Origin of the sequence: Rhizobium leguminosarum (assembly GCF_010668065.1) — a bacterium.
GTDB lineage: Bacteria > Pseudomonadota > Alphaproteobacteria > Rhizobiales > Rhizobiaceae > Rhizobium > Rhizobium leguminosarum_S.
On the sequence record NZ_WUEN01000002.1, the window covers coordinates 283,178 to 398,520 of the forward strand.

Annotated in this window: 108 protein-coding genes and 2 pseudogenes (2 of these 110 running past the window's edge); 57 read left to right on the forward strand and 53 right to left on the reverse strand. The window is 60.9% G+C overall.

The window, feature by feature from the left end:
* The 4 genes from GR198_RS05860 to GR198_RS05875 form a co-directional block, all read left to right on the forward strand.
* A protein-coding gene (locus tag GR198_RS05860) for a DNA cytosine methyltransferase (RefSeq protein ID WP_164067855.1) crosses the window boundary here: on the forward strand, positions 1-323 show its end. The gene continues 1,714 nt to the left of window position 1, outside the view; only the last 323 of its 2,037 coding nucleotides appear in the window; its start codon lies beyond the left edge, outside the window; it ends in the stop codon at positions 321-323.
* Positions 324-776: 453 nt separating this feature from the next.
* Positions 777-1,040, forward strand: a complete 264-nt coding sequence (locus GR198_RS05865) for a hypothetical protein (RefSeq protein WP_164067857.1) — start codon at positions 777-779, stop codon at positions 1,038-1,040.
* Positions 1,041-1,454: 414 nt separating this feature from the next.
* Positions 1,455-1,727 (forward strand): hypothetical protein, encoded by a 273-nt coding sequence (locus GR198_RS05870; protein ID WP_164067859.1) that lies wholly within the window; start codon positions 1,455-1,457, stop codon positions 1,725-1,727.
* Positions 1,728-1,756: 29 nt separating this feature from the next.
* The gene (locus tag GR198_RS05875) at positions 1,757-2,509 is read left to right on the forward strand and encodes a DUF3238 domain-containing protein (RefSeq protein WP_164067861.1); all 753 of its coding nucleotides are present in this window, start codon (positions 1,757-1,759) and stop codon (positions 2,507-2,509) included.
* Between the two features lie 128 nt (positions 2,510-2,637).
* On the opposite strand, the gene GR198_RS05880 is transcribed toward GR198_RS05875, so the two are convergent.
* The 3 genes from GR198_RS05880 to ligD all read right to left on the reverse strand — a co-directional run bounded on the left by GR198_RS05880 (position 2,638) and on the right by ligD (position 8,498).
* Positions 2,638-6,288 carry an SIR2 family protein gene (locus tag GR198_RS05880; RefSeq protein WP_164067863.1) on the reverse strand — a complete coding sequence of 1,217 codons (3,651 nt, stop codon included), beginning with the start codon at positions 6,286-6,288 and terminating at the stop codon, positions 2,638-2,640.
* Positions 6,289-7,074: 786 nt separating this feature from the next.
* Positions 7,075-7,281, reverse strand: coding sequence for a hypothetical protein (locus tag GR198_RS05885; RefSeq protein WP_164067865.1), 207 nt, complete (start codon positions 7,279-7,281; stop codon positions 7,075-7,077).
* Positions 7,282-7,457: 176 nt separating this feature from the next.
* Complete coding sequence (gene ligD, locus GR198_RS05890) at positions 7,458-8,498, reverse strand: non-homologous end-joining DNA ligase (RefSeq protein ID WP_164067867.1); 1,041 nt, start codon at positions 8,496-8,498, stop codon at positions 7,458-7,460.
* Between the two features lie 134 nt (positions 8,499-8,632).
* Here ligD and GR198_RS05895 point away from each other — a divergent pair, with 134 nt between their 5' ends.
* The 3 genes from GR198_RS05895 (at position 8,633) to GR198_RS05905 (ending at position 10,129) form a co-directional block, all read left to right on the forward strand.
* Positions 8,633-8,833 carry a hypothetical protein gene (locus GR198_RS05895; protein ID WP_164067869.1) on the forward strand — a complete coding sequence of 67 codons (201 nt, stop codon included), beginning with the start codon at positions 8,633-8,635 and terminating at the stop codon, positions 8,831-8,833.
* A 53-nt stretch (positions 8,834-8,886) separates the two neighbouring features.
* A complete protein-coding gene (locus tag GR198_RS05900; RefSeq protein ID WP_164067871.1) occupies positions 8,887-9,201 on the forward strand; it encodes a hypothetical protein in 315 nt (104 codons plus the stop codon).
* A gap of 103 nt (positions 9,202-9,304) precedes the next feature.
* Positions 9,305-10,129, forward strand: coding sequence for an AraC family transcriptional regulator (locus GR198_RS05905; protein ID WP_164067873.1), 825 nt, complete (start codon positions 9,305-9,307; stop codon positions 10,127-10,129).
* 81 nt (positions 10,130-10,210) lie between these two features.
* Here the strand turns inward: GR198_RS05905 and GR198_RS05910 are convergent, their stop codons facing one another.
* Positions 10,211-10,780: a hypothetical protein gene (locus GR198_RS05910; RefSeq protein ID WP_164067875.1), complete on the reverse strand. Its 570-nt coding sequence runs from the start codon at positions 10,778-10,780 to the stop codon at positions 10,211-10,213.
* 241 nt (positions 10,781-11,021) lie between these two features.
* Between GR198_RS05910 and GR198_RS05920 the strand changes: the two genes are divergently transcribed.
* Entirely contained in the window at positions 11,022-11,702 is a 681-nt protein-coding gene (locus GR198_RS05920) for a type II toxin-antitoxin system VapC family toxin (RefSeq protein ID WP_164067879.1), read from the forward strand.
* A 370-nt stretch (positions 11,703-12,072) separates the two neighbouring features.
* Here GR198_RS05920 and GR198_RS05925 read toward each other — a convergent pair whose 3' ends face one another.
* Positions 12,073-12,384, reverse strand: coding sequence for a PIN domain-containing protein (locus GR198_RS05925; protein WP_164067881.1), 312 nt, complete (start codon positions 12,382-12,384; stop codon positions 12,073-12,075).
* Positions 12,385-13,207: 823 nt separating this feature from the next.
* Here GR198_RS05925 and GR198_RS05930 point away from each other — a divergent pair.
* From GR198_RS05930 to GR198_RS05970, 9 genes are all read left to right on the forward strand, one after another.
* The gene (locus tag GR198_RS05930; protein WP_164067883.1) at positions 13,208-13,720 is read left to right on the forward strand and encodes a hypothetical protein; all 513 of its coding nucleotides are present in this window, start codon (positions 13,208-13,210) and stop codon (positions 13,718-13,720) included.
* A gap of 41 nt (positions 13,721-13,761) precedes the next feature.
* Positions 13,762-14,118 (forward strand): hypothetical protein, encoded by a 357-nt coding sequence (locus GR198_RS05935; protein ID WP_164067885.1) that lies wholly within the window; start codon positions 13,762-13,764, stop codon positions 14,116-14,118.
* Between the two features lie 42 nt (positions 14,119-14,160).
* A complete protein-coding gene (locus GR198_RS05940; RefSeq protein ID WP_164067887.1) occupies positions 14,161-14,511 on the forward strand; it encodes a hypothetical protein in 351 nt (116 codons plus the stop codon).
* A gap of 26 nt (positions 14,512-14,537) precedes the next feature.
* Entirely contained in the window at positions 14,538-14,732 is a 195-nt protein-coding gene (locus tag GR198_RS05945; protein WP_131608910.1) for a hypothetical protein, read from the forward strand.
* Positions 14,733-14,799: 67 nt separating this feature from the next.
* The gene (locus GR198_RS05950) at positions 14,800-15,396 is read left to right on the forward strand and encodes a hypothetical protein (RefSeq protein WP_164067889.1); all 597 of its coding nucleotides are present in this window, start codon (positions 14,800-14,802) and stop codon (positions 15,394-15,396) included.
* Between the two features lie 11 nt (positions 15,397-15,407).
* Positions 15,408-15,638: a hypothetical protein gene (locus tag GR198_RS05955; protein WP_164067891.1), complete on the forward strand. Its 231-nt coding sequence runs from the start codon at positions 15,408-15,410 to the stop codon at positions 15,636-15,638.
* 156 nt (positions 15,639-15,794) lie between these two features.
* Positions 15,795-18,056, forward strand: coding sequence for a transposase family protein (locus tag GR198_RS05960; protein WP_164067893.1), 2,262 nt, complete (start codon positions 15,795-15,797; stop codon positions 18,054-18,056).
* A gap of 20 nt (positions 18,057-18,076) precedes the next feature.
* Positions 18,077-19,162: an ATP-binding protein gene (locus GR198_RS05965; protein WP_164067895.1), complete on the forward strand. Its 1,086-nt coding sequence runs from the start codon at positions 18,077-18,079 to the stop codon at positions 19,160-19,162.
* A complete protein-coding gene (locus tag GR198_RS05970) occupies positions 19,159-20,997 on the forward strand; it encodes a TniQ family protein (protein WP_164067897.1) in 1,839 nt (612 codons plus the stop codon). The genes GR198_RS05965 and GR198_RS05970 overlap by 4 nt, the downstream gene beginning before the upstream one ends.
* A gap of 208 nt (positions 20,998-21,205) precedes the next feature.
* On the opposite strand, the gene GR198_RS05975 is transcribed toward GR198_RS05970, so the two are convergent.
* Positions 21,206-21,529: a hypothetical protein gene (locus GR198_RS05975; protein ID WP_164067899.1), complete on the reverse strand. Its 324-nt coding sequence runs from the start codon at positions 21,527-21,529 to the stop codon at positions 21,206-21,208.
* Positions 21,522-21,842 carry a hypothetical protein gene (locus GR198_RS05980; RefSeq protein WP_164067901.1) on the reverse strand — a complete coding sequence of 107 codons (321 nt, stop codon included), beginning with the start codon at positions 21,840-21,842 and terminating at the stop codon, positions 21,522-21,524. Before GR198_RS05980 ends, GR198_RS05975 begins: the two co-directional genes overlap by 8 nt.
* 110 nt (positions 21,843-21,952) lie before the next feature.
* Here GR198_RS05980 and GR198_RS05985 point away from each other — a divergent pair, with 110 nt between their 5' ends.
* Positions 21,953-22,192, forward strand: coding sequence for a hypothetical protein (locus tag GR198_RS05985; protein WP_164067903.1), 240 nt, complete (start codon positions 21,953-21,955; stop codon positions 22,190-22,192).
* A 242-nt stretch (positions 22,193-22,434) separates the two neighbouring features.
* Positions 22,435-22,869, forward strand: a pseudogene (locus GR198_RS05990) (helix-turn-helix domain-containing protein); the annotation flags it as partial.
* Between the two features lie 91 nt (positions 22,870-22,960).
* Here GR198_RS05990 and GR198_RS05995 read toward each other — a convergent pair.
* The 3 genes from GR198_RS05995 to GR198_RS06005 form a co-directional block, all read right to left on the reverse strand.
* Positions 22,961-23,986 (reverse strand): ABC transporter permease, encoded by a 1,026-nt coding sequence (locus GR198_RS05995; protein WP_164067905.1) that lies wholly within the window; start codon positions 23,984-23,986, stop codon positions 22,961-22,963.
* A gap of 43 nt (positions 23,987-24,029) precedes the next feature.
* Positions 24,030-25,571, reverse strand: a complete 1,542-nt coding sequence (locus GR198_RS06000) for a sugar ABC transporter ATP-binding protein (RefSeq protein ID WP_164067907.1) — start codon at positions 25,569-25,571, stop codon at positions 24,030-24,032.
* Between the two features lie 79 nt (positions 25,572-25,650).
* Complete coding sequence (locus GR198_RS06005; protein ID WP_018242042.1) at positions 25,651-26,613, reverse strand: sugar-binding protein; 963 nt, start codon at positions 26,611-26,613, stop codon at positions 25,651-25,653.
* A gap of 348 nt (positions 26,614-26,961) precedes the next feature.
* Between GR198_RS06005 and GR198_RS06010 the strand changes: the two genes are divergently transcribed.
* Both GR198_RS06010 and ilvB read left to right on the forward strand, forming a co-directional pair.
* A complete protein-coding gene (locus GR198_RS06010) occupies positions 26,962-28,050 on the forward strand; it encodes a LacI family DNA-binding transcriptional regulator (protein WP_029875144.1) in 1,089 nt (362 codons plus the stop codon).
* A 416-nt stretch (positions 28,051-28,466) separates the two neighbouring features.
* Positions 28,467-30,173, forward strand: coding sequence for a biosynthetic-type acetolactate synthase large subunit (gene ilvB / locus GR198_RS06015; RefSeq protein ID WP_131629907.1), 1,707 nt, complete (start codon positions 28,467-28,469; stop codon positions 30,171-30,173).
* A gap of 124 nt (positions 30,174-30,297) precedes the next feature.
* Here ilvB and GR198_RS06020 read toward each other — a convergent pair whose 3' ends face one another.
* Positions 30,298-30,549, reverse strand: coding sequence for a ribbon-helix-helix domain-containing protein (locus GR198_RS06020; protein WP_164067909.1), 252 nt, complete (start codon positions 30,547-30,549; stop codon positions 30,298-30,300).
* A gap of 268 nt (positions 30,550-30,817) precedes the next feature.
* Between GR198_RS06020 and GR198_RS06025 the strand changes: the two genes are divergently transcribed.
* On the forward strand, positions 30,818-34,060 hold the full coding sequence (locus GR198_RS06025; RefSeq protein ID WP_164067911.1) for an adenylate/guanylate cyclase domain-containing protein: 3,243 nt from the start codon (positions 30,818-30,820) through the stop codon (positions 34,058-34,060).
* Between the two features lie 74 nt (positions 34,061-34,134).
* Positions 34,135-34,815: a peroxiredoxin-like family protein gene (locus GR198_RS06030; RefSeq protein WP_164045727.1), complete on the forward strand. Its 681-nt coding sequence runs from the start codon at positions 34,135-34,137 to the stop codon at positions 34,813-34,815.
* Positions 34,816-34,887: 72 nt separating this feature from the next.
* Here GR198_RS06030 and GR198_RS35690 read toward each other — a convergent pair.
* Positions 34,888-34,971 (reverse strand): annotated as a pseudogene (locus GR198_RS35690) (cytochrome C); the annotation flags it as partial.
* 65 nt (positions 34,972-35,036) lie between these two features.
* A complete protein-coding gene (locus GR198_RS06040) occupies positions 35,037-35,477 on the reverse strand; it encodes a YqaA family protein (RefSeq protein WP_164068255.1) in 441 nt (146 codons plus the stop codon).
* Positions 35,478-35,621: 144 nt separating this feature from the next.
* Between GR198_RS06040 and GR198_RS06045 the strand changes: the two genes are divergently transcribed.
* From GR198_RS06045 to GR198_RS06085, 9 genes are all read left to right on the forward strand, one after another.
* Entirely contained in the window at positions 35,622-36,035 is a 414-nt protein-coding gene (locus tag GR198_RS06045; RefSeq protein WP_196764778.1) for a hypothetical protein, read from the forward strand.
* Positions 36,036-36,128: 93 nt separating this feature from the next.
* Complete coding sequence (locus tag GR198_RS35695) at positions 36,129-36,356, forward strand: hypothetical protein (RefSeq protein WP_164067913.1); 228 nt, start codon at positions 36,129-36,131, stop codon at positions 36,354-36,356.
* Entirely contained in the window at positions 36,353-37,819 is a 1,467-nt protein-coding gene (locus GR198_RS06055) for a TolC family protein (RefSeq protein WP_164067915.1), read from the forward strand. The genes GR198_RS35695 and GR198_RS06055 overlap by 4 nt, the downstream gene beginning before the upstream one ends.
* A gap of 13 nt (positions 37,820-37,832) precedes the next feature.
* Positions 37,833-39,179, forward strand: coding sequence for a multicopper oxidase family protein (locus GR198_RS06060; RefSeq protein ID WP_164067917.1), 1,347 nt, complete (start codon positions 37,833-37,835; stop codon positions 39,177-39,179).
* A 32-nt stretch (positions 39,180-39,211) separates the two neighbouring features.
* Positions 39,212-39,691, forward strand: coding sequence for a cupredoxin domain-containing protein (locus tag GR198_RS06065; RefSeq protein WP_028732233.1), 480 nt, complete (start codon positions 39,212-39,214; stop codon positions 39,689-39,691).
* Positions 39,692-39,713: 22 nt separating this feature from the next.
* Positions 39,714-40,001, forward strand: coding sequence for a copper-binding protein (locus GR198_RS06070; RefSeq protein ID WP_029875154.1), 288 nt, complete (start codon positions 39,714-39,716; stop codon positions 39,999-40,001).
* Positions 40,002-40,057: 56 nt separating this feature from the next.
* Complete coding sequence (locus GR198_RS06075) at positions 40,058-40,519, forward strand: DUF411 domain-containing protein (protein ID WP_164067919.1); 462 nt, start codon at positions 40,058-40,060, stop codon at positions 40,517-40,519.
* Between the two features lie 287 nt (positions 40,520-40,806).
* Positions 40,807-41,148, forward strand: a complete 342-nt coding sequence (locus tag GR198_RS06080) for a hypothetical protein (RefSeq protein WP_164068257.1) — start codon at positions 40,807-40,809, stop codon at positions 41,146-41,148.
* Positions 41,149-41,319: 171 nt separating this feature from the next.
* Positions 41,320-41,853: a YidB family protein gene (locus tag GR198_RS06085; protein ID WP_138329458.1), complete on the forward strand. Its 534-nt coding sequence runs from the start codon at positions 41,320-41,322 to the stop codon at positions 41,851-41,853.
* A gap of 30 nt (positions 41,854-41,883) precedes the next feature.
* On the opposite strand, the gene GR198_RS06090 is transcribed toward GR198_RS06085, so the two are convergent.
* Both GR198_RS06090 and GR198_RS06095 read right to left on the reverse strand, forming a co-directional pair.
* A complete protein-coding gene (locus GR198_RS06090) occupies positions 41,884-43,392 on the reverse strand; it encodes a winged helix-turn-helix domain-containing tetratricopeptide repeat protein (RefSeq protein ID WP_164067921.1) in 1,509 nt (502 codons plus the stop codon).
* 134 nt (positions 43,393-43,526) lie between these two features.
* Positions 43,527-44,438, reverse strand: a complete 912-nt coding sequence (locus GR198_RS06095; protein WP_164067923.1) for an agmatinase — start codon at positions 44,436-44,438, stop codon at positions 43,527-43,529.
* A 186-nt stretch (positions 44,439-44,624) separates the two neighbouring features.
* Between GR198_RS06095 and GR198_RS06100 the strand changes: the two genes are divergently transcribed.
* The 3 genes from GR198_RS06100 (at position 44,625) to GR198_RS06110 (ending at position 47,129) form a co-directional block, all read left to right on the forward strand.
* Positions 44,625-45,845 (forward strand): MFS transporter, encoded by a 1,221-nt coding sequence (locus tag GR198_RS06100; protein ID WP_164067925.1) that lies wholly within the window; start codon positions 44,625-44,627, stop codon positions 45,843-45,845.
* A 115-nt stretch (positions 45,846-45,960) separates the two neighbouring features.
* Positions 45,961-46,452 carry a MarR family winged helix-turn-helix transcriptional regulator gene (locus tag GR198_RS06105; protein ID WP_164067927.1) on the forward strand — a complete coding sequence of 164 codons (492 nt, stop codon included), beginning with the start codon at positions 45,961-45,963 and terminating at the stop codon, positions 46,450-46,452.
* The gene (locus GR198_RS06110; protein WP_164067929.1) at positions 46,449-47,129 is read left to right on the forward strand and encodes a GNAT family N-acetyltransferase; all 681 of its coding nucleotides are present in this window, start codon (positions 46,449-46,451) and stop codon (positions 47,127-47,129) included. Before GR198_RS06105 ends, GR198_RS06110 begins: the two co-directional genes overlap by 4 nt.
* A 14-nt stretch (positions 47,130-47,143) precedes the next feature.
* Here GR198_RS06110 and GR198_RS06115 read toward each other — a convergent pair whose 3' ends face one another.
* On the reverse strand, positions 47,144-50,062 hold the full coding sequence (locus GR198_RS06115; RefSeq protein WP_164068259.1) for a M16 family metallopeptidase: 2,919 nt from the start codon (positions 50,060-50,062) through the stop codon (positions 47,144-47,146).
* A 230-nt stretch (positions 50,063-50,292) separates the two neighbouring features.
* On the opposite strand from GR198_RS06115, the gene GR198_RS06120 reads away from it, so the two are divergent.
* Positions 50,293-51,273 carry a substrate-binding domain-containing protein gene (locus tag GR198_RS06120; RefSeq protein ID WP_130852922.1) on the forward strand — a complete coding sequence of 327 codons (981 nt, stop codon included), beginning with the start codon at positions 50,293-50,295 and terminating at the stop codon, positions 51,271-51,273.
* Between the two features lie 70 nt (positions 51,274-51,343).
* Here the strand turns inward: GR198_RS06120 and GR198_RS06125 are convergent, their stop codons facing one another.
* From GR198_RS06125 to GR198_RS06150, 6 genes are all read right to left on the reverse strand, one after another.
* On the reverse strand, positions 51,344-52,609 hold the full coding sequence (locus tag GR198_RS06125) for an ABC transporter substrate-binding protein (RefSeq protein ID WP_164067931.1): 1,266 nt from the start codon (positions 52,607-52,609) through the stop codon (positions 51,344-51,346).
* Positions 52,610-52,635: 26 nt separating this feature from the next.
* Positions 52,636-53,472, reverse strand: coding sequence for a carbohydrate ABC transporter permease (locus GR198_RS06130; protein ID WP_164045718.1), 837 nt, complete (start codon positions 53,470-53,472; stop codon positions 52,636-52,638).
* Positions 53,469-54,392 carry a carbohydrate ABC transporter permease gene (locus GR198_RS06135; RefSeq protein ID WP_164067933.1) on the reverse strand — a complete coding sequence of 308 codons (924 nt, stop codon included), beginning with the start codon at positions 54,390-54,392 and terminating at the stop codon, positions 53,469-53,471. Before GR198_RS06135 ends, GR198_RS06130 begins: the two co-directional genes overlap by 4 nt.
* The gene (locus GR198_RS06140; protein WP_164067935.1) at positions 54,385-55,632 is read right to left on the reverse strand and encodes an ABC transporter ATP-binding protein; all 1,248 of its coding nucleotides are present in this window, start codon (positions 55,630-55,632) and stop codon (positions 54,385-54,387) included. The genes GR198_RS06135 and GR198_RS06140 overlap by 8 nt, the downstream gene beginning before the upstream one ends.
* Positions 55,629-56,459, reverse strand: coding sequence for a metallophosphoesterase family protein (locus GR198_RS06145; protein WP_029875169.1), 831 nt, complete (start codon positions 56,457-56,459; stop codon positions 55,629-55,631). The genes GR198_RS06140 and GR198_RS06145 overlap by 4 nt, the downstream gene beginning before the upstream one ends.
* Positions 56,460-56,679: 220 nt before the next feature.
* A complete protein-coding gene (locus tag GR198_RS06150) occupies positions 56,680-57,075 on the reverse strand; it encodes a hypothetical protein (protein ID WP_017960454.1) in 396 nt (131 codons plus the stop codon).
* Positions 57,076-57,232: 157 nt separating this feature from the next.
* On the opposite strand from GR198_RS06150, the gene GR198_RS06155 reads away from it, so the two are divergent.
* Both GR198_RS06155 and GR198_RS06160 read left to right on the forward strand, forming a co-directional pair.
* On the forward strand, positions 57,233-57,535 hold the full coding sequence (locus GR198_RS06155) for a hypothetical protein (protein ID WP_029875171.1): 303 nt from the start codon (positions 57,233-57,235) through the stop codon (positions 57,533-57,535).
* Between the two features lie 110 nt (positions 57,536-57,645).
* A complete protein-coding gene (locus GR198_RS06160; protein ID WP_029875172.1) occupies positions 57,646-57,834 on the forward strand; it encodes a hypothetical protein in 189 nt (62 codons plus the stop codon).
* A 14-nt stretch (positions 57,835-57,848) separates the two neighbouring features.
* On the opposite strand, the gene GR198_RS06165 is transcribed toward GR198_RS06160, so the two are convergent.
* On the reverse strand, positions 57,849-60,221 hold the full coding sequence (locus tag GR198_RS06165) for an alpha-amylase family glycosyl hydrolase (protein ID WP_164067937.1): 2,373 nt from the start codon (positions 60,219-60,221) through the stop codon (positions 57,849-57,851).
* A gap of 259 nt (positions 60,222-60,480) precedes the next feature.
* Between GR198_RS06165 and GR198_RS06170 the strand changes: the two genes are divergently transcribed.
* The 5 genes from GR198_RS06170 to GR198_RS06190 all read left to right on the forward strand — a co-directional run bounded on the left by GR198_RS06170 (position 60,481) and on the right by GR198_RS06190 (position 65,115).
* Positions 60,481-62,343 (forward strand): calcium-binding protein, encoded by a 1,863-nt coding sequence (locus GR198_RS06170; protein WP_164067939.1) that lies wholly within the window; start codon positions 60,481-60,483, stop codon positions 62,341-62,343.
* Between the two features lie 130 nt (positions 62,344-62,473).
* Positions 62,474-62,773, forward strand: a complete 300-nt coding sequence (locus tag GR198_RS06175) for a hypothetical protein (RefSeq protein ID WP_164067941.1) — start codon at positions 62,474-62,476, stop codon at positions 62,771-62,773.
* Between the two features lie 47 nt (positions 62,774-62,820).
* Entirely contained in the window at positions 62,821-63,327 is a 507-nt protein-coding gene (locus tag GR198_RS06180) for a winged helix-turn-helix transcriptional regulator (protein ID WP_163880478.1), read from the forward strand.
* 13 nt (positions 63,328-63,340) lie between these two features.
* Positions 63,341-64,606 carry a beta-ketoacyl-ACP synthase II gene (fabF, locus tag GR198_RS06185; RefSeq protein ID WP_164067943.1) on the forward strand — a complete coding sequence of 422 codons (1,266 nt, stop codon included), beginning with the start codon at positions 63,341-63,343 and terminating at the stop codon, positions 64,604-64,606.
* An 80-nt stretch (positions 64,607-64,686) separates the two neighbouring features.
* Entirely contained in the window at positions 64,687-65,115 is a 429-nt protein-coding gene (locus GR198_RS06190; protein ID WP_029875178.1) for a DUF4864 domain-containing protein, read from the forward strand.
* Positions 65,116-65,146: 31 nt separating this feature from the next.
* Here GR198_RS06190 and tgt read toward each other — a convergent pair whose 3' ends face one another.
* The 5 genes from tgt to coaD all read right to left on the reverse strand — a co-directional run bounded on the left by tgt (position 65,147) and on the right by coaD (position 69,084).
* Complete coding sequence (tgt, locus tag GR198_RS06195; RefSeq protein ID WP_164067945.1) at positions 65,147-66,277, reverse strand: tRNA guanosine(34) transglycosylase Tgt; 1,131 nt, start codon at positions 66,275-66,277, stop codon at positions 65,147-65,149.
* Positions 66,274-67,359 (reverse strand): tRNA preQ1(34) S-adenosylmethionine ribosyltransferase-isomerase QueA, encoded by a 1,086-nt coding sequence (queA, locus tag GR198_RS06200; RefSeq protein WP_164067947.1) that lies wholly within the window; start codon positions 67,357-67,359, stop codon positions 66,274-66,276. Before queA ends, tgt begins: the two co-directional genes overlap by 4 nt.
* Positions 67,360-67,435: 76 nt before the next feature.
* On the reverse strand, positions 67,436-67,945 hold the full coding sequence (locus GR198_RS06205; RefSeq protein WP_029875181.1) for a peptidylprolyl isomerase: 510 nt from the start codon (positions 67,943-67,945) through the stop codon (positions 67,436-67,438).
* Positions 67,946-67,974: 29 nt separating this feature from the next.
* Complete coding sequence (locus GR198_RS06210) at positions 67,975-68,547, reverse strand: peptidylprolyl isomerase (RefSeq protein ID WP_017988327.1); 573 nt, start codon at positions 68,545-68,547, stop codon at positions 67,975-67,977.
* A gap of 42 nt (positions 68,548-68,589) precedes the next feature.
* Entirely contained in the window at positions 68,590-69,084 is a 495-nt protein-coding gene (gene coaD, locus GR198_RS06215; protein ID WP_164067949.1) for a pantetheine-phosphate adenylyltransferase, read from the reverse strand.
* A 405-nt stretch (positions 69,085-69,489) separates the two neighbouring features.
* Between coaD and GR198_RS06230 the strand changes: the two genes are divergently transcribed.
* The 3 genes from GR198_RS06230 to GR198_RS36085 all read left to right on the forward strand — a co-directional run bounded on the left by GR198_RS06230 (position 69,490) and on the right by GR198_RS36085 (position 70,226).
* Positions 69,490-69,816 carry a hypothetical protein gene (locus GR198_RS06230; RefSeq protein WP_164067951.1) on the forward strand — a complete coding sequence of 109 codons (327 nt, stop codon included), beginning with the start codon at positions 69,490-69,492 and terminating at the stop codon, positions 69,814-69,816.
* 84 nt (positions 69,817-69,900) lie between these two features.
* Positions 69,901-70,056, forward strand: a complete 156-nt coding sequence (locus GR198_RS35300) for a hypothetical protein (protein WP_003539654.1) — start codon at positions 69,901-69,903, stop codon at positions 70,054-70,056.
* Between the two features lie 35 nt (positions 70,057-70,091).
* Positions 70,092-70,226: a hypothetical protein gene (locus GR198_RS36085; RefSeq protein WP_018445350.1), complete on the forward strand. Its 135-nt coding sequence runs from the start codon at positions 70,092-70,094 to the stop codon at positions 70,224-70,226.
* 161 nt (positions 70,227-70,387) lie between these two features.
* On the opposite strand, the gene gyrA is transcribed toward GR198_RS36085, so the two are convergent.
* On the reverse strand, positions 70,388-73,225 hold the full coding sequence (gene gyrA / locus GR198_RS06235) for a DNA gyrase subunit A (RefSeq protein WP_164067953.1): 2,838 nt from the start codon (positions 73,223-73,225) through the stop codon (positions 70,388-70,390).
* A 236-nt stretch (positions 73,226-73,461) separates the two neighbouring features.
* On the opposite strand from gyrA, the gene GR198_RS06240 reads away from it, so the two are divergent.
* Entirely contained in the window at positions 73,462-74,109 is a 648-nt protein-coding gene (locus GR198_RS06240; RefSeq protein WP_012757442.1) for a MarC family protein, read from the forward strand.
* Positions 74,110-74,129: 20 nt separating this feature from the next.
* On the opposite strand, the gene GR198_RS06245 is transcribed toward GR198_RS06240, so the two are convergent.
* Together GR198_RS06245 and GR198_RS06250 are read right to left on the reverse strand one after the other, a co-directional pair.
* Positions 74,130-74,675: a hypothetical protein gene (locus tag GR198_RS06245; RefSeq protein ID WP_164045703.1), complete on the reverse strand. Its 546-nt coding sequence runs from the start codon at positions 74,673-74,675 to the stop codon at positions 74,130-74,132.
* Between the two features lie 103 nt (positions 74,676-74,778).
* Positions 74,779-75,288 carry a single-stranded DNA-binding protein gene (locus tag GR198_RS06250; RefSeq protein ID WP_029875186.1) on the reverse strand — a complete coding sequence of 170 codons (510 nt, stop codon included), beginning with the start codon at positions 75,286-75,288 and terminating at the stop codon, positions 74,779-74,781.
* Positions 75,289-75,570: 282 nt separating this feature from the next.
* Between GR198_RS06250 and uvrA the strand changes: the two genes are divergently transcribed.
* From uvrA to GR198_RS06270, 4 genes are all read left to right on the forward strand, one after another.
* The gene (gene uvrA / locus GR198_RS06255) at positions 75,571-78,492 is read left to right on the forward strand and encodes an excinuclease ABC subunit UvrA (RefSeq protein WP_164067955.1); all 2,922 of its coding nucleotides are present in this window, start codon (positions 75,571-75,573) and stop codon (positions 78,490-78,492) included.
* Positions 78,489-78,950 (forward strand): GNAT family N-acetyltransferase, encoded by a 462-nt coding sequence (locus GR198_RS06260; protein WP_029875188.1) that lies wholly within the window; start codon positions 78,489-78,491, stop codon positions 78,948-78,950. The genes uvrA and GR198_RS06260 overlap by 4 nt, the downstream gene beginning before the upstream one ends.
* 24 nt (positions 78,951-78,974) lie before the next feature.
* A complete protein-coding gene (locus tag GR198_RS06265) occupies positions 78,975-79,781 on the forward strand; it encodes a DUF72 domain-containing protein (RefSeq protein WP_029875189.1) in 807 nt (268 codons plus the stop codon).
* A gap of 102 nt (positions 79,782-79,883) precedes the next feature.
* Positions 79,884-80,849, forward strand: a complete 966-nt coding sequence (locus tag GR198_RS06270) for a magnesium and cobalt transport protein CorA (RefSeq protein WP_029875190.1) — start codon at positions 79,884-79,886, stop codon at positions 80,847-80,849.
* A gap of 27 nt (positions 80,850-80,876) precedes the next feature.
* On the opposite strand, the gene GR198_RS06275 is transcribed toward GR198_RS06270, so the two are convergent.
* The 4 genes from GR198_RS06275 to GR198_RS06290 form a co-directional block, all read right to left on the reverse strand.
* Positions 80,877-81,896, reverse strand: coding sequence for a DUF808 domain-containing protein (locus GR198_RS06275; protein WP_164067957.1), 1,020 nt, complete (start codon positions 81,894-81,896; stop codon positions 80,877-80,879).
* 113 nt (positions 81,897-82,009) lie between these two features.
* Positions 82,010-83,743: a Na/Pi cotransporter family protein gene (locus tag GR198_RS06280; RefSeq protein WP_029875192.1), complete on the reverse strand. Its 1,734-nt coding sequence runs from the start codon at positions 83,741-83,743 to the stop codon at positions 82,010-82,012.
* 117 nt (positions 83,744-83,860) lie between these two features.
* Entirely contained in the window at positions 83,861-84,952 is a 1,092-nt protein-coding gene (gene pstS, locus GR198_RS06285) for a phosphate ABC transporter substrate-binding protein PstS (RefSeq protein ID WP_029875193.1), read from the reverse strand.
* Positions 84,953-85,299: 347 nt separating this feature from the next.
* Positions 85,300-86,772: an NAD(P)H-hydrate dehydratase gene (locus GR198_RS06290; protein WP_164067959.1), complete on the reverse strand. Its 1,473-nt coding sequence runs from the start codon at positions 86,770-86,772 to the stop codon at positions 85,300-85,302.
* 343 nt (positions 86,773-87,115) lie between these two features.
* Between GR198_RS06290 and GR198_RS06295 the strand changes: the two genes are divergently transcribed.
* From GR198_RS06295 to hspQ, 3 genes are all read left to right on the forward strand, one after another.
* The gene (locus GR198_RS06295) at positions 87,116-87,454 is read left to right on the forward strand and encodes a P-II family nitrogen regulator (protein WP_003539626.1); all 339 of its coding nucleotides are present in this window, start codon (positions 87,116-87,118) and stop codon (positions 87,452-87,454) included.
* A 78-nt stretch (positions 87,455-87,532) separates the two neighbouring features.
* Complete coding sequence (glnA, locus tag GR198_RS06300; protein ID WP_029875195.1) at positions 87,533-88,942, forward strand: type I glutamate--ammonia ligase; 1,410 nt, start codon at positions 87,533-87,535, stop codon at positions 88,940-88,942.
* Positions 88,943-89,201: 259 nt separating this feature from the next.
* Entirely contained in the window at positions 89,202-89,531 is a 330-nt protein-coding gene (gene hspQ, locus GR198_RS06305; RefSeq protein ID WP_003539613.1) for a heat shock protein HspQ, read from the forward strand.
* A 114-nt stretch (positions 89,532-89,645) separates the two neighbouring features.
* Here hspQ and GR198_RS06310 read toward each other — a convergent pair whose 3' ends face one another.
* The gene (locus tag GR198_RS06310) at positions 89,646-90,308 is read right to left on the reverse strand and encodes an invasion associated locus B family protein (RefSeq protein WP_029875196.1); all 663 of its coding nucleotides are present in this window, start codon (positions 90,306-90,308) and stop codon (positions 89,646-89,648) included.
* A gap of 285 nt (positions 90,309-90,593) precedes the next feature.
* Between GR198_RS06310 and GR198_RS06315 the strand changes: the two genes are divergently transcribed.
* A complete protein-coding gene (locus GR198_RS06315; RefSeq protein WP_029875197.1) occupies positions 90,594-92,396 on the forward strand; it encodes an extracellular solute-binding protein in 1,803 nt (600 codons plus the stop codon).
* Positions 92,397-92,462: 66 nt separating this feature from the next.
* Positions 92,463-93,134, forward strand: coding sequence for a DsbA family oxidoreductase (locus GR198_RS06320; RefSeq protein WP_029875198.1), 672 nt, complete (start codon positions 92,463-92,465; stop codon positions 93,132-93,134).
* Positions 93,135-93,253: 119 nt separating this feature from the next.
* On the opposite strand, the gene GR198_RS06325 is transcribed toward GR198_RS06320, so the two are convergent.
* The 4 genes from GR198_RS06325 to GR198_RS06340 all read right to left on the reverse strand — a co-directional run bounded on the left by GR198_RS06325 (position 93,254) and on the right by GR198_RS06340 (position 98,021).
* Entirely contained in the window at positions 93,254-93,538 is a 285-nt protein-coding gene (locus GR198_RS06325; protein ID WP_029875199.1) for a DUF6881 domain-containing protein, read from the reverse strand.
* 148 nt (positions 93,539-93,686) lie between these two features.
* The gene (locus GR198_RS06330; protein WP_029875200.1) at positions 93,687-94,154 is read right to left on the reverse strand and encodes an OsmC family protein; all 468 of its coding nucleotides are present in this window, start codon (positions 94,152-94,154) and stop codon (positions 93,687-93,689) included.
* Positions 94,155-94,218: 64 nt separating this feature from the next.
* Complete coding sequence (mfd, locus tag GR198_RS06335; RefSeq protein ID WP_029875201.1) at positions 94,219-97,719, reverse strand: transcription-repair coupling factor; 3,501 nt, start codon at positions 97,717-97,719, stop codon at positions 94,219-94,221.
* On the reverse strand, positions 97,716-98,021 hold the full coding sequence (locus tag GR198_RS06340; RefSeq protein WP_003539598.1) for an FAD assembly factor SdhE: 306 nt from the start codon (positions 98,019-98,021) through the stop codon (positions 97,716-97,718). The genes mfd and GR198_RS06340 overlap by 4 nt, the downstream gene beginning before the upstream one ends.
* A 92-nt stretch (positions 98,022-98,113) precedes the next feature.
* Here GR198_RS06340 and recG point away from each other — a divergent pair, with 92 nt between their 5' ends.
* Complete coding sequence (recG, locus tag GR198_RS06345; protein ID WP_029875202.1) at positions 98,114-100,219, forward strand: ATP-dependent DNA helicase RecG; 2,106 nt, start codon at positions 98,114-98,116, stop codon at positions 100,217-100,219.
* Here recG and GR198_RS06350 read toward each other — a convergent pair.
* The 13 genes from GR198_RS06350 to GR198_RS06410 form a co-directional block, all read right to left on the reverse strand.
* Entirely contained in the window at positions 100,216-100,923 is a 708-nt protein-coding gene (locus GR198_RS06350) for a DUF502 domain-containing protein (protein WP_029875203.1), read from the reverse strand. The genes recG and GR198_RS06350 overlap by 4 nt on opposite strands.
* 135 nt (positions 100,924-101,058) lie before the next feature.
* A complete protein-coding gene (glmS, locus tag GR198_RS06355) occupies positions 101,059-102,885 on the reverse strand; it encodes a glutamine--fructose-6-phosphate transaminase (isomerizing) (RefSeq protein ID WP_029875204.1) in 1,827 nt (608 codons plus the stop codon).
* Positions 102,886-102,993: 108 nt separating this feature from the next.
* Entirely contained in the window at positions 102,994-104,355 is a 1,362-nt protein-coding gene (glmU, locus tag GR198_RS06360) for a bifunctional UDP-N-acetylglucosamine diphosphorylase/glucosamine-1-phosphate N-acetyltransferase GlmU (RefSeq protein WP_029875205.1), read from the reverse strand.
* A gap of 108 nt (positions 104,356-104,463) precedes the next feature.
* Positions 104,464-105,249: a FadR/GntR family transcriptional regulator gene (locus GR198_RS06365; protein ID WP_029875206.1), complete on the reverse strand. Its 786-nt coding sequence runs from the start codon at positions 105,247-105,249 to the stop codon at positions 104,464-104,466.
* Positions 105,250-105,265: 16 nt separating this feature from the next.
* Entirely contained in the window at positions 105,266-106,234 is a 969-nt protein-coding gene (yjfF, locus tag GR198_RS06370; protein ID WP_011651949.1) for a galactofuranose ABC transporter, permease protein YjfF, read from the reverse strand.
* Complete coding sequence (locus tag GR198_RS06375; RefSeq protein WP_164067961.1) at positions 106,231-107,244, reverse strand: ABC transporter permease; 1,014 nt, start codon at positions 107,242-107,244, stop codon at positions 106,231-106,233. The genes yjfF and GR198_RS06375 overlap by 4 nt, the downstream gene beginning before the upstream one ends.
* Entirely contained in the window at positions 107,241-108,764 is a 1,524-nt protein-coding gene (gene ytfR / locus GR198_RS06380; protein WP_164067963.1) for a galactofuranose ABC transporter, ATP-binding protein YtfR, read from the reverse strand. Before ytfR ends, GR198_RS06375 begins: the two co-directional genes overlap by 4 nt.
* 228 nt (positions 108,765-108,992) lie before the next feature.
* Positions 108,993-109,955 (reverse strand): galactofuranose ABC transporter, galactofuranose-binding protein YtfQ, encoded by a 963-nt coding sequence (gene ytfQ / locus GR198_RS06385; RefSeq protein WP_029875209.1) that lies wholly within the window; start codon positions 109,953-109,955, stop codon positions 108,993-108,995.
* Between the two features lie 146 nt (positions 109,956-110,101).
* The gene (locus GR198_RS06390; RefSeq protein WP_011651947.1) at positions 110,102-111,178 is read right to left on the reverse strand and encodes a BMP family ABC transporter substrate-binding protein; all 1,077 of its coding nucleotides are present in this window, start codon (positions 111,176-111,178) and stop codon (positions 110,102-110,104) included.
* A gap of 50 nt (positions 111,179-111,228) precedes the next feature.
* The gene (locus GR198_RS06395; protein ID WP_025394520.1) at positions 111,229-112,149 is read right to left on the reverse strand and encodes an ABC transporter permease; all 921 of its coding nucleotides are present in this window, start codon (positions 112,147-112,149) and stop codon (positions 111,229-111,231) included.
* Entirely contained in the window at positions 112,146-113,231 is a 1,086-nt protein-coding gene (locus tag GR198_RS06400) for an ABC transporter permease (protein WP_131642643.1), read from the reverse strand. The genes GR198_RS06395 and GR198_RS06400 overlap by 4 nt, the downstream gene beginning before the upstream one ends.
* Positions 113,221-114,789 carry an ABC transporter ATP-binding protein gene (locus tag GR198_RS06405; RefSeq protein ID WP_131630450.1) on the reverse strand — a complete coding sequence of 523 codons (1,569 nt, stop codon included), beginning with the start codon at positions 114,787-114,789 and terminating at the stop codon, positions 113,221-113,223. The genes GR198_RS06400 and GR198_RS06405 overlap by 11 nt, the downstream gene beginning before the upstream one ends.
* A gap of 39 nt (positions 114,790-114,828) precedes the next feature.
* Positions 114,829-115,343: the 3' portion of a quinone oxidoreductase family protein gene (locus GR198_RS06410; RefSeq protein ID WP_164052060.1), read on the reverse strand. 466 nt of this gene lie beyond the right edge of the window; 515 of the gene's 981 nt are visible here — the last part of the coding sequence; the start codon falls outside the window, past its right edge — the gene reads right to left on this strand; it ends in the stop codon at positions 114,829-114,831.

The window sequence follows — 115,343 nt, forward strand, 5'->3', positions numbered from 1 at the left end:
GCCTTCAGGACTTTGACGACTCCTACCAGTTCGTGGGCAGCAAGCAGTCCGTCGCGCGGCAGATCGGAAATGCTGTCGCGCCCCGCCTCGCTATGGCCGTTGGGCTTGCAATTTACGAGGCGCTCGAGTGGGTCGAATTCGACACTGAAGCAATGCTTTGGCCAAGCGATGGGCAACGATCAGGAACCCGCAGAACTGTCGTTGAACCACCGCCTATGTACCGGCCCCTGCAGGCGCAGAGCCGTACTATCAGTACTTGCGCCTCAGCGCAAAGGGGCCGAATTCCTACGGAGGGCGCGACCGAACCAAGCAATGTTGGATGAACTCGGCAACGCGTAGGATAGTGGTCCGCAAGCTTCCTCAAGCAGATTTCCCCCGCGCAAAGGTTTTGTTGTGGAGCGACGCACAAACGACGCAAGCGGTGGCCTTTAGGTCCCCATCGGGATCTCCGTTCCGACTTCGACCGCGAGACTCACTTATTCCACTGGCTCGACACGGATTTTCTTCACGACTGTTCGAATTTCACTCTTCTGTTCGACAGAAATGTTGACGGTAGTCTTAGTGGATGTCTGATTTCCATCGTCGTGTCGACGCCGCTTGGCGTCTTGCGGTACGCTCGCAGAAGAATAATCGTTCGAACGCTCTCCCGAATTTTTGAAAGCGATTTCCGCATAATTTTGCAAAACCGACAAAAATCCCGACCGATATTTTCTAGCTTTCGGAACTTTGATTTCCTTAGTAACTAAAGCTTGAATTTTCATATCTGGATGCAGAACATGAGCATTAAGCGATATTCGAAACAGGTAACATTTCGACATTTATTCAAGCTTCCGAGTGTCCGACGAGAACCTCTACCCCCCGGTACCTATGATATCACCGTCGAAGAGCGGACCGACTTTTTGGGAGGACATCCGGTGGTCTCGACGACAAACCACATCCATTTTCCAGATGGGTTCTTTAAGGACGGCCAGCTCGGCGGGTCAGCCCTGTTGAACAAGGGTGAGCTTGAAAAAGCACTGACCGGTGATTCGGTTGCTTAAGATTTGGCGCGGCGTCTGGAACTGAACCAGCGCACCAAAAGAGTGACCAAATTGATCCCTTGCGGCTCGTCGCTGATCGCTATGTCCGGGCTCGGTTGAGTCTCGACGGTACTCACCTACGGTTCGCGTATGTTTATATGTGGCCGGGTTACGCGAGCCCCGCTGCGGCCTTGACCCTGTGCCTTGCGAACCATGCGGCGTTTGAGGTTCCCTACCGCCGATAGACCTTCATGGCGATGTCGGTTCTATCGCGCGACGGAATATGTCGTGTTGGGAATCCTCGCAAATCTAAGCGTCGTTCTGCTAAACGCGGCTGCGGCCTGAGAAATGGCGTAGCCCGATTGGGCAAGTTTAACAGCCAGTGATTGCATGGTATGACGCCTCTATCAAACTTATCCTTGTAGGAGAACTCACATGCTACGATATGGAATCATCGGCATATGTGTTGCTTTTGGTATGCCGGTTTTCGCACAAGAAGTTGATCCAGCACCATCGGGCAATGAGGTCGAGGTTCTGACAATCAATCCGGATACCGGCGCTGCCTTCAGCGCACCAGGTGAGGCCCTGACAAGCCAGATGCCAGATGGACCGCAGACCGAAATCATCTTTCCAGAGACGCCAGACGTTGTTTCCCCAGATGACACGACGGTCATCTTCGAGCCGAGCACCCCTGATACTTCAGAATAAGCGGCTATTCGCCGGATTGGACCGGGTGTATGCGCACGAATGTAGCATTCCTCTTTGCGCCAGTGCTGTTTGCCGTAGCCTCTCAGGCTGCAGCGGCTGATTTGGATACGGATGTGCACATCTGGTTCCGCTCCTTCATTCCAAGCACACATCCCGATCTTTCTCTGTTTATCACGGTTACCGAGAAAGGCACCCACGTCATCAAGGCACCGAAAACTTGGCCTGTTTACCCCAGCTTGGATGGAACCTGCTTCTCAACAGATGAGCGCGGTTTTGATCCATCGCCAACGGCCTCCGCGAGAACCACCGTTGAATTCTCGCTGAAAATCAGGGGGCGCGAGATGACGGTGGAGAGTTTCGATGGTCGTCCTATGAACAGAACTGGAGTCACGCAGAACATCGACTGCAAAACCGGGGAAGCAATCGCAGCGACCAGGCAAGCGGGTACCGGCGCGATGAGTATTGGATCTGTTAGAAATGACGGGTTCGACAGCGTCTTTTTCGTGAAGGCATCAGCCTCAGATCCATTCTACACGCTTGTTCCTGCTCCTTCAGTCGATTTTTCTTTCACCGTCCGATACCAATTTTTAGCCCGAAAGGTGACGATAACCGGAAGTATGGACAATTTTCCTGCATTCGAAGGCTACTATCAGGTCTCCGGCGGTCCGACGAAAGTGCTGTTGCAAGCTCCACCTACTCATGAATCGACTGCCCTAAGCCTTTTTGATCTATATCTTGGAGTAAACAGTCGCAACTTCAGCGGTGAAATCTCGTTGAGATGACGACGCTGCTGTGCTGTGAGGTGGGGCCGCACCCCCGCAATATTTTGGCGGCGACCGCATCTGGATGTTTCCTGCGAGCTGGAGCGCTTGGGCGTTCGATTTAGAAATTCCGCCATCGCTGGCAGCGTTTAGTAACGGATGGTGCGCTGTTCAAGCGACTGATAGCGGCGATCGACCTCGATCGCGGGGCTCGCCTTCGAGAGGCGATCCAGAATTTCGCCCATGTCGTAGCTGCTGCCGCCGGTGGGACCGAAGACCAGCCAGAGCAGATCGAGCACTTCGTGCGGATGCGACTCGGGCGCCTTGCTTTGCTTGATCGGAAGCACGCTGGCTCGATCGCGAGTATATGGCCTGAAATATGGCCGCAGCTTCGCCAGCGCATCAGGAAAGTGCGTACCAGACCCGACCGCGAGCGCCATCAGGTCGCTGTTCAGCGCATCGTCCACGAAGCGACGCTCCTTCGGCCAAACCCGATCGAAAAAGGGGACCACCATCACCTCCCAGGCCGCTTCAGCGCCGCCCTCGTCATTGTGCATCCAGCGCACCAGAACATCGAGCGCGCCGGAGCGGATCTTGAGCGGCGCCTCTCGCAGCGCGCGACCGACATCGGCCTCGCTGATACCCCAGCGGCCGGGATCGTCCCCGCGCAACGAGGCGAGCGCGGGGCGCAGGATGCCGGAAGCAATCTGCATGGCGAAACCGGAGTCGGCCCGAGTCTCCACCACGCCGCGCAGGATGGCCTCGTGCGCCACTTTGGTGACCTCGGGCGTGATGTTGCTATGCGAGACGAGCACCGAGCGCAGTCCGCGCGCCTCGTCCGTATCCAGCCTCAGATGCGGGAGGAGATGTTCCTCGACCAGCGGCGCATCGACCAGCAACAGAAACGCAAGGTCATGGACGAGCACCGCGCGTCCGACAATCCCCGCTTGGCTGTCGTCGCCCGCAACGAGGGCGAGCCTAACCAACTGCCGCGCCTCGTCCGGTCCCCCGGACTTGCGCGAATAGTCGAGTTCCTGAAGCAGGACCTGGGCGAGCCGGCCGGTGGCGCGGTTGATCGCGGTCTGGTAGAGGCTCTTCTCGAAGTCGATCTCATGATCCGCGAGGCGAACCGCCGGCCAGAGGCGATCGCACCAGTCTTCAAGATTGGCGATGAGCCTTCGTGGTCCGAACATCAGCACGTCGACGAGGCTCGTCGCGATCGTCTTGATGGCCTCAGCCCCGAGCGCCTCCAGATGCGCGAAAGCGGCGACAGCGAGCTCGTCGCGCAACGGCACTTCCTTTTCGTCGTTCCGGAACGCCAGGGCCGCCAGCAAATCGTCCCACAAGGCAATGTTGGGCTCGGATATCTCGGCTGCGGAGAGCGTCTCGAACGCGCCTCTGGGGTCTGAACGGCAATAGCTGCGCCAGCCCATTTGCCGGTCGATATCAGGGCTCAGTCTGAGCGCCGTGGCGACCTTTAGACGGTCGTGGGGATCCGCCTCGACGATCGGGGCGCTGTCGCCCACGATGGTCCGCACGCCATAGCTGTAAGATCCGAAGAAGTCCTGGTCCTCAACACCGCGGTCCAGATAGGGCCGCCGCGCGACGATCGCCTCGAGCTCAGCGAGACCCGCATGTGACAGAACCCCGGCAGCATCGAGCATCTTCAGGCGCAGCCAGACTTCGCTGTCGCGGGCGTGCTCGCGCCAATCGACCTGTCCCTCCTCCAGGAAATAGCGCGCATAATAGGCATCGCCGCTTGTCCGGATACGTGCTTCGACCGCGTCTAGCAGCGCGGGCGTGGCATCCGCGGCCCGATCGCGCAGCAGCAGCGCGACCTCCCGCCGAATGATCCAGAAGTGGGCGTCCTCGACGTCGAGCAGCAGTTGAAGCCCTTCGTCCGATGAGAAGGCAGCGGCCTCGCGTGCGGCGTGAAGCAGCAGCCTCCTGCCCATGCGGCCCGGCCATGTCCGCCACTGGGCCGCCTGCGCGCGTGTCCGGTCGCGATCGACAGCAACGGCTTTGGTAAAGGCATTGACGATCGCGCGCACAAGGAAGAGCACGCCATTGTGGTACTCGTTCTGGCCGTGATCCTCGACCGAGGGTACGCTATAGTCGCTCGCGTCGTAATCCTCGACGATCATCCCGAGGTCAACAGACTGCTGGAGCGAGGAGCGCAGCGCTTCGCTACCCAGCTCAAGGATGCGCACCGAATAACCGTCGAGCGCGTCGAGCGCCGCGATGACCTCGGTCGCACCAAATTCGTCAGCCACATGGAGATCGAGCGAGGCGAGGCTCGAAAGGCGCAGTTCGGCAGTTTCTTGCTCGGCTGTTTGAGCTACGGCAGCGGCCCCATCGTCCTCGCCATCCAGATCGGCACGCCAAGGCTTGCGGGCGACCAGCACCGGTGCCAACAGCGCCACGGCCTGCGCGAGCTCCCCATCGAGGATTAGGCCGGATGCGAGCTTCTGCCTGAGCGCATGGGCGTTCTCGTCGAAGTCTGCTGGCCCGGCCCGCTCGCCCGAGCCAGCGGTTAGCAGGATGCGCCAGGCCTTGAGCCAGAACGCCGACTTGGGCGCGCCTTGCCGCAGCCGCTGGTCGATCCGCGAAAGGAAGTCGCGGCCGAGGGTCGCATGCCATTCGATGGCAGTGTTGAACCGCATACGATCCTGGAAGTTTTGCGCGATCCAAGCCGGGATCACCCACGCCGCGTCCTGCGCCGACCAAAGCTTGTTGTCCTGAAGAACGCGAAACCAGCGGGGATCGTCGATGGCATCCAGCGCAGCCGGCCAGAGATCGCGGCGATCTGTGAACAGCCAGGAGAGTTCGCGCAGTTGCTGGTCGGTGAGCGCACCGGGGTCGCCGATCAGTATCTGCCGTGCCCGCGCCTCGCGCGATCGTTTAGGACGCTCGATGATGTCGGCAAGCTGGTGGAGATCGCCCCAGAGAGGCGAATGATCAGGGACGCCGGTTGCTGGATTGAACTTGCAGTAGACGAGCGGCGTGACCGCCAGTGTGCCCCAGCCCGCTTCGGCTTCGACCGGGTCATGCTCAAAGGCGTCGAACGCATAGACTTGTCGCAGGTCCGGAAACCGCGCGCGATCGGCCTCGAGGACATTAAGGAAGTAACGGACTGGCGCATCATTCGCGCTGTAGCAAATGAGGACAATGGTCTTGCAGCGCGCGAGATCGAAGAGGAATCGCGAGGCCCAGCCTGAGCGCATATAGGCGTCGCCATAGTCAGCACTGGTCAGGACCAAGGGCGTCCCATCGAGGTCGAGTGCCGGGTCGACCAGGCGTCCATGGATATGAATGATGCCGGCGAAGCCCGCGCCGCCAGGCGCGGGGAGAGACTGGCCTGCGAAGCTCTGCGGACGGACTTCAGCCGCCGGCTGTGCCAATGCGCGTTCAAGCAGTGTGTCGAAATTGGTAGTGACGGTGAGGACGCGATTGTTGAGATCACGCGAGAGCCGCAGCACGGTGCGATGCTGGTCCAGTCGCGGATCGGCGGGTACCGCGAGGAGCTCGGAGGCTGTCCGCACCATTGCGTCGGGATCAGCGAGCCGACGGCCAAGGGCGCCGAGCACTTCTTCGAAACGTTGTCCGTTATATGAGCGCCTCTCGGAGATATCCATCTCCACACCAAGTCGCTGATAGGTACGGTCAACTAGCGACTTGAAGTCGGGAAGCAGGGGCGCGCTGACGCCCGTGCCGCAGAGGAACACGACTTCGCCGGCCATAAGCGCGTCGATAAGCGTCGAGGGAAATTCTGGGCCATCATCGGAGAAGCGCAAAGCCAAGTGCAGGTCCTTAAGCAGGCCAGCTCAAGAGCGATCCGGCAGCCCCATCTAGCAGCGCCGACAGATGAAAGCGACAATACGTTATGACTTTGGTTTAGGCAGTGCTGACTGGTCGTTCCGATCGATGGTCGTCGCCAAATGAATGAACGACCGCTTTCAGGTTCGACATTAAGACCGCAGCGGCCGATACATATGCGGGGACAACGACAGTTCTGGGGGGCCGGCTAGTTGCCCTTCGCTAGGCCAAAGCATCGCAAGGTGCTATGGAGCGAGGCAGATGACGTTGCCGGCGTTGTGAATAGGCTGGTCCACTCGGATGAGTTGAACGTAATTACGCCTATTCGCCGTGAATGATCGCGCAGAAGAAAAGCAACCATGCAAAGCTTCGGAATTTAAAAGCTGGCATTTGCTTTAGTCATCCAACGAGTTCCTCGTATGGCTCCTCAGGGTGTCCGCGCGAGTTGCCATGTCAGTATGGTAGTCCACAAAATGGACTGATCGAACCATTTCGTGGATCGAAAGCGTTCTGGTGGCAGTTGCCTGTGCGACACCTAGACCCTAAGCTTTGGCGGCGGCTACTTCTTTGCTCCTTCAATAATATCATTCATTCAAGCTTTGGAGGTGTCCAAGGAAACTGCCAGGGCCTAAAGCTAGCCATCGGGGCATCGACCGTGCGTGGGCGTGCCGTCCCGCGAGGTATAGGCTCCCTCAGCCAGGGGGATCGTCGAATGATAATACATTATCGCTCGCGTCCGCTGGCGACGAACGACTGCGGTGCCACGATGACTAAATATCCGCGTTGTTGTTGAACGGTAGGCCGCGGGTCCTCCATTCGTCCCTCAGTATGTCCTCCAGGTCCTCGATCGTGAATTGGTCGAAGTTGGCCCAGAGCTGGACGGCCAGCGACTTCAAATTCGACGTTGCTTCCGGGTCGGCCTCGGCCGCCGCGGCAAGCCGATAGATCTCTTCGCGGAGTGCATCGCCTTCTGTCATGTCGTCCTCATAGCTCAGCGCCGGTGCCTTCTTGTACTGGCAAGCACGGAGGAGGTAATCCTTAAAGGCCTCGCACAGTTCCGATGAGGCTGCCGATTTCAGATGAGGCGGCGAGCAGCCTCTATAATCTCCACGGTACTGGATGAGTGTAGGGGCTTCAAAGCCAGCCTGAGCGATTACGCCAGCTCATAAACAGCAGCCACATCAGCCGCGTCGCGCAGGCCCTTGTAAGACGCATGCCGCAACTTCCCGTCATGCGTCCATGCCCGATACTCGATCTCGGCAACAAGTTTGGAATCGATGAAGACCGCGTTTCGCTTCCTCCCCGTGTCAACGGCGGGCTTGCTGATGATCAGCTTGTCCATCTGCTCCCGGAGCTCGGCTGCGGATCGCTCATTAAAGCCGGTTCCTACTCCGCCGACGTAGACGAACTCATCTCCTTTGCGCGCCGCGAGCAGCAGTCGGCCGATGCCACCAAACGACGCTGATGATTTCTCATATCCGACGATCGCGAAGCCGTCGCTCTGTGTGCACTTTATCTTCAGCCAGTCGCCCAGGCGACCGCTGCGATAGGGCGCGTTCCGGCGCTTGGCGATTATGCCTTCCAAGCCATGTTCGCAGGCGCTCGCCAGCAATTGATCACCGTCGGCCTCGATCTCCTCCGAGAGCCGGATATCGCCCTGCTCGCCGGCAGGCACCAGATCCTCAAGCAGATGCCGGCGCATGTCGAGCTCGGAGTTTCTGAGGTCGTGGCCGTCGAAATAAAGCAGATCAAAAGCCATGAAGATGGCGTCGCTTGAGCTCTTGCCGCCCCGCCCGCCCAGCGATTGTTGCAGCAGGCCGAAATCCGACCGGCCCTGCTGGTCGAAAACCACCGCCTCGCCGTCGAGGATTGCCGTGCCAACAGGAAGCCACAATGCCGCCTGTTTGATCGCCGGGAATCGATCTGTCCAGTCGTGGCCCCCGCGCGTCAGAATGCGAATCCCGGTCGGCTCGACATGAACCGACAGACGATAGCCATCCCATTTAATTTCATAAACCCAGTCGTCGCCCTTCGGCGGTCTTGCTTTCAGAAGCGCAAGACACGGCTCAATGCGATTTGGCATAGGATCGAGGGGAAGGTTCGGCTGTGCGGGATCACGCGGCTTGCGCGGCCGGGATCGAACCGGCTTATCAGCATCCCGCAGGAGCGGTTTGGGTTTCGGCGGCTTTGTCATGCCTCCATCCCATCAGCAATGCCTCAAAAAGCAATTGACCCAGATTGATTATTGACTCGCATCCACATGCGAACATAATAAGAACATCGGCGCTGCGGCCGCCAATCTGAAAACTGATGTTATGGAGGACGGATATGCGAGAGCAGCCCGTCGGCGACGCCGTGGAAGATGACGAGCGTGCAAAGGTAATCGCCTATCATAGGGGCGATACCGGCGCAGCAATAGACACCTTGCTGGAGGACATCCGCCACCTCCGCCGGCAATTGACGCTGGCAGAGGGTGCCATGAGCCGAGGCATGACCCGCGGATGGCGGCCGAGCTACGATCGAGACTGACATGCCAAGTGCCGAAAATATCCTGACTAGACTTATTATCGGACGCGAAGCTCATGCTTGACCGTTCCCAACCAAGCACCGTGCCGTTCGAAACGGCTCTCAGGGACTGGTGGTGGTCGCAGCCGCAGCCTTTCCGCGAGAGCGTCAGTCTGTCGGCCGCGCGCGCTTGCTTTCGCGCAGGATACACGGCAGGCAAGCAAACGACCGAACGGCGCTTCGTGTTCAAAGCCGGCCGCATGCGCATTACTGTCTGGGCAACGGGCATCATGGAAGCACGGAAGAAAGCCGAAGCTGAGGCTGATTTTCGCGCGGCCAAAAAGGGTTGGCCGGTCCCGAAAGCGGGCTGGCAGCTCCAGGAGGAAAAATGAGCGATACCGACAAGCCGGCGCTGACCAATGCGCCGCAAATGATTACGATCAACGTCTTATAGGCGAAAGAAACGCCTGCATCTTTCGTGAAATGGACAAAACATTGCTTGTCGCTGCCAATCTACCAGATCTCGGCCAGGGAGCTCTCGAAGCGACCCTGGTGGAACATGGGGCCGGGGCAGACATCCCTCTCCATGCGCACGCAGCCGGGCAACTCAGCCTGGTGATATCGGGAACGTTGAGCTTGTCCGACAAACGGGGTTGGTGGCTGGCGCCTCCGGGGCGCGGCATCTGGGTTCCGCCAGGTGTCGAACATACCGCCTGCTATGCCAAAGCTTCCGTCCACATCAAGATACTCTTCAGTCCCGAACTCTCGAAATCGTTTCCGGCACACTGTCACGCGCTGGCGGTATCTAGCTTTCTACACGCGCTAGCTTGTGAAGCTCTCTCCCCTCCACACGGCGAAGGCGATGAGAAAGGCGATCTGATGGCTAAGTTGATCGTAATCGAAGCAACGAAACCAAGACACGACGTCGGTTTGTTCGTTCCACAGGGGCGCGACCCCCGCCTCGTTCGCGTCATCAACAGGCTGCTCGCAAATCCATCAATCGACGAAACCCTCGAAGACCTTTCGGGGGTCGCGATGAGCAGTGCAAGGACGTTGTCGAGGCTCTTCGTTTCCGAGACCGGCATGACTTTTGGACGCTGGCGTGAGCATCTACGCGTCGTGAAAGCCGTCGATCATCTTGTGCGGGGGGAATCCATCACGCAGACGGCAATCAGCCTCGGATTCGGAACCGCCAGCAGTTTCACGACCATGTTCACGCGGATAATGGGCACGCCGCCTGCGCGATATTTGAAAGACTTCGAAAAGCCAAGACGGCCGGACGCCGAGAATCCAGCCGACCGGCCCACCCGCAGATCTTAGACGATGGGGCTGACCGCATCGCTGTATGAGAAGCCTTGAGTTCGAACGGGGCCGCGTGCTGACCATCCATGCGGGCACCTGCTAGCCGCCAAGCCGGAATGACGGGAGCGAAAGAAGCCGAACGGCCATCGACAGAGCAAAGCTCGCATCGCCCTTCAAGTGATCCTCTTCCATCACGCCGCTGTTCAGCATACGTCTTGTCAAGTTCGATGCGTCGTCGATGCCTCTAAAATGGGACAAAGGATTGCGAAGCTGCATCAGCTTTTTCAGATCGCTCACGTCGGCTTCGGATATCACGCCGGCCGCGAGCGATCTATTCAGCGTCTCGTAGAAGCTGATCTTCGGCGGTAGAGACTCCCCCATCGCCAGGAACGAGGCCAGCAGATGCTCCGCTAGTCCTTGGCAAAGCATGACGGTCGCGATGAAATTGCCATGAACGAAACTTGATCTGGCCTCCTGCCATGCCCGATAGGTCGTCTGACCGCCGGACAACATCGTACCGCCCGCACCAAGTGACAGGGACAAATCAGCGAGCTGTCGAAATCTCGCGATTTTTTCGGAAAGATCGTCATGCAGGTCGGCGAGCAGAAACCTCATGAAGCCGAGGTCGCTTGTCGCAGTGAACATATCGGCCTGCTGGTCGTCGTTCATGGCGTTGCGGTGAATTCCTCAGATTGCCCGCTGGCGAATTTATTCGTCATCCGGACCGCCGCGAGTGAGGAACTCACGCGCGCTGCCCACCGGCCGGCGTCTCTCATAGGTCACGGTGAATACACCTTCTTCGTCTGCAACAAGCTGAGGACCATCTTCCTTTGCGGCCTCGAGGATTCGTCGGAAATCCTCTGCCAGCGTAGGAAGCAGCCATCGGTTGGTCCGGCTCATTGAGGGGCTCTTGCTCATCGAATCTTTATATCCTGTCCGTAACGGTTTGGTAACCATACCGGGCGTCGAATCCAATATTCCCGGACAACCGCGAGAGGGGCTTCGCGGAGTGGCAACGAACTTTATTCTTTTGGATACCAGCGTGCTGACGGAAGCGCGTAAGACCGACGAGAAGCTGAACGACGACCTCGTCTTCTTTTTTAGACAGGTTCCGGCGGGGGCACTCGCCGTCCCCCATGCCGCGATCTTCGAACTCCAGCGCGGCGCCTGCAATATTGGGAGACGTGATCCGCTCCGCGAGCAGCTTTACAACGACTGGCTGGATCAGTTGCTGGCGACGGATATCTGGCTGCCACCGGTCGACGTGTCTGTCAGACGGCTTCTTGCAAAGATGACGATGGACACTGAGTTGAGCTCTTTTTGGATCAGTCAGTCCCGAAAACCTAAGATGATGTTCGGGTGCGACCCGGAAATCGCGGCCACCGCCATCGTTCATGGGCTGCCGATAGCTTCCACCGATGTGCATGACTTTCTGCGAATACATCGAAAGTTTCCCCTTCCAGGCCTCTACTCTCCGGTCAGCGGCAAGTGGCACGTCGACCCACCTGACGGCTGGTATCTCGGCGAAAACATCGAACCGGACGAGCGAGACTGGCACTCAACGATCGGTCCGATCGAATACAGACGATAAAGCCTTCGCTTGCGATAGTTTGCGATAGTTCGAGTAGCTCCGTGTGCGTCAAGCATCCCGACGACAAAGGATTCGGTGATGCTCGGAGTTTGGATCTCGACCATACCGCACGCGCACGTCTTCCGCCATTTCCAAGCATTCACGTCATCACCGGCCTCGATCGCTCGTACAACTTCATGGATCCGAGTTGTCCAGGCGGATCGCTCGGGCCCTGCACCGTTGTCCAGGTACCAGTCACCGTCGGGATCGGTAAGCTCGTAGGCGCCTATGCGAGGAGGGTCCTTGAGAACCTTGATGCCAAGCGCCTTTGCCGCCTGCACGCGTCTCCTGACTTCAGGATGGACCGGCTGCCGGCCTGGCTGAGACGCCCTCATCTCGACCCGGACCTCTTCCCACTCGCCGCGTCGCCGAAACGTTCTCTGACATCCTGCGGAATCTTCATAGGATCGATGGGGGCTACGCTCTCCTCGGCGATATCAATCCGCGTATCTCCGAAAACGTTTGCTCGATCTCGGTTCATCACGCCCTCGATCGTCAACATTGTCACAGAGTAGAACCCTTCGATATCACCGTTTTCGAGCGCCCTCTTTATTTTCCCGATGTCCCGCGGGTCTTTCGGGTAGCGCTCTGGCCGACACGCATAATCGAGCACGTTGGTGTCGAAAGTTACTCTCAAGGTCATTAAGCTCTCCGGAACAGGTATTGGAATTCTTACAGTGCCGGACACCGGTTGAAACGCATGAAGAACGGACTCGTATCATATCGGGACAAAAGATCCGCTTAGCCAGGAGCCGGCCGTCTAAATGTTGACAACAGCCGAACGCCACATTCGAATCCTTTCCTCAAAATTAACCACTTGAAGGATTCATTTCCTCCTTTTCGTTAACTCTATGCGCACACGTGGAGGCGATCGCCTAAATCATGAAAAAAAATTCTCACCGCGCGCTTGACGAAATTCCCGAGATCTGCGCTTTTTATATCCCACGGTGCCATAGGGGCACTGTGAGCAACGAGATGGAAGTCATGCACTCCTGGGTACCACACAGCCAACAAGGTTGCCGGCAAGCGTCTTAACGCGCCGTGGTATCTCGCCGCGGCCAGATTGGCGCCCCGGCACTCCTTCGAAATTTGTTTTTGTATTCGAGGAAGCAGACATGACGATCAAGGTTCTCAATGCCCTCCACCACCAACAACGCTTCGTAGCGTTCCCGGCTGCCCGCTAGCCACGACGGAAGTCCTTCCGTCGTCCCAGCGCAGCCGTCGAACGCCATCGGAGTTGCGTGAACCTTGGGTTCGCGGTCGTGCTAGTCGCGTGTCGACGCCGCCGGAACCCGCTGGATGGATGGAGTTTGGCATGGCGTACTTCCTCGACAAGCAGCAGATCGTCGCCCTCGAACGCAAGATCCGTGACGCACTCATCGCATCAGGAGACTGCGATCAACGGGGCGCGTCCGCGCTCTAGCGCAAAAAGCATCCCCAACATTTCCAACAAGGAGAACTGCGTCGTGTCGCAGAAGGCAAACGTGCGTCTTGAGTTCAACAACATTACAGACATCCGCCTGCGCAACGAACTGCGCGCCTGGTTTCATCGCCAGCACAGCCGCCACTTCAGCGAGGAGGAAACGCTCCTGCAGTGCATCGTGGCACTCAGCTACCTGAACAAGGACCGTCCGAGCATCCGTCTGCTGTTGGCGATGTTGCACGTCCTCATCATGGCGGACGCCCGGCTGGCCGATCGCGAGCCGATGCGAGCATGTTCGTATTCCACTATGCGCAAGCGCATCGAAGACTTGCCCCGCCGCCTGGTGAAGAAGGCTCGTTCCGGCCGCAAGACCGGCGGTCCGTCTATTTCCGACACCCTCTCCTATTTCGGCGCTTCGGCGCCGCGCCACCACGCCGTCGTCGATGAACCCGAGGTGCAGGAAGCCGACCGGGTCCACTTCTTCGACATGATTTGGACGATCCCGAACGCCACGGGCGACGTCAAGGTGCCCTTCCAGTTCAAGCCGCGCTCGTAACGCGCGGCCCTCCCCTCAGTCTTGTCAAGAAAGGACAGACCATGACCACCAAGGCCTTCCCCATCACCGTCGCATCGTTGAAGCCGCTCGCTTGCGCGTTGAGCGACCGCCTCGGGCTGGACAACGAGATGATGATGCTCATCCGCTTTTGCGCCGTGCTTTGCAGCCTCGACCCCACGCACAGCGCCGGCTCACTCTACGAGGAGCTGTGCACGGCGATCGACGCTCGCAACGTATATCGCGCTGAAGCTCGGGCGCCGGGTCGCTTCCAGCGACAGCTTCTCAAGCCGACCTACGGCCGGTTCTGCCGCCGCCTGAAGCTCGAAGCCGCGTGGGAAGCCAGCCAGCCGAGCTGGCCCGTCAGCTTCGATCTCCCCGCTAAAACGTCGCGCTTCTGAGCGCGGCACCTTCCCTCCGGTATATCACGAAAGGATAGAACGATGACCGGCATCTTGTCCAAGAACTGGTGTTTCCTCGAGGCCGAGAACACTTACGACCATCAGGTCGCGACTGCGGCACTTTATGCGGAGCAGGCGCGCTTCGAGGCGCTTGTCGCGAGCTTTGACCTCGACGAGGAGGCTCTCGTCGGTCCGACCAGGCGCCTTTCGCGCGTGATGCTCCGCGTCGAAAACGCCTGGTTGACGAAGATCCTGCCCGCCGACTTCGACGACTTCGATCTCAGCCACCTTGGGCAGTTCCCGCGCAAATCTGCAGGAAACTGCGGCGCCGGCGCAATCGATGGAACTCCCGCAACCGGTCAGGGCCAGCGTATGGCCCGCGATCCCTCGTAAGGCTGCGGGCCGGAAGGAGCACGAACATGTCGACGAAGGCAAGGCGCATTCTACGCGAGGTGAAACAGCACGAGCTCGGTTTCGACCTGCAGCCCGTCCCGCAGACCGCGGGCGTCCTCTCCCCGGATCGCCCGAATAACGGACGCTTCGTGCCCATCGTCGACGGCCACTACCAAATACGACGTTTCGCTAACCTTCGAGGAAGCGGAAGGACGAACTGACGTTGCCTGGATCCGTCCGAAGAAGCCGATGGGATTGTACAGGCAGAACCCTAAGGAGCGCGGATCCGTGATCGGGAATGACTACATCCACAAGTTCAATCGTGCGCTTTCGTACAACAGCAGTCTCGAAAGCCGCTTCACGATGATGCTGCTGCGCGACCGCCATCTTGTCGACCTCCGCGAGGAGTTTCCGCGCGTGAACTACTGGCGTCCGGGCAGCCTGACGCCGAACCAGCATCTCGTCGACCGCTACGCCACCTACGACGACGGCTATCGAATCGCGTTCGCGGTCAAGACGACGGTAGAACTCGAAGAGAGTGGGATCATGGAGATCCGCGACCTCATCCTCGAGCAGAACACCGGCGAATACTTCGATGACTTCGTCGTTGTGACGGACGAGCAAATCACGGCGGCCCGGAGCGGAAACGGCGAGCAGATCCTGATCGCGTGCGACAACCGCAACGAACGCCATTGCGCGATCGTGCTGGAGCACATGCGCATGATCGAAGGACCGATCACCATCATGGCTGTCGCGCGCACTCTTGGGCCGGACATCGACGTCCAGAACTCGCTCTACTGCCTAATCTACGACGGCTTTGTCGAACATCTGTCGCCGGACGACACGTTCGACGACGCCCCCTTCATCCAGACAGTCTTACTTTAGGAGGCCATGCCATGGCACACGTCTACCGCTTCCCGCCCCTTGCCGCCGTCGTTTTTTCCTCCCGTGACAAGATCGTCCTCAACGGTGCAGATCACTTGTGGGAGTGCGACATCGGGCCAAACCACGTTCTCGTCGATGTTCTGACGTGCAAGGTGACGTCGTTCAGCAGCGACGAGGCCCGTCGAATGATGGCGAAGGGCGAGATGATCGTCTTCCACAACTTCCACTGCACGCCGTCTTAGGGCCTTGGGCCGAGGGGCCTCGTCAAAGCGCGCCGCCCGGTCCCAGTCCTCTTCCAACTTTTCTGCCAGCCGTAACGGCTGATCGACGCCTGCCGCCGGATCGCTCCGACGGCCCCGCCTTTCGCATGCCCAATGTTCCCAGAAAGGACACAGCAGATGCCGAATACCAGCAGCCTTCTTCCGATCGAAACGATCACCCGCCTCAGTGATCTGGACAAGATCGTCATCAACAACGTCGAATACGAGTGGGACTCCGACGTCGACGGACGCCGCTACTTCGTGCGCGTGAGCGGCGCCGGCCGCACCGTTTCCTACACCATCCACCAGACCGAGCAGATGATCGAGATGGGCGAAATGGTGGTCCACGAAGACTACTACGCCCCGCAGTCCAACAAGCGTCGCGGCGTCGTAGGTCACGAAAGTCTTCTCGCGATGCGTGACGACAAGATCCAGGAGGCGCTTCGCAAGGAGCGCTGGGTTCAGCTTGCCATCCGAGCAAAGGACGAAGGCAAGTACAAGGACGCTGGCGAAGGTCTGCCCGACGTCATCCTCCGCGATTACAAAAAGGCGATCACCGCCGCGATGAAGCGCGTTGGCGAAAAGCTCCAGACCACGCAGGCGAAGGGGAAGAAGGACGCATCCGGAAAGGAGGAAAAACCTGATGGCGACTATCTCCTCGGCGAACGGCCGCCGCTGCGGACCCTGAACGACTGGATCTCCAAGTACGAATCGGCCGACTTTGACATCAGCGGGCTGATCGACAAGCGCACGGGAGACAAGACGTCGCGCTTCACGCCGGAAGAGCGTCATCTCCATGCCCGCTTCGTTTTGAAGTACGCGAGCCGGACCAAGCCGACTGTCAGCCACCTGCACCGTCGCATGGTCGCGACCTTCCGGCGTCTCAACCGGAAGCGCGAGGCTAAGGGCCTGGAAAAGCTGCGCCCGCTTGGCGAAACCAGCTTCCGTTTGAAGATCCGTCGTCTTCCGAGCTTCTTCAAGAAGGCCGGCCGCGAAGGCAAGAAGCGAGCCCAGCTCTATTTCAATATCGTCCGCGCGGGTGCCGACAAAGGCATCCCCTTGCAGCGCGTGGAAGCCGACGAGTGGACGGTGGAGTTGCACACCATCCTCGAGGGAACGGTCGTTTGGGAAGAGCTCACGGTGGAGGAGCGTGAGGCTCTCTCGACTGTTCGGCTCTTTTTCAGCGCCGTCATCGACGTTGCCACCAAGTGCATTTTGTCGTTTCGCGTTTTCGTCGACGCGGCCAACATTGAATCGGCGCGTACGACGCTCGAACTGACGACCCGCGACAAGGATTTTCTCGCCAAGGCGGCGGGCTGCAAGTTCCCCTGGGAGATGAAGGGCAAGTTCCGCACGATCGGTATCGACAACGCGAGTTGGAACAAGTCCAACGCATTGCGCGGCACCCTGCTGGACGCCGGCGTCACCGACGTGTTCCCGCCCGCACGCACGCCTTACCTGCGCGGCACGATAGAGCGCTTCTTCCGCACGATCGCGTTCTTGGGACTCCAGGACTTCAACGGCCGCACGTTCAGCAACGTCATCGAGAAGGGTCGCGCCTACGACGACCATCCGGCCCCCACCATCCGCAACGACCAGCTCGCCAAGATCTTCATCCGGCTGATCGTCGATGTATATCACAACACCCCGCACTCCGGCCTCTGGGGCGCGACGCCCCGCCAGGCATGGCTGGAGCTGACCCGCGACAAGAAGGTCCCGCCCGCTCCGACCGGCTATCTCCGCCGCAACATCTACGGCACCCCAGGCGTCCGCGCGATCACCATGCAGGGCATCGTCTACGAGGACATCCAGTTCCAGTCCGAGCAGATCCAGCAGATCCGCCGCGACGACGAGCATGTCATGGTCCACATCCGCGTCGACCGTTACGACTTGAGCGAAATCTCGGTCATCTGGAAAGACGGTTTCCTGCGCGTGCCGGCGACGATCAAGGGCCTGGAGAATGTCAGCTATTGGCAGTGGATGAAGGCCAAGGAGCGCCTCCGCATCCACGACAAGGAAAACCTCGAGCTTGTCGCCGATGACGTCGCCGAGGCTATCGAATGGGCAGGCCAGGAGGCCGACGTCGCCAACGCCGCGTTGGAACTGACGTCGTCCGCCTTCACGATTTCCGAATACCTCTACGAGGACGAGAAGATCGGGCGCTTCGTCCGTATCGTCGACACCTCGGGTAGCCTCAGTGAAAAGGTCCGCACCCAGACGCCGAAGATGCGTTCCAGCAGCGCCGCCCTGCTTGGCCTCTCCAGTGTCAGCGCTACCGCCATCACTTCGGACGCCGCTGCATCCGAACGCGCTGCCGCCGAGATCGCGGTACGCCGCGCCGCCGACGCGAAGGCGTCTTCCACCGACACCCCGGACGACGAGTTCGGCATCATCGACTGATCCTGGAAGGAGGATTTCCCATGCCCAAGACCGCCATTTCTCCCGAACTCGCAGAGGCGCTCTCGCGGCTCCGCGTTTCGATGCCGCCCGAGGAGACCGAAATCGCCGACCGTATGGAGGCGATCAGCGCCCAGCACGTGCAGACGTTCAGGGACATTGCCTTCGGCAGCCGCTTTCGCAAGCTCAAACGCAGCCTTGTCGCCCATTTCACGGGCGACAACAAGCAGCACCGCATGATCATCGTCACCGGGGAGTCCCACTCGGGGAAGTCGAACCTGATCGATTACTGCCTCGACAACGATCCTGGGCTATCTCCCTACCCAACGAATGACGGCTTTCCGGCCGTCCCCGTCCTTCGCATGGACGCCCCATCGCCGTGCAATATGGTCAATGTCGCCATCGAAGGGCTCGAGGCGCTCGGCTACCCTGTGAAGGGGAACATCAAGGAGAAGGAAGCGTGGCCGCTTTTCCGCGCGCAGCTAAAGCGTCACAGGGTGCTGATCCTCTTTATCGACGAGGCGCAGCATGCGGTCAACTCGACGAGCAGCCGGGCCGATCTCCAGCGTCTGCGCGACATCTTCAAGCATGTCACGCAGATGAGGGACTGGCCGGTCAGGCTGATCCTTGCGGGCGTGCACCCGCTTGAACTGCTGCGGGAAGACAAGCAGATCCGCACCCGCTCCATGCCCATGCACCTAGGCGACATCACCGCCGCACATGCCAAACATGTTGGTCACTGGGTGAAGAAGATCGTCGAGGAGCACGCGAAGATGAGACTCGACGACTTGTTGGCCGGCGACTTTCCGCTCCGCCTTATCCATGGCGCCGGCGGCTGCTTCGGCTCCATCATCCAGTTGATCCGGATGGCGATCGAGGATGCGTTGGTGGCCAAAAAGGACGTCGTCGCCCTCTCCAATTTTGCCAGCGCATACGCAACGATGACGGGTTGCTCAAAGGACGAGAACATCCTCACGGTGACTAACTGGCGGTCGAGGGAGGGTGCGCTGGCCCGCTTGTCGGAGGCCGAGGAAACGGTGGCAGAGGTCGCAAGCCTGGCCGCAACAAGGTCCAAGCCTATGAGGGCTCACCGAGGAGGCGAAAGATGACAAAGCTTTCTCGCGCTGTAGTAGTGCACGAGGACGAACACGCCATGAGTGTCGTGGTAAGGCTGGCCGCGGCGCAGGACCTGCGACTGGATGATTTCTGCCGGCACCTGGGCATCGATCTTCCCGGCGTCTCCGGTGGGCGGGATGAGGCGGTCCGCGAGCTTGCATATCTCGCCAACGTTGACTTCAGCGCGCTCAGGCACCGGAGCTTGATCCGCCACGACGGTTTCTACGCCATCGGAGACGAGCGGCTGCTCGCGGGCAATTTAACGCGTTACCCGGCGAGGTACTGCCCTCATTGCCTCGCCGAAGATCGAGCGCATGGAACTGGACGTCTGAAGTCTCGGCCGTACGGTCGGGTATCCTGGCTCGTTTCGTTCGTGTCCACGTGCGCAGTCCATGAAGTAAGCCTATTGGATGTCGATACCAAAGCCCTAGAGCTGTCGAGGATCTGCTCGCAGTTTTCTGTCAGTGAATTCGACGCCTGCTCCGATCCTAAGATGGCGCCGAGAGCGGAATTCACCGAGTTCGAGCGCTATGTGTGCTCCAGGCTGGTCGGCGGTCGAAGTAAGCAGGGTAGTTTTCTCGACAAGTTGCCTCTTCATGTCGCCGGATCCTTGTGCGAACTGGTGGGTGCAGTTTTGACCCACGGACGTCCACGCGGAAAAACGGGCGATGATTTTGCCGCCATGCGCCAGGTGGGATTTCGTCTACTGCATCGCTCGGGTGCGCCGCTGAAGGAGTTCCTTCGGGAATTAGCCGTCGAGAAGGGTTCAAAAAGTAAAGCATCGACGGCGAAGACCTTGCACCGTCAGATCCATCGGGAGCTAAAATCAGGGCTGAAACATCCAGACTTTGACCGTGTGCGCGAAATGTTCCGCGAGGTCAGCATAGAGGAGCTGCCTCTCGGGCCTGGTGACGATGTCTTCGGACCGATCGAAGCGCGACGCTTTCACTCCCTTTGGACTGCCTACAAGGAGTTCGGCATTGCACCATTCCGTCTTGGCAAAATGCTCGAGGCCGGTGGCATTATCTCGAGCTACGACATCCGCTTGCCACCGAGCGCGACGATCGTCCCCGAACACGTTATGATCTCCTTCATCGAACGGAAGCGGGCTTCGTTTGACATTATGCAGGCTCGTCAGTTCCTGGGCGTGACGGATGCTGTCTTCGAAAGGCTGCTGGCACTCAAACTCCTAGGGCCGCTTTCGCATAGCTCCCAGCCGCGGGCAGCCGGACCTCTGTATGATCCGCAGGACGCTCAGTCGCTCTTGTTGCGTCTTCGTGGTGACGCCACCAGAACTCCGGCGCCGGACGCATTTGTAGACATCCTGGAGGTTCGCGCAGCAGCCGGCTGCACCCTCGCAGAAGTTCTGGATCTTCTGATGAGCTCCACCTTGACTCGGGTTTACTTTGACGAATCCAGGCAGGGGCTTCTCTCGATCCTTGTCGATCCGCAGGAAGTTCGGGAGATCGTTGGAAAGCGGTCACCGAATATCGTTCGCGTGGAGTTCGCGCACCCAACAATCGGGTCAATCGCAATTCGCGACATTTGGAGGCTGGTAGACGAGGGACACCTGACGAAGGTGGACGTTCCTCACCACATCAACGGTAAGCCTTGGAGCGTGTTGACCGCTTGGAGCGTCGAGCTTTTTGAGGAGCGTTACGCGTCTCTGGCTAAGCTGGCGCCTCGGCTCTTCACCGATGCCCGCCTGCTGAGGCGGGAACTTGAGGCGGAAGGGGTTGCGCCGTTTCTCAACAACCCGCGTCCCGAAAGGGCATTGTACGAAGTGGCAGCGGTGGCGCGGCTAGAACTTGGAATGGCGTTGAGGTGAGGCGCTGCCCGGCTTGACGCCATTCGAGTGCCGGGCTTTGCCGCTGGCCCGATCAAAGCAGTTTGCCGGTGCCGAAGCAGGCATCACCCGCCCGGCCGCGACAAGGCGAGGCTCAACAAATCCGTCACGGTGCCCGCGTCGCTCCTATCAAAACCCACCTGGCGTTAACCCCAATTCACTGCTGCCGAGGGGGCCGGGCCTCGGAACTTCAGCGAAGAACATCATCCAGCCAGACTGGAACCGTAACGGTCCGGATGTCTTTCAAGCGTCTGATCTTAAGAGAGCCGTACTCGCTACCGTGCGGAAAATGCAGCTTCATCTGGAGGTAATCTCTCTTTCCACATCGGTCGCACTTGAACTTGGTCAGCAGCCGGTCGAGCTGGAGGTTGCCGCTCAGCTTCTCAAGATCGTCCGGAAGGTAGTTATGCGTGATCCTGCAGAGATTGCAGCTCACCCGAATAATTTGACCCTGATCGGCAGCAGCGCGCAGCGTCCACGTCCGCAGGCGTTTGAACGGATGGATTTCAGGCATCGTCGGAAACCTTGATAAACCTCCACCCCGCTGCTGGTCGTGACTTGCCAGACTTGGCAACTCGGAAGTCGAGCTCGATTTCCGCCTCTCTGAGAGCATCCTTCAAGCTGGTCGACCAGACCGACACCAGATAGCGCCCTGCCCGGAAACGGTACTTGATTTTGGCTGGCCGCGCGCCAACTATTTGTCCGGCGCGGAAGCAGCGTTTCGCGAAGACGATGTCGGCGCCTTCTCGAACATTCGACGGCAGCCCCGACCACCAGGCGTCGAACGCCGCCTTCTTCTTAGTAACCTTCTTAACTTCGCTCGACACTGACCGTCTCCAATCGCGATCAAGTGTTCTGTATTTGTTCCAAACGCGCGCGATGTCAAGCCTGCTGTGCCCATTGTGATCCGGTTGACGCGGCTCGTGACGAGGTCTGATTGCAGATTAGTGTGAGTGGACGATTGCAGCCAGAGACGGTGTTAGCTGAAGCGATGTTTTTCGTGCTCAGTGCTCCAGACGCCGGTCAACGCGGATCGCATGGCTGGGCAGGAGCCAAGCCCAACTTGCTGAACGCGGCGACGACGCGGGGCCAGGAAGCGATCTATGTGATCGGCAACCGCGAGCTCTGGAAGCAGGCTGGCGTCTTTCAAATGTTGGACGCGATGCTTCCTAGGTAAGGACGGTTTCGCTGAGACTCGACGCCCTTCGAGACCCCCTCAATCCTTTCAAAAGCACCAATCCGGAATCGATCTAAACGGTGTGAGCCAACGCTTTTGCCGCTGATTTTGTCGTCTCGGCAAGTATCAAATGCGATCTGGCAGAGATGTCTGGGAAAGCGGGCGGAATTTCCCAATGAAATCAGTGCGTGCTCGGCAAGGAGTTTCCACTCCTAACATGAACGACGTCTGGGAGATTGCGGATGGGATTGATTGCCATGAGCGAGCGCGATCTGCAGCGGATCGCGATTTTGTCGAAAGTGATCGCCGACCGCATGACGATGGTGTCGGCGGCGCATGTGCTTGATCTGAGTACGCGCCAGGTGCGCCGGCTGCTGGAGCGGATCCGCACTGGTGGTGCGGCGTCGATCCGGCACAAGGCGATCGGCCGGCCGTCGAACAACCGGATCAGCGATGGTGTTCGGGATTATGCCGTGACGCTGGTTGGCACTTCGGGCCGACGCTGGCTCGCGAGAAGCTGATCGAACTGCATCAGATCTCGGTCGGTAAGGAGACGCTGCGGCAATGGATGAGCGAGGCCGGCATCTGGATCTCGCGTCGAGAGCGCAAGAAGCGAGTTTTCCAGCCACGCGGCCGGCGCGACTGTTTCGGGGAAACTTGTGCAGATCGATGAATCGGCGCCCTCACCCGCCCTGATCTGATCTGATCTTGCAAATCGGATTATCTCAACTGGGCAAGGTCACGATACGCATGGCCCCATCCACTGACCTAATCCTGATTGGCAACCACTGGCAAACTGCCTTCGTTCGAAAGACGGGTTTCGGTCTGCCTGGCGGCCGAGACAATGCGGCGCTTTGCGCGGATCGCGTGCCATTGTTGGTCGATCAGGACGCCGATGAGGATCACGCCACCCATGACAGCGAAATTCAACGACGAAGGGATACCAAGGAGATTGACGAGATTCTGCAACTCCTGGAGCAGGACCGTGCCCAGCACCACGCCGACGATCGATCCCTCGCCGCCGCGGAGCGAAAAACCGCCAAGTACGGCAGCGGCAATCGCGTAGAGTTCGTAGAACTGACCATGGCTCGCCGGCGAGATCGAGCGCGTGTACATGGCGAAATAAATCGCCGAAAGCGCTGTCAGCAGCCCGCAGATGACATAGGCCGACATGACCATGCGGCCGGTACGGATACCGGAATAGCGGGCCGCCTCCTCGTTCTTCCCGATTGCGTAAAGATAACGCCCGAAGACAGAGCGATGCAGCATGATCCACATGACCACGGTAATGATGACGAGCGCGATGAAGGTGTTGGGAACACCGTAAAACCGTCCGGCGGTCAGGAATTCGAGGTCGGGGAAATTCTGGCCGAAGGCAAAACCCGCTGTTCCGTCGGCCGTATAGAAGCGCGCTGCCCCACGATAAATCAGGAGGCCGCAGAGGGTGACGACGAAGGGCTGGAGGTTGAGCCGGGTGATCAGCCAGCCGTGGATGGCGCCTATGACCGCGCCGAGCGCGAGAATGAGCGGCAGCGCCAGCATCCAGGACATATCCTGGACCGCGATGAAATCGACGAAGAGCACGCCGAGAAGCGCGACGAGCGAGCCCACGGAAAGCTCGATACCGCCTGTGATAATGACAAAGGCCTGGCCGATCGACAGGATGCCGAATAGGCCGATCAGGTTGGCGGTGTTGGCCAGATTGATCGGCAGCAGGAAGCGCGGATTGATGATGGCGACGACGATGCCGACGACGACGATCAAAAGCAGCAGTCCGAGATCTTTTTTGATCATTCGAGATCCATCCCCCGATACTTATCTATATTGGCCGCAGCCGCTATTTTACCCTTTTGCCGACGGCAAGCAAAAGGACGCTTTCCTGGCTGATTTCGTCCTCTTCCAATATGCCGGCGATCTGGCCCTCGTGCATGACGGCGATGCGGTCAGAAACGCCAATCACCTCTTCCATGTCGCTGGAGATCATCAGGATCGCCACTCCGGCATCGGCAAGCGCTCGCATCAGGCCGTAGATCTCGTTCTTCGCGCCGATATCGATGCCGCGTGTCGGCTCGTCGAAGATCATCACCTTCGGGCTCATCGACAACCATTTGGCAAGCACCACCTTCTGCTGGTTGCCGCCAGACAGAGTGCCGGTTCGCGTCGAAACGGAGGGCGCCTTGATATCGAGGCGAACGCGCTGCTTTTCGGCCGCCGTCCTCTCCCGCTCGGCAGAAAGCATGAAGCGGCTGGAGAGCTTGGGGAGATCGGCAAGGGTTATGTTCTGGGCGATCGGGAAATCAAGAAGAATGCCGTTGCGCTTGCGATCCTCCGGGACCAGGAAAATGCCACGAGCGACGGCGTCCCGGGCAGACTTGATCGCAATTTGCCGCCCGTCCTGGAGAATGGCTCCGCCGTAGCTCCGGTCAATGCCGAAGAGTACCCTTGCAAGCTCGGTGCGGCCCGACCCAACGAGGCCTGCAAGCCCCATGATTTCTCCATACAGGATTTCCAGATCAACGGGACGGCCGGGATAGGCCTCGGTGCGCACGCCGCTTGCCTTTAGCGCAACCGAGCCGGGCGAGCGCTGCGGTTTTGCGGTCCGGGCCGCAAGCACCCGGCCGATCATCAGCTTGACCATCTGGTCGTGGCCGATGTCTTTCTTGGCGAGAGTGCCCACAAGCGTGCCGTCGCGCAAGACTACGACCCGGTCTGCGACGCGCTCAACCTCGTGCAGGCGATGCGAGATGAAAATTACACTGATGCCATCGGCTTTCAGCGATTTGATAATGCTCAGGAGCTGCTCGGTTTCGGCCAGCGGCAGGCTGGACGTGGGTTCGTCGAAGATGACGAGCCTGGCGTTGATGGACAGCGCCTTGGCGATTTCCACCATCTGCTGCTCGGCAAGGGAAAGCGATGCCACGGGTGTGTCGGCGGAAAAATGAGCCCCTACCCGCTTCAAGAGCGGCTTCACCATGTCTCGCAGCCGATCGCGATCGACGAGCTTGAAAGGTCCGGCCTTGAGCGGTTCGCGGCCCAGGAAGATATTGGCAGCAACGTCGAGATTCTCAAAGAGATTGAGTTCCTGGTGCACGAAGGCGATGCCGGATGCGATGCTCGATTCCACAGTGAGGAAACGAAGCTCCGTGCCGTCGAGCAGGATCGTGCCTCGGTCGGGGGCGATCACGCCGCCGAGAATCTTCATCAGCGTCGATTTTCCAGCCCCGTTCTCGCCGACGAGGCCGATGACCTCTCCCGGCATGATGTCGATCGACAGTCCCTCAAGCGCAACGACGCCCGGATAGGTCTTGCCAACGCCGGAAAGCGACAGGAATGGCGTTGCAAGCGCGTCCGGTGACGGGATGTCGGAGCTATGGTTCATCGCCTGTCCATGGCTGCTGATGCTGTCGGCATAAGACGTCTTTCGCGGCGGCGGCAAGTGCCGCCGCCGCGAAGGAGGGTTATTTTCCAGACATGGCCTTCAGGCTGGCGGCATACTTGTCAACGTCATCCTTGCCGATGATTACCGTCGGGATGATGATCAAGCCGTTGCTGGGAACGCCTGATTTGTCGCCCTTGAGGTAGGCCGCCATCAGCTTCATGCCCTGATAGGCCCATTCAAACGGCTGCTGCACGACGGTCGCTGCGATCGTCCCTTCCTTGACGCCGCCGAGCGTGATCGGATCGTCATCGAAGCCGACGACGGTGATCTGGCCGAGTTTGCCAGCGTCGCGCAGCGCCTCATAGATGCGTGGCGTATTATAGGAATAGAAACCGACCATGCAGGTGACGTCGGGGCTGGCCACCAGCGCGTCCTCGACGTTCTTCTTTGCGCGCGTCTGGTCGATATCGTCGCCGCGTACATCTGTCAGCTCTATCTTCGTGCCCTTCAGGCCGTCCTTCATGCCCTGGATGCGTTCCTTGGCATTGTCGGCGCCGAGCAGGCCGACGAAGCCGATGCATTTGCCGCCGTCCGGCATCGCTTTCTTGGCGATTTCGGCGGCCTGCAGGCCCGCGTCGATATTCGATGAACCGATATAGGCGACGCGGTTGGTCTGCGGCGCGTCACTATCGGTCGTGAAGAGAGCGGTCTGCGAGCCAATCTTGTTTAAGCCGTCCGTCTGGGTCTTGGGATCGACTGCGGAAACCATCACCCCCTTGACGCCGGCACTGACCAAGTCTTCCATAAGCCGTTGCTGAACGGCGACAGATGCCTGCTCAGGGTACTTCAGCTCCATCTGGTAGTCTGGCATCTCGCCCTGCGCCTTCTTCACGCCCGCCTCTGCGGCTTTCCAGAAGTCGGATGCGCCATTGACGACAAATGCGAGTGTCGGTTTGTCGGCAGCATGCGATACGGCAATCGGCGCCGCGCTCAGCATCAACCCGGCGAAGAACAAGGCTGCATTGCGTTTCAGCTGTTTCATAATACACCTCCCGAGGGGCCGCAGTTGCACGGGCCCGTTTCCGATTTACGGCCGGCCGGATGCGCGCCCCCTCCCAGGGCCGCCGCAAAGCGACGAGTGGCATAGGTTCCGATCGCTCCCTGACGGTATACAAGAAATTTAATTAGTAAATAGTATTATCAATGCAGATCAAAACATTTCATCGCGCAAGGCTAGGATGGCAATTTTGTACTGGCATTGGCCAATAACTGATAGTGTTGCAACAATTCATGCAATTGCCAGCGCTTTCAGATAGATGCTAATATTAATTATCAAAAACGACGATCAATCACCCTGACCGGTTATCCCAAGCAGAGACAGTTTCCACGAATGCGAAAACCCAAGACCCAAAATAAGCCTGTGCGCGTGACGATGATGGACATCGCCGCGGCGGCTGGCTGCTCGCAGGCGGCCGTCTCCTTCGTTCTCAACGACACGCCCGGCACCCGCATCTCACAGCAGACGCGCGATCGTGTATTGGAGGCGGCGCGCGCGCTCGGCTATATGGAGAAGACCTATGCGACGAAGGCCTCTTATTCGGGACTGGACAACGTCATCGGTTTCGCCGTGGATCAACTCGCCACCAGCCCGGAAGCGATCGTTGCGATCGAAGGCGCGCGGCAAGCCTCCTGGAACGCCGGCAATGTCCTTCTGGTAACCCAGACCCTCAGTGACCCCGTCATGGAGCCGAAAGCAATCGAGGCGTTGACGAACGGAGGCATATCGGCGCTCATATACATGACGATCTATACCCGCCAGGTGGAGCTTCCATCCTATGTCAGCAAGCTCAACATCCCGACGGTCCTGCTGAACTGTTATACGGCGGACCATGCCTTTCCCGCCGTGGTGCCGAGCGAGATCGCGGGAGGGCAGAGCTCCACCCGGCATCTGATCACGCACGGACACCATCGTATCGCGACGATCACCGGCGAAATCTGGATGCAGGCGGCGCAGGACCGGCTGACGGGATATCGCCGCGCGTTGGCGACCGCCGATATACCCTTCGATCCGGAATTGGTCATTGAAGGCGACTGGTCGGCCGGTGCCGGCTATGCCGCCACGATGAAACTGCTTGCTCTGAAAGAGCCGCCCACCGCGATCTTCTGCCAGAACGACCGCACTGCCATCGGGTGCTACGAGGCGCTCAAGGATGCAGGGCTTCGCATTCCCCAGGACATGTCGGTGGTGGGATATGACGACGAAGAAATTTCACGACATCTCGTTCCCCCGCTGACGACTTCGGTCCTTCCACATCTTGCCATGGGGCAATGGGCGATCGAACATCTCAACCCGGAAAGTACACCCGGCAAGCGCTATCCCATTGCGAAGCTCGAATGCTCGCTCGTCAAGCGCCATTCTGTCGCCACGCCGCGGGCCGAGGCGCGGCAGATCCTCGATGGCGCACATATGTCTTCATAGAACTTGGGTTCGCGCCGGGACCGACGCCGGCGGCTAGCTCGGAAACCCTGATCGGGGCGCACTGGAAGACGTGGTCGAAATCGCTTAGTGGCGATCGTGCGGGCAGAGTTTGCCTTGTCGATAGGTTGCGAACGGGTTGCCCCCTGCCCTTGCTTCGTCACTGGCTACCCAACCGGTCTCAAATATTCTCAACCACAGATACAATCTACGCAGAGGCAACGTTGACGACGTGTAGATTTGGAGCTAGCTCTATCGGCCATGAAAATCGCAATGGTTCTCGTAGTGGTGATATCGCGCATGGGCAGGACGATCTGATCGTCCGGCAATAGCCACCCATGCGCCGAAAACAGGTCCCTGACGGGGCCTTTTTTTATGCCCCGTCGCACCCATCACCTCACTCACGACGGAACCCAGATATGACCGGCGAGACAGCCAACTTTTCCCTCAACAACCCCTCTGATCGTCGCATGAACGGCGGCGAGATCGTTCTGCAAGCGCTGCGCGACAACGGTGTCGAACACATTTTCGGTTACCCCGGCGCAGCGGTGCTGCCGATCTATGACGAAATCTTCCAACAGGAGGACATCAAACATTTCCTGGTGCGCCATGAGCAAGGCGCCGGACACGCAGCCGAAGGCTATGCCCGCTCGACCGGAAGAGTTGGCGTCATGTTGGTGACATCAGGACCAGGCGTTACAAATGCGGTTACGGCGCTGCAGGATGCCCTTATGGACTCCGTTCCGCTCGTCTGCCTCGCCGGCCAGGTGCCGACAAGTCTGATCGGCACGGACGCTTTTCAGGAATGCGATACGGTCGGCATCACCCGCCCCTGCACAAAGCACAATTTCCTCGTCAAGCACGTCGACGATCTGGCCAAGACGATCCATCTGGCTTTCCGGATCGCGGCAGCCGGTCGGCCCGGCCCTGTTCTCGTCGACATGCCGAAGGACGTGCTCTTCGCCAGCGGGACCTACGTCTCACCTGACAAGGTAGCTCTGCTGCCGAGCTACCAGCCGGCAATGCAAGGCGATCAAAACGCGATCCGAGCGGCGGTCGCATTGATGGCCGAAGCCCGGCGCCCCATCATCTATACCGGCGGCGGCATCATCAATTCGGGACCTGAGGCGTCGAGATTGTTGCGCGAGTTCGTCGACCTCACCGGCTTTCCCGTATCGTCCACCATTATGGGGCTTGGAGCCTACCCCGCCACCGGGCCGAACTGGCTACGGATCGCCGGACAGGACGGATCGCATGAAGCCAATATGGCAATCGGCGAGTGCGATCTGATGGTCGCCATCGGCGCGCGATTTGACGATCTTGCGATCTCGCGCGTCCATGAGTTTTCGCCTCACTCGAAGAAAATCCAGATCGATATCGATGCCTCGTCGATCAACAAACGCGTTCCCGTCGATATCGGCATTCAAGGCGACGCCGCGCATGTGCTGGCGGATATGATCCATGCCTGGCGGTCGCTCTCCACTATGCCCGACCAAAAGCGGTTGCGAGCGTGGTGGATGGAGATCGATCACTGGCGAACCCACCATTCGTTTTCCTACCAGCGGCTGGACCATGCAATCATGCCGCAACATGCCCTGGAGCGCCTGCATGCGCTGACAAAGCTGCACGACCCGATCATCGCCACGGAGATCGGTCAGCAGATGTGGGTGGCGCAGTTCTTCGGTTTCGACAGGCCCAATCGCTGGATTACCTCTGGTGGATTGGGGACGATGGGTTTCGGTCTTCCTGCTGCGCTGGGGGCGCAGCTCGCAAATCCCGGCCGCCTTGTCATCGACATTGCCGGCGACGCGTCGGTGCAAACGACGATGAAAGAGCTGTCGACAGCGATACAGCATCAAGCGCCGATCAAGATTTTCATCTTGAGCAACGAGTATCCGGGGATGGCGCATGACTGGGAAGAAATATCGGATGGTGGCGGTCAATCGCATTCTTATTCGGCTTCGCTGCCCGATTTTGCCAAGCTCGCGGAAGCCTATGGCGCTGTCGGCCTTCGTTGCGAGAGCCCGAGCGAACTCGACGCCAGGATCGAGGAGATGATCGACGCGGACAGGCCGGTGCTCGTTCACTGCCGGGTCGCGAGGCTCGCCGAAACCGATCAGCAGTAACGGCCGATGATCGAACACGCCAAAAGCAAGCCGTGCGGTCCCGTGAACCGCAATTCCCGACTACGCTAGCTGAGGACCTCATGGTCGAGACTGGCGTCTCGATCATGTATTTATGCCGTAAGTGTCAGCGACGTTTGTTGCGGCGGATTACGTCTTCCGCGGAAACAACGACAAACTCGCTGTCGTCGACACGCATTGCGGGTGCAAGTTCCTTTTGCAGGCCATCCCATGCCTCGTCGCGCGTTTGCAAATCGCGTCGGATCAGGGCGCGAATGTAGTCGCTCGCATTCTCATAGAGGCCGTCCTCACCGATCTGCTGTTGAATGTGATCTTGCAGCACGCCGCTCACCTTCACATGAATGCTGCTCGACGCCATCGGCACTACCCTTTCGTTCTTCTTCTATCGTGGTAGCGTAGCTGATATTGTCAATATTCATCACGCAGAATTTGGTAGTGATACGCTTCTCGAACGTCGTCGGCAGCCTGGCTGCCTCAAGGATCTTCTGGTCAGGATCATCATCGTCGGTCCGCCACTTGTTTAGTGCTTGCGGGCCTGGGGCAGCAGGTTCATGCTTGTCCCCTGTCTGAGGCCTGCTGGTTGCGGCTGAAATAGCCGTACATCGGGGTTTCGTGAGACGCGTGCGATGGAGTGCGCCGGCTGCGGTTTCGATATTCAGAGCGGTTTTGCTTTCTGTCCGCGATGCGGCGCAAGGCAGCCGCTTTCCTGCGCCGCCTGCGGTAATCCCTGTCAGCCCGATTTTGCCTTCTGCCCCCAATGTGGCGCGTCGATATCAGGTAAAGTCCAACCCGCAACTAAGCCGAAGATCGAGGCGCTACCTCAATCAGAGGGCGATGCCGACCGGCGGCCGGTGACCGTGCTCTTTGCCGATCTCTGCGGCTTCACGACGCTGAGCGAGCAGATCGACCCTGAAGTCATGCGGGTGCTGCAGAACGAATTGTTCGAAGAGATGACCCAGGCGGTCGAAGCCTATGGCGGCTTCGTCGACAAGTTCGTCGGCGATGCGCTGCTGGCACTGTTCGGCGCGCCGGTCGCTCATGAGGACGATCCGGTCCGGGCGCTTGGTGCCGCACTCGATATGATCGGTCGGGCGACGCAAGTCGGCGAGCGCTGGCACGCCCGCGCCGGCGTGCCGCTGCGTCTGCATATCGGAATCAATAGCGGCCCTGTCGTTACCGGCGGCTTTGGTGCGGTCAGTACAAAATCCTATTCGGTGACCGGCGACACGGTGAACACCGCCCAACGGCTACAATCCATGGCCGGCGAAAACGATATCCTTGTCGGGCCGCTGACCTATCGCCTCACCCGCCATGCCTTTGCCTTCGAGAGTCTCGGCGCGCAGGCGTTGCGCGGCAAAAGCGGCAACGTCCTTGTCCACCGGCTGACAGGGCTGTCGGAAGCGCCGCATACGGCGCGCGGGCTCGAGAGTTTCGGCCTTCAGGCGCCGATGATCGGACGGGATACGGAGCTGTCGCGGTTGCTGACATGCCTCGATCTTGCCTGCGGCGGTGCTGCGCAGCTTGTCCGCCTGATCGGCGAAGCGGGCATCGGCAAGTCGCGGCTGGTCAATGAATTCGTCGCGATAGCCAGCAATGCCGCCCGATTTCAGGGCCTCGCCATCCGCAAAGCCACCTGCTCTCCCCTCGGCGAACAATCCTATGGCACGCTCGGCGCGGTCGTGCGCAGCGCCTACGGCATTGGCGAGCGGGACGATCTCGACAGGGCGCGGCAATTGCTGGCAACGGGGTTCCGCGCGCTCGATCTGACGCAGGAAGAGGTCGAGGGACTTCTGCCGCTTTTTCTGCATGTCCTCGGCCTCGGCGATCCCGATGGCGCGTTGCGGTACATCGAGCCGGAGCAGCTGCGGCGGCAGATCTTCTATGCCGTCCGCACCGTCTTCGAGCGGCGGCTGGCGCAGGGTCCTCTGCTGCTTGTCATCGAGGATCTGCATTGGGCGGACGCCGCCTCGCTGGAAGTGCTTCGCTTCATGATGGATCGGCTGGAGCGCAGCCGGTTGATGCTGCTGGCGGTCTACCGGCCGACATCGCAGACCGACCCACTGGACTCCAATCGTGTCAGCGTCACCGTCCAACGTCTTGCCCCACTCTTTGCGACCGACGGGCAGAAGCTGCTTGCTGCGTTTTTTGGCGAGAGCTATGCCAAGTTGCCGGTGACGATGCGCAAACGCATCCTCGACCGCGCCGGCGGCAATCCGCTTTTCATCGAAGAAATCCTTCGGGTGCTGATCGACATGGGCACGTTGCACAATGACGGCCAGCGCTGGCATGTCGCAGCGGAAGACACGGATGTCGATATACCGGTGAACCTGCAAGCCCTGTTGCTTGCCCGCGTCGATCGTCTGCCACAGGAGATCAGACGGCTGGCGCAAGAGGCGGCGGTGGTCGGCCCGAAATTCGATACCGCCCTGCTCCGCACCATCGCCACCGACCCAGGCGCCATCGATGCCGCATTGGATCATCTCTGCGATGCCAATATCATAGAGGAATTGCGTGGGCCGGATGCCGGCGGGTCACCAGGCTATCGCTTCAGCCAGACGCTGATGCATGACGTCATCTATCACAATCTCCTGCTGCAACGCCGCATGGAGCTTCATCAACGGATCGGTCAGGTTCTGGAACGTCAATATGGCGTAGCGCCCGACCGGCCCGAGCATCTGGCGCAGCTCGGCCATCACTTCAGCCTGACCACCGAAAAGGCCAAGGGCGCCACCTATCTGATGGCGGCGGGCGATCTGGCGCGCAAGGCCTACGCCAATGACGATGCAATGCGCCTTTACCGTCAGGCCCTTGCGGCCTTCGCAAACGAGGCGGAGGTGACACCGGAGCAACAGGCGCTCTTGGAGCGTCTTGCCGATCTCTGCGGCCCAGCGGGCCTGCGCGACGCCGCCTTGAACCATTATCAGCGAGCGCTGGCGATCCACCGCACCAAAGACGATCCTATCGCCGCGGCGAGGATATTGCGCAAGATCGGCCGTTTGCATCTCGATGCAGGACGCCGCGATCAAGCGGAGACACATTTGGCCGAAGCCGAAGCCATGATCGCAACGATCGATGCGCCGGTCGAACGTGCACATGTCCTGCAGGAGCGTGGCCATCTGGCCTTCCGCATGGGGGATCAGGCCGCTGCCGCAGAGTGGGCGACGCAGGCGCTGCAATGCCTGCAAACACTGCCGATCGACGGGACGACCGAGGCCGGACGGGAGACAGCGCGAGCGATGGCGGAGGCGCTGAATACCAAGGGTGCGGCCTTTGCGCGGCTCGGACGTCGCCGCGAGGCCGTACAGGAAGTGGAGCACAGCCTCTCGGTTGCCGAAAAGGCCGATCTGCAAAGTGCTGCCTGTCGCGCCTATTCCAATCTCGGCGTTCTCTACACGATTGTCGATCCTGCCAACGCCATCAGAATCTGCCGGCGCGGTCTGGAGGTTGCGACCCGTATCGGCGATCTTGGCTTCCAGGCGCGCCTTCTCGCCAACCTCGCAGTCGCATGCTGTACCTTCACCGATCGCTGCGCCGCCGAGGGTGTACCAGCGGCGGAGAAGGCCGTCGAAATCGACCGGGCGCTCGATCAGCGCGACCATCTCTCCGTGCCGCTGATCGTGCTGGGCCAGATTCATCAGTGCCACGGGCAGCCAAAGCTAGCTCGTAAGTATTACGAAGAAGCCCTTGAGGTTGCGAAGGAAATTGATGAACCGCAACTGCTCTTTCCGTGCTATGATGGCTTGGCGACACTCAGCCTTGAGCATGACGACATGGACGAGGCGGAACGGTATTTCACACTGGCACAGGATGTGTGCATCCGCCACAACCTCGATCCAGGCACGCTCGTCGTCCTGCCGTTTCTCGACTGACTTGTCCTCGTTGCAGTGATCGCTGAAGATCGATTAGGTAAATCGATTCAAGAAGATAAAGGGAGGAACGAAACATGCAGGAGAACCACACCGCAAGACCATTGCAGCCGGGAGATCGCGCGCCGAACGTGGTGCTGGATGCAATCACCCGCCAGGGCAAGGTCGCCATCGACGATTTTCGCGGCCAGAAGCCGGTGCTTGTCGGGTTGTTCCGCGGATTGCATTGCCCCTTCTGTCGCCGGCAGATCGCCGCCATGGCCGAACTCACCGACGCATTGCAGGAGAAGGGCATCGACAGCCTGACCATCGTCAACACGCCGATCGACCGCGCTCGCCTCTATTTCCGTTACCATCCGCTTCCCAATCTGCTGGCGGCCTCGGACCCGGAACGGGTATCGCACAGAGCCTTCGGCCTGCCGAATCTTCAATTCACCGAAGATGAGAATGAGTGGCCGCGCAAAGTCAGCATGAACACGGTGATGTCGATGCGCATCGATATGCCGGGCGAGCTTCCAGCGCCTATGGACCCGATGGCGGCGTCGGAATTCCTCGACAAGGCGGACGGCTATGAAATCACCGAGGATGACAAGCAGATGATCGCCACCGGCCACGGCCAACTCGTCGGCGAATTCCTGCTCGATCGGGATGGCGTCGTGCGCTGGTGTTTCACGGAAGTCGAGGAGGATGGCCGCCATATGTTCGGCGGTCCCGCCCCTCGGGAAGTGATGTCGGCAGCGTCGAACATGGCTGTTTGAAGCGAATGAGGCCGTGCTTGAAGGTCGGACGCTTGAACAAGGCGAGCAATTCCCGGTCCCGCGTGATCGCCCTTATTCCATCCTGAACCTGGCGTGGTAGGTCGTACAGGTTTGAAGCATGAGGTGGAACGCGTGTTCTGCCGGCATTGCCAGCAGCCTGGCACACGCTGGTCGCCCGTGACGAGACGGTCGACCGGATGGTGTTCTCGCGCCGGAAACGATCAGCCGAGAATTTCTAGAGTTGCCAGCGTCAGCACGACATAGCGGCCGGACTTGGCGACGAACACCAGGATCGTGAACGGGATCAGCGGCTCCCTGAGCACGCCGGCGACAACCGTGAGAGCGTCCCCGAACAGTGGCATCCAGGACAGGAGCAATGTCCACTTGCCGTATCTCCGGTACCAGCGGGACGAACGTTCGAGGACCTTCTCGCCGACCGGAAACCAGCGCCGGTCCCGAAACCTTTCAGCCCCGCGACCGAGGAACCAATTGGCCACGCTTCCGAGCGTATTTCCGACGCTAGCGACAGCGACCAGAGCCGGGACGGAGAACTTGCCCGTGACGAGAAGGCCGACCAGCACGGGCTCCGACTGCATCGGCAAGATCGTCGCCGCGCCGAGAGCCGCGATGAAAAGTCCGAAGTAGGATGCGAAATCGATCATCGTCAGAAAAGACCAGCTCCTGATGTCGTTCACCGTTAGACTTTCCAACCTGTGCACGCTGTCCGTGCCACATAAAGGACTCGAACATCGACGACAGATGAGTCGCAATTGAAATCGAGCTGCTTTGCATGTAGTTCGAGGAGCATGGGCAAGATGTACCGAATCGCAATGAGCAGGCTGCTCGTGATGATGCGGCTGGTGATCATAGTATCACTGGCGGGGTACTCGCTGTCGAACGCCAGCGCCGCTATGCATGGCTCCTCCTTCCCCGAGGTGGCAGCGGTACTGTCCGAGTCCGATGCAATGCAGCATCACGATGGCCATGACATGACGAAGATGGCTGTCCATGACCACTCCCAGGGCGACGTCAGTGATGACGCAGATGGCGTATCGAAGCCTGTCAAGCAAGAATGCTGCAAGGATTTTTGTGGCGGGCTCGGCATTATTTGCGAAGGCCAGGATGTCGGCGGACCCGTCGTAACCTCGATCCGGCAGTTCATCGACGACCGAACGACCCTTGGCGAGCTGCCGCCCCTCCACCGTCCCCCGAATATCTGAATAGAGACGTACCCGTTTGATCGGGTCTAGTCGGACGCTTGCCTGCTTCGGGGCGAGCGCCCCGTAGGCTATCTCCTATTCGGACATCTCATAATGAAACCCTCGCTTTTCGTGGTGGGGCTGCCGCTTATCGTCGGCGGCTGCGCATCCACACTTCCTCCCGACGTGGTGGCGTCTCCCACCGCAGTCGACCAGCCGTCCGCACCTCCGGCGGCATACAGGTCGCCGATCGCAGATTACGTCGCCCGACAGCCGGTCGATCCCAAACCTTGGCGCAGACAGAACGATCTGCAGTCTCCCATGAATGGAGACGGCTCATGATCGGCACCAGAAAACTGATCGTGGCGCTGGCATTTCCGCTCGCCTTGAGCGGCTGCGTCACAGGCGCCGACTATTCCCGCAAAGAGGCGGGTTTCACCTCCGTTGCCAACAAGACCGCCATTGTCACGGCGAAAGAGACCGTCTGGATCCAGAATCGGAACCAGGCCCGATCGGCCGCCGCACAGGTCACAAGCCTCCTCGCCCGAACAAAGACCCTCGACGCCGAGACGGCCGTCCAGATCGCGCTGCTCAACAACAAGGGCCTCCAGGCCGCCTATGCCGATCTTGGCGACAGCGCCGCCGACGCCTGGCAGTCGACGATGTTCATCAACCCGACCGTCTCCATCGGCACGACCGGGATCGGAACTCCGGAACTGCAGGCGTTCAAGACGATCGAAGGAATGATCACGACGAACATCCTGGCGCTCGCTACGAAGAACAGGGACATGGCGATCGCCGACACCCGCTTCCGGCAAGCGCAATTGACCGCGGCGGTGAAGACACTTCAGGTCGCCGCCGACACCCGGCGCGCCTGGATCGGCGCGGTGGCGTCATGGGAGACCGTCGGGCAGCTCCAGCGTGCCCAGGCGACCGCCGACGCAGCCTCGGAACTCGCGGAGAAGCTTGGCGAGACCGGCGCAATGACCAAGGGCGCTCAAGCCCGTGAGCATGTCTTCGTCGCCGAACTCGCCGGAGAAACGGCGAAGGCCCGCCTCTCCGCCCGTCTTGCCAAGGAGGAGTTGACGCGGCTGATGGGTCTCTGGGGCTCCGATCTGGACTATCAGGTTCCCAACGGTCTGCCGCCGCTACCCAAGTCCGTCGTCAGGCGAGACACCATCGAGGCCGAAGCACTCCGAAATCGGATAGACCTCCAGGTCGCAAAGCTCGAACTCGAAGCTACTGCCAGGTCGTATGGCCTGACCGAAGCAACGCGCTATGTGACCGACCTCGAAATCCTGACCGGTTTCGAAACGGAACGCGAAATCGAGGACGACGAGACGAAAACGCGAACCACTGCGCAGGTCGAGCTTGAGTTCGCCATCCCGATCTTCGACACCGGCAAGGCCCGGATGCGCAAGTCCGAGCTCTCCTACATGCGGGCGGCGAACCTCTTGGCGGAGAAAGCCGTCAACGTCCGCTCGGAAGCACGCTCCGCCTACGAAGCCTACCGCTCGAACTACGATATCGCGCGGCACTACCGCAACAATGTCGTGCCGCTGCGCACCAAGGTCGAGGAAGAATCCCTGCTGACCTACAACGGCATGATCTCGAACACCTTCGAGCTGCTGACAGACACCCGCGACAAGATCAACTCCATCCTGCTCTCCGTCAACGCGAAGCGAGATTTCTGGCTGGCCGAAGCCGATCTGGCTCCTGCGATCTACGGCGGCGGCGCGACGAAGGCGTCGGCAGAGACCGAGGTCGCCGCTGCTTCCGAAAGCAGCGCTGGCGGCGGTCATTGAGAAAGGACACACCATGTTCAACAGACGACAACTTTTTGGGGCCAGCGCGGCACTGCTGGCGGCCGGCGCCTGGACGAAGACGTCGGCGATGGGGCTGCCCGACGCACCGACCATGGAATCGGCGGACATGCAGCCGCCACTCCACCCGGCCTCAGGTCCGGACTATCAGCCGGTGGTCACCCTCAATGGCTGGACCCTGCCCCACAGGATGAACAACGGCGTCAAGGAGTTCCACCTCGTCGCCGAACCGGTCGAGCGCGAGATGGCAGACGGCATGACCGCCTATCTGTGGGGCTACAACGGACAGTCACCGGGACCGACGATCGAGGCGGTCGAGGGCGATCGCGTCCGTATCTTCGTCACCAACAAGCTGCCGGAGCACACGACAATCCACTGGCACGGCATGATCCTGCCGTCGGGCATGGACGGCGTCGGCGGCCTGACGCAGCCGCATATTCCAGTCGGCAAGACCTATGTGTACGAGTTCGACCTCATGAAATCCGGCACCTTCATGTACCATCCGCATTCCGACGAGATGGTGCAGATGGCCATGGGCATGATGGGTTTCTTCGTGATCCATCCGAAAGATCCCAAGTTCATGCGCGTCGACCGAGACTTCGTCTTCCTCCTCAACGCCTACGACATCGACCCCGGCTCCTACGTGCCGCGGATCATGGAGATGACCGACTTCAACATGTGGTGCTGGAACAGCCGCGTGTTCCCGGACATCAGCCCTCTCGTCGTGTCGAAGAACGACAGGGTGCGCGTCCGCGTCGGCAACCTGACGATGACCAACCATCCGGTCCACATGCATGGCTACGATTTCGAGGTGACCTGTACCGACGGCGGCTGGGTGCGGCCGGAAGCGCGGTGGCCGGAGGTGAGCATCGACATCCCTGTCGGCGCGATGCGTGCCTACGAATTCGACGCCAAGTATCTCGGCGACTGGGCGATCCACTGCCACAAGTCGCACCACACGATGAACGCCATGGGTCACGACATTCCAACCTTCATCGGTGCGGACAAATCGAAGGTCGCCGAAAAGATCAGGAAGCTGCAGCCGGAATACATGCCCATGGGCACCAAGGGCATGGCCGACATGGGCGAAATGGAAATGCCCATCCCCGAGAACACCGTTCCGATGATGACCGGTTGGGGGCCGCATGGTCCGATCGAAATGGGCGGGATGTTCTCGGTCGTGAAAGTCCGCGAGGGGATCTCAGCAGACGATTACTCAGATCCTGGCTGGTACGAAAACCCGCCCGGAACGCAGGCCTTCGAGTGGACCGGAGAACTTCCGGACGCGACCAAGGCCAAAGACGCAAAAACGCAAATCACGCCGAAGCCGACAAACGGCTGAGGTCCGATCTCAACATCGAAAAGGAATTAGGGATGAAGAATTATCTCATGGCATTGGCCCTCGCAGCACTCGCGTCGCCAGCACTTGCCTCCGGCAATCATGCCGGTGGGCACGGCGAGAAGATGGCTATCGGAGAACCCGGCGACAAGGCCAAGGCGACACAGACCATCCGCGTCACGATGAAGGAAACCGACGACGGAAAGATGCTGTTTACTCCCGCGGTCTTCAACGTCCGCAAGGGGCAGACGGTCAAGATCGCGATCAAGAATGCCGGAACCATCGACCACGAATTTGTGCTCGATCAGGAAGACAAGATTCTGGAGCATAAGAAGGTCATGGAGAAGTTTCCTGAAATGGAACATGCCGACGCCAATTCCATCCGCCTTCCGGCTGGTCAATCCGGCGAGATCGTCTGGAAGTTCACCACCGACGGCGAATTCAAGTTCGCCTGCCTGATCCCCGGCCATTACGAAGCCGGCATGCACGGCGACGTCACCGTCGCTGGGAAATAATCCGCAAAAAGGAGCTACGAACATGAAAACTGCCATGATCAAACTCAGCGTGGCCGCCCTGCTCTCTGCCAGCGCGGCTTTCGGTGCGTTCGCCCAGGAATTCACCAAGGGTGTCGTCAACAAGGTCGACGCCAAAGCGAACAAGGTCACCATCAAGCATGGGGATCTGAAGAACCTCGACATGCCTGCAATGACAATGGTCTTCCGGGTCGAAGAACCGGCTCTGCTCGAAAGACTGAAGGAAGGCTCGACCATTGAGTTCGTCGCCGAACGCGTGAATGGCAAGCTGACCGTCACTGAAGTAAAATAGTGGGCTCCTGCCGCCCGGCCCCGATCCGGGCGGCAGGACATCAAGGAGTGGAGACGATGTACAGGAGAAACTTCATTACAATGGCGGCATCCGCCCTGGCGTTCCTTGGCAGAGGGGCACACGCCGCCGCGCCGGCGAAGATGACGGTCTACAAGGATCCCAGCTGCGGCTGCTGTCATGAATGGTCGAAGGCAATGGCAGCAGCGGGATTTTCGGTTGACGCCCGCGACACCGACGACCTTGCAGCGCTCAAGGCGCGGTTGGGCGTGCCGGCCGACGTGCAGGGATGCCACACCGCCGTCATCGAGAAATACTACCTTGAGGGACACGTGCCGCTCGAGGCCGTCCGACGCCTGTTGCAGGAGCGGCCGCCAGTCCGAGGGCTGGCCGTGCAGGGCATGCCACCTGGCTCCTTGGGAATGGGCGACGATCCGCAGGCGTCCTATGCAGTGTATGCGGTCCCCTCGGGAACCGGCGCGCCATACGTGTTCATGGAGATCCGTCCCCGGAAGGGCTGACGTCGCGATTGATCAGACCAGAGCCGGGCGGCCGATCATGAAACCGGAGCGAAACTGCGCTGCGCCAGACTGAGACTGATCGACCGGTTGCCGCGTCGGCAGCGTCGAACATGGCTGTTTGAAACGAATGATCTTTAAAGCGCGCGCATCGAATTGGATTCATGCGACGCGCTTTCGATGAGACGAACGACACGTTCGGCGTCCGTACCGACTCCTCTTACCTCAAGGAACAAATCTCGCATGGCGATGTTGTCATTACGATAAACATAGGATCATGGGAGGAACTCATGCGGAAATCTCTTCAGTTCGTACTAGTCGGCTTGGCCGCGATAACCGGCTTGACGATCTCGCCGACGATCGCGGCAGCGCAAGACTTGGAGTTGCGGGTCGGCCCCGGTGGCGTCGGCGTTTACGACCGTAATCGCGATCGTGATCGAAATGACGGATATGATCGGCGCGGACGGCGCGGATGCGACCCGGATGATGCTCTCGACATCGCACGCAGCGAAGGACTTCGCAGGGCGCAGATCGTACGCATGTCTCCCCGCAGTATCGTTGTGCAGGGGATGACGCGCCGTGGACCGGAACGAATGACCTTTGCAAACCGCCGAGGCTGCCCGGAAATCTGACCGCGGCGTGAGCAAATGAAGTGGGACAGCTGGCCTTCGAGATCGTCGAAGGGTCAGCCGTGAGCCCTTGTTTTCAAAGCGGCGGAACCTTTGGCCCCTCTGGACATTGCTGCCCATGCAGCGCCCTGCTTTGGGTCGCGTGCACCTTGGAGCACCATAGGAGGATTCATCATGATGAGCGGTCAATTGAAGGCGCTTCTCGCCGTCCTTGCCGTTGCCGGCTACCAAAACAGAGACAAGATCGGAGAGCTCCTACGGGGCATCCAGAACCCCCAGCAGGCTGGCGCGGGAAACCAGCAGCCCGGCGGGCTTGGCGGCCTTCTTGGCGGACTGACCGGTTCGGGTGGTCTCGGCGGCCTTCTGGGCGGGCTCACATCAGGCAGCATCGTCAGTGGCGGTCTCGGCGATCTGCTGAAGACGTTTCAGCAGAATGGTCACGGTGACAAGGCGGAGTCGTGGGTACAGCCCGGTCCGAATGCGGACATCGATGACGGCCAGCTCGCGGAAGCACTGGGACCCGAGGTTCTCAACGAGATCGCTGCCAATACTGGCCTTTCGCATCAAGAGATTCTTGAGCGGCTGAAGCGCGATCTTCCCAAAGCGGTCGACGACCTGACACCAAACGGAAAACTGCCCACCGCCGAAGAGGATTTTTTGTCTTCCGCGAGCCAGTTCACCACCTCCACGCGGCCCGGCACCATCTAATCTCGGGCCGTTTATGAGGCGCGCGGGGCATTAATCCGGAAGTCCCGCCTTGCAGTAGCCATCGACAAAATGCTCAAGCGTCCGAGCGTCGCGAAATGGCTCGGTCGTCGCCCAGTGGCGGGTTGAAAAATGCGGATTGGCGACGAGAAACAGTTCGGCTTCGGCGCGCGCCTCGTCGAGCCGGCCGAGTTGAGCAAGGCTTGCCGCCAGGAAACGGCGTGAGCTTGTCCGATAGGTCTCGTCCCTGCGCAACGTCTCGACGGCGGCTGCGTATTGGCCGGCGGCATATTGCGCCTGGCCGAGCGTCAGATAGTACCAGCTTGCCGGAAACGGGTTCAACCGGAAGGCCTTGGCGATATGCTCGAGGCCCTCCCCGACTCGCCCGGCCAGGACCGCGATGTCGGATAGTGCCACGAAGGTGTCGGCCTCGTTCGCGTCTAGTTCGATCGCCCTGGCAAATTCAGCTTCCGCCTCGTCGAAGCTGCGCTCATAGGCAAGCAGGTAAGCCAGGACCCAGCGGCAGCCGGCATCGTTGGGATCGACCGCGACAGCCTTGCGCGCCAGTTCCAAAGCAACGCTACGGTTGGGTTGCGTTGGTCCGCCGCTATGCACCTCTCCCATCCAGTGGTTCATGGCAAGCCAGCGATAGGCCTCGGCATAATCAGGGTCGAGGGAAATCGCGCGCGTCAGCATCAGATGCGCTTCCCGCGCCGTCTGCGGCGTATCATCCATCAGCCTGCGCGCCCGCACGCAGAGATCGTAAGCCTCGAGATTTTTGGGCCGGTTGCGCGGCGGCGGTGCCCGCAGCCGGCCGAGCAGCGCCTCGACGATCTTGGCCGTCACCTCATCCTGAACGGCAAAGATATCTTCGAGGCTGCGATCGAAGCGTTCCGCCCATAGATGATCGCCACTTGCCGCATCGACCAGTTGGGCGTTGATACGCACCTGTCCCGCTGCGCGTCTTGCGCTACCCTGGAGCAGGTAGCGCACGCCGAGCTCCTCGGCGATCTCGCGCACGTCCCTCGCCTTGCCTTTGTAGGCGAAAGCCGAGTTGCGGGCGATGACGAACAGGCCCGGCATCCTGGAGAGGTCGGTGATCAGGTCTTCGGTCAGCCCGTCTGCGAAGAATTCCTGTTCCGGATCATTGCTGATATTCACGAAGGGAAGCACTGCTATTGATGGTTTGTCGGGCAGCGGCAAAGGTTTTCGCTTGACGCCGCCGAGCTGATTGATGGCACCTATGAAGCGGTAGCCGACGCGCGGCACCGTCGAGATCCATTCATCGCCGCCGGCCGCCGGACCAAGCAGTTTGCGCAGCTGGGCGATCTGGACAGTGAGGTTGCCTTCCTCGACTGATATGCCCGGCCACGCCGCGTCCATCAGTTCGGCTTTGCCGAGAATTTCGCCGGGTCGTTCAACGAGTGCAGCAAGCAGCTTGACGCCGCGGTGGCCAACAGCAACGGGATCATCGTTCCGAAGGAGCGTTCCAGCCCCCGGATCAAGCACGAACGGACCAAAGGCAAAACGCGATCCCTGCATGAGGCGCATCCTAGAGTCTTTAAAGCTTGGATGGAACTGTTCGTCCGCTTGGGCAGGGACGGAGCCTCGTCTGGGCAAGGTCGCCTAGAAGACGCACCGCACATGCGCTGCTTGCTGCCAGAGGACGCGGGACTTCAGTCTTGCCGGACGATGGCGCCGATTACATTGACGAGAAGGCGCGCGGCGGTCAGGGCCGACAGGCCGTCAATATCGGCGGGAGGATAGAGCTCGACAAGGTCGAATCCTGCAATCCTAGCCCGCCTGCCGAGGCCCGCGATCAGGTCAATCACCTCAGTGTAGGTGAGCCCGCCGGGCGTGCGCGCCGCCACACCCGGCATGATGCCGGGATCGACGCTGTCGCAGTCGAGGGTGACGACGACCCGCGCTCCTTTCGGAATATGCCGGAGAGCGGCTTCGACCCCCTCGGCGTGAATCTCGCGGGCTGTCACGAAACGGCTGCCGTAGGCCCGCGCCGATTCGATATCGGCGAGGCGTGCGCTGCCAACGCTGCGGAGGCCGACCTGGACCATGCCGGCGACATGCGGCATCTCGCTCGCCCGACGCATCGGGCTCGAATAGCCGTGGCGCTCGCCATGTACCTCGTCGCGCCAATCGATATGGGCGTCGATCTGCAGGATCCAGACCGGCTCGTGGTCCGCAAAGCCAGCGAGGAAGGGAATGGTCACGGAACAATCGCCGCCCAGCAGGATCGGCACTGCGGGCATTGACAGGACCTCGCGCGTCCTCGCCTCGATCCGGGCTCGATTGCCGGCATTGTCATGAAGGATGGTTGGAACGTCGCCAGCGTCAACGCAGCAGACCGGATTGTGGTCAAACAGCGGACCGCCGAGATCGAAATCCCAGTGCTCGACGAGCGCGGCATCATCCTGGCTCGCAGCGCGGATGGCGCCGGCGGCCAGGACATAGCCGCTGCCGTCCTTGCCGGGATAGGTGCTGCCGTGAGCAGCTGCGAAGATCACCGCTCGGGGCAAGCGACCATCGGCGAGGCGATCGGGAAGGCCAAGAAAGGAAGGTGAGGCGGTCATTTCCTGATGGTCCTGATGATGTCCGGCTGAAATTGCTGTGGTGAGGACTTTTGAGAATTCGATGCTGACCTGTTTAGTCTGTTTGGACGTTTTTGAGAACTTTTTGGGAAAGCTTAAGTACGACGTTCACCCTATCCTGCAGAATTCGTCCTCTTTCAGGTGAAAGGCCCCGGCCCTTCAAACCCTATGGAGGTTGCTGTGAACGATATTTCCTGCGTGGAGCCGGCGGACGTGTCGGACCGGCACTTGCGCGGCACGACATCGCCGCGAGCGGATCGGATCCCATGGGCCGCGATGGCGGGTATCATCGCGACCGTCACGGTATTTGCCGTGGCGCAGGGGCTGACCTATCCGCTGCTTAGCTTCATCCTGGAGCGGCAAGGGACGACATCAGGCCTGATCGGCCTGTCGGCGGCGATGACGCCGCTCGGTTTCATTCTATCGGCGCCCTTCATTCCTGCGCTTTCACGGCGCGTGGGTGGGGCGCGGCTGGCGATCCTGTGTTCGATCCTGGCCGCCCTCACCCTGATGGCGATTGCGTGGAACCATGACGTCTGGGCCTGGATGCCGCTGCGCTTCCTGCTCGGCGTCTTCGCCAATCCGCTTTACGTGATCAGCGAAACCTGGCTGCTCTCGATCACGCCGGCGCCACGCCGGGGCCGGATCATGGGTCTCTATTCATCGATCGTTTCGGGCGGCTTCGCCATCGGCCCGCTGTCGCTCTGGCTCACCGGCACGGAGGGTTGGCCGCCCTTCGCGATCGGCATTGCCGCCTTCCTCCTCTGCGGCCTGATCGTGCTTGCGGTCGTCCCACGCCTGCCCGACATGCCTGGTGAAGGCGAGGCAACATCGGTGGGCGGCTTCTTCGCGCTGGCACCGCTGCTGTTATTTGCAGTTTTCACCGCTGCCGCCTTCGAGCAGATCCTGCTTTCCCTCTTCGCGGTCTACGGCGCAGCACTCGGCAGCGCCGAGGAGCGCATCGCTTCGCTCATCACCTGTTTCATCGCTGGCAATGCCGTGCTGCAGATTTTGCTCGGGCGCTTGGCCGAACGGTTCGGCTCGACGCGGATGATGCTCTTCTGCGTCCTGGCTTGCCTCGCCAGCTGCCTGCTGCTGCCGTCGGCCTTCAATTCGTGGCTTATCTGGCCGCTCGTCTTCGTCTGGGGTGGGGTCTCGTTCGGGATCTACACCCTGTCGCTGATCCAGCTCGGCGAGCGTTTCACCGGCCAGGCCCTGATCGCCGGTAACGCCGCCTTCGCCTTGGTATGGGGCATCGGCGGCATCGTCGGATCGCCCGCGACAGGACTGGCGATGCAACTGATCGGACATCAGGGTCTGCCATCCTCCCTTGGCCTGCTCAGCTGTGTGCTGGCGGTGTTGCTGATGGCCAGGAGATGGCGGGGCTGATCGAGCACTTGCTCGTGCCACCCTGCCCCGGCTTCACCTGCCGGCCCATCGCGTAGAGGAATTGTCACTTAATGTATAACATGTTATATAACTTCCCATACAAATGGAGATCGGCATGGTCGAGGATGTGGTCCGAACGCTCGGGTTTCTCTGCATGGGCAGCCGGCTGCGGCGCATCGGAGAAAGGCTGCAGGCCGATACGCAGCAGGTCATCGACGAGGCCGGCCTCAGCATTCAGGCGGGCCAATATCCATTCCTTGCAGCGATCGATCGGTCTGGGCCGCTGACGATCGGCGAGCTCGCCCAGGCGGTGGGCATCACCCAGCCCGGCGCAACCCGCACCATCGGCCAGCTTCTCGAACTCGGTTACGTCGACATGCAGCCGGCCCCGGATGATCAGCGTCGCAGACTGGTCTCGCTGACCGACAAGGGACAGGACCTCGTCGATCATTCGAAAAAGGTGATCTGGCCGCGCATCGCCGCCGCCGTTGCGGATCTCTGCGGCCATCTCGACGGACCGATCCTCGAACAGCTGGCAGCCATCGAGGACGGGCTTGCAGCGGTGCCGCTTGCCCGTCGCAACGCCGCCAAGGAGGAGAACTCATGACCCATATCCTCGACCGACCGATCTGGAGCGCGCTGGAGACCGCCCATGCCGGTCTTGCCGAAGGCGGCAAGTGCGCGCGGCGATACCCAGTCTCCATCGTCCCTTTCGCGGCGTCCGCCGACGACACGCCGGAGAGCCTCGACGCCCTGGAGAACCTGCCTTCGCAGGCGGAGAGCATGATTCTCGTCGAATCCGGGCCGATCGCCATTCCACCGGGTCTTGCCGTCGCAACGACGGCATCGGTGGTCCAGATGATTGCCGAGCGGCCTCACGAGCGGATTTCCGATCCTCGCATCCAGCCGCTGACGGGGTCCGATGCCGCCGACATGCTTGATTTGGCGACATTGACCAAACCCGGCCCGTTCACGTTGCGAGCCCAGAGCCTCGGCAGCTTCTGGGGGATCAAGAACGAAGGCCGCCTGGTGGCGATGGCCGGGCAACGGATGCGGCAGACAGGCTTCAACGAGCTCAGCGGGCTTTGCACGCATCCCGATTTCCAAGGGCGCGGCCTCGGCACGCTGCTCTTCCGCTTCGTTGCCGGCGAAATCGCATCGAGCGGCGACACCGCCTATCTGCACGCCTATGCGGCGAACACATCGGCCATTTCGCTCTACAAGACACACGGCTTTGCGCTTCGCGCGGAGATGAACATGCGCGTGGTCAAACGCCGTTCCTGAACAGTGCCCACGACCTATCGCACCGCCGGCGGAAGCACTTCGAATTTCCAGAATTTTTCCGGGCTGAAATAGGTCGTGGCAAACGCGCGGATATCTGCGGCGGCGACCTTGTCGTAGCCGCTGAGATTGTCGCGTATCCTGTCTAAGCCACGCGAATCCGTCTGAGCGCCGCGCAGATATTCAATCCAATATTCGTTACCCTGCTGCTGATGCTTCAGTGTCTCAATGATGGGTTCCCGGGCGCGCGTGAGTTCGTCCGGGGAGACATCATGCGACCTGAGATCCTTGGCGATCTCGTCGACGAGTGCGTAGAAGCGCGCGACCTTTGCCGGGTCTGTCTCGACGTAGAAATATGCGTAGCCGTAGCCAGGGACTTCACTTGACAGGTCAGCATCGCCCTCCAGCACATAGCTTGCTCCTTCTGCGATGCGAAACTGATCGACCAGCCTGTTTTGGAAAATCTGGGTGGCGAGATTGGCGGTGAAGGACCGCGGCAGGTCGGAAAGCAAATCGCCAATCGGAGCCCCTACCGCGGCGGCGGCGTTATCCGCCCTGCCCTTATGGGCCTCTACAACGGGCTTCTCGTTCGTCGCCGGAAAACGCACGTCGTTGCGATCGTCGCTCGACGTCATCTCCGGGCGCGGCGGCAAGGCGCCAAAGGTTTCAGCTGTCAACCGGATCGCGTCGTCCACCGTCACGTCACCGACGATAGTGATATCGATTGGGCCGTTGGAGATCATAGGTTGGAACAGCGCCTCGAAATCCTCTGGACGAGCGGCCGACAACTGCGCGCGATCGGGGAAGGTCCAGCGAGCGTCGCCCGAATGCACGAGACCTGGGAAATCGCGGCTGACAATGCCGCCGGGCGTCGCCTCATACTGATCGAGACCGCTCAAATAGGCTTGCTGCACACGCTTGAACGCCTCGGGACGGTAAGCGGGATCGGAGGTGTATGCGGTCATGAGCTGCAGTTGCGTCGCAAGATCTTCAGTCCTTGTACGACCATCGAACCTGAAGGAGCTGTCGCTTACCGAGAAATCGATGCTGACGATGTTGGCGGTCAGCGCTTTCTGGATATCCTGGTAATCCATGGCCTTCACGCCGGACAGCACGACGGCCGGAGATGCCCAGATCGGGGCGGAACGCTCGTGCGGCAGGGCCAGCCGACCGCCGCCGATATCTTCACGCACCAGCACTTCGTTGGCACGCAGCTTGGTTGGCTTGACGGTAAGCCGCACGCCGTTGGAAAAGCGCACCATGGTCAAGCCGAGATCGTCGACGGCGCGGCGTTCGACCACAGCGCCCGGCGCGCCGAAATGGGCGTAGGGCCAGGCGACGTCAGCTGCACTGGATAGTGCCGAGACGGCAACGGCATTTGACGCATCGTAGACTTGCCGAACCGCGTTGGCTCCGCCCTCAGGTGATTGGGCCGTCTGTAGCACGACCTGCGGACCGTTGCCGGAGAAGGCACGCTGCAGCGCCTGATTGACCTCGGCCGCCGTGACGCCGTTCGTCATCGCCTCGAACAGCGAGAGGTCTTCGCTAGGCGAGGTGAAGACTTGATCGTCATCGACGCTGCTCACCAGCATGGAAGCGACGTCTGTGGTCGTGCGCGTCGCGGCTCCGGCCGCCGCGGCCTGCAGGGCCGAGCGATAGTCGAGGATTTCGCGATCGATCTCCGCCTGCGTAGCGCCGAACTCCTGGATGCGACGCTGTTCCTGGTCAATGGCTGTGAGCGCCGCCTGCCATTTGTCCGGCTCGGAGTTCGCCGCAATCAGGACGACGTGAGCGGAATCGACGAGATCCTGAGAGCCGACGCCCGCACTGATGAATGGGGCATCCGCCTTGCCGGCGATGGTGCTCACCCGGCGATTGAGCACCATGAGACCGAGATTTTCAACAAGCTCGGCGCGGCGCTTGGCGAAAGTGTCAGGCGCGGCGTCATAGAGACGCGTCCAGGCGACCTGTACGCTCGTCATGCCGCCGGGAACAACGATGAGGTCGGCGCTTTCGCCTTTCGTCACCAGCCTGCCGAGATCCGGTTTTGCCGGCGTCGGATCCACGGCCTTCCAGTCGTCGAAGCGCTGCCGGATTTCCGTTTCCATGGCGGCGGGGTCGATATCGCCCACCACCATCAGCGTTGCCCGATCGGGTCGGTAATTGGCCCGGTAATAATCACGGACGAGGGCCACAGGCGCATTGCTGATGGTGTCGGCTTTACCGATCGGCGTCCGCAGGGTCGCGCGCTTGCCGGCGAGCAACGAATTCATGATTTCGAGCGCTGCGCGATATTGCGGCGTGTCGCGCAGCCGCTCTTCCGACAGGATGACGCCGCGTTCGCGATCGAAGGCGCCGGCGTCGAGGGTCAGCTCGCTCGCCGTTTCTCGCATCAGCATCAGGCCTGTCGAAACCGTGTCTGCATCGACCTCGGGCAGATCGAGTGCGTAGACAGTCTCGTCATAAGAGGTATGGGCGTTGGTGTCCGGCCCGAAGGCCAGGCCCTTGCGCTGCAAGATACGGATCATCTCCCCTTCGGCGACATGTGTCGAACCCTTGAAGGCCATGTGCTCGAGAACATGCGCCAGACCCTGCTGGTTGTCGTTTTCGTCGAGCGAACCGGAGCCGATGCGAAAGCGGATCGCTGCCTGTCCGGGCGGCGTGACATTACGCATGATCGCAAATCGCATGCCGTTGGCGAGCATGCCGAAACGCACATGGGGGTCGGCCTGGATGTCGCTTTGCGTTTGCGGCCAAGGCACGGACGGGCTGTCCGCATAGGCTGGCGACGTGAAGTTTGCAACGAGGGAGACCGTCGCGAGAAACCACCACACCGTGGAGCATTCCATTTTTTTGTGAGACATTCTTGTCCAGGTGATGAGAATGAAGAGGGTAGATGGCGCCAACCTGACTATTCCACAGGTTGCATTTCCCATCAACTTCCATGTTTGTAATGAATAAGAAGTAGATAACTCTGCCTGAGAACAGGATGATTTTAGACCCGGTCGGCCTGAAATCCGAATCCTGTTCTCAATTAAAGAGTTAGAGCATGATGTCGTCCGAAAACCTCTCACACTTTTCGGCATCATGCTCTGGCTGTCAGACAATTGTCATCGAACCCGCCTAAGGGATTGCGCCTCGATGCTGTCACCAGGAGGCGTTTTCGATGGCGACATTGGAGCAGGTCGCGTTCCGGGCAGGATGCTCGCTGGCGACCGCAAGCAGGGTTCTAAACCGCAACGGACCGGCCAGCGACCTGATGGTGCGCAAGGTGCGCCGTGCGGCCGCCGAACTCGGCTATCGCCCGGCCGGCTCGTCCGCCGGCCGGCTCGGACGCAGGCCCGTGGTCGGCGTGCTGATCCCGAGCATCACCAATCCGGTCTTTGCCTCGTCGCTGTCGAGCATCCAGAACCGCATGCTGGTGGCCGGCCATGGCGTCTTGATCGCCCAGTCGAATTACGATCCGGCGCGCGAGGCCGATGCCGTCGCAGCACTTTTGAACGACCGACCGACCGGACTGATCCTCACCGTCTGTGACCCCTCGACCAGCAAGGCGCTGCTTGCGAAGCTCCCGCCGACCGTGCTGCTCAACAACCTGCCGACGGCGCAGTTTCCGGCGGCCGTCACCGCCGACAATCGCGGCGCCGGCCGCGAGATCACGACATTCCTGATCGGCATGGGCCATCGCCGCATTCTGTTTCTCTCCGGCAATTTTGCCGCCTCCGACCGCGCCCGCCTTCGCTACCGCGGTTATCTCGACGCCATGGCCGAGAACGGGCTGACACCCCTCGATGCCGTGCAGATCCCGTTCGTCAGCGGCTATGACCAGCTCGATCTTGGCGTCGCGATGACTTCGCTTGCGCCGACGGCGATCATCGCCTCCAACGATCTCCTGGCGCTCGGCGTCATCGGCGCGCTGAAGCGCGAGGGGCTGTCGGTGCCTGGGGATGTTTCGGTCGCCGGCTTCGACGGCATCGCCATCGGCCGGCTGATCGATCCACCGCTGACGACCATCGAAATGCCGGATGCCAGCATGGGGGCGACGGCCGCCTCGCTGCTTCTCGACATGGCGGAGAATGCCGCCCCTGCCCGTCATCTCGATGTCGCCTATACGCTTCGCCGCGGCGGCACCGTGCGCGCCATCTGACGCTTGAAACAAAGAAGGCCGCCACGCGCTCGGTGTGGCGGCCCTGCCCTGTTCCCGATCGGGAAACCGATCAGCTGCGCGGCAGCATGCCCTCGACATCGGCGGCTGCGTCATCGAGCGCTTCCTTCGGCTCGGCCGACTGGTCGACGATGCGCGAGAGATTGTCGACGATCGTCTGCGTGACCTTGACGCCGTTCGAGCCTGGGAAGGCATACCAGGGGATCATGACCGGCATCTGGCTGAGGCCTGCCTGGAACAGCGGGTTCTGCTTGTAGAAATCGCCGAGATAATCGGCCGACTTCGCGGCGAGCTCGTTGTTCGGGACATAACCGGTGCCGGGCACGACGACGGAAGCGCCATAAGGGCCGGCGGCAAATTTGGCGAACTTCCAGGCGGCACCCTGCTTGGCGGCGTCATGCGTCAGGATAACGACGGCGTTGCCGCCGGTCGGCAGGCGGCCGTTGACCGGGTCGATCAACGGGGTCTTGGCGGTGCGCAGATCGAACTTGTTGCCGACATTCTTGATCGTGTTGCGCAGCGCGCCTGTGGTCTGGAACTCGAAACCGACCTTGCCGGCTGCAAAAGCCTGTTCGCCAGCGGCCTTGGTGAACACAGGCATGCCGCCTTCGGTCACCAGGCGATGCAGGACCTCGACGGCCTTCTGACCTTCCGGGCCGTTGAAGGCAACCTTGCTTTCGTCGTCGCTCAGCATCTTGCCGCCGGCGCCGAAGAGCAGTGCCGAAAACATCCAGTCGTCGCCCTGCCAGCGGTAATCGATGCCGTCGACACCATTGCCGAGCGCCTTGATCTTGCCGCCGAGCGCGATGACCTCATCCCAGGTCTTCGGCGGATTTTCAGGATCGCCGCCGGCCGCCTTCACGAGATCGGCGTTGTAATACATGATCGGGTTGGAGGTCGCAAAAGCCAGCCCCACCTGCTTGCCCTTGACCTGGGCAAGCTTGAGGATCGTGTCGGAAAAGCCCTGCTCGGCCATGTTGCCGTCCTTCTGGACGAGCGGACCGAGGTCGACGGCGACGTCGCGTTCGTCGAGCATGCGCAGGCGGTTGAGGCCGATGAAGGTGATATCGGGCATTTCGCTGGTGCCGACCTGGCGAAGGATCGTCTGGATGCCTTCTTCATAGGTCGCCGACGGGCTGGCGAACTGGATCTTGATATCGGGGTTTTCTTCCATGAACTTCTTCGAGATCGTGTCCATCACGTCCTTGAAGAAGCCCGGCATCGGGTAGTGAACCGTCAGCGTCGTCTCGGCATGCGCGGGAAGCGCGATTGCCATCGATACGGCCGCTGCGGCGAGAAGCTGGGTGATATGTTTCATCGCTCGTTCTCCTGGGTTGAAACCGGTCAGCCTTTGAGACCGGTCATGGTGATGCCCTCGACGAAGCGCTTCTGCGCAAGCAGGAAGGCGATGACGAGGGGAAGGGTAATGATGAGAGTCGCCGCCATCAGCGCGCCGTAGTCGTCGCCGGCCTCGGCGGCGCGGAAATACATCAGGCCAAGCGGCGGCGTGGCATAGTCCTGCTTGCTGATGACGATCAGCGGCCAGTAGAGATCGTTCCAATGGGCGACGACAGAGAAGATGGCGAAGGCGGTGACTGCCGGCCAGGCATTCGGGACGATGACGCGGGCGACGATACCGAGTTCCGACATGCCATCGAGACGCGCGGCATGGATGAGGTCATCAGGCATGGCGCGGAAGAACTGCAGGAACATGAAGATCGCGAAGACCGAAATGGTGAAGGGCGCGACCAGGGCGGCATAGCTGTTGAGCAGCGAGGCGCGGTCGAAAGCGACATAGAGCGGCAGCGCGGTCGCATGGATCGGCACTAGCAGGCCGAGCATGACAAGCACCATCATGGCGCGGGCGGCGCCGAAGCGCAGCTTTGCCATGGCGTAGGCGCAGGGGATTGCCACCAGCACCTGGAAGAAGAAGATTAGCCCGCAGACGACGACGCCGTTCCACAACAGCTGCGCCATCGGTACCCGGCTCAAGGCTTTGGCGAAGTTCTCGGCATAGGTGAAGTGCGCCGGGATCAGCGACAGCGATGAGGTGAAGATGTCGCTTTGGGCCTTGCCTGCCGTCGAGATCATGAAGACGTAGGGCGACAGGAAGATGATCGCGCCGAGCGAAAGCAGCGTCAGGCGGATGATCCTGCCGAGGGAAAAAGTATTCGTCATCATGTGTAATGCACCCGGCGATCGAGAACGCGATACTGCAGGAACATCAGCACCACGAGGATCAGCAGAAAGACCACCGTCATTGCCGAGGCATAACCGACGCGCAGGTAGACGAAGCCCTCCTGGTAGATCGTGAAGAGCAGCACCTCCGACGCCTTGTTCGGGCCGCCCTCGGTGAGCGTCTTCACTGTCTCGAAGACCTTGACTGAATTGGTGATGCTGATGGTGATGACGAAGAGCGTCGTCGGACCGAGCATCGGCCAGGTGACGAGCAGGAAACGGTCGAGGGAGGATTTGGCGCCGTCCACCTCGGCGGCCGCATAAAGCTCGCGCGGGATTGCCGTCAGCCCGGCCAGGAACAGCACCATGTTGAATCCGGCCGATTGCCAGACACCGATGATCGAGAGGCTGTAAAGCACCGTGCCGGAGCTGCCGAGCCAGTTCGGGCCGGGAAGCCCGACGAGGGCGAGCAGCGCGTTGAGCGGGCCGATTGTGGGGTGGAACATATATTGCCAGACGGTCGCCATGGCGACGATCAGCGAAGCGACCGGGAGGAAATAGGCAGTGCGGAAGAAGCTGCGCGCCTTCGTCTCGCTCTCGATCAGCATGGCGATGCCGAGGCCGAGAAAGATCGAGATGGGTGCGACGATCGCGGTATAGACCGTCGTATTCCACAGCGACTTGCGAAACGTGCGGTCGGTGACCAGATGTGCGTAATTCTCGAAGCCGACGAAACGGAACTTGCCGTAGCCGAGTTCGAAATCGGTGAAGCCGAGCACGATGACTGATGCAACCGGCAAAAGCACGAAGAGAAACAGCAGGATCATTGCCGGCATCACCAGCATCCAGGCGATGCGGGCCTCGCTGCGCCGATGCGCAACGGCGGCATCCTGCGGCACGGCCATGGAGACGATGCTAGCCATGCGCCCTCTCCTGCTGGGCATCGCTTATTACGAGCCCGGCATCGCTTATTACGAGCCCGGCATCGCTTGTAGCGAGCCCGGCATCGGCAGCGCCGAGCCCGGCATCACCCGTTGCAACGCCGCCGGCCAGCCGGCTGCCGTCCTCTGCAAAGATCAGCGTGCGGCCGGGCGAAAGCCGCAGCCCGACCGGATCGCCGGCAACAAGGCCGGAGGCTTCGGCCGGTTGAACCTTGGCGACGATAGTTTCGCCGATCGCCTTGAGCCGGCAATGGAGGATGACTTCGGAGCCCAGGAATTCGACGCGTTCGATCCGGGCGGCAAGGCCGTCATGCCGGCTCTTGGAGACAAAGACGAATTCCGGGCGAATGGCGAGCGTGACCGGCATCTTCCCGCCGGGCGCATTCTCAAGCGTCAGGCGCAGGCCGCCGCAGAGAATGACGCCGGCTTCGGCAAAGGCCGGCAGCAGATTGATGCGCGGCTGGCCGATGAAGCGGGCGACCTCGATATGGGCGGGATCGTCGTAGATAACCTCGGGGCTGGCGATCTGCAGCAACTTTCCGCCCATCATCACGGCGACACGGTCGGCCATGGAAAGCGCTTCCGCCTGGTCGTGGGTGACATAGAGCGTCGGCACACCGGCGCGGCGATGCAGGTCGACGATCTCGCCGCGGGCGTGGACGCGCAGATTGGCATCGAGATTGGAGAGCGGTTCGTCCATCAGGAAGATGCTCGGCTGGCGCACCATGGCGCGGGCCAGCGCCACGCGCTGACGCTGGCCGCCCGACATCTGGCCGGGCTTGCGGTCGAGCAGGTGATCGATCTTCAGCGACGTCGCCATATCCCTGACGTCGCGGGCGATCGCCCTGCGGGTGGCGCGCTGGCCCGGCATCAACGACCCGATGAAGGGCAGTCGCTGCATTCTCGACAGCCGGCGCATCGCCAAAGGCACGGCGATATTCTCAGAGGCCGTCAGGTGCGGATAAAGCGCGTAGGACTGAAAGACCATGGCGATGTTGCGGTCGGCGGCGGCAACGCCGGACATATCCAGCCCGCCGATCAGGATCTCGCCTTGGTCGGCATGGTCGAGGCCGGCAAGGACGCGCAACAGCGTGCTCTTGCCGCAGCCGGAAGGGCCGACCAGCGCGATGAATTCACCGGCGGCGACATCCAGGCTGACGCCACTGAGGATCTGGTTGCCGCCGAACGCCTTGGTGATGCCGCGAAGCGAGAGCGCGCTCATTCGACGGGTTCCCGCTGCTTGACCGCCTGGGGGTAGACTTCGTGCACGACATCGTCGAGCACATGCGCAGTCATGCCGGGAACGGCGACGATCGTGCTTTCGACACCAGTATCGAACTCGTGGACGACCGCGCCGATCAGGCGCTCGCCCGGCATCTCGCGCTCCATCTTGTCGATGATGAAGGCGGCCGACGGACCCCATGTCAGTTGGGTATTGTCGAAGCGCCCCTGCCAGGCCCAATGGAGATGGCCGCTTGCAAACAGCGCCACGTCATGAGCCGCGATCAGATCATAGAGCCGCCGGCGCTGAGCCGGGCGAACGCTCCAATATCCGGTATCGCCTTCGTCGGGGGCATCGACGAACAGCGGCTTGTGCGCGAAGAGCGCCACGCGCCGCCCGGCCCTATCGGACAGCACCTGGTGGAGCCATTCGAACTGCGCCTCCTCCTCGTCATCCTCATGACCGAGAAGCAGCGAGTTCAATCCGATGAAGCGCCAGCCGGCCGCATCCTCCAGCCAGCGGTCGTCGCCGGCAAGGCTGCGCCAGCGGGACAGCCTCTCGGCATTGACGGGCTGGTCCGATCCCTTCAGGTGGCCGACATCGTGATTGCCGGGGACGATCAGCATCGGGATCGACACCTGGCGCATCAGGTCCATCGAGAAGGTGATATCCGCGTCCTTGTCGGCGCCGTCGACGGTGAGATCGCCGGTATGGACGATCAGGTCGGCGCCGGTCTCTTCGATCCAGCTCAGAAGCGGCGCCCAGTTGCCGTTGAAATGCGGCTTGCCGGGGCTGAAATGGGTGTCGGTGATCTGAATGATTTTCATGGGCGCGCGTCTCCGAGACGTCGGCAGCGCCTCACGGGCGCTCCCTTCTCGTGCCCTCTCTAGAAGGCTCCCATGTCAATCACACAGCTGGAGTTTTCAGCTGTTTCTCAGTTTTGACATCAATCTGTCATGCAGGCCAAGGCCGCCCGCCGGAAACGGGACAGCCTTGGCCTGTGTTTGGAATCAAGAACACGCGGGCGCTTGCAACATTGCGTTGCAATCAGTGCCGTGGCGCGTTTGCGGGAATGGACGATACCGTTGCCGAGACAGGGTCGCTTGCAGGAAAGCTGTCCTCGAGGCCTTCATCGAGTTCCTCTTCCAGCGTTTGCCTGTCGCCGGCCGAACGCGCGCTCGGCTGGCCGATCAAACCCTTGCTGCCTTCGTCGAAATTGCCGTTGCTCAAGGCATCGTAGCGGTTGATGCTGCCGTCTGCTTCCCCGCCGGCAAAGGCTGTCAGCTGAACCATCATGACCTTGGCGTGGTCGACCGCCGTCGTATCGTCGAGCTCGCCATGGGAGTTGTCGATTTTGACGGAAATCGATTCTCCTCCTTCGCCCAGGAATTCGACAGTGAAGATGTCGCCGGCCTGTGTCACCCGAGTATCGATCAGCTGCATGGAAACCTCCTATGTTCATGCACCTCAACGGCCATCCAAGTCCGGAGTTCCACCGCAACGCCATTTCAACGCAAGGCGACACGCCCCTGGGACAATGGGCAAGCTCGGAACAAAAAGCGGCTATGCGAGTTCATTGGCAGTTCAATAGGTCGCATCCATGCCGAAATTGCCGCTGTCGCCTTCCGAGAAACGTTCGTTCTCCACTATTCCCGCAGACCAGAAACTCGCTTTGATATCGAGCTATTCGGAGGCGCTGCGCAAGCTCGCCAGATCGACCGAGGCGATCGGACGTGCAGATATGCTGCCGAAGCTGATCCAGGTGGCCGACGGACTGGACAGTATGGCAACCGCGATTGCAGAGACGGAGGCCGGAGCCGAGGTGATGGCGCGCACGGCGCGGCTGATCCGGGCCACCGAGGGGATGCTGGCGTCGATGTCCTCGCCATCAATCGTCCACTAAATGTCACCCCGGCTCTTAAGCCTTATGGTTAATTTATTAATAATTCCGGGTTTATAAACAGAGCCAGACGACCTTTCCAAATGTTGATGCTTCGCCGTGGAGGAACCCCGATGATCCTGAAAATCCTTGCACCCAAGATCGACGCCGATTGCCATGACACCGGCACCTGGCCCGATGGGATTTTCGCCGAAAACCGGATCGATCTTTCCGCTCGCCGCGACGGCCGCCGTCGCTCGCCGCATGAGCGCGACTACGGCAATGACAGGAAAGTGGAAAATCTGCCGCTCGGGTTTGTCTGACCGTTCCGCATGCGTCACAGCTTGCGAAAGACCAGAACGCCTGATGCGGGCAGCACGGCATCCAGCACTCCCGCCGTTGCCCTAATTCTTCCGCCGCCGTTACCGACGTTCCAGCCGCCATATATGTGAGCATCGGTATTGAAGATCTCCTCCCAGAGATCATCCCCCAGACGCTCGCTGTGCAGCCGATAGCCGTGTTCGAAGGGAGCGTCGTTCAGCGACCCCACGACGAGGAAATCCTCGCCGTCGTTCCATCGATGAAACGCGATCACCCGATTTTCGTCGTGAACCAGAGGAATGGCGATGTTGCGGGATCGAATGGCCTCCTGATGGACGCTGAGCGCGATAAGATCGCGATAACAGCTGAGCATCCCTGCCCCGCTACCATCAGCTTCGCCGAGAATATTCTCCCGGTTCTCCAGGAAATCATTGTAGCGATAGGGCTTCTGGGCGCCGATTTCCTCGCCCATGAAAAACATCGGTGTACCTGGTGATAGCAGCGTCATCGCCGCCGCAAACCGGGATCTCGCCTCCGCCCACGCCCTGGTCTCACCGACAACAGGCGCGAAATTGACGGCGATAACGGCAGTTCGCGCCGATCCTTCACGATTGCCGCAATCGTCATGCGACTGGTTGTAGACGACCTTGGATCGCGCGCTCGTCTGCAGCGCGCCGGCAAGAGACGACATGGTCAGCGCCCGCTTGTCCCCGAAACCGGCATTCTTCAACAACTGCGCCTGCGCGCCGCCATGATATTCGACGAGGTTGTGATGAAAATCGCCGTACCAGGTCGCATCAAAGCCGAGCCCGTCGCCGGTCAGGCTTGGCTCCGTCATCGCCGACCAGTCAGAATAGTCTTCAGCCGTCAGGAAAAGCTGCGGCTTGATCAGCCGCATCGTGCGGGTCCACTGTTTCAGAAACTTGGCGCCTGATGCAGCCGCCCGATCGGCGCGCCGGCCATCAGCATGCAGCACCGGATATTGATGGATCGAACTTGTCTGATCGAGGCGGAAACCATCGATATGGCAGATGGAGACGATAAATGCCGCGCTGGAGATGAAAAGCTGGCGCACGGCTTCCTCATGGAAGCGCGGCGCCCATCCCGTAGAGATATTGTCGATGTAGCCGCCTGTCGGATCGGCGTAATCGCCGGGGCGTCCCTCATACCAATAATAGATATTGCGGGTGTGATCGCTGGAATCATAGGCCCATTGCGCCCGTTCGCCATCCGGATCGAAGTGATTGTAACAAACATCAAGGATGACGGCGATGCCGCGCTGGTGGCAGACCTTGACGAACATCTTCAGCCGATCGGTACCGCCAGCCCCCTGATCGGCGGCAAAGAAATGCGACGTGCCGTAACCCCAGTTGGCCCGCGTCTCGAATTCCGCAATCGGCAGCAGTTCCACGGCGTTGACGCCGAGCGCCGAGAGATGCTCGACGAAGGCGATGGCATCATCAAGCGTGCCGGGCGCGGCCTTACCGAAACCGAGCGCGCCGACGTGCAGTTCATAGATCACCAGATCCTCGAGCCGCTCCGGAAGCGTTTGGCCGCCAACGAATTCGTCAGCCCAGAACGTCTCGGCGGCAACCTCCTGCCCGGATGGAAGCACGACCCGCGTCGGATCGCAGACCACCGAGCAGCTCTGCGGTCCGTCCAATGCCGCCGGCGATCCGTGGTAGGCGGCTCCATCCGGATCGAAGTCTCCGGCGCCGATCTGCATGAGCGACCAGATATCCGTGCGGTAGGCGAGCGATCCATCATCCCTGGTGATGCGGTACATATAGGGTGTGCCGACCATGCTGTCGAAATCGGAAAGGCCGTGGTCCTCGCCGGTTTCAACGCTCCAGAATCCATCAACGGTCCTTCGCATCCCGATGGTTGCGACTGCTCCGGTGCCGTCATCAGCGATGTAGCCGATGGCAGGATCGGCGAGCACGAGCGAAACCGCCCTGGCGTTCGGCGCCCAGACCGAAAAGCGAATGCCGTCGACACTGTTGCGCCTCTCAACCCGGTTCGCTCCCAGACGGCCGATCCATGTCAGATAATAGGTCTGCGGCCCGATCCCCTGCTGAAGATCGAAGGAGCGTTCGCGACGCGAGGAGGCCTCGTCGTCCAATTCGGTGGCGATCGCCCAGAGGTCTGGAATGCCCGGCCGATCAAGTTCGATCCCCCAGCGAAAATGCATACCGATCTCGCCATCGGGAAAGGGCACGCTGATGACAAAAACATCATAGCCATCCTCGTCACGAGAGCGCTGCATCGGATGAGACGTCCAATCGTTCGAGGGTCGGCCTTGCTCGTCCCAACTGCCGCGGAGACGGACATTGTCGAACGCCATTAATGGCAAACCGCTGCGAAACCGGAATTGAACATTGACGGTCATCGGATCCTCCAAGCCGTGTCGGATTTCGCGGGACCCCGCTCATGCGGCCGTCTCACTCGGGCATGATCGGCCGGCTGAATGCAAAAATGCAAGCATAGATTCGGCATTCAATGCGATCCGGAACGGGCCACATTCAGGACAATATATCATGGTTAACGGGCAGCACTGCGTAGCCCTCCTCCTGTATTAAATCGAATCGGCATCAGAAATGGGGATAAATTCCCATCGCCAATTCCCTCATGAACTGGGAGAAAAAATTTTGGCTCAAGCCGTTAGAATAAACGATATTATTCGTTCCTTTGGAATTGATACGCATATCGACTACACCGACGGAAAATATTCCAATGTCGGAGAAGTTGTTAAGGCTCTCGACTATCTTGGCCTTGATACCGTCCGCGATCATGCCCCCAACTCCGCTTCCGACCCCAACGGCCAAACGCATCTCGGCGATGCCGCCGAGGCCGGCGTGCAATTCGTCTTCAGCGCCCAGCGGGAAGTCGACCCCGCCACCGTCGCCCAGCGGCTGCATGCGTTCGTGCAGGCCCATCCCGGATCGGTCGTCGGCATCGAAGGTCCGAACGAAGTCAACAACTGGCCGGTCAGCTATCATGGCCTGAGCGGCCAGGCCGCAGCGGTCGCCTATCAGAAGGACCTGTCTGCCGCGGTCAACGCCGATCCCTTGCTGAAGAATATCCCAGTCCTCGGCTTTACCGGATATACGGTCGCGTCGGCCTCCGACTACACGACGATCCACACCTATGCGAAGGATGGCGACCAACCATTCTCGTGGCTTTCCCGAGAATCCGGCGTTCAGCGCGCTGCCGATCCGGGCAAGCCGCTGGCGATCACCGAGACCGGCTACCACACCTCGCTCACCGCCGACACCAATGGCGGCTGGGAAGGCGTCAATGAAGCGACGCAGGCAAAGTTCCTGCTCAATACGCTGATGGATGGCGCGGCCCTCGGATCGAAACAGACATTCATCTACGAACTGCTGGACGCCTATTCCGATCCTCAGGGCACAAATCAGGAAAAGCATTTCGGCCTTTTTCATCTCGACTATTCGGCCAAGCCGGCTGCGACGGCGATCCATAACCTCACCGAAATCCTTGCGGACGACGGCGCCGCGAAGGCGAGTTTCAGCACGGGGACCCTCAATTATTCGATCGACGGCATGCCGTCCTCGGCCCGTAGCTTGCTCACGGAAAAATCGGATGGGAGCTACCAGATCATCCTCTGGAATGAGCCCGATATCTGGAACCAGGCCTCCGACACGGCCATTCAGGCTGCGACAACAGCCGTCAAGGTCAATCTCGGCGCCTCGTTCGGCTCCGTGAAGGTCTTCGACCCCGTGACCGGAACGACGGCGATCAAAAGCCTCAGCAACGTCTCATCCCTGACGCTCGATGTCGTCGACCACCCGCTGATCATCGACATCGAACGCGGCAGCACGCCGCCACCACCGGCGACCGGCCATATATATGGCGGTACGGGCAACGACATATTCACCGTGAGCAGCCCCGCGCAAATCGTCGACGAAAGCCGGGGCGGCGGTACGGACACCGTCAAGGCTTCTATCTCCTTCAGCCTGGCCGATCAGAAGCATGCGGTCGGAATGATCGAAAACCTCACTTTGACCGGGACGGCCAATCTCAGCGCGACAGGCAACAATACGGCCAACATTCTGACTGGCAACGACGGAAACAATTCCCTCAACGGCGGGAAAGGGAACGACCGATTGATCGGCGGGCTTGGCAATGACAAACTGATCGGCAAAACCGGTGCTGACGTTCTCACCGGCGGAGGCGGAGCCGATTCCTTCGTCTTCGATGTGAGGCCCAGCAATACCAGCGTCGACAAGATCGTGGATTTCTCTTCAGCCGCAGGCGATAAGCTGGTGTTCGACGATGCTGTCTTCACCGGGCTCAAGCCATCGAGCTTTTCGGCCGAGAATTTCGTTCTGGGAACAAAAGCGCTCGAGGCTGATGACAAGCTGATCTACGATCAGAAGAGCGGCATTTTATCCTATGATGCGGATGGAAGCGCAGCGGGCGGGGCAATCCATGTCACCGATCTCGACAATTCCGCTGCACTTCACTTCAAAGATCTCCTGCTTGTCTGACCTGGTCGGCTCGTCTCCTTGCGGGGGCCGGCCTGCAGCCTCACGGGCGGTCGCATCCCCCCCTCTTGCCGGAGCCTAAATCCCGGCCACATTCTGCGTTGACGCCACTCGTGCCGCAACGGAGAAGCCTTTGCCCTGGATCGCCTATATCGTCCATTTCATCGCCGCGGCATTTCTGACCAACGGCGTCCCGCATTTCGTCGCCGGGGTCAGCGGCCGGCGCTTCCGCATTCCCTTCGCGCAAGGCGCAAAGCTCGGCTCGCCGACGGCGAATGTCGTCTGGGGCTGGGCGAACTTCCTCATCGCCTTCCTGCTCTTTGCCAATGTCGGGCCGCTCTATATCGGCACGCCGGGTGATACGATCTTCGTGGCAGCCGGCATGCTCGTGACCGGCATCCTGCTCGCCCGGATTTTCGAGGGTGACGTTTGATATAACTAACTTGCATGATAATAGTCACTGATGTAGTGACATCAGCCATGCAGCGAACGAGCTTCAGCGATTTCAAATGCCCGGCGGCGCGCGCGCTCGACAGCGTCGGCGACTGGTGGAGCATGCTGATCCTGCGCGATGCCTTTCAGGGGCTTTCGCGCTTTGACGAATTCCAGAAAAGCCTTGGCGTGGCGCCGAACATCCTGACGCGGCGGCTGAAACATCTGACGGAAAAGGGGCTGTTCGAACGGCGTCTCTACCATCAGCGCCCTGCCCGCTACGAATATCGGCTGACGGACAAGGGCCGTGACTTCTTTCCTGTTCTGATGACGCTGTTTTCCTGGGGAAGCCGGCACATCCCGGAAGAGGACCTCGCCTTTCTCTTGGGCGATACCGCTTCCGGCAAAGAGCGCCAGACGATGCTGGTCGATGCGCGGACCGGCGAAGAAGTGACACCTGAAAACACCAGCCTGCTTGCAGGTCCAGCCGCCGATGACGAGGTGCACGAGCGGATCGCCCGCATGCGCGCCTGGTATCTCGGCATCGACGCATAGAAAGGACAAAAGAATGGACCGCATCGTTGTCACCGGCATGGGACTTGTCTCGCCACTCGGCACCGGCGTCGAGCCCACCTGGAAGCGTCTTCTCGATGGCGGTTCAGGGCTGAGGGTGCTGGCGGAGGATATCGTCGGCGAACTCTCGGCCAAGGTCGGCGGTATCGTTCCCGGTATCGCGGAAGATGCCGAGGCAGGTTTCGATCCCGACCGTTACATCACGCCGAAGGACCAGAAAAAGATGGACCGCTTCATTCACTTCGCCATGGCGGCGACGGAGGAAGCGGTGAGGCAGGCCGGCTGGATGCCCACCGACGAAGGCGAGCGCGAGCGCACGGCAACGATCATCGCGTCGGGCGTCGGCGGCTTCCCGGCGATCGCCGAAGCGGTGCGGATCGGCGAAACGCGCGGCGTTCGGCGGCTGTCGCCTTTCACCGTGCCCTCTTTCCTCGTCAACCTTGCCGCCGGTCAGGTCAGCATTCGCTACGGCTTCAAGGGGCCGCTGGGTGCTCCGGTGACGGCCTGTGCGGCCAGCGTCCAGGCAATCGGCGATGCGGCACGGCTGATCCGCTCCGGTGAAGCGGATGTGGCGATCTGCGGCGGTGCCGAGGCCTGTATCGATAAGGTGAGCCTCGGAGGCTTTGCCGCCGCACGTGCGCTTTCTACCGGTTTCAACGAGACGCCGGAGCTGGCGTCTCGCCCCTTCGACACGGCGCGCGACGGTTTCGTCATGGGTGAAGGCGCAGGCATCCTGGTGATCGAGACGCTGGAGCATGCGCTTGCCCGCGGCGCCACGCCGCTCGCCGAACTCGTCGGCTATGGCACGGCTGCGGACGCCTACCACATGACATCAGGCCCCGAAGATGGCAACGGCGCCCGCCGGGCGATGGAGGCAGCACTCAGGCAGGCGAAGATCCCGGCTTCGGAGGTCAGGCATCTCAACGCGCATGCGACCTCGACACCGGTCGGTGACAGAGGCGAGATCGCGGCGATCGGCACGGTCTTCGGCCGCAATGGCGGTATTGCCGTCAGCGCGACGAAATCGGCGACCGGCCACCTGCTTGGCGCCGCCGGCGGGCTGGAGGCGATCTTCACCATCCTTGCGCTGCGCGACCAGATTGCACCGCCGACCCGCAACCTCGATGAGGTCGATCCAGCCGCCGACGGCATCGATATCGTCGGCAAGACGGCGCGGCCAGTCGTGATGGACTATGCGATCACCAACGGTTTCGGCTTCGGCGGTGTGAATGCCAGTGCCCTGTTCCGCCGCTGGTCGTAAAGTCCGCTTTCCTTGCGCTAGAAATCGCCTACACTTCTACTCTATCGGAGGTCGTTCCCCGATAGAGCCGGAGATCCCCCATGCGCGCCTTCTTCGCAGTTCTCATCCTGTGTGCCGCGTCCGCCCTCTCTCCTGTCTCGGCCCGCGCCGAAGATCCAATCGACACGACGCGGACGATGATCGAGGACCAGATCAACGCCTTTCTCAAGGACGATGCCGAGACCGCCTATTCCTTCGCCGCTCCCGGCATCCGGGCACTGTATCCCGACAAGAACCTGTTCTTCGCCATGGTGAAGAAGAGCTACGAGCCGGTCTATCACCCCGGCAATTACGCCTTCGGGCGCAGCCGCTCGATCGACAACGGCGCGCTGATCTATCACGAGGTGCTGATTTCAGGCCGCGACGGCAAGGACTGGACGGCGATCTACCAGATCACGCGGCAGCCGGACGGCAGCTACGGGATCAACGGCGTGCAGATCATGCCCGATGCGGACAGCAAGGGCATTTGATCCCGATCTGATCAAACTTCGTCTGATTGGATCAAACGGGTTCGAGATCGCCCCTCGCCCATTCCTCCTGCGTTTCCGCCATGAAATCGGCGAAGCGGCCTTCGGCGATCGCCTTGCGGATGCCCTGCATCAGCTCCTGGTAATAAGCGAGATTGTGCCAGGAGAGCAGCATGCCGCCGAGCGCTTCGTTGGCGCGGACGAGATGGTGCAGGTAGGCGCGGGAATAGTCACGCGAGGCCGGGCAGTTCGACTGTTTGTCGAGGGGGCGCATATCCTCGGCATGGCGGGCATTGCGGATATTGACCTTGCCGCGGCGGGTGAAGGCCAGGCCGTGGCGGCCGGAACGGGTCGGCATGACGCAGTCGAACATGTCGATGCCGCGGGCGACCGATTTCAGGATATCATCAGGCGTGCCGACACCCATGAGGTAACGCGGCTTTTCCAGAGGAAGTACCGGCAGCGTCGTTTCCAGCATCTGCAGCATGACGTCCTGCGGCTCGCCGACGGCAAGGCCGCCGATCGCATAACCCTTGAGGTCGAGCTGGCTCAACGCCTCGGCTGAACGGATGCGCAGCGCCGGAATGTCGCCTCCCTGAACGATGCCGAACATCGCCTTGCCGGGCTGCTCGCCGAAGGCGACCCTGCAGCGCTCCGCCCAGCGCAGCGACATTTCCATGGCGCGCTCGATCTCCTTCGGCTCGGCCGGCAATGCCACGCATTCGTCGAGCTGCATCTGGATGTCGGAGCCAAGCAGCCCCTGGATTTCGATGGAGCGCTCCGGCGACATATGGTGGAGGCTGCCGTCGACATGCGACTTGAAGGTGACGCCCTGCTCGTTGAGCTTGCGCAGGCCGGACAGCGACATCACCTGGAAGCCGCCGGAATCGGTCAGGATCGGGTGCTCCCAGCGAATGAGCTTATGCAGGCCGCCGAGACGGGCGACGCGCTCGGCGGTCGGGCGCAGCATCAGGTGATAGGTATTGCCGAGGATGATATCGGCGCCGGTCTCGCGCACCTGGTCGAGATACATGGCCTTAACAGTGCCGACGGTACCAACAGGCATGAAGGCCGGCGTGCGGATCTCGCCGCGCGGCATGGAGATTTGGCCTAGGCGTGCGCCGGCATCGGTCTTGTCAAGGGTGAATTGGAAATTGTCTGTCATCTGTCTTTCCGGAAAAGAAGGCTCGCGTCGCCATAGGAGTAGAAGCGGTAGCCCGTCGAAATGGCGTGTTTATAAGCCGCGTGCATGGTTTCGAAGCCGGCAAAGGCCGAGACCAGCATGAACAGCGTCGAGCGCGGCAGGTGGAAATTGGTCATCAGCATGTCGACCGCCTTGAAGCGGTAGCCGGGCGTGATGAAGATACCGGTAGCTCCGGCCCAGGGCACGATCTCTCCGCTTTCCTCGGCGGCACTCTCGATGAGCCGCAACGAGGTCGTGCCGACACAGACGATGCGCCCGCCTCTTTCCCGCACGGCATTCAGCCGGGCGGCGATCTCGGCGCTGACATAGCCGCTTTCCAGATGCATCTTGTGATCGGCGGTATCGTCGGCCTTCACCGGCAAGAAAGTGCCGGCACCGACATGCAGGGTGACGAAATGGCGTTCGATGCCGGCCTTGTCGAGCGCATCGAACAGCGCGGGCGTGAAGTGCAGGCCGGCTGTCGGCGCGGCAACGGCGCCCTCCTCGCGGGCATAGATCGTCTGGTAATCGGCGCGGTCGCGCTCATCCTCGGGACGTTTGGCGGCGATATAGGGCGGCAGCGGGATATGGCCGACGGCGGCGATCGCCTCGTCGAGCGCCGGGCCTGAGAGATCAAACAGCAGCGTCACCTCGCCGGCCTCGCCCTTTTCCTCGACGGTGGCGTCGAGCGAGCCGAGAAAGCAGCTTTCGCCGGAATGGCCGAAGGAGATGCGGTCGCCCTGCTTGATACGCTTACCCGGCTTGGCGAAGGCCTTCCAGCGGCTGGGGCCGGTGCGCATGTGCAGCGTTGCCGACACCTGCTGGCCGCCGGCGCCGTCGCGATGGCGGATGCCCTCGAGCTGGGCGGGAATGACCTTGGTGTCGTTGAAGACCAGCGCGTCGCCAGCCCGCAAGAAGGACGTGAGATCGCCGACGCGATGGTCCGACAGGTGGCTTTCCGTATTCGGATCGATCACGAGCAGACGCGCGCTGTCGCGCGGCTCAGCCGGCCTCAACGCTATGCGTTCGTCGGGCAGATCGAAATCGAAAAGGTCTACGCGCATCAGGGCACTTTCAGGCAAAGCGAAACCCGCCCCCGCGCGGTTGACACGCAAGGGCGGGTTTCAGCAGAAATCACAATCAGACGTCGGCGGCAACCCGCATGGAGACGATCGAGTCCGGATCGGAAACCGGCTCGCCGCGCTTGATCTTGTCGATGTTGTCCATGCCTTCGATGACCTGGCCCCAGACGGAATACTGCTTGTTCAGCCAAGGCGCGTCGGTGAAGCAGATGAAGAATTGCGAATTGGCCGAGTTCGGGTTCTGCGAACGAGCCATCGAGCAGGTGCCGCGCGTATGCGTGGTCGCAGAGAATTCGGCCTTCAGATCCGGCTTCGAGGAGCCGCCCATGCCGGCGCGGCTGGGATTGAAGGTTTCCGAGCCCTTCTTGCCGAATTCGACGTCGCCCGTCTGGGCCATGAAATCCTGGATGACGCGGTGGAAAACGACGCCGTCATAGGCCTTCTCGCGAGCGAGTTCCTTGATGCGGGCGACATGCTCCGGGGCGACCTGCGGCAGAAGCTGGATAACAACCTTGCCCTTGGTGGTTTCCAGAATGACGGTGTTTTCGGGATCCTTGATCTCGGCCATTTGCCTTCTCCTCTTGTTTCTCTCGTAACTTACTTCTTGCCCAGGGTGACCTTGATCATCCGGTCGGGACTTTTGACTTCGCCGTTCTGGCCTTCACCCTTCTTGATCTTGTCGACGTTCTCCATGCCGGAAACGACCTTGCCAACGACGGTATACTGGCCGTTCAGGAAGGAACCGTCGGCGAACATGATGAAGAACTGCGAATTGGCGGAATTCGGATCCTGCGAGCGGGCCATGCCGACCGTGCCGCGCACGAACGGAGTCTTGGAGAATTCAGCCGGGATGTCAGACATATCCGAGGAGCCGGTGCCGGCAAGGCTCGCGTCGAAGCCCTTTTCCATGTTGCCGTATTTGACGTCGCCGGTCTGAGCCATGAAGCCATCGATGACGCGATGGAAGGCGACGTTGTCGTATTCGCCCTTCTTGGCCAGCGCCTCGATCTGGGCGACATGCTTCGGCGCCACCTCAGGCATGAGCTGGATGACAACAGGGCCATCCTTCAGCTGGATGGTGAGATAATGATCCGCCGACTGGGCGAAGGCATCCCCCGCGAAGGAGGCGAGATACAACACGCCGGCAAATGCGAGATAAAAGAGTTTCATATGAGCTCCATTGCGGCGGGTTCCGCCTAGTCTTTGCGCCTGCTAGTTTGGGCGCTTGGATGTGAGGGCTTGCAAGACGGCGGCCGGCACGAAAGCGCTGACATCGCCGCCCATGGCGGCGATCTGGCGGACCAATGTGGCGGTAATGGGCCGCGAGGCCGCGCCCGCCGGCAAAAAGATGGCCTGGATATCGGGCGCCATCGTCCGGTTCATGCCGGCCATCTGCATTTCGTAATCGAGATCGGTGCCGTCGCGAAGACCGCGGATCAACAGCGTGGCGCCATGAGTGCGGGCGGCATCGACGACCAGATTGTCGAAGGCGACGACGGTGATGTCGCCGGTCTTGCCAGGCAGCGCTTCAGCCAGAGAACGGCGGATCAGCTCAGCCCTCTCTTCGAAGGAAAAGAGCGGCGCCTTGCCGGGATGGATGCCGATCGCGACGATCACCTTTTCGGCGACGTTGAGCGCCTGGACCAGAACATCCACATGCCCATTGGTGATCGGGTCGAAGGACCCCGGATAGAAAGCTGTCGTCATGTGGCCCGACCGTTGGTTTGACGCCTTTTGTCACGGATGACGCCTTCTCGCAAGTGATTTGCCCACCTCCGGCTAGAGCCTTTCCGGGTTAGATTGAAGCATTCTGTTGGCTCAAACGGAGTCGGATGGTCGACCGGCCGGCGCGCGTCGTAGCCCAGTTCTACGGCCAAGCCGGCCGGTCGATCAGCCGGCCCGTTTCAGCCAACCCGAAGGGCCGGGCATCTTTGCGCCAGGGCAGTGGCGATCGGCTCGGACGTACCAAGGGGTATGCCCGTCGCCAATCGCCACTGCCCTGACGAAAACCTGCTCCGGCAGAATGCTTCAATCTAACCCGGAAAGGCTCTACGCGCCGCGCGTCTTTTCAGGCGCGTAAAGGACGTTCTGCGCCGGGCGGTTAAACGGCGGATGAATGGCCCGTTCAAGACCGTTTCAGACAGGATCTGCTTAACTCCGATCATCAAAGCAGCCGATGCCATTCCGGCATCCGGCGCTCCCCGAAAGACCAAGTCCATGCTGATCGTGCTCGTTGCACTTGCCGTCGTTTTCTCCCTCGTTGCCGAGATGGCCTATGGCTATTTCGCCGATCGATACGAGATGAGCTGGGTGCGGCCGGAGCTTGCCGAGCATGCGGCGATCGTGCGCGCCCAGGGCCGGCTGCGCGAAAAAACGAGCTTCGAATCTGAATGCCAGATGAACGAGACATTCAAGGTCGCTTCAGATCGGCATTGGTAAACACCCGATCAACATCCGGCGGAACCATTTACAGACGGATGCGTTCATTCAACCGATACATAGAGCGGCGCGGAAGGAATAAAAATGCCCGGTAAGATTACGATGATTAACGTGCTCTGGATGGTAATGGTCACGGGCATGCTGACCGCAACTGTCGCTCTCTATGATCAGAAGGTCGATACGTCCAAGGTTTATGGTCCCTATGCTTCGGCCCGGACGGCCGTGCTGGGCCAGTACTGAGGGGCGAGAACGCAACTCCCAGGAAAGGAATGCCCATGTTCACGATCTTGACAGTGCTCACCGCCCTAATCAGCGTCATGTTCATCGTGTCTGTGGCCTCAACGATTTCAGCGCTTCGGCGCGAAGGTGAAGAGGTGAAGGCTCTGAACGAAAAACATAGAGCGTTCTGACGTTCCTTTCTCTCCTCTTCCCACCCTTGAGCGGCACCCTTCCGTCGCCAGGGCCATTCAAAGCCGGATGCACCCAGCGTCCGGCTTTTTCTTTGTGCAGTCCTCACCCATCATCCGGTTTGAAAAGAAAAGGGCGGCTCGAAGCCGCCCCGTTCATTTGATCATTCCTCGGCAGGCCCGGCCGGATCGCCATCGGCAATCGGCGCCTCGTCACCGCCACCTTCTCCGGCAGCACCTTCGTCGGCAGCGGGGGCGCCTTCGGCCACCTCGACAGCCTCTTCCGTCTCATCCTCCTCCGGCTCGCTGATGCGCTCGACCGAGACGACCTTCTCGTCCTTGGCCGTCGAGAAGATGGTGACGCCCTTGGTGGCGCGGCTGGCGATGCGGATACCGCCGACCGGCACGCGGATCAGCTGACCGCCATCGGAGACCAGCATGATCTGGTCGCCGTCATCGATCGGGAAAGCCGCGACCAGCTCGCCGATCTCGGCTGTTTTCGAGGTGTCGGTGGCGCGGATGCCCTTGCCGCCGCGGCCGGAGATGCGGAAGTCGTAGGAGGACGAACGCTTGCCGAAGCCCTTCTCGGAGACGGTGAGGACGAACTGCTCGAGCTGCTTCAGCTCTTCGTAACGCTCGTCGCTCAGCTGTCCCCCTTCGGTGACTTCTTCGCCGACCAGCGCGATTTCCTCGGCCTCGCCCGTTGTCAGGCGACGGTCGTTGGCGGCGCGCTTCAGATAGGCGGCGCGCTCCCACGGCTCGGCGTTGACATGGCGCACAATGGTCATCGAGATGATGCGGTCGCCGCCGGCAAGCGTGATGCCGCGCACGCCGATCGAGTTACGGCCGGCAAAGACCCGGACGTCGTCGACGGAGAAGCGGATGCACTGGCCAAGCGCCGTCGTCAAAAGCACGTCGTCATCTTCCGTGCAGGTCTCGACGGAAAGGATTTCGTCGCCCTCCTCCTCGAGCTTCATGGCGATCTTGCCGTTGCGGTTGACCTGGACGAAGTCCGACAGCTTGTTGCGGCGAACCGTGCCGCGCGTCGTCGAGAACATGACGTCGAGATTGTCCCAGCTCGCCTCGTCCTCGGGCAAGGGCAGGATGGTGGTGATGCGCTCGCCCGGTGCGAGCGGCAGCATGTTGATCAGTGCCTTGCCGCGTGAGGTCGGCGTGCCGATCGGCAGGCGCCAGACCTTCTCCTTGTAGACGATGCCGCGTGAGGAGAAGAACAGCACCGGCGTATGGGTATTGACGACGAATAGCCGACTAACGAAATCCTCGTCGCGGGTGGTCATGCCGGAGCGACCCTTGCCGCCGCGGCGCTGGGCGCGGTAGGTAGTCAGCGGCACACGCTTGATATAACCGAGATGCGAGACAGTGACGACCATGTCTTCGCGGGCGATCAGATCCTCGTCATCCATTTCGAGACCGCCATCGATGATCTCTGTGCGGCGCGGCGTGCCGAACTCGTCGCGGACGGCGAGAAGTTCGTCCTTGACGATGGTCTGGATGCGGACGCGCGAGGAGAGAATATCGAGATAATCTTTGATTTCCTCGCCGATCTTGTTGAGTTCGTCGCCGATTTCGTCGCGGCCAAGCGCCGTCAGGCGGGCAAGGCGCAGTTCGAGGATGGCGCGGGCCTGCTCTTCGGAGAGATTGTAGGTGAGGTCGTCATTGATGCGATGGCGCGGATCGTCGATCAGACGGATCAGGCTTTCGACATCTTCCGCCGGCCAGCGGCGGGTCATCAGTTCTTCGCGGGCGGACTGTGGATCGGGCGCCTGGCGGATGACGCGGATGACCTCATCGATATTGGCGACGGCAATGGCGAGACCGACCAACACATGGGCACGGTCACGCGCCTTGCGCAGCAGGAATTTCGTTCTCCGGCTAACGACTTCCTCGCGGAACGAGACGAAAGCGCGCAGCATGTCGAGCAGCGTCAGCTGTTCGGGCTTGCCGCCGTTCAGCGCCACCATGTTGCAGCCGAAGGAGGTCTGCAGCGGCGTATAGCGATAAAGCTGGTTGAGGATGACCTCGGCGTTGGCATCGCGCTTCAGCTCGACGACGACGCGATAACCCTGGCGGTCGGATTCGTCGCGCAGGTCGGAGATGCCTTCAATGCGCTTGTCGCGCACCAGCTCGGCCATCTTCTCGATCATCGTCGCCTTGTTCACCTGATAAGGAATCTCGGTGATGATGATCTGCTCGCGGTCACCGCGCATCGGCTCGATGGCGGCGACGCCGCGCATGATGACGGAGCCGCGGCCGGTTTCATAAGCCGAGCGAATGCCGGCACGGCCGAGGATCTTCGCTCCCGTCGGGAAGTCGGGACCGGGAATGATCTGGATCAGTTCCGGCAGCTCGATGGCCGGATCGTCGATCAGCGCGATACAGCCGTCAATGACTTCGGAGAGATTGTGCGGCGGAATGTTGGTCGCCATGCCGACGGCGATGCCGCCGGCGCCGTTGACGAGCAAGTTCGGGAACTTGGCGGGCACCACGACCGGCTCGGAGAGCGTGCCGTCGTAGTTGTCGCGGAAATCGACGGTTTCCTTGTCGAGATCGTCGAGCAGCGAGTGGGCAGCCTTTTCGAGGCGGCATTCGGTATAACGTTCGGCCGCCGGCGGATCACCATCGACCGAGCCGAAATTGCCCTGACCATCGATCAGCGGCAGACGCAGCGACCAGGGCTGCGCCATGCGGGCGAGCGCATCATAGATCGCGGAATTGCCGTGCGGATGGAATTTACCCATCACGTCACCGGTAACGCGGGCGCATTTGACGTATTTCTTGTTCCAGTCGATGCCGAGCTCGGACATGCCATAGAGGATGCGCCGGTGCACGGGCTTTAGGCCGTCGCGCACGTCGGGCAGCGCGCGGCTGACGATGACGCTCATGGCGTAATCGAGATACGACCGCTGCATTTCCTCCATGATGGAGATGGGCTCGATGCCTGGCGGGAGCTTCCCGCCGCCGGGGGGTGTTTGCTCAGTCAAAACAGATCACGATCTCTTCTAGAATCACTTGAAGATTTATAGCGGAAAGCCTGTTGCCGCGCCAATTTCACAGCGCGTTTTGAACAGGCTTTTGCGGCTTAAAGAGGGTAAAACATGCAAGTTGCGCGGCCGGACCGGACAAATCCGCCGCGGCCCGCCGCGGGATATTTGCCAAATCGAAATCCCCGCTTCACAATCATAAAAACCACGCACCCATATGGGGTTCCGGAGAGCCGATGGCAAGCGCCGACCAATTGATCAACGCCTTCACGACGCTGCTCGTCACCATCGATCCACCGGGGCTTGCGCCGATCTTTCTGGGGCTGACGACAGGCATGAGCCGAACCGAGCGCAAGCAGGTGGCGCTGCGCGGCTCGGTCATCGCCTTCATCATCCTTGCCGTCTTCGCGCTGTTTGGCGCGGGCGTGCTCGGCGTGCTCGGGATTTCGATCGGCGCCTTCCGCATCGCCGGCGGGCTGCTGCTGTTCTGGATCGCCTTCGAGATGGTGTTCGAGAGGCGGCAGGAGCGCAAGGAGAAGGCGACCGAGGCGGCGATCACCAAGGATCATATCGAGAATATCGCCGTCTTCCCTCTCGCCTTGCCGCTGATTGCCGGCCCGGGTGCGATCTCGGCGACGATACTGCTTGCCGGCACGCTGGCCACCTCGATCGGGAAGGCGCAACTGATCGGCGTCATTGCCGCCAACCTGCTGCTGACCTTCGTCATGCTGCTCATCGCCGAAAGACTGGACCGTTTCCTCGGCGTCACCGGCCGGGCGATCCTGACGCGGCTCCTCGGCGTCATCCTCGCCGCCCTTGCCGCACAATTCGTCGTCGACGGGGCGAAGTCGGCGTTCAATCTGATCAGCGCGACACCGCACTGAAACCTTGATCGCCTTCCAATCTACACTGCGAGAAGTGCGAACGCGTCATCCGGCGTTTCAGGAACCTGCTTCATAGTCAAAGCGCGCACGATAGCTCTCGTCAACTCGCGAAAAATATCTATCGACGAGCCGATGTCCGAATGTGCCATGCGCTCAAAGGAGAGAATTCCAAAACTGGGTAGTGCACCCTCGCCAATATCCTCTATCCCCTTGAAAAGGCCCGGCATGTATTCCGCGACAAATCCGGTAAGCACTTTGTCGTAACTTGGAGCAAGTGATAGGGACCAACTCTCTCCCTCGGTACGCTCAATTGGGACATTCACCTGCAGACCTTGCGTTTTAATGGACTGATCCAGGGTGACTGACAGCAGACCATATACAGTCATGCCTCCAACCGGCCGAGCTATTTCCGCAGCCACGCTTTTCCGATGAGGTATGCCTTCTGCGCTGACGAAAACTTTGCTCTCCCACAGATGGCATCGAGTTGGTTCCATGGATGGCGGTGCCTCGTCCAACCAAAGTCGGAAGCGCGTACCGGAGGCTTTCTCAAAGTTGTGGCAACTCATTCAGAAATTCCCCTGCGGGTGCGAGATCAACGAAAAAGAGCATGACGCCATCCAAGGCATCATGCTCTCTCAAGTCTTTCATTAAGCCAGAAAGGGCGGCCGATCAGAACGGGATATCGTCGTCGAGATCCCGCGAGAAGTTGCCGCCGCCGCCACCGCCGCGGCTCGGCGGTGAAGACGCAGCCGGCGCACCGTAGTCGTCGCCATAATCGTTGCCGCCAGCGCCGCCGCCGCGGCCGGAGCTCGCGCCGCCGCCTTCGCCGCGACCGTCCAGCATCGTCAGCGTCGAACCGAAGCCCTGCAGCACCACTTCCGTGCTGTAGCGATCCTGGCCCTGTTGGTCCTGCCACTTGCGGGTCTGCAGCTGGCCTTCGATATAGAGCTTGGCGCCCTTCTTCACATATTGCTCGACGACCTTGCAGAGGCCTTCGTTGAAGACGACGACAGTGTGCCATTCGGTCTTCTCACGGCGCTCGCCGGAATTGCGGTCGCGCCAGGTCTCCGAGGTCGCGATACGAAGATTGGCGATCGGCCGGCCATCCTGAGTGCGGCGGATTTCGGGGTCTGCACCGACGTTTCCAATCAGAATTACCTTATTCACACTACCAGCCATGCTTCTCACCCTGCCTGCCGCCCTGCCCGGCGGCGTTTAATCGATCGGCGCACCTTAAACCATCACGGACCGCCGATGCGCATGGGCGGCATTTAATCCACATCTTTATCCATCAGAAAGCCGCATGCATTCATCAGGAATTTTGTTCTTTATTTGTTCTAGTTTATCCGTATGATCCTGTCAACAGAATCGAAAACCTTGACCGTAGTGGACATTCAGCCTCGACTCGCCCGTTGGCATCACTAAATAAGGGCTGTCATCCAGAAAACCAAAGCAGAGACGATGAGCGAACTGAAGACGATCTCCATCCGCGGCGCGCGCGAGCATAATCTCAAGAGCATCGATCTCGATCTGCCGCGTAACAAGCTGATCGTCATGACCGGGCTTTCGGGATCCGGCAAATCCTCGCTCGCCTTCGACACGATCTATGCCGAGGGCCAGCGGCGCTATGTCGAGAGCCTGTCGGCCTATGCCCGCCAGTTCCTCGAGATGATGCAGAAGCCCGACGTCGACCAGATCGACGGGCTGTCGCCGGCAATCTCGATCGAGCAGAAGACCACCTCGCGCAATCCGCGCTCGACGGTCGGCACCGTCACCGAGATCTACGACTATATGCGCCTGCTCTTTGCCCGCGTCGGCGTTCCCTATTCGCCGGCGACCGGCCTGCCGATCGAGAGCCAGACCGTCAGCCAGATGGTCGACCGCATCCTCGATTTCGGCGAGGGCACCCGTCTTTATATTCTTGCGCCGCTCGTGCGCGGGCGCAAGGGCGAATACAAGAAGGAACTGGCGGAGCTGATGAAGAAGGGCTTCCAGCGCGTCAAGGTCGATGGTCAGTTCTACGAGATCGCCGAGGCGCCGGTGCTCGACAAGAAATACAAGCACGACATCGACGTGGTGGTCGACCGCATCGTCGTGCGCTCGGATGTCTCGGCGCGCCTGGCCGACAGCCTGGAGACCTGCCTGAAGCTCGCCGACGGGCTGGCGGTCGCCGAATTCGCCGACAAGCCGCTGCCGCCGGAAGAGACGTCGGCCGGTGGCTCGGCCAACAAATCGCTGAACGAGACGCATCAACGCGTGCTGTTTTCGGAGAAGTTCGCCTGCCCGGTCTCCGGCTTCACCATTCCCGAGATCGAACCCAGGCTCTTCTCCTTCAACAATCCCTTCGGCGCCTGCCCGACCTGCGATGGCCTCGGCGCCCAGCAGAAGATCGATCCGGATCTGATCGTGCCCGAGCCCGAGCGGACGCTGCGCGACGGGGCGATCGCGCCCTGGGCCAAGTCGACCTCGCCCTATTACAATCAGACGCTGGAAGCGCTCGGCAAACATTACGGCTTCAAGCTCGGCACCCGCTGGAACGATCTTTCCGACGAGGCCAAGGACGTCATCCTCAACGGCACCAACGACAAGATCGAATTCCACTATGCCGATGGCGCCCGCTCTTATACGACGCAGAAGAATTTCGAAGGCATCATCACCAATCTCGAGCGCCGCTGGAAGGAGACCGATTCCGCCTGGGCGCGCGAGGATATCGAGCGCTTCATGTCGGCCGCCCCCTGCCCTTCCTGCAACGGCTTCCGCCTGAAGCCGGAGGCCTTGGCGGTGAAGATCGACACGCTGCATATCGGCGAAGTGACCGGTATGTCGATCCGCATCGCCCGCGACTGGTTCGAGACGCTGCCGGCAAGCTTCAATGCCAAGCAGAACGAGATCGCCGTGCGCATCCTCAAGGAAATTCGCGACCGGCTGCGCTTCCTCAACGATGTCGGCCTGGAATATCTCAGCCTGTCGCGCAATTCCGGCACGCTGTCGGGCGGCGAAAGCCAGCGCATCCGGCTCGCCTCGCAGATCGGTTCGGGGCTGACGGGCGTGCTTTACGTGCTCGACGAACCGTCGATCGGCTTGCATCAGCGCGACAATGCCCGGCTGCTCGAAACGCTGAAGCACCTGCGCGACATCGGCAACACCGTCATTGTCGTCGAACATGACGAGGATGCGATCCTGTCGGCCGACGACGTGGTCGATATCGGCCCGGCCGCCGGCATTCACGGCGGCCAGGTCATCGCCCACGGCACGCCGCAGGATATCATGGATAATCCGAAGTCGCTGACCGGCAAATATCTCTCCGGCGAACTCGGCGTTCCCGTTCCCGACGAGCGCCGCAAGCCGAAGAAGGGCCGTGAGATCAAGGTGGTCGGCGCGCGCGGCAACAATCTGAAGAACGTCACGGCGTCGATCCCGCTCGGCGTTTTCACGGCGGTGACCGGCGTTTCGGGCGGCGGCAAATCCACCTTCCTGATCGAGACGCTTTATAAATCGGCGGCACGCCGCGTCATGGGCGCGCGTGAAAACCCGGCCGATCACGACCGCATCGACGGCTTCGAGCATATCGACAAGGTGATCGACATCGATCAATCGCCGATCGGCCGCACGCCGCGCTCGAACCCGGCGACCTATACCGGCGCCTTCACGCCGATCCGCGACTGGTTTGCCGGCCTGCCGGAGGCAAAGGCTCGCGGCTACCAGCCGGGCCGCTTCTCCTTCAACGTCAAGGGCGGACGCTGCGAGGCCTGCCAGGGCGACGGCGTCATCAAGATCGAGATGCACTTCCTGCCCGATGTCTACGTCACCTGCGACGTCTGCCACGGCAAGCGCTACAATCGCGAGACACTCAACGTCACCTTCAAACAGAGGTCGATCGCCGACGTGCTCGACATGACCGTGGAGGAAGGCGTCGATTTCTTCGCGGCGGTGCCTGCGGTGCGCGACAAGCTGCAAGCGCTGAAGGATGTCGGTCTCGGTTATATCAAGGTTGGCCAGCAGGCCAATACGCTCTCGGGCGGCGAGGCGCAGCGCGTCAAGCTTGCCAAGGAGCTGTCGAAACGCTCGACGGGACGCACGCTCTACATTCTCGACGAACCGACGACCGGCCTGCATTTCCACGATGTCGCCAAGCTGCTCGAAATGCTGCACGAACTGGTCAACCAGGGCAACTCGGTGGTGGTGATCGAGCACAATCTCGAAGTCATCAAGACGGCCGACTGGGTGCTCGATTTTGGCCCCGAAGGCGGCGACGGCGGCGGCGAGATCGTCGCGACCGGCACGCCCGAAGCGATCGTCAAGGAAAAGCGGTCCTATACCGGACAGTTCCTGAAGGAATTGCTGGAACGGCGGCCGGCGAAGAAGGCGGTTGCGGCGGAATGACGATGAGGCCAGCGTCGCCCGATGATCTGGAAACGATCGCGACGCTGACGTCAGCCGCTTATCGGCCCTATAGCGAACTCTTCGGCGCTCCGCCGATGCCGGTGACGGAGGATTACACGCCGCGGATCGAACGCGGCGAGGTCTGGCTGCGCGAGATCGGCGGGCAAACGGCTGGCCTGGTGGTCGTCGAGCAGCATTCCGATCACCTCATGCTGTTCAGCATCGCGGTCTCGCCGGCGTTTCAGGGTGCCGGGCATGGACTGGCGATGCTGCGCTGGCTGGAGGGCAAGGCACGGGAATGGGCCGTGCCGGAGATCCGGCTCTACACGAATGCGCGGATGGAGCGGAATATCGCGCTCTACAGCGCCTTCGGGTTTCAGGAAACGGGTCGCCGGCCGAACCCTTATCGGCCAGGATGGACGCTCGTCGACATGACGAAAGAGATCAATGCGGCCTGAGCGGCTGCAAATGGGGAGGACGACATGACGAAATCCGGCACTATCCGCACCGGCATCGGCGGCTGGACCTTCGAGCCCTGGCGCGGGCATTTCTTTCCCGAGAGCCTGAAACAGAAGGACGAGCTGAATTATGCCAGCCGCCAGCTGAAGGTCATCGAGGTCAACGGTACCTATTACAGCACGCAGAAGCCTGCGGTTTTTGCCAAATGGGCGGCTGACGTGCCCGACGGCTTCATCTTCTCGCTGAAGGCGACACGTTTCGTCACCAATCGGCGGGTGCTTGCCGAAGCCGGTGAATCGATGGAGCGGTTCCTGTCATCGGGGATCAGCGAACTCGGCGATCATCTCGGGCCGCTGCTGTGGCAGTTCGCACCGACGAAGAGGTTCGATTCGAACGATTTCGAGGCCTTCCTGAAGCTGCTGCCGGCAAAACAGGATGGGCTGGCGCTCCGCCACGTGGTCGAGGTGCGGCACGATTCCTTCAAGGTGCCGGAGTTCGTGGCGCTGCTTTCGAAATACGGCGTGGCTCCTGTTTGCGCTGAACATTTCGAATATCCGATGATCGCCGACGTGACGGCCGATTTCGTCTATGCGCGGCTGCAGAAGGGCTCGGACGATATTCCGACCTGCTACCCGGAAAAGGACCTGAAGGCCTGGGCAGGCCGGCTGGAGACTTGGGCCGAGGGCAAGGTTCCTGATGATCTGCCGCTGATCGATGGAGATCGCAAGGTGAAGACCGAGCCACGCGACGTCTTCGCCTTCATGATCCATGAGGGCAAGGTCAATGCGCCGCACGGGGCGATCGCCCTGCAGCAGGCGCTGGCGAAATAGGCCTGGCTGGATAGTCACAAAAGGATCGTAACATTGTGGGTATCACATCGTCAGTCACGCATTCCATGAGGGCATCATGATCGTGGTAACCCGGGAGCCCGCATGAGCGTTGCCGCATCCTATCTCTATCGCAACGGACGGCGGGTCGAGGCCGTACCTTTCGAGGCGGCCTCCATTCCGGCGATGGACAACGAATTCATCTGGATCGGGCTGCACAAGCCTACCAGGGACGAGCTCCTGTTGCTGCAAGGCCGTTTTGGCCTTCACGAACTCTCGATCGCCGATGCGCTCAGCTCTCTGCAGATGCCGAAGCTCAGCGTTTACGACGACCAGCTGTTCGTCATCGCAAAGACGGCACAGCTCGAAGGGGACCATATCACCTATGGGGAAACCGCAATTTTCGTCGGCAAGCGCTATATCATCACCGTCCGCAATGGGTCGGAGCGCGGGCACGGGGAGCTGCGCGGCCGGCTGGAGACATCGCCGCAGACGCTCTGCCATGGCACCGACTACATTCTGCATGCCATTCTCGATTTCATTATCGACGGCTATCTTCCCATCGTGCGCACGATCGAGGATTCCGTTCTCGAGATGGAACGAAAAATGCTCGATGCGTTTCTCGACCGCAACCAGATCGCCCGCATTTTCAAGTTGCGCCGGGAAGTCATTCTGTTTCAGCGGGTGCTGGATGCGATGCTGGACCTTTGCGGCAAGCTCTACCATCTCGACCTGCCGTCGCTTGACAGGGAAGCGAAGCCCTATTTTCGCGATGCGCTTCAGCACATGCACCGTGTCGAGACGATGGTTGCAAGCTTGCGCGATGTGATCACATCGGTTTTCGAAGCGAGCAATCTGATTGAACAGCAAAGACAGGGCACCATCACACGGCAGCTGGCGGCCTGGGCTGCCATTCTCGCCGTTCCGACGGCGATCGCCGGCATTTACGGCATGAATTTCGACAATATGCCCGAGCTGAAAACCAGCTACGGTTATTTTGTCGTTTTGGCAGTCATCGCTGTCATGTGCATCGCACTTTTCATCCGTTTCAAGCGCGCCCGCTGGATATGACGCCTTGCTCGCCGACGGACTCTGGCTTCATTTCTTCCCGTCCGCCAGCGCTTCTTTCCGGCGGCGCGGCAGGAGCGATTTGAGGTAGCGCCATAACGGCGAGACGGCGTAGCCTGCGACCGGAATTGCGATCAAGCCGGCGACGATACCGACGATGCCCGCTCCTGCGGCCTCGACGATCCAGCGCAGCACCGATGCCAGAACGGGAATGGCATGCGCGGTCGCCTCGCCGGCATCATGGATCAGATGCGCAGGGCTGCTGACGCCATAGGCTTCGAGGCCGTGAACGATGATGCCGCCGCCGACCCAGATCATGGCGGCCGTTCCGACAATGCCGAGCACTTTCAGAAAATAAGGCATGCCGGTGACAAGCCCCTTCCCGATCGCACGCAAGAAGGCGCCCATCGCCGATGCCGTCCGCACACGCGCCAGCATCAGACCGAGATCATCGGCCTTCACGATAAGCGCCACGCCGCCATAGACCAAGACCGTGATGCCCAGTCCAACGACGGCAAGGATGAGGGCCTGCGTGAACATGCTGCCTGACGGCACCGCGGCGAGCGTAATCGCCATGATTTCTGCCGACAGGATGAAATCCGTCTTGATGGCACCGGCGACCTTTTCGTCTTCTACCGATTTGGCATCGAGGCTTGTCGTCTCGAGTGCCGATTCATGGGCGTGAGCTGCATGCGGCAGCACCAGTGCGTAGACTTTTTCCACACCCTCATAGCAGAGATAAAGTCCGCCGATCATCAGCAGCGGCGTGATCGCCTGCGGTGCGACAAGGCTCAGGATCAGTGCTGCGGGAAGCAGGATCAGAAGCTTGTTCTTCAGCGAGCCGAGCGCGATCTTGCCGATGATCGGCAATTCGCGCGCTGCAGAAAATCCGGTGACGTAGCGGGGTGTGACAGCCGCATCGTCAATGACGACGCCGGCCGCTTTCGCGCCTGCCTTGGCAGCCTGGCCGGCGATATCGTCGAGCGACGCCGCAGCCACCTTGGCCAATGCCGCGATATCATCAAGAAGGGCGATCAGGCCAACACTCATTCGAGCCTCCGTCGGGAAGACCGACTTACGCAGTGAAAAACGGAACCCCGTCAACGAGACGTGGCATCCTCCGCCGGGAAGATGCCACGCAAGGGTCACGACGACAATGGCCGTTATTCAGCCGGCATCGGGCTCAACCCGCCCTCGTCCAGCGGAGGACGTGCCTGCCGTTCCCGTTTCTGCGAAACCCGCGACAGAACGCTCTGCCGGTTCACGGATTTGCGCTCCTCGTCGATGCGGCGGATCAGGATCTCCGCGCGCTCGACCGAGCCGAGAAGCGCCAGGATCGTGCCGCGTTCGGCCGCGCCGGCATTCGGGCCAAGTGCCAGTGTCTGTTCCCGCAGTTCGGTGACATTCGGAAGGCTGACATGACCGGCCGGCATGGAGGGACGAACCACGCCATAGTCGGGCATGATATCCTGCAAAGAGGCATCGAGCTTGCTCAGTGCCAGATTGACGATCGCCAAAGCGGGCTCGCTGAATTTTTCACGCTTCACGCGCCGGGCGACCTGATGCATCGATTCCGTCAACGCAGCGGTGAAATCCGCCTCCTCGATCAGGCTGGCGACCAGATCGAGTTGCTCGTAAGGCAGATCCTCCTTCATCAGCGATGCGGTATAATCGCGAATGTCACGGCTGAGGATATCGGTGGCGAGATAGTGTTCGCCCGGATCTGATGGAGCCGACTTGGCGGACCGGGCAATATCCAGGAACATCGCGCCGGCCTGCAGATGACGCGCGGTCTCCTGCTGGACGGCCGGAACGGCGCGCGCGAAGTCGCTTGTGAGCCTGCGGTCGAGGAATTTCGGCGTCGAATAATCTTCAACATCCTCGGCGTCGATGCGGCCGATGCGCGACAAGACACGTTCGAAGACGCTGACGAAGGGAAACAGCAGCGCCGTATTGAAGACGTTGAAGAAGGTCGAATAGAGACCGACAGCGACCGGAACCAGCGGAAATGTCTCCTTGCCCTCGACCACGACCGGAACGCCTGGATCGCCGCCGAACCACTGCATCGCCCATGCCAGAACGTCGATCGAGACGAAGAACAAGGGCACCGTGATGCAGACGCCGATAATGTTGAAGGACATATGGGCATAGGCAGCGCGTTTGGCGTTCTTCGACAGATTGAGCGAAGCAATCCAGGAGGTGATCGTGGTTCCGAGATCCGCACCCAGCGAGAAGGCAACCGCCGTCGTCCAGTCAAGGACACCGGCCGCGCCGAGCCCCATGACAATACCGATCGTCGCCGACGAGGAGTGGATCATCGCGGTGACGCCGGCAGCGATCAGCACGCACTTGATCAGGTTATAATAGGAGTCGGCGGTCAGCGTCGACAGAACGTCCATGACCTCCGGTATGTTGCGCAGCGGCCGAAGGCCGCCGGTCATCAGATTGAGACCGTAGAAAATCAGCGCGAAGCCCATGCAGGCAAGCGCAACATTGCGGATCCGCTCGCTCTTGGCAAAGCAGTAGACCAGCGAAAAAACACCCGCAAAGATCAGGCCAAGAGGACCGAGCGGCAAGGCGATCAGGCCGTTTCCGAGCGTCGTTCCGATGTTGGCGCCCATGATGACGCTGATCGCCGGACGCAAGCCGACAACGCCGGCATTGACGAGGCCGACGACCATGACCGTCATTGCCGTCGATGACTGGATGACACCGGTGATGAGCGTTCCCGCGATGACGCCCTTGATCGGCGTGCCTGCGGCTCTCGCGAGAAATGCGCGCATCTTGTTGACGGAGAGTGCCTGGATGCCGTTCGACATGAACTCCAGACCGAGCATGAATATCCCCAGCCCGCCGATAACAGGCACAAGAATATCCTTGAAAATGTCGATGTTCATTACGCCTTACCCCCTTGGCGCCAAAACGGCGCGCTTCAACGACGCCCCCGCGTCTCACATGCCCGATTTCATACGGTCGGGGATGCCCCGACCGCGTATCATGCGCGTCCGAACGAATTACTGGCTCGCGGATGCATCCTGTTTCAGCCAGTATTTGACGATCTGACTGACGAGCTGCGGCGGCAAAGGCACATAGCCCAGCGCCTCGGCGTCCTTACTGCCTGTCTCGAACGCCAGACGGAAAAAATCATGCACGCGGCGATAGCGATTGGGCGCCTGTCCCGTCATTGGAACGACGGCAAATGTCGCCCCGCTGATCGGATAGGCCGCCTCTCCCGGTTGATCCGTGAGCGACACCGAAAAATCCTTCGCTTCATCCCATGAGGCGGTGCTGGCCGCAGCACGCACACCATCCGGTCCCGGTTTTACAAACCGGCCGGATTTGTTCTGAACAGCGGCATAGGGCAAGTTTGCACGCTCGACCTGGCCAAAATCGGCATAGGCGATCGCCCCCTTGGTTGCCTGCACCGCGCGAATGAGATCCCCGGTTCCCTCGACACTCGTCCCCACAGGCCAGGCGATCAGCGTATCCGCTCCATGTGCCGCCTTCCATTCCGGGCTTGCCGAGGACAGGAATTCGGTGAACATGAAGGTGGTGCCTGATCCGTCCTTGCGGGTAACCGGGCTGATTTTCTGATCGGGAAGGCTGATCTCCGGGTTGATCGCCTTGATGGCAGGGTCAGCCCACGACTGGATCTTGCCGAGATAGATATTCGCAAGCAGCGGGCCAGTCAGGTTGATACGGCCCTTGTCGATACCGTCAAGGTTGACGGCAATCGCCACGCTGCCGAGCACGATCGGAAATTGCTGGCGGCCATGCTTCAAAAGCTCGTCGTGAGAGACAGGCACATCGGTCGCAGCGAAATCCAGCTCCGGCTGATCAAGGCGCATCAGGCCTGCCAGCGAACCGACGAGTTCGTAGTCTACCGTCCAGTCGGGCGAGCTGAAGTCGCCGTCATCCATCCGTGCATTCTCGTAGATTTCCGCCCACTTCGCGATGATGGGTGCCGCGAATGTGGAGCCGGCGCCGCGAATGGGCTCGGCCACGGCTGCAGGAGCGATGAAGAGTGAACCGACAACTGCCGCAAGTCCGGCAAAGCGGGCGGCGGCGGTCGTCACTCTGTGGACTTGCCGAAAAAAACGTTCCATCGGCGCTTCCCCTCGCAACCGTTTACTGCGCACTTCGATCAGAATTCAAACCAGATCAGCTCAGGGACCCACTGTGCGAACCCGTGTTCCAGCCGACAGAAATTCCTGACACGACTAAGTATTTCCATTCATTAACATTTTAATGACAGTTTAGTTTTTCGGGTTGCTGATTCTTGGCGCAGGACATTCTTTGGCTGATCGATGTCGCTCTAAAAATTCAAAATAAAACCGTCACTCAACTGACACATCGGCCGCATTTACAATGGTAAAACAACGCAGCCCGCTCCACGGCCAGACCGACGGTGCGGATTGCTTCTGCGTTCGAGGTGCAAGAGGATGCGGCGGCGCTAAAGCGGCAATACCTCGGCTGCAAGCTCCTCCGCCGTCAGCCCCTTGCCAGCGCGTTGGCCGGCCTCGCCGTGCAGCCAGACGCCGGCAGCCGCGGCCTCGAAGGCCGGCAGGCCCTGGGCGAGCAAGCCGCCGATGATGCCGGCAAGCACGTCGCCGGAACCGGCGGTGGCAAGCCAGACGGGAGCGTTGGTATTGATGAGCGCACGTCCATCAGGCGCGGCGATGACGGTATCGGCGCCTTTGTAGATAATCGCGGCATTGGCGCGGCGGGCGGCGGCCAAGGCCTTGTCCACCTTGCCGAGCGCGTCGTCGCCACCAATATCGGGAAAGAGCCGCGCGAATTCGCCGTCGTGCGGCGTCAGCACCAGACGCGGCTCACCCCGGAAAAGATCAAACAGCTGTTGCGGATCGTCCTTGAACGAGGAGATGCCGTCGGCATCGAGCACCAGATGACGATCGGCGAGGGCCGAAACGAAGCCGCGCGCCCTGGCGCCAATGCCGAAACCGGGGCCGAGGACGAAGGTCTGCAGCCGGGTGTCGGAGAGCCAGTCGCCGAGGTCGGCCTCGTCGTCGATGGCATGCAGCATGACGGCGGTCAGATGCGCGGCATTGGCGGCCATTGCCGCACGGGAGGCGGCGATCGTCACCAGGCCGGCGCCGGCCTTCAGGCCCGAGATCGCCGACATGCGCGCCGCACCGGTCTTGTCGGCCTCACCTGAGAAGACGACCAGATGACCGCGCTTGTATTTATGGGTTTCCAACTGCTCGGCCGGCAGCGCACTCTTCCAGGCATCCGGCGTGTTCTCGGCGATGGCGCCGCCTGCCTCAGCTCTGACGATGCGGGCCGGGATACCGATGTCGAAGACCTGCAATTCACCACAAAGCTCCCTGCCCGGCATCAGCAGATGGCCGGGCTTGCGGGTCATGAAGGTGATGGTGTTGCAGGCTCGGAAGGCGGCACCCAGCACCTTGCCGGTGCGACCATCGAGGCCGGAGGGCAGATCGATGGCAAGCACGGGAATACCGGCTTCGGTGACGCGCTCGATCAGCGCGCGCAGATCGGCCGACACCGCGCGGCCAAGCCCCGCCCCAAACAGGCCATCGATGACGACGTCGCCGGTTTCGGGCCGATAGAGGTCGAGGTTTTGCCCCTGGAGCACGCAACCGGCTCGGGCGCGGGCGGCATCACCCTTCAGCCTCAGGGGATCGCCGAGGTGGAAGAGCGCCACCCTCGCCCCGCTTTCCTGCAGATGACGGGCTGCCACATAGGCGTCGCCGCCATTGTTGCCGGGTCCGCAGAGTATGACGAAACGCAACGCTCCGGAATGAAGGCGCAGAGCAGCCGCCGCGACCGCGGCACCTGCCCTCTCCATCAGACCGAAGGAGTCGATGCCGGATGCAGCAGCGGCTGCATCGACGGCGGCCATTTCGGCAGGCGTGAGAAGAAGGTCGAACAGATGTTTGATCATCACCCTATTCAATCAAAAAACGCCTAAAAAACAACCGGCTGAAACAGCAAAGAGAAGGACGCTATTTAGGCATTTGCCGATATTTTCATCTCTGCGTGACGTGTATTCGCAGTTGCGAAAATACAGGGCTTTTTCCATTTCGGATGTGATTTTGATCGGAGACAATGTTTTTCCACCTGTTCCACCACCAAAACCACATAGAATTCCCCGCAAACGCGCCTGTTTTGGCAGAATCGACGTCTTTTTTCGACAAGATGGATTTCAAACTGGCACGATATCTGCATCATATCCGGCGAGCGGGAAAATTCCTGCCATAACAAGAGAAGCGGAGAGACATTTTCTCATGAAAAAGATCGAAGCGATCATTAAGCCTTTCAAGCTGGATGAAGTGAAGGAAGCCCTTCAGGAAGTCGGCCTGCAGGGTATCACGGTCACGGAAGCCAAGGGTTTCGGCCGTCAGAAGGGCCACACGGAACTCTACCGCGGAGCCGAATACGTCGTCGATTTCCTGCCGAAGGTCAAAGTCGAGGTCGTATTGGCCGACGAGAACGCGGAGGCCGTTATCGATGCGATTCGTAAGGCGGCGCAGACCGGCCGCATCGGCGACGGGAAGATCTTCGTCTCCAACGTCGAAGAGGTTATCCGCATCCGTACCGGCGAGACCGGCATCGATGCCATCTGACCACTTTGCCAATCGCGCAAAGTCCGTTACCGTCACCGCCGACCTACACCGTCATCGCAAATCGGAGGAAACTCATTAATGGCGACCGCAAGCGAAATTCTGAAGCAGATCAAGGAGAACGACGTAAAGTTCGTCGATCTGCGTTTCACCGACCCGAAGGGCAAGCTGCAGCATGTGACGATGGACGTTGTCTGCGTCGACGAAGACATGTTCGCTGACGGCGTGATGTTCGACGGCTCCTCGATCGGCGGCTGGAAGGCCATCAATGAGTCCGACATGGTGCTGATGCCCGATACCGAAACGGTGCATATGGACCCGTTCTTCGCTCAGTCGACCATGGTTATCGTCTGCGACATCCTCGATCCGGTCTCCGGCGAGGCCTATAACCGCGATCCGCGCGGCACCGCCAAGAAGGCCGAAGCCTACCTCAAGGCATCCGGCATCGGCGATACGATCTTCGTCGGCCCGGAAGCCGAATTCTTCGTCTTCGACGACGTCAAGTACAAGGCCGATCCCTACAATACCGGCTTTAAGCTCGATTCGACCGAACTGCCGTCGAACGACGATACCGATTACGAGACCGGCAACCTCGGCCATCGCCCGCGCGTCAAGGGCGGCTATTTCCCGGTTCCCCCCGTCGACAGCGCCCAGGACATGCGTTCGGAAATGCTGACGGTGCTCTCCGAAATGGGCGTCGTCGTCGAAAAGCATCACCATGAAGTCGCTGCCGCCCAGCACGAACTCGGAATCAAGTTCGATACGCTGGTGCGCAACGCCGACAAGATGCAGATCTACAAATATGTCGTGCACCAGGTGGCCAACGCTTACGGCAAGACGGCGACCTTCATGCCGAAGCCGATCTTCGGCGACAACGGTTCGGGCATGCATGTGCACCAGTCGATCTGGAAGGGCGGCAAGCCGACCTTTGCCGGCGACGAATATGCCGGCCTTTCCGAGAGCTGCCTGTTCTATATCGGCGGAATCATCAAGCATGCCAAGGCGATCAACGCCTTCACCAACCCGTCGACGAACTCCTACAAGCGGCTCGTCCCGGGTTACGAAGCCCCTGTGCTGCTGGCCTATTCGGCCCGCAACCGCTCGGCTTCCTGCCGCATTCCGTTCGGCTCCAACCCGAAGGCCAAGCGCGTCGAAGTCCGCTTCCCGGATCCGACCGCCAATCCTTATCTCGCCTTTGCCGCCATGCTGATGGCCGGCCTCGACGGCATCAAGAACAAGATCCATCCCGGTAAGGCCATGGACAAGGATCTCTACGACCTGCCGCCGAAGGAATTGAAGAAGATCCCGACCGTCTGCGGCTCGTTGCGCGAAGCGCTCGAAAGCCTCGACAAGGACCGCAAGTTCCTGACGGCCGGCGGCGTCTTCGACGACGACCAGATCGATGCCTTCATCGAGCTGAAGATGGCTGAGGTGATGCGTTTTGAAATGACGCCGCATCCGGTCGAATACGACATGTACTATTCGGCCTGATCGGGCCTGAACACAGAAAGTCCCGGCTCGCCGGGGCTTTCACCTCCCAGGTCATGGACGCCACTACAGCGCCGTACGTCTTTCAGACGCGCAAAGGACGCTGTAGAACTTGGGGTGCTGCATAATTTGGTCCTTAAATCGATTCCGATTTAAGGAATTATGCAGAAGGAGGATATGACGTTCATGTGACGAACTCGCGCAAAAATCTTGATTTGCGCGACACCAATCACCAAATTTGGTGATGAAAGGAAGTCGTACCATGAAAGAAAGAGTAGCAAAGTTCAGTATCGGCGAAGTGGTTCGGCACAAGGTTTTTCCGTTTCGCGGCGTCATCTTCGACGTTGATCCGGAGTTCGCGAATACGGAGGAATGGTGGAATTCCATTCCCGCCGAGGTGCGCCCGAGCAGGGACCAGCCCTTCTATCACCTGCTCGCCGAGAATGACGAAAGCGAATATGTCGCTTATGTCTCCGAGCAAAACCTGATGAACGACGAAAGCGGCACGCCGCTTCGCAACCCACAGATCTACCAGATTTTCGATCAGGCCCCGTCAGGGCAGTTCAAACCCAAGATGAGCTTCGCCCACTAACTCACTCTTGCCGATCGTTGAATCAAGGCCTCGCTTCTCCCGGCGAGGCCTTTTCTTTGCGCAACAAAAAACCCGGCGCGAAGCCGGGTTTCTGTTTCAAAGAAAGTGGCAGGATTACTGCGCCTTGGCTGCCTTCTGGGCGTCTTCCAGCTTCTTGCGGGCTTCTTCGGCCTTCTTCTGCATGCTGTCCTGCAGGCTGCGCTGGCTTTCAGCGAGCTTGGATTCGGAAACCGGTTCGCCGTCATAAGCACCGGTGAAGCCTTCAAGCGAAATCTTGATCGGGTTCGGGGCGCGGCGGAAGTTGATCGAAGTGAAGATCACGTCGCTGCCCTTCTTGAGGCTGGCGATCATCGCGTCGGTCAGCGGAATTTCGGCGGTGCACTTGTCCGGCAGGCAGACGGCGTAGTCGAGCTTCTGGCCCTTGCCGCCGTCGATCTGCATGATGACGCCGGGAGGAACCAGGCGTGCCGTGGGAACCGAGACTTGCAGGAGCTTGCGGTTGATCTTGCCGGAAACCGAGATCAGGCCGACGGCCGTGACAAGCTGGCCGCCATTGGCGAGGATCAGGTTCTGGACAACACAGATGTCGTTGTCTTCCTGCTTGCTGCAGGTCTTGTACCAGCCGAGCTTCGGCGCCCCTGCGGCCTGTGCCGGGGCATCGGCCGGAGCCTGTGCCGCCGCATCCTGTGCGAAGGCGGAGACCGGAGCCGAAGCGCCGAACACCACTGCCAGAACGGACAGCGCTGCCCGCATTTTCTTTTCAGACTTGAACATCATAACGAATTCCGTCTCCTGATATCCGTTCGGAGCAGCGGTTTGCCGCCCCAACCATCGGGTCGTTCGGCACTCCACCTCTTAAAAAAATAAGGCAAATGCATGACCCCGAAACTTCGGGTTCACCTGTTACATCGCAGCGTTCAAGATATCCAGCATTACTTTGGCAATTTGAGGTGCATTTCGTCGCGATGCCAAAGAAATCGCCGCTCCGTGTTGGAATCGGTCGACCCCATGATAATCTCCGCGGTGAATCATGCCCCGTTTTCACGGATCAAGGATTGCCGAATGCTCCGGATTGTCGTCCCTCTCGTCCTCTCGCTGCTGTGCGGCACTGTCGCTGCCGAGCCGCTGCACGGCATCGCGATGCACGGCGAGCCGGCTTTGCCGCCGGACTACAAACACTTCCCTTACGTCAATCCCGACGTGAAAAAGGGCGGCAAGATCACCTATGGCGTGGTCGGCACCTTCGACAACCTCAACCCGTTCATCCTGAAGAGCATGCGCACGACGGCGCGCGGCATGTGGGATCCGGATTATGGCAATCTCGTCTACGAATCGCTGATGCAGCGCTCCAGGGATGAACCGTTCACACTCTACGGCCTGCTGGCCGAAACGGTCGAATGGGACGACAACAGGAGCTTCATCCAGTTCAACCTCAATCCGAAGGCGAAATGGGCGGATGGCCAGCCGGTGACGCCCGAGGATGTGATGTTCACCTTCGAGTTGATGCGCGACAAGGGCCGCGTGCCCTTCGCCAACCGCCTCAACGTCGTCGCCAAGATGGAGAAGGTCGGCGAGCGCAGCGTGCGCTTCACCTTCAACGACAAGGCCGACCGCGAGACGCCGCTGATCTTCGGCCTGTTCCCGGTGCTGCCGAAACATGCGATCGATCCGGCAACCTTCGACCGTTCCTCGCTGACGCCCCCGGTCGGCTCCGGTCCCTACAAGGTGAAAACGGTGAAGCCCGGTGAGAGCATCACCTATGAGCGCGATCCGAATTACTGGGGCAAGGACATTCCCGCCAAGGTCGGCACCGACAATTACGACCAGATCACTGTCCAGTATTTCCTGCAGGACACGACGCTGTTCGAGGCCTTCAAGAAGGGCGATGTCGACATCTACCCTGACGGCAATCCCGGTCATTGGGCCAATGCCTATAATTTCCCCGCCGTCACTTCGGGGGCTGTGCTCAAGGACGTGTTCACACCGAAACTGCCGAGCGGCATGCTCGGATTCGTGTTCAACACGCGCCGGCCGATCTTTGCCGATCCCAAGGTGCGCGAAGGCTTGTCGCTGGTGTTCGACTTCGAATGGGCGAACAAGAACCTTTATTCGGGCGCCTATAAACGCACGCAGAGCTTCTGGCAGAATTCCGAGCTGTCGAGTTTCGGCGTTCCCGCCAACGCAGCCGAGCTTGCCCTGCTCGGGCCGATCAAGGACAAGATCGCGCCGGAGATTCTCGACGGCACCTACAAGCTGCCGATCACCGACGGTTCCGGCCGCGACCGCAATGTGCTGAAACAGGCCGTCGAGCAGTTGAAACAGGGCGGCTATACGATCCAGGGCGGCAAGATGCTCAATGCCTCCGGCCGCCAGCTCGCCTTCGAGATCATGACGCAGAATGCCGACCAGGAGAAGCTCGCCGTCGCCTATCAGCGTTCGCTGCAGACGATCGGCATCGCCGTTTCGATCCGCACGGTCGACGATTCGCAATACCAGAGCCGGACGAACAGCTTCGACTACGACATGATCATGAAGTCCTACACGTCCTCGCTATCGCCTGGAAACGAACAGCTCGGCCGCTGGTCTTCGGCCGCGAAAACCCGCGAGGGCAGCGACAGTTTCGCGGGCGCTGCCGACCCCGATCTCGATACGTTGATCGATCATCTGCTCCGGGCGCGCTCGGCAGAGGATTTCACCGCGGCCGTGCGCTCCTACGACCGGCTGCTGCTGTCCAGCCATTACGTGCTGCCGCTCTATCATATGGGCCAGCAATGGGTGGCGCGCAGCAAGCGCATCGGCCATCCCGACGCGGTGCCGCTCTATGGCTATCAGCTGCCGCTATGGTGGGATACGAGCGCCCAATAAGAAGCAGCCGAACCGCCCCGGCTTGAATGTCTCCCTTGGAGACGCATGAGAACAAGGAAAATCATCATGGAGCGTATCACCATCGACGTCGTCTCGGATGTCGTCTGCCCCTGGTGCTATCTCGGCAAGGCGCGGCTGGAACTCGCCATCGCCGAGGTGCAGGACCAAATCGGCGTCGACATCAACTGGCGGCCGTACCAGCTCAATCCCGACTATCCCAAGGAAGGCGTCGACCAGAAGAAGGCGCTGGCGGAAAAGCTCGGCGGCGAGGAGCGTGTGGCCCAGGCGCACAAGATGCTCACCGATTACGGCCGCGAGGTCGGCGTCTCCTTCAATTTCGAGGCGATCAAGATCGGCCCGAACACGCTCGACGCACATCGGTTGGTCCACTGGGCGATGATCGAAGGCCGCGAGAAGCAGGACAAGGTCGTTGCCGCGCTGTTCAAGGCGAATTTCGAGGAAGGCCACAATGTCGGCGACCATGCGGTGCTGCTCGATATCGCCGAAAAATCAGGCCTAGACCGCTCGGTCATCGCCTCGCTGCTTGCCTCCGATGCCGACCGCGATCTGATCGTCGCCGAAATCAAGGCGGCCCAGGAGATGGGCGTCAACGGCGTGCCCTTCTTCATCTTCGACCAGCAATATGCCGTCAGCGGCGCGCAGACGCCCGACGTTCTCGCCAATGCGTTGCGCGATATCGCCAAGGCGAAAGCCGAGGCGCGGTCGGGCCTCAATTAGGACATCGGGTGGATTTTGTGAGTCCAAATGGTGCAGTAAACTCTTAGCAAAGGTGCCGCTTGTCTCCATAGAAAACGATGTGCAGACAACGTCTTACCCCACAGGGAGGAGGCACTCCTTTATCTTGGCGTCCCTTTTGCGTGTTGCCAGACCACATCGAACTCTTCTCTCGATATCACCTCTGGTTTGAACTCCGGGTCAGCCGCGATGATCTCCAAGGAAGGGAAAGGTTCGATGCCCAGCCTAGTGCTGCCCGACATCTCATTGCGGTCTGCAAAGTCCTTCCTGCCATCAGCGTAGGCCTCAACCTTTCGGACCTCCCACATATCAGAGTCCAATTCGCTGTAGAGCAGCACGGGTGTGTCCGGCGACGAGTGCAACCATTTCACTTTGATATATTTCATTGTCGAGGCACCTTTCCGCTGCACATAGTCCTGCTGGCCAGATCGAGCGGGATTTCAGTGGGAACCGGCTGCCAGCTGTACAATCTATTTTCAAAGAATGACTGGTAGAGCGAAACGGCGGGGCTTCCGTTTGGCAAGCGGCCCAGCCTCAGCCCAGAACCAGAACGCAGCGCACCTCAGTCTTCACCGAATTGGCGATGAAACATTCGTCGTGGGCGCGATGGTGCAGGCTTTCCAACTCGCTTAGCGAGGGCTGCTTTTCGCCGCTGAAGACGACATGCGGACGGAGGGTCACGACGGTCATGGCAAGGCGGCCTTCGGCATTCTTCTCCATGATGCCCTCGGCGGCATCGGTGTAGCTGTCGACGCAAAAGCGCTGTTTGGCGGCGATCGACAGGAACCAGAGCATGTGGCAGCTGGAGAGCGAGGCGACGAAAGCCTCTTCCGGATCGACGGCATCCTCGGCGGAATAGGGCAGCGGAACGACGTGCGCGGAAGAGGAGGCCCTCACCTCGATGCCGCCGTCGAAGGTCCAGCGGTGGACGCGGCTGTAGCGGTTGTCGGTGAAGGTCTCGCCGTTGCGCTGCCAGGCAATCGTTGCGCCGTATGTTGCCATCCTTGTCTCCTTTTTCCACACAATTCCGGACGCAAAACCGCGGCAAACTTTTGCTGGAATTGCTCTATTTCGCGAATTCGGCCAGCTGCGTCATGATGACGGCAGCGCCCTGCAGGCGTTTTTCCGGCGTCGGCAGGTCGCGGGTCAAGAACAGGCTGTGGTCGGGACGGATCTTCGCCATCGTGCCCTGCTTGCCGATATAACCGACGAGGTTGGCCGGATTGGGGAATTCCTTGTTGCGGAACTGCACGACGACGCCCTTCGGGCCGGCATCGAGCTTTTCGACATTGGCGGTGCGGCAGAGCGACTTGATGTAGACGATCTTCAGCAGGTGCTGAACTTCGATCGGCATCGGGCCGAAGCGGTCGATCATCTCGGCGCCGAAGCCGTCGATCTCCTTGAGTTCGGTGATTTCGCCAAGGCGGCGGTAGAGCGCCATGCGCAGATGCAGGTCGGGAACGTAAGTTTCCGGGATCATCACCGTCGTGCCGACGGAGATCTGCGGCGACCAGCCGGTGTCGTGGATCTCGTCGACCCCCTTCACCTCTGCGACCGCCTCTTCCAGCATCTGCTGGTAGAGTTCGAAGCCGACCTCCTTGATGTGGCCGGACTGCTCCTCGCCGAGCAGGTTTCCGGCGCCGCGGATATCGAGGTCGTGGCTCGCCAGCTGGAAGCCGGCGCCGAGCGTATCCAGCGACTGCAACACCTTGAGGCGACGCTCTGCGGTTGCCGTCAGCACCTTGTTGACCGGCAGGGTGAAGAGCGCGAAAGCGCGCACCTTCGAGCGGCCGACGCGGCCGCGCAGCTGATAGAGCTGGGCAAGGCCGAACATGTCGGCGCGGTGGACGATCAGCGTATTGGCGGTGGGTACGTCGAGGCCGGATTCGACGATGGTGGTCGACAACAGCACGTCGTAACGGCCTTCGTAGAAAGCGTTCATGATGTCTTCGAGTTCGCCGGCCGGCATCTGGCCATGGGCGACGGCGACCTTCAGCTCCGGCAAATCCGACTGCAGGAAGGCATGCACGTCCTCGAGATCGGCAAGCCTTGGGCAGACATAGAAGCTTTGGCCGCCGCGATAATGCTCGCGCATCAGCGTCTCGCGGATGACCAGGCTGTCAAAAGGCGAAATGAAGGTGCGCACCGCCATGCGGTCGACCGGCGGGGTGGTGATCAGCGACAATTCGCGCACACCGGTCATGGCGAGCTGCAGGGTGCGCGGGATCGGCGTTGCCGACAGCGTCAGCACGTGCACGTCGCTTTTCAGCTCCTTCAGCCTCTCCTTGTGCTTGACGCCGAAATGCTGTTCCTCGTCGATGACGAGCAGACCGAGATTGGCGAATTTGATGCCGGCGCCGAGCAGCGCATGGGTGCCGACGACGATATCGGTCTTGCCTTCCGCCACTTCCTTCTTGGTCAGCGCCAGTTCCTTGGCGCCGACGAGGCGCGAGGCCTGCTGGATGCGCACCGGCAGACCACGGAAACGGTCGGAGAAGGTCTTGAAATGCTGGCGGGAAAGCAGTGTCGTCGGCACGACGACGGCGACCTGGGCGCCGTTCATCGCCGCGACGAAGGCAGCGCGCAGCGCCACTTCGGTCTTGCCGAAGCCGACGTCGCCACAGACGAGGCGATCCATCGGCCGGCCGGCACCGAGATCGGAGCGCACGGCTTCGATGGCGTTTTCCTGGTCCTCGGTCTCGTCATAGGGGAAGCGGGCAGCGAATTCGTCGTAAAGGCCTTCCGGCGTCGTCAGCATCGGCGCGTGGCGCGTCAGGCGCTCGGCGGCGATGCGGATCAGCGCATCGGCCATGTCGAGCAGGCGCTTCTTGAGCTTGGCCTTGCGCATCTGCCAGGCGCCGCCACCGAGCTTGTCGAGCTGGGCTTCGGTGCCCTCGCCGCCGTAGCGCGAGAGAAGATCGATGTTTTCGACCGGCAGGAAGAGCTTGGCCTCGTCGGCATATTGCAGTTCGAGGCAGGCATGCGGCGCGCCTGCGGCCTCGATGGTCCTCAGCCCGATGAAGCGGCCGATGCCGTGTTCGGCGTGGACGACGATCGAGCCCTCGTCGAGGCCCGCGACCTCCGAAATGAAATCGGCGGCGCGCTTGCGGCGCTTGGAGCGGCGCACCATACGGTCGCCGAGGATATCCTGCTCGCCGATGACGACGAGATCGCCGGCCTCGAAGCCGGCTTCGAGGCTGAGCACGGCAGCGGCCGCCTCGCCTCTCGCCAGCGAGCCGACATCCTTCAGCGCCTCGATCGGCTTGACCTTTTCGAGGCCGTGCTCGTTCAGCACCTGCAGCAGGCGTTCCAGCGAGCCTTCGGTCCAGGCGGTGACGAGCACTTTCGCGCCGGCGGCGCGGCGGTCGGCGATATGCTTGACGACGACGTCGAAGATGTTGATGCGTTCGGCATCGCCGCCGCCTTCGGCGTTCGAGCGGGCCCAGCGCTGGCCCTGGCGGGCGTCGACATTGAAGACCCGCCGCGCCTCGCCCTCATGCTCGTTGAAGGGGCTGATGCGGATCGCGCCGAGCGCATCGAGGGTTTTGACGAAAAGCTTGCTGTCGAGATAGAGCTGGCCCGGCGTCACCGGCTTGTAAGGCGTGCCCTGCGTCATCCCCTTGGACGGCTGGCCGGAGTTCAGGCGGGCGTCGTAATAATCGAAAACGAGCTTGGAGCGCTCTTCGGCTGCTTCACGCACCGTATGGTCGATGACGATCCGGAAGCCGCTCAAATAATCGAAGACGGTATCGAGCTTCTCGTAGAAGAGCGGCAGCCAGTGCTCCATGCCGGGGTAACGGCGGCCTTCGGAGACGGCAAGATAGAGCGCGTCGTCGCGTGTGGTCGCGCCGAAAGCGGAGAGGTAATTCTTGCGGAAACGGCTGATCGTATCGGGCGTCAGCGTCACCTCGCTCATCGGATTGAGATCGAGGGAACGCACCTGCCCGATCGTGCGCTGGCTGGCCGGATCGAAGGAGCGGATGCTCTCCAGCGTGTCGCCGAAGAAATCGAGGCGGACCGGCTCTTCGGAACCCGGCACGAAGACATCGAGAATGCCGCCGCGCACCGCATATTCGCCGACTTCGCGAACGGTGGCGACCCGCTCGAAGCCATTGCGCTCCAGGCGGCCGGCGAGATCGTCCATGCGCAGCTGGTTGCCGGGACGGGCCGAAAAGCTCAGGCTTTCGATGACATCCTGCGGCGCCACCTTCTGCAGCATGGCATTGGCGGTGACGAGCACGATTGCCGCATGCGGCTTCTTGCGATGGGCGATGAGGCCACCGAGCGCAGCCAGCCGGCGGGCCGAGGTGTCGGCGCTCGGCGAGACGCGGTCATAGGGCAGACAGTCCCAGGCCGGCAGGGTGAGAACCGGAATGTCGGGGGCGACGAAGCTCAGCATCTGTTCGAGATCGGCCATGCGGTGGCCGTCGGACATGACATAGGCGACCGGCTCTCCCGTTCGGGCGAGCTCGGCGAGCAGCAGCGTTTCAAGACCTGCCGGCACATTGCCGATCGTCAGCGGCTCGGCAACGGCAGCAAGCTTCTTCGCATCGAAACCAGGGATCATTCCGGCGTCCTGAGGGGCTTGTCAAAATCGGGCTTGTAGGCGGCGATGCGGGCAAACATCGGTGTCTGGAAACGCTCGGGCACCGGCCATGTTCCCATGACCCAGCGGACGAGATCATTGTCCTCTTCGGCCATGATCGTCTCGAACTCGTCGAGCTCGGCTTCCGACAGCATCGCGATCTCGGCCTCGGCGAACTGGCCGAAGACCAGATCCATTTCGCGCAGCCCGCGATGCCAGCAGCGGAAAAGGATCCGGCGGCGGCGCGGGTCGAGACCGGCACTCGTGAGCGTGACACCTGTCATGGCATTACCTTCCTGTTGATGCGCCTCTATAGACCCTGGAAAGCGGCTTGTCAGCCTTGCCAAGGCCGCATTGTTCATCGCATTTTGGCCGCATGCGCCCCGCCATTCTCGATCCTCTGTTTTCTCCCATTTCGGGCCTTCCAGGCGTCGGCCCGAAGATCGCCGACCTGCTGGTCAAGCTGCTCGGGCGCGAGACGCTGGAGGATTCCCGGGTCATCGACCTGCTCTTCCACGCGCCCTTCTCGCTGATCGACCGGCGCAACCAGCCGGGTATCGCCCGTGCGCCGCAGGGCGCGATCGTGACGATCACGGCGCGCGTTGACCGCCACCAGGTGCCGCCGGGCGGCAAAAGCAATATCCCCTACCGCGTCTTCCTGCATGACGAGACCGGCGAGCTGACGCTCGTCTTCTTCCGCGGACAGGCGGCGTGGCTGGAAAAGCAGCTGCCTGTTGACGCGGAAGTGACGGTCAGCGGCAAGATCGACTGGTTCAACGGCCGCGCCTCGATGGTGCATCCCGACTATATCGTCAGGGCCGACGAGGCGGAGAGCCTGCCGCTGGTCGAGCCGATCTATCCGCTGACGGCGGGACTTTCGCCGAAGACGCTGCGCAAGATCATCGACGCCGGCCTGCCGCGTTTTCCCGAGCTGCCGGAATGGATCGATCTGGCGCTGACGGAGAAGCAAGGCCTGCCGTCGATCCGCGACAGTTTCCACATGCTGCACGAGCCGCGCGATCCTGGGGATATCGACCCGCAGGCCCCTGCCCGGCGGCGGCTTGCCTATGACGAATTCCTCGCCGGCCAGCTGTCGCTGAGCCTAGTGCGGCAGAGGCTGCGCAAGGTGGCCGGCCAGCCGGTCACTGCGACCGGCGCCATCAGCAGCAAGATCCTGAAAACCTTGCCCTTCTCGCTTACCGGCAGCCAGAACGAGGCAATCGCCGAGGTTTTGAAGGATATGGCCGGCAACGAGCGCATGCTGCGGCTGCTGCAGGGCGATGTCGGTTCCGGCAAGACGCTGGTGGCGCTGATGGCGATGGCGGCGGTGATCGAGAGCGGCGGCCAGGCCGTGCTGATGGCGCCGACCGAAATCCTGGCGCGGCAGCACCATGCAACGATCTCGAAATTCGCCGTCTCCGCCGGGCTCGGCATCGAGGTGCTGACCGGGCGCACCAAGGGACGCGAACGGGAGGAAATCCTGGAGCGAATCGCCTCGGGCGCCGCCCAGATCATCATCGGCACGCATGCGCTGTTCCAGGACAGCGTCGCCTACGCCAATCTGATGCTTGCCGTCGTCGACGAGCAGCACCGTTTCGGCGTGCATCAGCGCCTGCGGCTGACCGCCAAGGGCCTCTCGCCGCATATGCTTGTCATGACGGCGACGCCGATCCCGCGCACGCTGGTGCTCGCCGCCTTCGGCGATATGGACGTCTCCAAGCTCACCGAGAAACCGGCCGGCCGCAAGCCGATCCAGACGATCACCGTGCCGATGGAACGGACCGGCGAAATCGTCGGGCGGCTGCAAAGCGCAATCACCGAGGGCAAGAAGGCCTACTGGATCTGCCCGCTGGTCGAGGAGTCCGAAGAGCTCGACCTGATGTCGGCCGAGGAACGGCATGCAACGCTGGTCTCAGCACTTGGCCCCGGTATCGGCCTCATCCACGGTCGCATGAGCGGGCCGGAGAAGGACGCGGCGATGATGGCGTTCAAGAACGGCGAGACCCGGCTGCTCGTCGCCACGACCGTCGTCGAGGTCGGTGTCGACGTGCCGGATGCGACGATCATGGTGATCGAACATGCCGAACGCTTCGGCTTGGCGCAACTGCATCAGCTGCGCGGCCGCGTCGGGCGCGGAGACGAAGCCTCGACATGCATCCTGCTCTACAAGGGGCCGCTCGGCGAGACCGGCCATGCCAGGCTTTCGATCATGCGGGAGACGGAGGATGGCTTCCGCATTGCCGAGGAGGACCTGAAGCTGCGCGGTGAAGGCGAATTGCTCGGCACAAGGCAATCCGGCACGCCGGGCTTCCGCATCGCCAGCCTCGAGGCGCATGCCGACCTGTTGGAGATTGCCCGCAAGGATGCCGCTTACCTCATCGAGCGGGATCCGGAGCTGACCAGCGAAAGGGGAGCGGCGATTCGCACCCTGCTCTATCTCTTCCGCCGCGACGAGGCGATCCGTTTTCTTAGAGCGGGTTAATCAGCCTTGGAAACCGCGACCGGCTTCGGCCGCGGCAAATGCTTCTGCTTCGGATCAGCCGGCTTGTGTTCTGGCGCCACGAGCCCGCCTGAAATCAGGAACTTGGCGGCGTCTTCCGGCGACATATCGAGCATGACGATCTTCTCGCGCGGTACGAAGATGAGGAAGCCGGCCGTCGGCACCGGCGTCGGCGGCAGGAAGACGGCGACCATGTCCTGGCCCATGGCATTGAACTTCGAAGCGATTTCGCCCTTGGCGTCGGTGGCGATGAAGATCAGTGCCCAGAGGCCGGGACCCGGATATTCGATGAGGCCGACCTTCTTGAAGGAGTTCGCCTGTTCCTTCAGCACGGTTTCGAAAATCTGTTTCACGCTTCTGTAGATCGTGCGCACCAGCGGCATGCGCTGAACGATCGATTCGCCGAAACGGACGATGCTCTGGCCGATGAGGTTCTTGCCGAGAAAGCCGACGACGGTGATCAGCACGATGGCAATCAGCAGGCCGAAACCGGGAATGGCGAAATTGAGATAGCTTTCCGGATTCCAGCGCGCTGGAATATAGGGCCGGACCCAACTGTCCGACCAATGGATGAAGGTCCAGGTCAGCCAGATGGTGATCGCGATCGGCGCGCAGATGATCAGCCCTGCGAGAAAATTGTTCCTCAGCCGCGTCGCGACCGGCATTCTGGGGGTGTTGTCGGTCATCGTTTCCTGATGATCTCCATCTCAGTCGTGGACAGGCCGGTACGCCGGCCCTTCCCCCTTGTCCGCAGACCAAAATTGCCAGAATTCGGGGCGTCGCACAATATGTTTCGGCGCGACGGTCGCGGCGTTACAGGCTTATTCCACGGTCACGGATTTCGCCAGGTTGCGCGGCTGATCGACATCGGTGCCCATGAAGACGGCGGTGTGATAGGCGAGCAGCTGGATCGGCAGCGAAAAGATCATCGGCGCGATGATTTCATCGACCACAGGCAGGGTGATCGTCGCCATGGTCGGCAGTTTCGAAGCGGCTGCACCGGCCTCGTCGGTGATGAAGATGATGCGGCCGCCGCGGGCCGCGACCTCCTGCATGTTCGAGACGGTTTTTTCGAAGAAGCGGTCGTAGGGGGCGATGACGATGACAGGCATGTTTTCGTCGATCAGCGCGATCGGTCCGTGCTTCAATTCGCCGGCGGCGTAACCTTCGGCGTGGATATAGGAAATTTCCTTGAGCTTCAGCGCGCCTTCCATGGCAAGCGGGAAGCTGGTGCCGCGGCCGAGATAGAGCACGTCCTTGCACTTCGACAGCTCGCGCGACAGGCTTTCCATCTGCGGCTGGATAAGGTTCAGCACCCGGCTCATGATGCGCGGCATTTCGGCGAGATGGCGCACCAGCGCCCTCTCCTCGTCAGCACTCACCGTGCCACGCGCCTTGCCGGCACCGATCGCCAGCGCTGCCAGCACGGCGAGCTGGCAGGTGAAGGCCTTGGTCGAGGCGACGCCGATTTCGGGGCCGGCCATGATCGGGAAGACGGCGTCGGATTCGCGCGCGATCGTCGATTCGCGGACATTGACGACGGCGCCGATTTTCAACCCGTTGTCGCGGCAATAACGCAAGCATGCCAGCGTATCGGCGGTCTCGCCGGACTGGGAGATGAAGAGTGCCGCCTGTGACGGCGACAGCGGCATTTCGCGGTAGCGGAATTCGGAGGCAACGTCGATCTCGACCGGCAGGCGGGCATAACGCTCGAACCAGTATTTGCCGACGAGGCCGGCGAGATAGGCGGTGCCGCAGGCCGAGATCGCCAGGCCGGTCGCTGCCTTGAAGTCGATCGCGGCCGCGTTGGCGCCGATCGTGTTCTCGGCGAAATCGACATAGTGGCTGAGCGCGTGAGAGATCACCTCCGGCTGCTCGTAGATTTCCTTTTCCATGAAGTGGCGGTGGTTGCCTTTGTCGACGACATAGGCGGTCGCCTGCGAGATCTGCCGGGCGCGTTTGACCGGCTTGCCGGAGAAATCGAGCACCGCGACACTGTCGCGGGTGAGGATGGCGCAATCGCCGTCGACGAGATAGGTGATCTCGTTGGTGAAGGGCGAGAGCGCGATCGCGTCCGAGCCGAGGAACATCTCGCCGCGGCCGTAGCCGACGGCAAGCGGCGGTCCGGAACGGGCGGCCATGATCGTGCCGGGATCGGCTTTGAGCATGATGGCCAGCGCATAGGCGCCGGTTACCCGGTTCAGCATCTTCAGCATGGCGGCGCGCGGCTCCAGGCCTTCGCGCAGGTATTTCGCCATCAGATGGGCAACGACTTCGGTGTCGGTCTGGGTTTCGAAGACCGACCCCTCCTCGGTCAGTTCGTCGCGAAGCTCGGAGAAATTCTCGATGATGCCGTTATGGACGACGGCGACGCCTTCGACGAAATGCGGATGGGCATTGGTCTCGTTCGGAACGCCGTGGGTCGCCCAGCGTGTGTGGGCGATGCCGACGGTGCCGGGCAGCGGTTCGCTGTCGAGGCGCTTTTCCAGATTGAACAGCTTGCCCTCGGCGCGGCGGCGATCCATCACGCCGTCATGAATGGTGGCGACGCCGGCGGAATCGTAACCGCGATATTCGAGACGCTTCAGCGCATCGACCAGGCGCCCGGCAACAGGCGCAGTTCCGACGATCCCCACAATGCCGCACATATAGTATCCTCACTAGGCCTCAACAATGAGGCCAGTCCTACCGATTCCTGCTTATTTCTCAATCACCTCGGCGGTCACTTTCAATTTCCGCCGGTTACGCAAGGCCGGTCAGGCTTTCGCCTTCTTCGCCGCCTTGATGGCGAGCGCACGCTCACGCAGCAGCGTCGCGCGGCCAGGCTTGATCTCCTGCCGGGCGCGGCCGAGCGCCAGTGCATCGGCCGGCACGTTGGCGGTGATGACGCTGCCGGAGGCGATATAGGCGCCGTCGCCGATGGTCACCGGCGCGACCAGCGAGGAATTGGAACCGATGAAGGCGTTTTCGCCGATTACCGTCTCGCTCTTGTTGACGCCGTCATAGTTGCAGGTGATCGTGCCGGCGCCGATATTGCTGCCAGCGCCGATGACGGCATCACCGATATAGGTGAGGTGGTTGACCTTGGCGCCCTCGCCGAGCCGGCCGTTCTTGACCTCGCAGAAATTGCCAACCTTCGAACCGGTACCGAGATCCGCACCGGGCCGCAGCCGCGCAAAGGGTCCGACGGTCGCGCCCTGGCTGACATGCGCGCCTTCGATATGCGAGAAGGCATGGATGACGGCGCCGCTGTCGATCACCGCGCCGGGACCGAAGACGACGTTCGGCTCGATCAGCGCGTCCTGGCCGATGACGGTATCATAGGCGAGAAAGACCGTTTCCGGTGCGATCATGGTGACGCCTGAAAGCATCATCTGGTGGCGGCGGCGCTCCTGCCAGAAACGCTCGATGACGGCGAGTTCGGCACGGGTGTTGCAGCCGGTCATCTCGATCTCAGGAGCATCGACGGCGGTGACGCGTCCGCCGAGCGAACGGGCGATCTCGACGAGATCGGTCAGATAGAATTCACCCTTGGCATTAGCGTTGCCGATGCGCGAGAGAAGATCGAGCGCCTTTCTGCCGTTGATCGCCATCAGCCCGCTGTTGCACCAGGTGACGGTGCGCTCGGCATCGGTCGCATCCTTTTCCTCGCGAATGGCGATGAGTTCGCCGTCCTTGACGAGCAGGCGGCCGTAGCCGGTCGGGCGGTCGGTGTGGAAGCCGATGACGACGACATCGCTGCCATCGGTAAGGCCCTGGCGGGCGGCCTTGAGCGGTCCGTCGGTCTGGAGCGGCACATCGCCATAGGTGACGAGGATATCGTCATAGCCCTGGGCGATCGCTTCGCGTGCCGCCAGCACCGCGTGGCCGGTGCCGAGGCGTTCCTTCTGCAGATAGGATTCGATACCGACGCCGGCAATGCTTGCCGCCTTTGCCACGTCCTCGGCATCACGGCCGACCACAAGGGCGACGGACGAGATGCCGGCGGAGGCGACCGCCTCGACCACATGGGCGATCATCGGCCGTCCGGCGACCGGATGCAGCACCTTCGATTTCGAGGATTTCATCCGCGTGCTGTCACCGGCGGCAAGGATGACGGCAAGACAAGTGCGTTCCATGATTTGCTCCGCGAATCCGCGCCATGAGGCGGCTTTATCGCCTCATACTGCAAAAATCCCTAAATCGGAATCGATTTAAGGATAAATCGCTGTCGATATGCAAAGCCTTCACAAAGGTGAAATTGCGGCCGAAATCGATCCTATGATGGCCTCGGAACCGCGGGCCGCGAAGGCTTCGTGCACATGAATGCGACCGTCCAGGATGACGTCCTCCATCGCACGGCGCGCGGCGGCGTTATCGCCGGACACGATCGCATCGACGATGCGCATATGGGTGTCGGCGATATTGGCGAAGCCGTTTTCGGTTGGCGGCGTGCTCATGCGGAACATTCCGACGAGAGCCGCTTCGATGAGGCTGCCCAGTGTCCGCATGAAGGGATTGTGCGAGGCTTCGGCGATCGCCAAATGAAAATGAAGGTCGGCGAGTGCCAGGCTGTCGGCCGTATGACCCGCCGCTGCCATCTCGAGCGCCAGCTCGCGCAGCGTCTCGATCTCCTCGGCATTCGCCCGTTCAGCGACGAGACCGGCGGCGAAGGGTTCGAAGGCGAGACGAATATCGTAGAGCTGCAGCAGGAATTCTTCCGTCACGCCGTTGTCGAAGTGCCAGGCGATAATCTCGCTGTCGAACATGTTCCAGAGATTCTTCTCGGTCACACGCGTGCCGACCCGGGCCTTGGCGACGACCATGCCTTTGGCGGCAAGCGTCTTCATCGTCTCGCGCAACACGGTGCGGGACACTTTGAAACGCTGCGCCAGTTCCGTATCGCCTGGCAGGATCGAGCCAACGGGATAGGTGCCGGCGACGATCGCCTTGCCGAGTTCGTCGACGACCTGAGCGTGGCTGGTCCGCGTTCTGCGCCCCGTTTTGCGTGTCTCGTCCAATTTGTAGCGCAAGCGATCCGTCTCCCCCTCAGGCGTACCTCTTGTTCAGACTGGAAACGAACAGGATGGCTTTCTGCATCAGGATGAATGCAAACAGCAGAAGGCCAATCAGGATCTTGGTCCACCAGCTCGACAGCGTGCCGTCGAAGGTGATGTAGGTCTGAATGAGCCCCTGGATCAGGATACCGATCAAGGTTCCCGCCACGAATCCCGCTCCTCCGGTCAGCAGCGTCCCTCCGATGACGACCGCTGCGATGGCATCGAGTTCGACGCCGACCGCTGCAAGAGAATATCCGGCAGAGGTGTACAGCGAAAAAACGATCCCGGATAGACCCGCCAGAAAGCCTGACAGTGCATAGATCTGGATTGTCGTGCGGCCAACCGGCACGCCCATCAGCCGCGCCGTCTGCGTACCGCCGCCAAGCGCATAGACATTGGTGCCGAAGCGGGTGCGCTGGGCGATGAAGATGCCGACGGCAAAGACCAGAAGCATGATGCCGCCGATCAGCGTCAGCCGCCCGCCACCGGGCAGACGATAATAGAGGCTCGTCAGCGTCGAATAATATTCGTGGTTGATCGGGATGCTGTCGATCGAGAGCACGAAGGCCATGCCGCGTGCCAGGAACATGCCGGCAAGTGTGACGATGAAGGCCGGCATTTCGAGATAGTGGATGATCGCGCCCATGATACCGCCAAAGGCAGTGGTGATGACGAGCACCAGCGCGAAAGCGAGCAGCGGATGGATCGAGGTGTTCTGCAGGATCACCGCGAGGAAAACGCCGGTAAAGGCGATGACCGAGCCGATCGACAGATCGATGCCGCCCGAAATGATGACGAAGGTCATGCCGACGGCGGCGATGCCGAGAAAGGCGTTGTCGGTCAACAAATTGCCTATGACGCGCGTCGACAGAATGTTCGGATATTGCAGCGCGCAGCCGGCATAGGCGAGCACGAAGATAACGATGGTCGCAAGCAGCGGCAGGTATTTGGAGTTCATTTCGGCTGCTCCCTACCGCCCTGCCGGCGGCTGGCGAAGATGGCGAGCGATTGTACCGCCGGCGACTGGATGACGAGGATGACGATAATGATGACGGCCTTGATGATCAGGTTGAATTCAGGCGGGAAGCCGGCGGACAGGATGCCGGTATTCACCGCCTGGATGATCATTGCGCCGATCAGCGATCCGAGAATGCTGAAGCGGCCGCCGAGCAGCGAATTGCCGCCGACGACGACGGCAAGGATTGCGTCGAGCTCCAGCCATAGGCCGGCATTGTTTGCATCGGCGCCCTTGATGTCGGCTGCGACGATGATGCCCGCGATCGAGGCGCAGAGTCCGCTCAGCATATAGACCGCCATCAGCAGCACCGGCGTTTGAATGCCGGAGAGCGTGCTGGCGCGGCGATTGATGCCGACGGCCTCGATCAGCATGCCGAGCGCCGTGCGGCGGACGAGCAGGATGACGAGCAGGCCGACGAGAAACCAGATGACGACAGGCATCGGCAGGAGAGCCAGCGAACCGCTGCCGAAGAAGGTCAGCCCGTCATCGTTGAAGGTCAGGATGGCGCCTTCGGTGATCAACTGGGCGATGCCGCGGCCGGCCACCATCAGCACCAGCGTGGCGATGATCGGCTGGATATTGAGGACTGCCACCAGGAACCCGTTCCAGACGCCGCAGGCAAGCCCAACAGCAAGCGTTAAGATAATGGTGTAGGTAACTGAATTTCCTGAAACAATCGACGATGCGGCCACGGCGCCGCAGATCGCGATGACCGCGCCGACGGACAAGTCGATGCCCTTGGTGGCGATGACCAGCGTCATGCCGATCGCCAGCAGCGCTACCGGCGCGCCGCGGTTCAGCACGTCGATCAGGCTGCCATAGAGCCGGTCATTCTGAACCACGACATTAAAAAACTGCGGCGACGTGATGAAATTCAACAAAAGAATGACAACGAGCGCAATCAATTGCGGCGCCAGGCGATATGCCAGCGCTTTCAGGGAGGACCTCATGCATCCTCCATCTTGTGTTCGGCGGCGGCAATGGCTTCGACGATGCCGGCAGCGGTGATACGCTCGCCTGTCAGTTCGGCGATATGCTGCCTGTCGCGCAGTACGATGACACGTGAACTATAGGCGACAAGCTCTTCAAGTTCCGAGGAAATCACGATCAGCGACATGCCGCCGGCGCAGAGTTCTTCGATGAGCCGGATGATCTCGGCATGGGCACCGACATCGATGCCGCGGGTCGGCTCATCGAGGATCAGAAACTTCGGATTGGTCGCCAGCCAGCGGGCGAGGATCGCCTTCTGCTGATTGCCGCCGGAGAGTAGCCGGATTGGCTTCTCGCGATCGGTGGTGCGAATATCGAGCGCCTTGATGTAGCGGTCGGCAAGCGCATTCTGCTCGGCGCGCGACAGCGGCCGCGTCCAACCGCGGCGGGCCTGCAGCGCAAGTGCGATGTTCTCGCGGATCGACAGGTCGCCGATGATGCCATCGGTCTTGCGGTCCTCGGGGCAGAAGCCGAAGCCCTTTGCGATCGCCGCGCGCGGGCTCGAAATCGTCGCCGGCTGGCCGTCGATCGTGGCGCTGCCGCTGTCGGCATGCTCGATGCCGAAGAGCAGTTCGGCGGTTTCGGTGCGTCCGGAACCGAGCAGCCCGGCGATGCCGACCACCTCTCCGGCGCGCACATCGAGATCGAAAGGCTTGACCTTGCCGCGTTTGCCGTAGCCTGAAAAACGGTATAGGACGTCGCCGGCCGCGAGGCTGCGTTCCCTGACCGTCTCCTCGACATGGGCCAGTTCGCGGCCGAGCATCATGGCGATCAGGCCCTGGCGCGGCAGATCGGCGGCGTCGCGGGTGCCGACGAGCTTGCCGTTGCGCAGCACGGTGATACGGTCGCTGATCGCATAGACCTGCTCGAGAAAATGGGTGATGAAGACGATGCCAAGGCCTCGCTTCTTCAGGTCTTCGATGATGCGGAAGAGCAGCGCCACTTCCTGATTGTCGAGACTTGCGGTGGGCTCGTCGAGGATCAGCACCTTGCCGGAGAGATCGACGGCACGGGCGATGGCGACCACCTGCTGGACGGCGACGGAGAAACGGCCGAGTTCGGCGGTGACGTCGATATCGACGCCGTAGCCGGAGAGCAGGTCGCGCGCTTTGCGGTTCATTGCACGGACGTCGGTCATGCCGAAGCGCCTCGGCTGGCGGCCGAGAAAGAGATTTTCGGCAACGCTCAGATTGGCCAGCAGGTTGACCTCCTGGTAGACCGTGCCGATGCCGAGCTTCTGGGCGGCGAGCGTATTGGCCGGATTGATTTCCTGGCCGTCCAGCGTCAGGCTGCCCTCGTCACGATGATAGGCGCCGGTGATGCACTTGATCAGCGTCGACTTGCCGGCGCCGTTTTCGCCCAGCAATGCGTGCACCTCGCCTCTGCGGAGCGTGAAATCGACCTTATCCAGAGCCACTGCGCCCGGAAAGAATTTCGATATTCCGGAAGCCGCGAGAACGTTCTCGAAATCGTGAATCATAAGGGTCTGTTTTCCTGATATTGACGCCAAAAGCCGCGCCGGGGCCGGACATGATGTCCCAAGGCGGCAAAGGCAGTTCCGCACCGGTCCATGACGGGCCGGTGCGGTTCTACAGCGCCCCTCGTCTTTTCGAGACGCATAAGGACGCTGTAGCGCTTTGAATTGCTGCATGATTTATCCCGAAATCGAATGCCGATTTAAGGAGTTATGCAGCGGTGTCATATCAGATCAGTAGCCCTGACCCTTCTTCTCTTCGAAGACCTTCAACGGCTCGTCGGCCGGCGTGTAGAGCTTGGACTCGGTCTGGATCCACTTGGCCGGAGCCTTCTTGTCCTTCAGATAGGCTTCGAGCGCATCGAAGGCCGGACCTGCCATATTCGGCGTCAGCTCGACCGTGGCATTGGCCTCGCCTTCGGACATCGCCTTGAAGATGTCCGGCACGGCGTCGATGGAGACGACGAGGATATCCTTGCCGGGCTTCAGGCCGGCTTCCTTGATCGCCTGGATGGCGCCGACAGCCATGTCGTCGTTATGGGCGTAGAGAGCGCAGATGTCCTTGCCGCCATTCTCGGCCTTTAGGAAGCTTTCCATGACTTCCTTGCCCTTGGTGCGGGTGAAGTCACCGGTCTGGCTGCGAACGATCTTGAGGTTGTCGTGGCCGGCAAGAGCCTCTTCGAAGCCCTTCTTGCGGGCGATGGCCGGCGACGAACCGGTGGTGCCCTGAAGCTCGACGACATTGCACTTCTTGTCGCCGACGGTCTTGACCAGGAAGTCGCCTGCGACCTTGCCTTCATGGACCAGGTCCGACGTCACCGCCGTCAGGTAGAGATCATCGGGAGCCTTGATGGTACGGTCGAGAAGGATGACCGGGATTTCGGCTTCCTTGGCTTCCTTGAGAACGTCGTCCCAGCCGGTTTCGACGACCGGAGCAATGAGAATGGCATCGACGCCCTGAGCAATGAAGGAGCGCAGAGCCTTGATCTGGTTTTCCTGCTTCTGCTGCGCATCGGCAAACTTCAGATCGATGCCGCGCTTCTTGGCCTGTTCCTTGGTCACGGTCGTTTCAGCCGCACGCCAGCCCGATTCCGAACCGATCTGCGAGAAGCCGACAGTGAGGCCGGCGGCCGAAGCCGAACCGAACATGCAGGCAGCCAGAATCGTGGCACTCAAAAGTGCAGTCTTCAATTTCATGATTTCCTCCCAATGCCGCATCTCGCGGCGCAAGGTCAAAAAATCATATAGTATTACTTTTGTAAATCGGAATCTTGGGATGCATTGCAGCAAAAAAAGAGCGCCCAGAAGGGCGCTCTTCGCATCCGCGAGATTAACTTGCAGGATTATTTACCCGGCAGTTTGTCGTCCACACCTTCGACATAGAAGTTCATGCCGAGCAGCGTACCGTCATCGGCCTTTTCGCCGGCCTTCAGCCAGGGCGTGCCGTCCTGCTTGTTGATCGGGCCGGTGAAGGGATGCAGTTCGCCGGATTTGATCTTGGCTTCGGTCTCCTCGGCGAGTTTCTTCACGTCGTCGGGCATGTTGGTATAGGGCGCCATCGTCAGGATGCCGTCCTTGAGGCCATCCCAGCTCTGCTCTGACTTCCAGGTGCCGTCGAGAAGCGCCTTGACGCGCTTGACGTAGTAGTTGCCCCAAGTGTCGATGATCGCGGTCAACTGGACGTTCGGACCAGCCTTGATCATGTCGGAAGCCTGGCCGAAGGCCTTGACGCCGCGCTGCTCGGCGACCTGCATTGGAGCGGTCGTGTCCGTGTGCTGGGTGAGGATATCGACGCCCTGGTCGATCAGCGCCTTGGCGGCATCGGCTTCCTTGCCCGGGTCGAACCAGGTGTTGACCCAGATAACCTTCATCTTGAAGTTCGGATTGACCGACTTGGCGCCAGTTTCGAAGGCATTGATGCCCATCACCACCTCGGGGATCGGGAAGGAGGCGATATAGCCGGCCGTGCCGGTTTTCGAGAGCTTGCCGGCGATAATGCCACTGATGTAGCGGCCTTCATAGAAGCGGGAATTGTAGGTCGCGACATTGTCGGCGGCCTTGAAGCCTGTCGCATGCTCGAACTTCACTTTCGGGAACTTCTTGGCGACGGCAATAGTCGGGTCCATGAAGCCGAAGGACGTGGTGAAAATCAGCGAGCAACCGGAGCGGGCCATGCGCTCGATCGCGCGTTCGGCATCCGGGCCTTCCGGGACGCTTTCGAGGTAGGGCGTCTCGATCTTGTCGCCGAATTCCTTCTCGAGCTGGAGGCGGCCGTTCTCATGGGCCTGCGTCCAGCCGCCGTCGGTGCGGGTGCCGACATAAACGAAGCAGACCTTGGTCTTGTCAGCCGCCTCGGCGGCCGAACCGATGCTCAGGACGAGGGCAGCTGTCGCTGCGAGAGCAAGTGCAAGTTTTTTCATATTGATCCCTGTTGGTTGGAAGTTTCGAAACCCGTCTTGTTTGTTGTTGTTCACCGGTCCGGCACGAAGGCTTTGCCGAGCGAGGCCGGCGTATTGATCAACGTCGTGCGCCGATTATGCGAGATGATGACGAGGACCACAACTGTCGCCGCATAGGGCAGCATCGAGAGGAACTGCGAGGGAATGCCGATGCCGAAGGCCTGCGCGTGCAGTTGCAGGATCGTTACCGCCCCAAAAAGATAACCGCCGGCCAGCAGGCGCCAAGGCCGCCAGGAAGCGAAGACGACGAGCGCCAGCGCGATCCAGCCGCGCCCGCCTGACATGTTCTCTGTCCATTGCGGCGTGTAGATCAGCGACAGCTGCGCGCCGGCAAGGCCGGCGCAGGCGCCGCCGAACATCACGGCGAGGTAGCGCATGCGGATGACGTCGATACCGAGCGCATGCGCCGAGGCGTGATTGTCGCCGATGGCGCGGATCTTCAGGCCGGTGCGACTCTTGAAGAGGAACCAGTTGACGGCGATAACGAGCAGGATCGACAGGTAGAAGATCAGATCCTGCTTGAAGAGGACCGTTCCGACATAGGGAATGGCCGAAAGCAGCGGGATTTCGATCGGCAGCAGCCGGACGCCGGGTGCCCCGACGAAGGCCTCGCCGAGCATCCCGGAGGCGCCGAGGCCAAGGATCGTCATCGCAAGGCCTGTCGCCACCTGATTGGCGACGAGTGTCAACGTCAGGAAGGCGAAGAGCAGCGAAAACACCGCGCCGCTGACGACGCCGCCGACAATGCCGATATAGGCCGAGCCGGTGAGCTGTGCCGTGGCAAAGGCACCGACCGCGCCCATGATCATCATGCCCTCGACACCGAGATTGAGAACGCCGGAGCGCTCGGTCACCAGTTCGCCGAGTGCGGCGATGACGAGCGGCGTGGAGGCGGTGATGACGGTCAGCAGAATGGCTTCGAAGATGCTCATGCCGCCTTGCCCCCTACCCGCGACCAGACCAGGCGGATTTTGTAATAGATCAGCGTATCGCAGGAGAGCACGAAGAAGAGCAGCAGCCCCTGGAAGACGCGGGTGACCTTGTCGGAAAGGCCGAGCGAAAGCTGGGCTGCCTCGCCGCCGAGATAGGTCAGCGCCAGCACCAGGCCGGATGCGATGATGCCGAGCGGATTGAGGCGGCCGAGGAAGGCGACGATGATGGCGGTGAAGCCGTAGCCCGGCGAGATCGCCGGCTGCAAATGGCCGATCGAGCCGGAGACCTCGCTGATGCCAGCAAGGCCGGCAAGAGCGCCAGAGAAGAGAAAGCTGAACCAGATCATCTTCTTCGACGAGAAGCCGGCAAAGCGCCCCGCCCGCTCCGATTGGCCGAGCACGACGATCTCGAAGCCTTTCAGCGTATAACGCAGCATGAACCAGGCACCAACCGCCGCAATGATGGCGAAGATGAAGGCCCAATGGGCGCGGCCCGACTCTTCCCAGATCGCCGGCAGCACTGCTTCCGGCGCGAAATCACGGGAAACCGGAAAATTGAAACCCTTCGGATCGCGCCAGGCGCCGCGGATCAGCCAATCGAGGAAAAGCTGGGCGATATAGACCAGCATCAGCGATGTCAGGATCTCATTGGTGTTGAAATGCGCCTTCAGCAGCGCCGGAATGGCGGCGAAGAGCGCACCGCCGAGCGCGCCCAATATCAGCATCAGCGGCAGCACCAGCGGCGAATGCCAGTCGTAGAAGATGATCGGCAGATAGGAGCCGGTGATGGCGCCGATGGTGAACTGGCCTTCGGCGCCGATATTCCAGTTGTTCGAGCGATAACAGACGGCCAGGCCGACGGCGATCAGGATCAGTGGCGCGGCCTTGATCGCCAGTTCGTGCAGCGACCAGACCTCGAGCAACGGCTCGACGAAAAAGGCGTCGAGTGCGGCGACCGGATCCTTGCCGAGCATGGCGAACATGATGGCGCCGAAGACCAGCGTCAGGACAAGGGCAAGCAGCGGCGAGACGAAGGCGAAGAGCTTCGAGACGTCGGGCCGTTTTTCGAGTTCAATGCGCATGGGGCGCCTCCGGGGCAGAGCTGCTCTCGTGCAGGCCGCCCATCAGCAGGCCGATCCTTTCACGCGTCAGTTCGCCCGCCGGGAACGGGCGGGAAAGACGGCCTTCGCAGATGACGGCAATATCGGTCGCCACTTCGAAGATCTCGTCGAGATCCTGGCTGATGACGACGACGGCCGAACCAGCTCTTGCGAGATCCACCAAGGCCTGACGGATGCGGCTTGCCGCCCCGGCATCGACGCCCCAGGTCGGCTGGTTGACGACGAGCACCGCCGGCTGGCGGTCGAGCTCGCGGCCGACGATGAACTTCTGCAGGTTCCCGCCGGACAGCGAGCCTGCGGCCGGATCATCGCCGCTCTTACGGACATCCATGGCCTCGGAAATGCGCCTTGCGGCGGATTTCACCGCAGCATGGCGGATGATGCCAAAGAGGCCCAGAAACGCTTTGCGGTCCGACTGGCTGCGGGCAAGGATGAGGTTGTCCGACAGTTTCATGGCGGAGACGGCGGCATGGCCGTGGCGCTCCTCCGGCACGAAGCCGGCGCCGAGAAGACGGCGGGCGGTAATGCCCTGATTGCCGACCGGCTTCTTGCGGATGACGATCGCCTCGGCCAAGGCGACCGGATATTCGCCCGACAGTGCGTCGAAGAGCTCGCTTTGCCCGTTACCCGCGACACCGGCAATGGCGAGGATTTCGCCGGAGCGCACCGCCATCGACACATCACGCAGCGACATGGCGAAAGGGGTGCGCGCGGCGACGGAAAGATTGGCGACTGCAAGCTGCACCTCGCCCTTGTCGCTGCGCTCCGGATGCGTGACGGTCGCCACTTCGCTGCCAACCATCATGCGGGCGAGAGAGGCAGGCGTTTCCCGTTTCGGATCGCAGGCGCCGGTCACGCGGCCATGACGCAGGACGGTGGCGCGATCGCAGATGCGCTGCACTTCTTCCAGGCGGTGGCTGATATAGAGAACCGAACGCCCCTCGGCGCGCAGCTTGAACAGCGTCTCGAACAGCTTGTCGGCCTCCTGCGGCGTCAGCACCGAGGTCGGCTCGTCGAGGATGATGAGCTTCGGGTTCTGCAGCAGCGCACGGACGATCTCGATGCGCTGGCGCTCGCCGACCGAGAGATCGGCCACATGGGCATGCGGGTCGAGCGGCAGGCCGTAGGCGATCGACAGCGCCCTCGCCTCCTCGGCGATCCTGTCGATCGGGATGGCGTCATCCAGCGACAGCGCGATGTTTTCGGCAACCGTCAGCGCCTCGAACAGCGAAAAATGCTGGAAGACCATGCCGATGCCGAGCTTGCGGGCCTCCCCGGGCGACGCGACCGCAACCGGCTGGCCCTGCCAGAGGATATGCCCGTCCGTCGGCTCGAGAACGCCGAACAGCATCTTCACCAGGGTGGATTTGCCTGCACCATTTTCGCCGAGAAGCGCATGAATTTCGCCCGGCGCTATATCGAGATCGATTTCATTGCAGGCGGCAAAGCCACCGAAAAACTTCGTTAGCTTCTGGACCGATAACAACGCGCCGGAATCCGGCACATTCAATGGCGACACGTTCCCCTCATTTCTTCTGCCAACCGGTCCGTTCGGATCTCATGGAATCAGCAGCGTCGTTCCTGTTGTTTTTCTTGTTTCCAGATCCGCGTGAGCCTGCCCAACCTCACGCAGCGGATAGGTTTGATTGATATTGATACGCACTTTGTTGCTTTGCACAATATCAAATAGCGCTTTGGCACTGTCGATCAGTTCCTGACGCGCGGCGATATAGGTGAAGAGCGTCGGCCGCGTCGCAAAGAGCGAGCCCCTCTGCGCCAGAGCCGCAAGGGTGAAATTCTCGATCGGACCGGAGGATTGGCCGAAGGAGGCAAAAAGGCCGCGCGGTTTCAGACAATCGAGCGACTGTGGAAAAGTATCCCGGCCGATCGAATCGTAGACGACATCCACACCCTTGCCGCCGGTGATGTCACGGACACGGTCGACGAAGCTGTCGCTCTTGTAGTTGATCACATGATCGTAGCCATGGGCGAGCGCCAGCTCGATCTTGTCTTCAGAGCCCGCCGTGCCGATGACGGTGGCGCCGAGCGCCTTTGCCCATTGGCCGGCGATCA

Coding starts and splice junctions, on each gene's coding strand:
- GR198_RS05865 (WP_164067857.1), top strand. CDS start 777: ATGAGCATTAAGCGATATTCGAAACAGGTAACATTTCGACATTTATTC.
- GR198_RS05870 (WP_164067859.1), top strand. CDS start 1,455: ATGCTACGATATGGAATCATCGGCATATGTGTTGCTTTTGGTATGCCG.
- GR198_RS05875 (WP_164067861.1), top strand. CDS start 1,757: ATGCGCACGAATGTAGCATTCCTCTTTGCGCCAGTGCTGTTTGCCGTA.
- GR198_RS05885 (WP_164067865.1), bottom strand. CDS start 7,281: ATGACAGAAGGCGATGCACTCCGCGAAGAGATCTATCGGCTTGCCGCG.
- ligD (WP_164067867.1), bottom strand. CDS start 8,498: ATGACAAAGCCGCCGAAACCCAAACCGCTCCTGCGGGATGCTGATAAG.
- GR198_RS05895 (WP_164067869.1), top strand. CDS start 8,633: ATGCGAGAGCAGCCCGTCGGCGACGCCGTGGAAGATGACGAGCGTGCA.
- GR198_RS05900 (WP_164067871.1), top strand. CDS start 8,887: ATGCTTGACCGTTCCCAACCAAGCACCGTGCCGTTCGAAACGGCTCTC.
- GR198_RS05910 (WP_164067875.1), bottom strand. CDS start 10,780: ATGAACGACGACCAGCAGGCCGATATGTTCACTGCGACAAGCGACCTC.
- GR198_RS05925 (WP_164067881.1), bottom strand. CDS start 12,384: ATGACCTTGAGAGTAACTTTCGACACCAACGTGCTCGATTATGCGTGT.
- GR198_RS05935 (WP_164067885.1), top strand. CDS start 13,762: ATGACCACCAAGGCCTTCCCCATCACCGTCGCATCGTTGAAGCCGCTC.
- GR198_RS05940 (WP_164067887.1), top strand. CDS start 14,161: ATGACCGGCATCTTGTCCAAGAACTGGTGTTTCCTCGAGGCCGAGAAC.
- GR198_RS05945 (WP_131608910.1), top strand. CDS start 14,538: ATGTCGACGAAGGCAAGGCGCATTCTACGCGAGGTGAAACAGCACGAG.
- GR198_RS05955 (WP_164067891.1), top strand. CDS start 15,408: ATGGCACACGTCTACCGCTTCCCGCCCCTTGCCGCCGTCGTTTTTTCC.
- GR198_RS05960 (WP_164067893.1), top strand. CDS start 15,795: ATGCCGAATACCAGCAGCCTTCTTCCGATCGAAACGATCACCCGCCTC.
- GR198_RS05965 (WP_164067895.1), top strand. CDS start 18,077: ATGCCCAAGACCGCCATTTCTCCCGAACTCGCAGAGGCGCTCTCGCGG.
- GR198_RS05970 (WP_164067897.1), top strand. CDS start 19,159: ATGACAAAGCTTTCTCGCGCTGTAGTAGTGCACGAGGACGAACACGCC.
- GR198_RS05975 (WP_164067899.1), bottom strand. CDS start 21,529: ATGCCTGAAATCCATCCGTTCAAACGCCTGCGGACGTGGACGCTGCGC.
- GR198_RS05995 (WP_164067905.1), bottom strand. CDS start 23,986: ATGATCAAAAAAGATCTCGGACTGCTGCTTTTGATCGTCGTCGTCGGC.
- GR198_RS06000 (WP_164067907.1), bottom strand. CDS start 25,571: ATGAACCATAGCTCCGACATCCCGTCACCGGACGCGCTTGCAACGCCA.
- GR198_RS06005 (WP_018242042.1), bottom strand. CDS start 26,613: ATGAAACAGCTGAAACGCAATGCAGCCTTGTTCTTCGCCGGGTTGATG.
- GR198_RS06010 (WP_029875144.1), top strand. CDS start 26,962: ATGCGAAAACCCAAGACCCAAAATAAGCCTGTGCGCGTGACGATGATG.
- ilvB (WP_131629907.1), top strand. CDS start 28,467: ATGACCGGCGAGACAGCCAACTTTTCCCTCAACAACCCCTCTGATCGT.
- GR198_RS06020 (WP_164067909.1), bottom strand. CDS start 30,549: ATGGCGTCGAGCAGCATTCATGTGAAGGTGAGCGGCGTGCTGCAAGAT.
- GR198_RS06025 (WP_164067911.1), top strand. CDS start 30,818: ATGGAGTGCGCCGGCTGCGGTTTCGATATTCAGAGCGGTTTTGCTTTC.
- GR198_RS06030 (WP_164045727.1), top strand. CDS start 34,135: ATGCAGGAGAACCACACCGCAAGACCATTGCAGCCGGGAGATCGCGCG.
- GR198_RS06040 (WP_164068255.1), bottom strand. CDS start 35,477: ATGATCGATTTCGCATCCTACTTCGGACTTTTCATCGCGGCTCTCGGC.
- GR198_RS06045 (WP_196764778.1), top strand. CDS start 35,622: ATGGGCAAGATGTACCGAATCGCAATGAGCAGGCTGCTCGTGATGATG.
- GR198_RS35695 (WP_164067913.1), top strand. CDS start 36,129: ATGAAACCCTCGCTTTTCGTGGTGGGGCTGCCGCTTATCGTCGGCGGC.
- GR198_RS06055 (WP_164067915.1), top strand. CDS start 36,353: ATGATCGGCACCAGAAAACTGATCGTGGCGCTGGCATTTCCGCTCGCC.
- GR198_RS06060 (WP_164067917.1), top strand. CDS start 37,833: ATGTTCAACAGACGACAACTTTTTGGGGCCAGCGCGGCACTGCTGGCG.
- GR198_RS06065 (WP_028732233.1), top strand. CDS start 39,212: ATGAAGAATTATCTCATGGCATTGGCCCTCGCAGCACTCGCGTCGCCA.
- GR198_RS06070 (WP_029875154.1), top strand. CDS start 39,714: ATGAAAACTGCCATGATCAAACTCAGCGTGGCCGCCCTGCTCTCTGCC.
- GR198_RS06075 (WP_164067919.1), top strand. CDS start 40,058: ATGTACAGGAGAAACTTCATTACAATGGCGGCATCCGCCCTGGCGTTC.
- GR198_RS06080 (WP_164068257.1), top strand. CDS start 40,807: ATGCGGAAATCTCTTCAGTTCGTACTAGTCGGCTTGGCCGCGATAACC.
- GR198_RS06085 (WP_138329458.1), top strand. CDS start 41,320: ATGATGAGCGGTCAATTGAAGGCGCTTCTCGCCGTCCTTGCCGTTGCC.
- GR198_RS06090 (WP_164067921.1), bottom strand. CDS start 43,392: ATGCAGGGATCGCGTTTTGCCTTTGGTCCGTTCGTGCTTGATCCGGGG.
- GR198_RS06095 (WP_164067923.1), bottom strand. CDS start 44,438: ATGACCGCCTCACCTTCCTTTCTTGGCCTTCCCGATCGCCTCGCCGAT.
- GR198_RS06100 (WP_164067925.1), top strand. CDS start 44,625: ATGGAGGTTGCTGTGAACGATATTTCCTGCGTGGAGCCGGCGGACGTG.
- GR198_RS06105 (WP_164067927.1), top strand. CDS start 45,961: ATGGTCGAGGATGTGGTCCGAACGCTCGGGTTTCTCTGCATGGGCAGC.
- GR198_RS06110 (WP_164067929.1), top strand. CDS start 46,449: ATGACCCATATCCTCGACCGACCGATCTGGAGCGCGCTGGAGACCGCC.
- GR198_RS06115 (WP_164068259.1), bottom strand. CDS start 50,062: ATGGGAAATGCAACCTGTGGAATAGTCAGGTTGGCGCCATCTACCCTC.
- GR198_RS06120 (WP_130852922.1), top strand. CDS start 50,293: ATGGCGACATTGGAGCAGGTCGCGTTCCGGGCAGGATGCTCGCTGGCG.
- GR198_RS06125 (WP_164067931.1), bottom strand. CDS start 52,609: ATGAAACATATCACCCAGCTTCTCGCCGCAGCGGCCGTATCGATGGCA.
- GR198_RS06130 (WP_164045718.1), bottom strand. CDS start 53,472: ATGATGACGAATACTTTTTCCCTCGGCAGGATCATCCGCCTGACGCTG.
- GR198_RS06135 (WP_164067933.1), bottom strand. CDS start 54,392: ATGGCTAGCATCGTCTCCATGGCCGTGCCGCAGGATGCCGCCGTTGCG.
- GR198_RS06140 (WP_164067935.1), bottom strand. CDS start 55,632: ATGAGCGCGCTCTCGCTTCGCGGCATCACCAAGGCGTTCGGCGGCAAC.
- GR198_RS06145 (WP_029875169.1), bottom strand. CDS start 56,459: ATGAAAATCATTCAGATCACCGACACCCATTTCAGCCCCGGCAAGCCG.
- GR198_RS06150 (WP_017960454.1), bottom strand. CDS start 57,075: ATGCAGCTGATCGATACTCGGGTGACACAGGCCGGCGACATCTTCACT.
- GR198_RS06155 (WP_029875171.1), top strand. CDS start 57,233: ATGCCGAAATTGCCGCTGTCGCCTTCCGAGAAACGTTCGTTCTCCACT.
- GR198_RS06160 (WP_029875172.1), top strand. CDS start 57,646: ATGATCCTGAAAATCCTTGCACCCAAGATCGACGCCGATTGCCATGAC.
- GR198_RS06165 (WP_164067937.1), bottom strand. CDS start 60,221: ATGACCGTCAATGTTCAATTCCGGTTTCGCAGCGGTTTGCCATTAATG.
- GR198_RS06180 (WP_163880478.1), top strand. CDS start 62,821: ATGCAGCGAACGAGCTTCAGCGATTTCAAATGCCCGGCGGCGCGCGCG.
- fabF (WP_164067943.1), top strand. CDS start 63,341: ATGGACCGCATCGTTGTCACCGGCATGGGACTTGTCTCGCCACTCGGC.
- GR198_RS06190 (WP_029875178.1), top strand. CDS start 64,687: ATGCGCGCCTTCTTCGCAGTTCTCATCCTGTGTGCCGCGTCCGCCCTC.
- tgt (WP_164067945.1), bottom strand. CDS start 66,277: ATGACAGACAATTTCCAATTCACCCTTGACAAGACCGATGCCGGCGCA.
- queA (WP_164067947.1), bottom strand. CDS start 67,359: ATGCGCGTAGACCTTTTCGATTTCGATCTGCCCGACGAACGCATAGCG.
- GR198_RS06205 (WP_029875181.1), bottom strand. CDS start 67,945: ATGGCCGAGATCAAGGATCCCGAAAACACCGTCATTCTGGAAACCACC.
- GR198_RS06210 (WP_017988327.1), bottom strand. CDS start 68,547: ATGAAACTCTTTTATCTCGCATTTGCCGGCGTGTTGTATCTCGCCTCC.
- coaD (WP_164067949.1), bottom strand. CDS start 69,084: ATGACGACAGCTTTCTATCCGGGGTCCTTCGACCCGATCACCAATGGG.
- GR198_RS06230 (WP_164067951.1), top strand. CDS start 69,490: ATGAATGGCCCGTTCAAGACCGTTTCAGACAGGATCTGCTTAACTCCG.
- GR198_RS35300 (WP_003539654.1), top strand. CDS start 69,901: ATGCCCGGTAAGATTACGATGATTAACGTGCTCTGGATGGTAATGGTC.
- GR198_RS36085 (WP_018445350.1), top strand. CDS start 70,092: ATGTTCACGATCTTGACAGTGCTCACCGCCCTAATCAGCGTCATGTTC.
- GR198_RS06240 (WP_012757442.1), top strand. CDS start 73,462: ATGGCAAGCGCCGACCAATTGATCAACGCCTTCACGACGCTGCTCGTC.
- GR198_RS06245 (WP_164045703.1), bottom strand. CDS start 74,675: ATGAGTTGCCACAACTTTGAGAAAGCCTCCGGTACGCGCTTCCGACTT.
- GR198_RS06250 (WP_029875186.1), bottom strand. CDS start 75,288: ATGGCTGGTAGTGTGAATAAGGTAATTCTGATTGGAAACGTCGGTGCA.
- uvrA (WP_164067955.1), top strand. CDS start 75,571: ATGAGCGAACTGAAGACGATCTCCATCCGCGGCGCGCGCGAGCATAAT.
- GR198_RS06260 (WP_029875188.1), top strand. CDS start 78,489: ATGACGATGAGGCCAGCGTCGCCCGATGATCTGGAAACGATCGCGACG.
- GR198_RS06265 (WP_029875189.1), top strand. CDS start 78,975: ATGACGAAATCCGGCACTATCCGCACCGGCATCGGCGGCTGGACCTTC.
- GR198_RS06270 (WP_029875190.1), top strand. CDS start 79,884: ATGAGCGTTGCCGCATCCTATCTCTATCGCAACGGACGGCGGGTCGAG.
- GR198_RS06275 (WP_164067957.1), bottom strand. CDS start 81,896: ATGAGTGTTGGCCTGATCGCCCTTCTTGATGATATCGCGGCATTGGCC.
- GR198_RS06280 (WP_029875192.1), bottom strand. CDS start 83,743: ATGAACATCGACATTTTCAAGGATATTCTTGTGCCTGTTATCGGCGGG.
- pstS (WP_029875193.1), bottom strand. CDS start 84,952: ATGGAACGTTTTTTTCGGCAAGTCCACAGAGTGACGACCGCCGCCGCC.
- GR198_RS06290 (WP_164067959.1), bottom strand. CDS start 86,772: ATGATCAAACATCTGTTCGACCTTCTTCTCACGCCTGCCGAAATGGCC.
- GR198_RS06295 (WP_003539626.1), top strand. CDS start 87,116: ATGAAAAAGATCGAAGCGATCATTAAGCCTTTCAAGCTGGATGAAGTG.
- glnA (WP_029875195.1), top strand. CDS start 87,533: ATGGCGACCGCAAGCGAAATTCTGAAGCAGATCAAGGAGAACGACGTA.
- hspQ (WP_003539613.1), top strand. CDS start 89,202: ATGAAAGAAAGAGTAGCAAAGTTCAGTATCGGCGAAGTGGTTCGGCAC.
- GR198_RS06310 (WP_029875196.1), bottom strand. CDS start 90,308: ATGATGTTCAAGTCTGAAAAGAAAATGCGGGCAGCGCTGTCCGTTCTG.
- GR198_RS06315 (WP_029875197.1), top strand. CDS start 90,594: ATGCTCCGGATTGTCGTCCCTCTCGTCCTCTCGCTGCTGTGCGGCACT.
- GR198_RS06320 (WP_029875198.1), top strand. CDS start 92,463: ATGGAGCGTATCACCATCGACGTCGTCTCGGATGTCGTCTGCCCCTGG.
- GR198_RS06325 (WP_029875199.1), bottom strand. CDS start 93,538: ATGAAATATATCAAAGTGAAATGGTTGCACTCGTCGCCGGACACACCC.
- GR198_RS06330 (WP_029875200.1), bottom strand. CDS start 94,154: ATGGCAACATACGGCGCAACGATTGCCTGGCAGCGCAACGGCGAGACC.
- mfd (WP_029875201.1), bottom strand. CDS start 97,719: ATGATCCCTGGTTTCGATGCGAAGAAGCTTGCTGCCGTTGCCGAGCCG.
- GR198_RS06340 (WP_003539598.1), bottom strand. CDS start 98,021: ATGACAGGTGTCACGCTCACGAGTGCCGGTCTCGACCCGCGCCGCCGC.
- recG (WP_029875202.1), top strand. CDS start 98,114: ATGCGCCCCGCCATTCTCGATCCTCTGTTTTCTCCCATTTCGGGCCTT.
- GR198_RS06350 (WP_029875203.1), bottom strand. CDS start 100,923: ATGACCGACAACACCCCCAGAATGCCGGTCGCGACGCGGCTGAGGAAC.
- glmS (WP_029875204.1), bottom strand. CDS start 102,885: ATGTGCGGCATTGTGGGGATCGTCGGAACTGCGCCTGTTGCCGGGCGC.
- glmU (WP_029875205.1), bottom strand. CDS start 104,355: ATGGAACGCACTTGTCTTGCCGTCATCCTTGCCGCCGGTGACAGCACG.
- yjfF (WP_011651949.1), bottom strand. CDS start 106,234: ATGAACTCCAAATACCTGCCGCTGCTTGCGACCATCGTTATCTTCGTG.
- GR198_RS06375 (WP_164067961.1), bottom strand. CDS start 107,244: ATGAGGTCCTCCCTGAAAGCGCTGGCATATCGCCTGGCGCCGCAATTG.
- ytfR (WP_164067963.1), bottom strand. CDS start 108,764: ATGATTCACGATTTCGAGAACGTTCTCGCGGCTTCCGGAATATCGAAA.
- ytfQ (WP_029875209.1), bottom strand. CDS start 109,955: ATGAAATTGAAGACTGCACTTTTGAGTGCCACGATTCTGGCTGCCTGC.
- GR198_RS06390 (WP_011651947.1), bottom strand. CDS start 111,178: ATGAAAAAACTTGCACTTGCTCTCGCAGCGACAGCTGCCCTCGTCCTG.
- GR198_RS06395 (WP_025394520.1), bottom strand. CDS start 112,149: ATGAGCATCTTCGAAGCCATTCTGCTGACCGTCATCACCGCCTCCACG.
- GR198_RS06400 (WP_131642643.1), bottom strand. CDS start 113,231: ATGCGCATTGAACTCGAAAAACGGCCCGACGTCTCGAAGCTCTTCGCC.